112 protein-coding genes (1 of these 112 cut by a window edge) are annotated in these 110273 nt (G+C 67.1%); 42 read left to right on the top strand and 70 right to left on the bottom strand.

The features are described from left to right. On the bottom strand, positions 1 to 270 hold the 5' portion of the coding sequence (locus ACK4MH_RS08915) for an electron transfer flavoprotein subunit alpha/FixB family protein (protein ID WP_409717189.1). Its footprint begins 660 nt before the window's first position; only the first 270 of its 930 coding nucleotides appear in the window; the start codon lies at positions 268 to 270; its stop codon lies beyond the left edge, outside the window. 1 nt (position 271) lies between these two features. Then, positions 272 to 1036: an electron transfer flavoprotein subunit beta/FixA family protein gene (locus ACK4MH_RS08910; protein ID WP_267514885.1), complete on the bottom strand. Its 765-nt coding sequence runs from the start codon at positions 1034 to 1036 to the stop codon at positions 272 to 274. Between the two features lie 116 nt (positions 1037 to 1152). Between ACK4MH_RS08910 and ACK4MH_RS08905 the strand changes: the two genes are divergently transcribed. Beyond that, entirely contained in the window at positions 1153 to 1497 is a 345-nt protein-coding gene (locus ACK4MH_RS08905) for a hypothetical protein (RefSeq protein WP_409717186.1), read from the top strand. 3 nt (positions 1498 to 1500) lie between these two features. Here ACK4MH_RS08905 and ACK4MH_RS08900 read toward each other — a convergent pair whose 3' ends face one another. Then, positions 1501 to 2073 (bottom strand): cob(I)yrinic acid a,c-diamide adenosyltransferase, encoded by a 573-nt coding sequence (locus ACK4MH_RS08900; protein ID WP_409717183.1) that lies wholly within the window; start codon positions 2071 to 2073, stop codon positions 1501 to 1503. A 2-nt stretch (positions 2074 to 2075) separates the two neighbouring features. Next, positions 2076 to 2279: a twin transmembrane helix small protein gene (locus tag ACK4MH_RS08895; RefSeq protein ID WP_135194353.1), complete on the bottom strand. Its 204-nt coding sequence runs from the start codon at positions 2277 to 2279 to the stop codon at positions 2076 to 2078. A gap of 167 nt (positions 2280 to 2446) precedes the next feature. On the opposite strand from ACK4MH_RS08895, the gene ACK4MH_RS08890 reads away from it, so the two are divergent. Both ACK4MH_RS08890 and ACK4MH_RS08885 read left to right on the top strand, forming a co-directional pair. After that, entirely contained in the window at positions 2447 to 4606 is a 2160-nt protein-coding gene (locus tag ACK4MH_RS08890) for a TonB-dependent receptor domain-containing protein (RefSeq protein WP_409717181.1), read from the top strand. 105 nt (positions 4607 to 4711) lie between these two features. Continuing rightward, the gene (locus ACK4MH_RS08885; RefSeq protein WP_409717179.1) at positions 4712 to 5866 is read left to right on the top strand and encodes a hypothetical protein; all 1155 of its coding nucleotides are present in this window, start codon (positions 4712 to 4714) and stop codon (positions 5864 to 5866) included. A gap of 7 nt (positions 5867 to 5873) precedes the next feature. On the opposite strand, the gene polA is transcribed toward ACK4MH_RS08885, so the two are convergent. From polA to ACK4MH_RS08860, 5 genes are all read right to left on the bottom strand, one after another. Next, complete coding sequence (polA, locus tag ACK4MH_RS08880) at positions 5874 to 8786, bottom strand: DNA polymerase I (protein ID WP_409717177.1); 2913 nt, start codon at positions 8784 to 8786, stop codon at positions 5874 to 5876. 37 nt (positions 8787 to 8823) lie between these two features. Next, positions 8824 to 9447, bottom strand: a complete 624-nt coding sequence (locus ACK4MH_RS08875) for a DUF6655 family protein (RefSeq protein WP_346497087.1) — start codon at positions 9445 to 9447, stop codon at positions 8824 to 8826. Continuing rightward, positions 9447 to 9887, bottom strand: coding sequence for a VOC family protein (locus tag ACK4MH_RS08870; protein WP_409717174.1), 441 nt, complete (start codon positions 9885 to 9887; stop codon positions 9447 to 9449). The genes ACK4MH_RS08875 and ACK4MH_RS08870 overlap by 1 nt, the downstream gene beginning before the upstream one ends. A 95-nt stretch (positions 9888 to 9982) precedes the next feature. Then, positions 9983 to 10222, bottom strand: coding sequence for a zinc-finger domain-containing protein (locus tag ACK4MH_RS08865; RefSeq protein ID WP_159848963.1), 240 nt, complete (start codon positions 10220 to 10222; stop codon positions 9983 to 9985). 55 nt (positions 10223 to 10277) lie between these two features. Continuing rightward, on the bottom strand, positions 10278 to 10571 hold the full coding sequence (locus ACK4MH_RS08860; protein ID WP_409717172.1) for a hypothetical protein: 294 nt from the start codon (positions 10569 to 10571) through the stop codon (positions 10278 to 10280). Positions 10572 to 10757: 186 nt separating this feature from the next. Between ACK4MH_RS08860 and ACK4MH_RS08855 the strand changes: the two genes are divergently transcribed. After that, a complete protein-coding gene (locus tag ACK4MH_RS08855; RefSeq protein WP_409717170.1) occupies positions 10758 to 11732 on the top strand; it encodes an ABC transporter ATP-binding protein in 975 nt (324 codons plus the stop codon). Here ACK4MH_RS08855 and ACK4MH_RS08850 read toward each other — a convergent pair. From ACK4MH_RS08850 to ACK4MH_RS08840, 3 genes are all read right to left on the bottom strand, one after another. Then, positions 11729 to 12610, bottom strand: coding sequence for an alpha/beta fold hydrolase (locus ACK4MH_RS08850; protein ID WP_409717168.1), 882 nt, complete (start codon positions 12608 to 12610; stop codon positions 11729 to 11731). The two genes, ACK4MH_RS08855 and ACK4MH_RS08850, sit on opposite strands and share 4 nt — an antisense overlap. 64 nt (positions 12611 to 12674) lie before the next feature. Beyond that, entirely contained in the window at positions 12675 to 13184 is a 510-nt protein-coding gene (locus ACK4MH_RS08845; RefSeq protein WP_409717166.1) for a D-glycero-alpha-D-manno-heptose-1,7-bisphosphate 7-phosphatase, read from the bottom strand. Beyond that, complete coding sequence (locus tag ACK4MH_RS08840) at positions 13181 to 14266, bottom strand: AGE family epimerase/isomerase (protein ID WP_409717164.1); 1086 nt, start codon at positions 14264 to 14266, stop codon at positions 13181 to 13183. Before ACK4MH_RS08840 ends, ACK4MH_RS08845 begins: the two co-directional genes overlap by 4 nt. A 175-nt stretch (positions 14267 to 14441) precedes the next feature. On the opposite strand from ACK4MH_RS08840, the gene ACK4MH_RS08835 reads away from it, so the two are divergent. The 4 genes from ACK4MH_RS08835 (at position 14442) to ACK4MH_RS08820 (ending at position 18111) form a co-directional block, all read left to right on the top strand. After that, positions 14442 to 15605 carry a DegT/DnrJ/EryC1/StrS family aminotransferase gene (locus tag ACK4MH_RS08835; protein WP_409717162.1) on the top strand — a complete coding sequence of 388 codons (1164 nt, stop codon included), beginning with the start codon at positions 14442 to 14444 and terminating at the stop codon, positions 15603 to 15605. A 5-nt stretch (positions 15606 to 15610) separates the two neighbouring features. Next, on the top strand, positions 15611 to 16543 hold the full coding sequence (locus tag ACK4MH_RS08830) for a Gfo/Idh/MocA family protein (protein ID WP_409717160.1): 933 nt from the start codon (positions 15611 to 15613) through the stop codon (positions 16541 to 16543). Positions 16544 to 16591: 48 nt separating this feature from the next. Further along, positions 16592 to 17095: a hypothetical protein gene (locus ACK4MH_RS08825; RefSeq protein ID WP_409717158.1), complete on the top strand. Its 504-nt coding sequence runs from the start codon at positions 16592 to 16594 to the stop codon at positions 17093 to 17095. 218 nt (positions 17096 to 17313) lie between these two features. Beyond that, entirely contained in the window at positions 17314 to 18111 is a 798-nt protein-coding gene (locus tag ACK4MH_RS08820) for an exodeoxyribonuclease III (RefSeq protein ID WP_409717156.1), read from the top strand. A 3-nt stretch (positions 18112 to 18114) separates the two neighbouring features. Here ACK4MH_RS08820 and ACK4MH_RS08815 read toward each other — a convergent pair whose 3' ends face one another. Then, positions 18115 to 19569: a PLP-dependent aminotransferase family protein gene (locus ACK4MH_RS08815; RefSeq protein WP_409717154.1), complete on the bottom strand. Its 1455-nt coding sequence runs from the start codon at positions 19567 to 19569 to the stop codon at positions 18115 to 18117. A gap of 62 nt (positions 19570 to 19631) precedes the next feature. On the opposite strand from ACK4MH_RS08815, the gene ACK4MH_RS08810 reads away from it, so the two are divergent. Next, positions 19632 to 20231: a YczE/YyaS/YitT family protein gene (locus ACK4MH_RS08810; protein WP_409717152.1), complete on the top strand. Its 600-nt coding sequence runs from the start codon at positions 19632 to 19634 to the stop codon at positions 20229 to 20231. Between the two features lie 3 nt (positions 20232 to 20234). On the opposite strand, the gene ACK4MH_RS08805 is transcribed toward ACK4MH_RS08810, so the two are convergent. Next, positions 20235 to 20921 (bottom strand): response regulator transcription factor, encoded by a 687-nt coding sequence (locus tag ACK4MH_RS08805; RefSeq protein ID WP_135194334.1) that lies wholly within the window; start codon positions 20919 to 20921, stop codon positions 20235 to 20237. Positions 20922 to 21001: 80 nt separating this feature from the next. Next, entirely contained in the window at positions 21002 to 21700 is a 699-nt protein-coding gene (locus tag ACK4MH_RS08800; RefSeq protein ID WP_409717150.1) for a YggS family pyridoxal phosphate-dependent enzyme, read from the bottom strand. On the opposite strand from ACK4MH_RS08800, the gene ACK4MH_RS08795 reads away from it, so the two are divergent. Continuing rightward, on the top strand, positions 21699 to 22343 hold the full coding sequence (locus tag ACK4MH_RS08795) for a thiamine phosphate synthase (RefSeq protein ID WP_409717148.1): 645 nt from the start codon (positions 21699 to 21701) through the stop codon (positions 22341 to 22343). The two genes, ACK4MH_RS08800 and ACK4MH_RS08795, sit on opposite strands and share 2 nt — an antisense overlap. A 15-nt stretch (positions 22344 to 22358) precedes the next feature. On the opposite strand, the gene ACK4MH_RS08790 is transcribed toward ACK4MH_RS08795, so the two are convergent. Beyond that, a complete protein-coding gene (locus ACK4MH_RS08790; protein WP_409717146.1) occupies positions 22359 to 22778 on the bottom strand; it encodes an NtrZ family periplasmic regulatory protein in 420 nt (139 codons plus the stop codon). Between the two features lie 325 nt (positions 22779 to 23103). On the opposite strand from ACK4MH_RS08790, the gene ACK4MH_RS08785 reads away from it, so the two are divergent. The 4 genes from ACK4MH_RS08785 to holA all read left to right on the top strand — a co-directional run bounded on the left by ACK4MH_RS08785 (position 23104) and on the right by holA (position 27825). Next, positions 23104 to 23568, top strand: coding sequence for a DUF3576 domain-containing protein (locus ACK4MH_RS08785; protein ID WP_409717144.1), 465 nt, complete (start codon positions 23104 to 23106; stop codon positions 23566 to 23568). 179 nt (positions 23569 to 23747) lie between these two features. Further along, complete coding sequence (gene leuS / locus ACK4MH_RS08780) at positions 23748 to 26297, top strand: leucine--tRNA ligase (protein ID WP_409717142.1); 2550 nt, start codon at positions 23748 to 23750, stop codon at positions 26295 to 26297. Next, positions 26297 to 26776, top strand: a complete 480-nt coding sequence (gene lptE / locus ACK4MH_RS08775) for an LPS assembly lipoprotein LptE (protein ID WP_409717140.1) — start codon at positions 26297 to 26299, stop codon at positions 26774 to 26776. The genes leuS and lptE overlap by 1 nt, the downstream gene beginning before the upstream one ends. After that, entirely contained in the window at positions 26773 to 27825 is a 1053-nt protein-coding gene (holA, locus tag ACK4MH_RS08770) for a DNA polymerase III subunit delta (RefSeq protein ID WP_135194328.1), read from the top strand. The genes lptE and holA overlap by 4 nt, the downstream gene beginning before the upstream one ends. 42 nt (positions 27826 to 27867) lie before the next feature. On the opposite strand, the gene ACK4MH_RS08765 is transcribed toward holA, so the two are convergent. From ACK4MH_RS08765 to hemE, 11 genes are all read right to left on the bottom strand, one after another. Next, positions 27868 to 28050, bottom strand: coding sequence for a hypothetical protein (locus tag ACK4MH_RS08765; RefSeq protein ID WP_409717138.1), 183 nt, complete (start codon positions 28048 to 28050; stop codon positions 27868 to 27870). A 39-nt stretch (positions 28051 to 28089) separates the two neighbouring features. Beyond that, positions 28090 to 28980 carry a ParB/RepB/Spo0J family partition protein gene (locus tag ACK4MH_RS08760; protein ID WP_135194326.1) on the bottom strand — a complete coding sequence of 297 codons (891 nt, stop codon included), beginning with the start codon at positions 28978 to 28980 and terminating at the stop codon, positions 28090 to 28092. A 25-nt stretch (positions 28981 to 29005) separates the two neighbouring features. Next, a complete protein-coding gene (locus tag ACK4MH_RS08755) occupies positions 29006 to 29827 on the bottom strand; it encodes a ParA family protein (protein WP_135194325.1) in 822 nt (273 codons plus the stop codon). After that, on the bottom strand, positions 29808 to 30440 hold the full coding sequence (gene rsmG, locus ACK4MH_RS08750) for a 16S rRNA (guanine(527)-N(7))-methyltransferase RsmG (RefSeq protein ID WP_409717135.1): 633 nt from the start codon (positions 30438 to 30440) through the stop codon (positions 29808 to 29810). Before rsmG ends, ACK4MH_RS08755 begins: the two co-directional genes overlap by 20 nt. Next, complete coding sequence (gene mnmG, locus ACK4MH_RS08745; RefSeq protein WP_409717133.1) at positions 30440 to 32320, bottom strand: tRNA uridine-5-carboxymethylaminomethyl(34) synthesis enzyme MnmG; 1881 nt, start codon at positions 32318 to 32320, stop codon at positions 30440 to 30442. Before mnmG ends, rsmG begins: the two co-directional genes overlap by 1 nt. An 82-nt stretch (positions 32321 to 32402) precedes the next feature. After that, positions 32403 to 33710, bottom strand: coding sequence for a tRNA uridine-5-carboxymethylaminomethyl(34) synthesis GTPase MnmE (gene mnmE / locus ACK4MH_RS08740; protein WP_409717131.1), 1308 nt, complete (start codon positions 33708 to 33710; stop codon positions 32403 to 32405). 43 nt (positions 33711 to 33753) lie between these two features. Then, positions 33754 to 33981, bottom strand: a complete 228-nt coding sequence (locus ACK4MH_RS08735) for a DUF6489 family protein (RefSeq protein WP_409717129.1) — start codon at positions 33979 to 33981, stop codon at positions 33754 to 33756. A 40-nt stretch (positions 33982 to 34021) separates the two neighbouring features. After that, positions 34022 to 35449, bottom strand: coding sequence for a transcription termination factor Rho (rho, locus tag ACK4MH_RS08730; RefSeq protein ID WP_409717127.1), 1428 nt, complete (start codon positions 35447 to 35449; stop codon positions 34022 to 34024). Between the two features lie 200 nt (positions 35450 to 35649). Next, positions 35650 to 36117, bottom strand: coding sequence for a CopD family protein (locus tag ACK4MH_RS08725; RefSeq protein WP_409717125.1), 468 nt, complete (start codon positions 36115 to 36117; stop codon positions 35650 to 35652). Beyond that, positions 36114 to 37175: a ferrochelatase gene (gene hemH / locus ACK4MH_RS08720; protein ID WP_409717123.1), complete on the bottom strand. Its 1062-nt coding sequence runs from the start codon at positions 37173 to 37175 to the stop codon at positions 36114 to 36116. Before hemH ends, ACK4MH_RS08725 begins: the two co-directional genes overlap by 4 nt. Next, positions 37172 to 38230, bottom strand: a complete 1059-nt coding sequence (gene hemE / locus ACK4MH_RS08715; protein ID WP_409717120.1) for a uroporphyrinogen decarboxylase — start codon at positions 38228 to 38230, stop codon at positions 37172 to 37174. The genes hemH and hemE overlap by 4 nt, the downstream gene beginning before the upstream one ends. 450 nt (positions 38231 to 38680) lie before the next feature. On the opposite strand from hemE, the gene ACK4MH_RS08710 reads away from it, so the two are divergent. From ACK4MH_RS08710 to dnaQ, 5 genes are read left to right on the top strand one after another with little or no spacing between them, the layout of a single operon-like run. Further along, complete coding sequence (locus tag ACK4MH_RS08710) at positions 38681 to 39550, top strand: pyruvate, water dikinase regulatory protein (protein WP_409717118.1); 870 nt, start codon at positions 38681 to 38683, stop codon at positions 39548 to 39550. Further along, positions 39547 to 40185 carry a Maf family protein gene (locus ACK4MH_RS08705; protein WP_409717116.1) on the top strand — a complete coding sequence of 213 codons (639 nt, stop codon included), beginning with the start codon at positions 39547 to 39549 and terminating at the stop codon, positions 40183 to 40185. Before ACK4MH_RS08710 ends, ACK4MH_RS08705 begins: the two co-directional genes overlap by 4 nt. After that, a complete protein-coding gene (locus tag ACK4MH_RS08700) occupies positions 40182 to 41012 on the top strand; it encodes a shikimate dehydrogenase family protein (protein ID WP_409717114.1) in 831 nt (276 codons plus the stop codon). The genes ACK4MH_RS08705 and ACK4MH_RS08700 overlap by 4 nt, the downstream gene beginning before the upstream one ends. Next, entirely contained in the window at positions 41009 to 41641 is a 633-nt protein-coding gene (gene coaE, locus ACK4MH_RS08695) for a dephospho-CoA kinase (protein WP_409717112.1), read from the top strand. The genes ACK4MH_RS08700 and coaE overlap by 4 nt, the downstream gene beginning before the upstream one ends. A 24-nt stretch (positions 41642 to 41665) precedes the next feature. Further along, on the top strand, positions 41666 to 42388 hold the full coding sequence (dnaQ, locus tag ACK4MH_RS08690; RefSeq protein ID WP_409717110.1) for a DNA polymerase III subunit epsilon: 723 nt from the start codon (positions 41666 to 41668) through the stop codon (positions 42386 to 42388). A gap of 91 nt (positions 42389 to 42479) precedes the next feature. On the opposite strand, the gene dapB is transcribed toward dnaQ, so the two are convergent. The 3 genes from dapB to dnaK form a co-directional block, all read right to left on the bottom strand. Then, a complete protein-coding gene (gene dapB, locus ACK4MH_RS08685) occupies positions 42480 to 43229 on the bottom strand; it encodes a 4-hydroxy-tetrahydrodipicolinate reductase (RefSeq protein ID WP_409717108.1) in 750 nt (249 codons plus the stop codon). Continuing rightward, entirely contained in the window at positions 43226 to 44428 is a 1203-nt protein-coding gene (gene dnaJ / locus ACK4MH_RS08680; RefSeq protein WP_409717106.1) for a molecular chaperone DnaJ, read from the bottom strand. The genes dapB and dnaJ overlap by 4 nt, the downstream gene beginning before the upstream one ends. A gap of 173 nt (positions 44429 to 44601) precedes the next feature. After that, a complete protein-coding gene (dnaK, locus tag ACK4MH_RS08675) occupies positions 44602 to 46509 on the bottom strand; it encodes a molecular chaperone DnaK (protein ID WP_409717104.1) in 1908 nt (635 codons plus the stop codon). Between the two features lie 291 nt (positions 46510 to 46800). On the opposite strand from dnaK, the gene ACK4MH_RS08670 reads away from it, so the two are divergent. Beyond that, the gene (locus tag ACK4MH_RS08670; RefSeq protein ID WP_409717103.1) at positions 46801 to 47172 is read left to right on the top strand and encodes a hypothetical protein; all 372 of its coding nucleotides are present in this window, start codon (positions 46801 to 46803) and stop codon (positions 47170 to 47172) included. Then, positions 47135 to 47776, top strand: coding sequence for an alpha-ketoglutarate-dependent dioxygenase AlkB (locus ACK4MH_RS08665; RefSeq protein ID WP_409717101.1), 642 nt, complete (start codon positions 47135 to 47137; stop codon positions 47774 to 47776). Before ACK4MH_RS08670 ends, ACK4MH_RS08665 begins: the two co-directional genes overlap by 38 nt. 3 nt (positions 47777 to 47779) lie before the next feature. Here ACK4MH_RS08665 and ACK4MH_RS08660 read toward each other — a convergent pair whose 3' ends face one another. Together ACK4MH_RS08660 and ACK4MH_RS08655 are read right to left on the bottom strand one after the other, a co-directional pair. Then, on the bottom strand, positions 47780 to 48580 hold the full coding sequence (locus tag ACK4MH_RS08660) for a siderophore-interacting protein (protein ID WP_409717099.1): 801 nt from the start codon (positions 48578 to 48580) through the stop codon (positions 47780 to 47782). Continuing rightward, positions 48577 to 49119 (bottom strand): PadR family transcriptional regulator, encoded by a 543-nt coding sequence (locus ACK4MH_RS08655; RefSeq protein ID WP_409717098.1) that lies wholly within the window; start codon positions 49117 to 49119, stop codon positions 48577 to 48579. The genes ACK4MH_RS08660 and ACK4MH_RS08655 overlap by 4 nt, the downstream gene beginning before the upstream one ends. Before the next feature lie 236 nt (positions 49120 to 49355). On the opposite strand from ACK4MH_RS08655, the gene ACK4MH_RS08650 reads away from it, so the two are divergent. The 3 genes from ACK4MH_RS08650 to ACK4MH_RS08640 are packed head-to-tail and all read left to right on the top strand — an operon-like array spanning position 49356 to position 51534. Next, a complete protein-coding gene (locus ACK4MH_RS08650; protein ID WP_409717096.1) occupies positions 49356 to 50063 on the top strand; it encodes a dienelactone hydrolase family protein in 708 nt (235 codons plus the stop codon). A 57-nt stretch (positions 50064 to 50120) separates the two neighbouring features. Beyond that, the gene (locus ACK4MH_RS08645) at positions 50121 to 50600 is read left to right on the top strand and encodes an Rrf2 family transcriptional regulator (protein ID WP_409717094.1); all 480 of its coding nucleotides are present in this window, start codon (positions 50121 to 50123) and stop codon (positions 50598 to 50600) included. A 19-nt stretch (positions 50601 to 50619) separates the two neighbouring features. Beyond that, positions 50620 to 51534: an NAD(P)/FAD-dependent oxidoreductase gene (locus ACK4MH_RS08640; RefSeq protein WP_409717092.1), complete on the top strand. Its 915-nt coding sequence runs from the start codon at positions 50620 to 50622 to the stop codon at positions 51532 to 51534. Here ACK4MH_RS08640 and ACK4MH_RS08635 read toward each other — a convergent pair. The 6 genes from ACK4MH_RS08635 to typA all read right to left on the bottom strand — a co-directional run bounded on the left by ACK4MH_RS08635 (position 51531) and on the right by typA (position 60097). Next, positions 51531 to 51995 (bottom strand): OsmC family protein, encoded by a 465-nt coding sequence (locus ACK4MH_RS08635; protein ID WP_409717090.1) that lies wholly within the window; start codon positions 51993 to 51995, stop codon positions 51531 to 51533. The genes ACK4MH_RS08640 and ACK4MH_RS08635 overlap by 4 nt on opposite strands. Positions 51996 to 52007: 12 nt before the next feature. Continuing rightward, positions 52008 to 52703, bottom strand: a complete 696-nt coding sequence (locus tag ACK4MH_RS08630; protein ID WP_409717088.1) for a GNAT family N-acetyltransferase — start codon at positions 52701 to 52703, stop codon at positions 52008 to 52010. Between the two features lie 10 nt (positions 52704 to 52713). Next, positions 52714 to 53757, bottom strand: a complete 1044-nt coding sequence (gene trpS, locus ACK4MH_RS08625; RefSeq protein ID WP_409717086.1) for a tryptophan--tRNA ligase — start codon at positions 53755 to 53757, stop codon at positions 52714 to 52716. Positions 53758 to 53882: 125 nt separating this feature from the next. Continuing rightward, the gene (gene murJ / locus ACK4MH_RS08620) at positions 53883 to 55478 is read right to left on the bottom strand and encodes a murein biosynthesis integral membrane protein MurJ (protein ID WP_409717084.1); all 1596 of its coding nucleotides are present in this window, start codon (positions 55476 to 55478) and stop codon (positions 53883 to 53885) included. Positions 55479 to 55514: 36 nt separating this feature from the next. Further along, positions 55515 to 58220, bottom strand: a complete 2706-nt coding sequence (gene glnD / locus ACK4MH_RS08615) for a [protein-PII] uridylyltransferase (protein ID WP_409717082.1) — start codon at positions 58218 to 58220, stop codon at positions 55515 to 55517. Between the two features lie 44 nt (positions 58221 to 58264). Next, positions 58265 to 60097, bottom strand: a complete 1833-nt coding sequence (gene typA, locus ACK4MH_RS08610; RefSeq protein ID WP_135194301.1) for a translational GTPase TypA — start codon at positions 60095 to 60097, stop codon at positions 58265 to 58267. Positions 60098 to 60328: 231 nt separating this feature from the next. Here typA and ACK4MH_RS08605 point away from each other — a divergent pair, with 231 nt between their 5' ends. Then, entirely contained in the window at positions 60329 to 60628 is a 300-nt protein-coding gene (locus tag ACK4MH_RS08605; protein ID WP_409717079.1) for a hypothetical protein, read from the top strand. Here the strand turns inward: ACK4MH_RS08605 and ACK4MH_RS08600 are convergent. From ACK4MH_RS08600 to ACK4MH_RS08570, 7 genes are all read right to left on the bottom strand, one after another. Continuing rightward, positions 60625 to 61101 carry a GNAT family N-acetyltransferase gene (locus ACK4MH_RS08600; RefSeq protein ID WP_409717077.1) on the bottom strand — a complete coding sequence of 159 codons (477 nt, stop codon included), beginning with the start codon at positions 61099 to 61101 and terminating at the stop codon, positions 60625 to 60627. The two genes, ACK4MH_RS08605 and ACK4MH_RS08600, sit on opposite strands and share 4 nt — an antisense overlap. An 11-nt stretch (positions 61102 to 61112) precedes the next feature. Then, on the bottom strand, positions 61113 to 61601 hold the full coding sequence (locus ACK4MH_RS08595) for a DUF6265 family protein (RefSeq protein WP_409717075.1): 489 nt from the start codon (positions 61599 to 61601) through the stop codon (positions 61113 to 61115). Positions 61602 to 61634: 33 nt separating this feature from the next. Then, positions 61635 to 62456 (bottom strand): DUF6597 domain-containing transcriptional factor, encoded by an 822-nt coding sequence (locus tag ACK4MH_RS08590; RefSeq protein ID WP_409717073.1) that lies wholly within the window; start codon positions 62454 to 62456, stop codon positions 61635 to 61637. 1 nt (position 62457) lies between these two features. Next, positions 62458 to 62892, bottom strand: coding sequence for a DUF1178 family protein (locus ACK4MH_RS08585; RefSeq protein ID WP_409717071.1), 435 nt, complete (start codon positions 62890 to 62892; stop codon positions 62458 to 62460). A gap of 7 nt (positions 62893 to 62899) precedes the next feature. Further along, positions 62900 to 63739 carry a carbon-nitrogen hydrolase family protein gene (locus ACK4MH_RS08580; protein ID WP_409717069.1) on the bottom strand — a complete coding sequence of 280 codons (840 nt, stop codon included), beginning with the start codon at positions 63737 to 63739 and terminating at the stop codon, positions 62900 to 62902. Between the two features lie 4 nt (positions 63740 to 63743). Beyond that, entirely contained in the window at positions 63744 to 64001 is a 258-nt protein-coding gene (grxC, locus tag ACK4MH_RS08575) for a glutaredoxin 3 (protein ID WP_409717067.1), read from the bottom strand. A gap of 61 nt (positions 64002 to 64062) precedes the next feature. Then, positions 64063 to 64857, bottom strand: a complete 795-nt coding sequence (locus ACK4MH_RS08570) for a ComF family protein (protein WP_409717065.1) — start codon at positions 64855 to 64857, stop codon at positions 64063 to 64065. Here ACK4MH_RS08570 and ACK4MH_RS08565 point away from each other — a divergent pair. Beyond that, positions 64856 to 65758, top strand: coding sequence for a methyltransferase domain-containing protein (locus ACK4MH_RS08565; protein ID WP_409717063.1), 903 nt, complete (start codon positions 64856 to 64858; stop codon positions 65756 to 65758). The two genes, ACK4MH_RS08570 and ACK4MH_RS08565, sit on opposite strands and share 2 nt — an antisense overlap. On the opposite strand, the gene ACK4MH_RS08560 is transcribed toward ACK4MH_RS08565, so the two are convergent. From ACK4MH_RS08560 to ACK4MH_RS08545, 4 genes are read right to left on the bottom strand one after another with little or no spacing between them, the layout of a single operon-like run. Then, positions 65755 to 65946, bottom strand: a complete 192-nt coding sequence (locus ACK4MH_RS08560) for a Flp family type IVb pilin (RefSeq protein ID WP_409717061.1) — start codon at positions 65944 to 65946, stop codon at positions 65755 to 65757. The two genes, ACK4MH_RS08565 and ACK4MH_RS08560, sit on opposite strands and share 4 nt — an antisense overlap. Positions 65947 to 65970: 24 nt before the next feature. Then, positions 65971 to 66384 carry a (deoxy)nucleoside triphosphate pyrophosphohydrolase gene (locus ACK4MH_RS08555; RefSeq protein ID WP_409717060.1) on the bottom strand — a complete coding sequence of 138 codons (414 nt, stop codon included), beginning with the start codon at positions 66382 to 66384 and terminating at the stop codon, positions 65971 to 65973. Next, entirely contained in the window at positions 66381 to 67769 is a 1389-nt protein-coding gene (argJ, locus tag ACK4MH_RS08550; RefSeq protein WP_409717058.1) for a bifunctional glutamate N-acetyltransferase/amino-acid acetyltransferase ArgJ, read from the bottom strand. The genes ACK4MH_RS08555 and argJ overlap by 4 nt, the downstream gene beginning before the upstream one ends. A gap of 1 nt (position 67770) precedes the next feature. Next, on the bottom strand, positions 67771 to 68652 hold the full coding sequence (locus tag ACK4MH_RS08545) for a peptidylprolyl isomerase (RefSeq protein ID WP_409717056.1): 882 nt from the start codon (positions 68650 to 68652) through the stop codon (positions 67771 to 67773). Positions 68653 to 68940: 288 nt separating this feature from the next. Here ACK4MH_RS08545 and secA point away from each other — a divergent pair, with 288 nt between their 5' ends. Together secA and ACK4MH_RS08535 are read left to right on the top strand one after the other, a co-directional pair. Beyond that, complete coding sequence (secA, locus tag ACK4MH_RS08540) at positions 68941 to 71790, top strand: preprotein translocase subunit SecA (RefSeq protein WP_409717054.1); 2850 nt, start codon at positions 68941 to 68943, stop codon at positions 71788 to 71790. 80 nt (positions 71791 to 71870) lie between these two features. Further along, on the top strand, positions 71871 to 73031 hold the full coding sequence (locus tag ACK4MH_RS08535; protein WP_409717052.1) for an aminotransferase class V-fold PLP-dependent enzyme: 1161 nt from the start codon (positions 71871 to 71873) through the stop codon (positions 73029 to 73031). Here the strand turns inward: ACK4MH_RS08535 and ACK4MH_RS08530 are convergent, their stop codons facing one another. Further along, positions 73032 to 73913 (bottom strand): hypothetical protein, encoded by an 882-nt coding sequence (locus ACK4MH_RS08530; RefSeq protein WP_409717050.1) that lies wholly within the window; start codon positions 73911 to 73913, stop codon positions 73032 to 73034. It abuts the gene before it with no gap. Positions 73914 to 74378: 465 nt separating this feature from the next. Here ACK4MH_RS08530 and ACK4MH_RS08525 point away from each other — a divergent pair, with 465 nt between their 5' ends. Together ACK4MH_RS08525 and ACK4MH_RS08520 are read left to right on the top strand one after the other, a co-directional pair. Beyond that, entirely contained in the window at positions 74379 to 79253 is a 4875-nt protein-coding gene (locus ACK4MH_RS08525) for an NAD-glutamate dehydrogenase (protein WP_409717048.1), read from the top strand. A 111-nt stretch (positions 79254 to 79364) separates the two neighbouring features. Next, complete coding sequence (locus tag ACK4MH_RS08520; protein WP_409717046.1) at positions 79365 to 79832, top strand: universal stress protein; 468 nt, start codon at positions 79365 to 79367, stop codon at positions 79830 to 79832. Here ACK4MH_RS08520 and ACK4MH_RS08515 read toward each other — a convergent pair. Then, positions 79829 to 80296 (bottom strand): MarR family winged helix-turn-helix transcriptional regulator, encoded by a 468-nt coding sequence (locus ACK4MH_RS08515; RefSeq protein WP_409717043.1) that lies wholly within the window; start codon positions 80294 to 80296, stop codon positions 79829 to 79831. The genes ACK4MH_RS08520 and ACK4MH_RS08515 overlap by 4 nt on opposite strands. 123 nt (positions 80297 to 80419) lie before the next feature. On the opposite strand from ACK4MH_RS08515, the gene ACK4MH_RS08510 reads away from it, so the two are divergent. Further along, positions 80420 to 80839, top strand: coding sequence for an organic hydroperoxide resistance protein (locus ACK4MH_RS08510; protein ID WP_409717198.1), 420 nt, complete (start codon positions 80420 to 80422; stop codon positions 80837 to 80839). On the opposite strand, the gene ACK4MH_RS08505 is transcribed toward ACK4MH_RS08510, so the two are convergent. Together ACK4MH_RS08505 and timA are read right to left on the bottom strand one after the other, a co-directional pair. Beyond that, positions 80836 to 81957, bottom strand: a complete 1122-nt coding sequence (locus ACK4MH_RS08505; protein ID WP_409717041.1) for an MltA domain-containing protein — start codon at positions 81955 to 81957, stop codon at positions 80836 to 80838. The genes ACK4MH_RS08510 and ACK4MH_RS08505 overlap by 4 nt on opposite strands. Beyond that, positions 81957 to 82595, bottom strand: coding sequence for a TIM44-related membrane protein TimA (gene timA / locus ACK4MH_RS08500; RefSeq protein WP_409717196.1), 639 nt, complete (start codon positions 82593 to 82595; stop codon positions 81957 to 81959). Before timA ends, ACK4MH_RS08505 begins: the two co-directional genes overlap by 1 nt. A gap of 200 nt (positions 82596 to 82795) precedes the next feature. Here timA and secB point away from each other — a divergent pair, with 200 nt between their 5' ends. The 3 genes from secB to ACK4MH_RS08485 are packed head-to-tail and all read left to right on the top strand — an operon-like array spanning position 82796 to position 84294. Further along, on the top strand, positions 82796 to 83308 hold the full coding sequence (gene secB, locus ACK4MH_RS08495; protein ID WP_346496952.1) for a protein-export chaperone SecB: 513 nt from the start codon (positions 82796 to 82798) through the stop codon (positions 83306 to 83308). A gap of 60 nt (positions 83309 to 83368) precedes the next feature. Continuing rightward, on the top strand, positions 83369 to 83734 hold the full coding sequence (locus ACK4MH_RS08490; protein WP_409717039.1) for a hypothetical protein: 366 nt from the start codon (positions 83369 to 83371) through the stop codon (positions 83732 to 83734). Continuing rightward, positions 83641 to 84294, top strand: coding sequence for a DMT family transporter (locus tag ACK4MH_RS08485; RefSeq protein ID WP_409717037.1), 654 nt, complete (start codon positions 83641 to 83643; stop codon positions 84292 to 84294). Before ACK4MH_RS08490 ends, ACK4MH_RS08485 begins: the two co-directional genes overlap by 94 nt. 2 nt (positions 84295 to 84296) lie before the next feature. On the opposite strand, the gene dut is transcribed toward ACK4MH_RS08485, so the two are convergent. Together dut and coaBC are read right to left on the bottom strand one after the other, a co-directional pair. Next, positions 84297 to 84752 carry a dUTP diphosphatase gene (dut, locus tag ACK4MH_RS08480; protein WP_409717035.1) on the bottom strand — a complete coding sequence of 152 codons (456 nt, stop codon included), beginning with the start codon at positions 84750 to 84752 and terminating at the stop codon, positions 84297 to 84299. Continuing rightward, positions 84749 to 85978: a bifunctional phosphopantothenoylcysteine decarboxylase/phosphopantothenate--cysteine ligase CoaBC gene (coaBC, locus tag ACK4MH_RS08475; RefSeq protein ID WP_409717033.1), complete on the bottom strand. Its 1230-nt coding sequence runs from the start codon at positions 85976 to 85978 to the stop codon at positions 84749 to 84751. The genes dut and coaBC overlap by 4 nt, the downstream gene beginning before the upstream one ends. A 102-nt stretch (positions 85979 to 86080) precedes the next feature. Between coaBC and ACK4MH_RS08470 the strand changes: the two genes are divergently transcribed. Both ACK4MH_RS08470 and ACK4MH_RS08465 read left to right on the top strand, forming a co-directional pair. Beyond that, positions 86081 to 86590 carry an S-type pyocin family protein gene (locus ACK4MH_RS08470; protein ID WP_409717031.1) on the top strand — a complete coding sequence of 170 codons (510 nt, stop codon included), beginning with the start codon at positions 86081 to 86083 and terminating at the stop codon, positions 86588 to 86590. Between the two features lie 35 nt (positions 86591 to 86625). Further along, the gene (locus ACK4MH_RS08465; protein ID WP_409717029.1) at positions 86626 to 87480 is read left to right on the top strand and encodes a haloacid dehalogenase-like hydrolase; all 855 of its coding nucleotides are present in this window, start codon (positions 86626 to 86628) and stop codon (positions 87478 to 87480) included. On the opposite strand, the gene ACK4MH_RS08460 is transcribed toward ACK4MH_RS08465, so the two are convergent. The 7 genes from ACK4MH_RS08460 to sdhC are packed head-to-tail and all read right to left on the bottom strand — an operon-like array spanning position 87477 to position 92504. Further along, on the bottom strand, positions 87477 to 87824 hold the full coding sequence (locus tag ACK4MH_RS08460) for a PilZ domain-containing protein (RefSeq protein WP_409717027.1): 348 nt from the start codon (positions 87822 to 87824) through the stop codon (positions 87477 to 87479). The two genes, ACK4MH_RS08465 and ACK4MH_RS08460, sit on opposite strands and share 4 nt — an antisense overlap. Beyond that, complete coding sequence (locus tag ACK4MH_RS08455; protein ID WP_409717025.1) at positions 87821 to 88675, bottom strand: kinase; 855 nt, start codon at positions 88673 to 88675, stop codon at positions 87821 to 87823. The genes ACK4MH_RS08460 and ACK4MH_RS08455 overlap by 4 nt, the downstream gene beginning before the upstream one ends. Before the next feature lies 1 nt (position 88676). Continuing rightward, a complete protein-coding gene (locus tag ACK4MH_RS08450; protein ID WP_409717023.1) occupies positions 88677 to 88997 on the bottom strand; it encodes a 2Fe-2S iron-sulfur cluster-binding protein in 321 nt (106 codons plus the stop codon). A 53-nt stretch (positions 88998 to 89050) separates the two neighbouring features. Further along, positions 89051 to 89845: a succinate dehydrogenase iron-sulfur subunit gene (locus ACK4MH_RS08445; protein WP_409717021.1), complete on the bottom strand. Its 795-nt coding sequence runs from the start codon at positions 89843 to 89845 to the stop codon at positions 89051 to 89053. A gap of 1 nt (position 89846) precedes the next feature. Next, positions 89847 to 91631, bottom strand: coding sequence for a succinate dehydrogenase flavoprotein subunit (sdhA, locus tag ACK4MH_RS08440; protein WP_409717019.1), 1785 nt, complete (start codon positions 91629 to 91631; stop codon positions 89847 to 89849). A gap of 7 nt (positions 91632 to 91638) precedes the next feature. After that, positions 91639 to 92043, bottom strand: a complete 405-nt coding sequence (sdhD, locus tag ACK4MH_RS08435) for a succinate dehydrogenase, hydrophobic membrane anchor protein (RefSeq protein WP_409717017.1) — start codon at positions 92041 to 92043, stop codon at positions 91639 to 91641. Next, positions 92040 to 92504 (bottom strand): succinate dehydrogenase, cytochrome b556 subunit, encoded by a 465-nt coding sequence (gene sdhC, locus ACK4MH_RS08430; RefSeq protein ID WP_409717015.1) that lies wholly within the window; start codon positions 92502 to 92504, stop codon positions 92040 to 92042. Before sdhC ends, sdhD begins: the two co-directional genes overlap by 4 nt. A 207-nt stretch (positions 92505 to 92711) precedes the next feature. Here sdhC and ACK4MH_RS08425 point away from each other — a divergent pair, with 207 nt between their 5' ends. From ACK4MH_RS08425 to alaS, 3 genes are all read left to right on the top strand, one after another. After that, complete coding sequence (locus ACK4MH_RS08425) at positions 92712 to 93305, top strand: hypothetical protein (protein WP_409717013.1); 594 nt, start codon at positions 92712 to 92714, stop codon at positions 93303 to 93305. 38 nt (positions 93306 to 93343) lie between these two features. Continuing rightward, positions 93344 to 94204, top strand: coding sequence for a pirin family protein (locus ACK4MH_RS08420; RefSeq protein ID WP_409717011.1), 861 nt, complete (start codon positions 93344 to 93346; stop codon positions 94202 to 94204). Between the two features lie 85 nt (positions 94205 to 94289). Beyond that, positions 94290 to 96941: an alanine--tRNA ligase gene (gene alaS / locus ACK4MH_RS08415; protein ID WP_409717009.1), complete on the top strand. Its 2652-nt coding sequence runs from the start codon at positions 94290 to 94292 to the stop codon at positions 96939 to 96941. Positions 96942 to 97334: 393 nt separating this feature from the next. On the opposite strand, the gene ACK4MH_RS08410 is transcribed toward alaS, so the two are convergent. The 3 genes from ACK4MH_RS08410 to ACK4MH_RS08400 all read right to left on the bottom strand — a co-directional run bounded on the left by ACK4MH_RS08410 (position 97335) and on the right by ACK4MH_RS08400 (position 99916). Then, on the bottom strand, positions 97335 to 97889 hold the full coding sequence (locus ACK4MH_RS08410; RefSeq protein ID WP_409717007.1) for a DUF2939 domain-containing protein: 555 nt from the start codon (positions 97887 to 97889) through the stop codon (positions 97335 to 97337). 61 nt (positions 97890 to 97950) lie between these two features. After that, positions 97951 to 98526, bottom strand: coding sequence for a DUF2939 domain-containing protein (locus ACK4MH_RS08405; RefSeq protein ID WP_409717005.1), 576 nt, complete (start codon positions 98524 to 98526; stop codon positions 97951 to 97953). 169 nt (positions 98527 to 98695) lie between these two features. Continuing rightward, positions 98696 to 99916, bottom strand: coding sequence for an NADP-dependent isocitrate dehydrogenase (locus tag ACK4MH_RS08400; protein WP_135194264.1), 1221 nt, complete (start codon positions 99914 to 99916; stop codon positions 98696 to 98698). Between the two features lie 308 nt (positions 99917 to 100224). Between ACK4MH_RS08400 and ACK4MH_RS08395 the strand changes: the two genes are divergently transcribed. The 3 genes from ACK4MH_RS08395 to ACK4MH_RS08385 are packed head-to-tail and all read left to right on the top strand — an operon-like array spanning position 100225 to position 102487. Further along, positions 100225 to 100437 (top strand): DUF2945 domain-containing protein, encoded by a 213-nt coding sequence (locus tag ACK4MH_RS08395; protein WP_409717003.1) that lies wholly within the window; start codon positions 100225 to 100227, stop codon positions 100435 to 100437. Continuing rightward, positions 100434 to 101582 carry a DUF1176 domain-containing protein gene (locus ACK4MH_RS08390; RefSeq protein ID WP_409717001.1) on the top strand — a complete coding sequence of 383 codons (1149 nt, stop codon included), beginning with the start codon at positions 100434 to 100436 and terminating at the stop codon, positions 101580 to 101582. Before ACK4MH_RS08395 ends, ACK4MH_RS08390 begins: the two co-directional genes overlap by 4 nt. Beyond that, positions 101579 to 102487, top strand: coding sequence for an NAD(P)/FAD-dependent oxidoreductase (locus tag ACK4MH_RS08385; protein WP_409716999.1), 909 nt, complete (start codon positions 101579 to 101581; stop codon positions 102485 to 102487). Before ACK4MH_RS08390 ends, ACK4MH_RS08385 begins: the two co-directional genes overlap by 4 nt. 10 nt (positions 102488 to 102497) lie before the next feature. On the opposite strand, the gene ACK4MH_RS08380 is transcribed toward ACK4MH_RS08385, so the two are convergent. The 5 genes from ACK4MH_RS08380 to truB all read right to left on the bottom strand — a co-directional run bounded on the left by ACK4MH_RS08380 (position 102498) and on the right by truB (position 110146). After that, positions 102498 to 104300 carry a DUF885 domain-containing protein gene (locus tag ACK4MH_RS08380; protein ID WP_409716997.1) on the bottom strand — a complete coding sequence of 601 codons (1803 nt, stop codon included), beginning with the start codon at positions 104298 to 104300 and terminating at the stop codon, positions 102498 to 102500. Positions 104301 to 104381: 81 nt separating this feature from the next. Further along, positions 104382 to 106211, bottom strand: a complete 1830-nt coding sequence (locus ACK4MH_RS08375; protein ID WP_409716995.1) for a DUF885 domain-containing protein — start codon at positions 106209 to 106211, stop codon at positions 104382 to 104384. Positions 106212 to 106370: 159 nt separating this feature from the next. Next, positions 106371 to 108608 carry a polyribonucleotide nucleotidyltransferase gene (pnp, locus tag ACK4MH_RS08370; protein WP_409716993.1) on the bottom strand — a complete coding sequence of 746 codons (2238 nt, stop codon included), beginning with the start codon at positions 108606 to 108608 and terminating at the stop codon, positions 106371 to 106373. Positions 108609 to 108855: 247 nt separating this feature from the next. Then, complete coding sequence (gene rpsO / locus ACK4MH_RS08365; protein ID WP_135194257.1) at positions 108856 to 109125, bottom strand: 30S ribosomal protein S15; 270 nt, start codon at positions 109123 to 109125, stop codon at positions 108856 to 108858. 73 nt (positions 109126 to 109198) lie between these two features. Then, positions 109199 to 110146, bottom strand: a complete 948-nt coding sequence (gene truB / locus ACK4MH_RS08360) for a tRNA pseudouridine(55) synthase TruB (RefSeq protein ID WP_409716991.1) — start codon at positions 110144 to 110146, stop codon at positions 109199 to 109201. Positions 110147 to 110273 lie beyond the last annotated feature (127 nt).

Genomic DNA, 110273 nt, shown 5'->3' with positions numbered 1-110273 from the left:
CGGCGTCAGGATGGCGTCGTAGCCGGCGGCCAGGGGCACGACGGTGTCGGTGACCGCCTCGGCCAGACCGTGGCCCAGGCCGGCGCTCTCGGCCAGCAGCACCTTGCGGACGCCGGCGATCTTGGACGCCGCATCAGCAGCGGCCTGCGCCCCCTGCCCTACGACCAGAACATCCACGTCGGACGACAGGCCGAGCGCAGCGGTCACGGTCTTGTGGGTGGTGTCGCGAACGGTCGAACCGTCGTGATCGGCGATGACGAGGACAGCCATATTACAGCGCTCCCACGGACTTGAGCTTGGAAACCAGTTCGGCCGCATCGGCCACCTTGACGCCGGCCGACCGCTTGGGCGGCTCGGTGACCTTCAGGACCTTCAGGCGGTCGGCGACATCGACGCCGTAATCGGCGACCGCCTTGACGGCGATCTCCTTCTTCTTGGCCTTCATGATGTTGGGCAGAGACGCGTAGCGCGGCGTGTTCAGCCGCAGGTCCACCGTCACCACCGCCGGCAGGTCGGCCGCCAGGGTCTGCAGACCGCCGTCGACCTCGCGCGTCACCGTCGCCTTGCCGCCTTCGATCACCAGTTTCCCGGCGAAGGTCGCCTGGGGCCAGTCCAGCAGGGCGGCCAGCATCTGGCCCACCGCATTATTGTCGCCGTCGATCGACTGTTTGCCCATCAGGACCAGGTCGGGCTTCTCTTCCTCGACCACCGCCTTCAGCAGCTTGGCGACCGCCAGCGGCTCCAGGTCCGCATCCGACTGGATCAGGATGCCCCGATCCGCGCCCATGGCCAGGGCGGTGCGGATGGTTTCCTGGGCCTGGGTCACGCCGATGGAGACCACGACGATCTCGGTCGCGGTGCCGGCGGCGTGATGTTCCTTGCCTTCCTTCAGACGAACCGCCTCTTCGACGGCGATCTCGTCGAAGGGATTCATGCTCATCTTGACGTTGGCCAGATCGACGCCTGACTGGTCCGCCTTCACGCGGGCCTTGACGTTATAGTCGATCACCCGTTTGACGGGGACGAGTACCTTCATGGGTCTATCCGTGAAATCGCCTGAATGTGAGGGCAGGACATGGAGCGGTCGCGAAGGCCTGTCAACGTAACGCGGGGTCAAGCTGTGGCTGCGACCCTCACCCAACGGACCACGAGATGAAGCGTTTCCTGACCTTTCCCCGCCTGGCGATGATTTTCTTCGCCCTGTTCGGCGTCGCCACCGTGGGGATTTTCATCCTGCAGGATTATTGGGTCGCGCCGGGCAAGCGCTGCGAGGCGGCAGGCAAGTGGTACGACATGGAGAGCCGTATCTGCGCCCAGCCCATCTCCATCGCCCAGATCACGGGCCGGCCCAACGGCGTCTCGCGCGAGGAAGCCTCGGCCGAAAAGAACCGAGAACTGGTCCGTATCGAACAGCAGCTCGCCGCCGAGGACCGCGCCCGCGCCGTCGAGGTCGAACGCCAGAAGGCGGCCCTGGCTGCGGCGCGGCCCGCCGCGTAACGACTAACGGGTTGCGCCCGGCTTCCATTTCACGTCGCTGGCGCCGTTCGCATTGGCGCGGCGAGATGCGACGAACAGATGGTCCGACAGGCGGTTCAGATATTTGACCGCCTCGACATTCACCGCCTCGCCGCTTTCGATCAGACGCACGGCCTCGCGTTCCGCGCGGCGGCAGACCGTGCGCGCCACATGCAGATGCGCCGACAGCGGGGCGCCGCCGGGCAGGATGAAGCTGTCGAGCGCCTTGAGGCTCTCGTTCATCCAGTCGATTTCCTGCTCCAGCCGCGCCACCTGGGTGTCGATGATCCGCAAGGCCTCCCACGCCGGCGGCGGATCCAGCGGCGTGGCCAGGTCGGCGCCCAGGTCGAACAGCTCGTTCTGGATACGGCCAAGCATGGCGTCGATGCGGTCGTTCTGGCCGCTGTTCAGCCGCGCCACGCCGATCACGGCGTTCAACTCGTCCACTGCGCCATAGGCTTCGACGCGCGCGTCGCTCTTGGACACCGGCGCGCCCGACGCCAGCCGCGTCCGTCCGTCATCGCCCGTCCGGGTATAGATCTTGTTCAGCGTCACCATGATCAGGCCCCCTTCGTCGCCTTCCACATCATGCCGACGACCAGCAGGATCACGGCCAGCGCCTGAAGCCCGACCCTCAGCCGCATCAGCTTGTTGGAATTGGTCCGCGCGTAGTCCCCGCCCCGGAACAGGGAATAGAGGCCAAAGCCCAGGGTGACGGTCACGGCGGCGATGGCGACGATGATCAGGATGTCGAAGATCTGCATGCCGTCGTTCTAGACCCGGATCGCCGTCACGCGCCAGCGCGGCCCGCCGACACTAAGCACAGCGCTTGGCGTACGGCGTCGCTTGCGACGGATGGGCGCACCCCCCTTGGAGTCTTGTTGCGAATGAGGTTGAGAGGCGCTCGCAAGTATTAGGGGCTAATCTGAATATGACCTTCTCGACCCGCGCACGCCTGCTGGCCGGCGCTTCCTGTGCTTTCGGCCTGACCTCGGGCGCCGCCTTGGCGGAGACCCTTCAGCCGGTTACGGCCGGACAGGCGACGCAGACGGCCGAGCTGGGCGAGATCGTCGTCACCGCCTCGGGCTTCGAACAGCGGATCAACCAGGCCCCCGCCTCGATCAGCGTCATTCCCCGCGCCGAGATCGAGGAAGTCCGCGCCGTCTCGCTCGCAGAGATCCTGAACAATGTCGAAGGCGTCGATACCGGCGCCGCAGTCGGCAAGTCGGGCGGTCAGACCATCAACATCCGGGGCATGGGCTCGGACTACACCCTGATCCTGATCGACGGCCGCCGCCAGAACACGGCCGGCAGCGTGACGCCGAACGGTTTCGGCGAAACCTCGACCAGCTTCCTGCCCCCTGTTTCGGCCATCGAGCGGGTCGAGGTCGTGCGCGGCCCCGTCTCCACCCTCTACGGCTCCGACGCCATGGGCGGGGTGGTCAACATCATCACCCGCAAGATCGGCGATGCTTGGCACGGCTCGGCCAGCGCCCATTACACCTTCCAGGGCGATGACGAGTTCGGCCCGATCCGGGGTGGCGACGTCTATCTGGCCGGTCCCCTGATCAAGGACCGGGTCGGCGTCTCGCTCCGCGCCTCGCGTTCAGAGCGTGAGCAGTCGCGCCTGACGTTCGAAAACGTCGCCGGCGCGGAAACCCCGGTCACCGGTTTCGGCCGCAGTTCCACCGCCAACGAAATCTGGTCGGCCGGCGCCCGCCTGGCCTTCAACCTGCACGCCGACCACGACCTGTGGATCGACGCCGACGTCGGCCGCCAGTGGTACGACAACTCCAAGGGCCAAATGGGCACCGCCACCACCGCAGGCGGCTATGACAAGTTCCTGGAGTTCAATCGCGACCAGATCGCCATCGCCCATAACTGGCGCCTGCCGTTCGGCACGCTGGAATCCAACTATTCGATCGCAACGACCGAAACCAAGGGCCGGATCATCCCCAACGGCGTCGCCGGCGCCGGCAACCCGCGCGACCTAACGAGCGAGAACCGCATCTTCGACACCAAGCTGTTCTCGCAATGGCGAAACCACACCTTCACCGTCGGCGGCCAGCACTGGGAAGCCGAGATGACGGACGGCGTGGTCTCCGGCACGTTCAACCACACCCAGTGGGCCGTCTTCGCAGAGGACGAATGGCGGTTCACCGATACTCTGGCCCTGACGGTCGGCGCCCGTCACGACGACCACTCGACCTTCGGCTCGCACTTCAGCCCGCGCGCCTATCTGGTCTGGAACCCGACCGATGTCTGGACCGTCAAGGGCGGCGTCAGCCAAGGCTTCAAGACCCCGCGCCTGGAACAACTTGCATCGGGCATCAACGGTTTTGGCCAGCAAGGCCGTCTGCCGCTGCTCGGCACCCCCACTTTGATGCCGGAAACCTCGACCTCGACCGAGTTCGCCGTCCTGTATGACGATCATGAGCGCCTGCGTGCGGGCGTCACCGTCTTTCATAACCAGTTCGACGACAAGATCGCCTCCGGCGTGCCGATCGCAAACTGCACCTTCGGCCTGACCCAGGCGCAGTTCGCTGCCGGCACATACAACAAGACGGGCTGCGCCGATGTCGGCTTCTGGCCGACCTTCGCCACCTTCGGCCAGAGTATCAATATCGACGAGGCCGTCACGCAAGGCGTCGAGGCCACGGCGCGTTACCGCTTCAACGACGCCTGGGCGCTTCAGGGCAACTACACCTTCACCGACAGCGAACAGAAGTCGGGCGCCGCCGCCGGCCAGCCCCTGACCGATACGCCCGAGCATATGGTCAACGCCAACCTGCGCTGGAACGCCACCGATCGGATGAACCTGTGGCTGCGTGCCGAATACCGTTCGGCGCGCTATCGCGGGGCCGGCGACGCCCAGACGGCGCTGGGCGACTATGAGGCCTACAGCCTGTTCCACCTCGGCGGCGCCTACCGCATCGACGACAATCTGACGGTCAATGCGGTCGTCTACAACCTGTTCGACAAGGACTTCGTCAGCCTGCTGCCCTACGGCGCGCCCGTCGCCTATGCGCCGGAGTTCGCCAATAATCAGGAGCCGCGTCGCCTGTGGGTCGCGGTCACGGCCGCCTTCTGATCCGAGAGCTGAAAATCATCTGACGGGGGCCGATTCGGCGACCCCCGTTCTTTTTCACGCCAAGCTAAGCCATTTAGTCACGATTGCCGGTGCAATCTGTGCGACATGACTGATCGCGCCGTCCGCAATCTCGAACATCTCAAGAGCTCCGCCTCCACCGCCCGCGTGCTGAACCTGCTGCGGGTGTGGGAAGAGAATGGCGACAGCTCCGCCGACGGCGCCGTGCGCAATCCCGACTGGGCGGCGCGTCCGATCTTCCGCACCCCGGCCCTGAACAGGTCCCTGATCATCAAGCACCGGCTGCGTCGCAACGAGACCGACCTGTTCACCGGCCGTCGCCAGGTCGCCACCAAGGTGGTCATCCCCATCGACGACGCGGACCTGAAGACCGGGGGCCGCTATGTCTTCGTCAATCAGATCGGGTTCGAGCGGATGATGATGGAGGCGTTCGGCGTCGCCGCCACCCACCCCGACATCGAAACCCTGCGCCTGATCGACAAACTGCCGTCCCTGGATCCCTTCCTGCTGCGCGAACAGTTGCGACGCGGCGGCCTGGACCCCTCGCCCTGCTATTTCTCGATCAGCGACAGCGATCTTCAGCGCATGCTGGCCTTCGTCCGCAGCGAGATCGAGCCGCTGGTGACCCTCAGTTTCGGCGGCGACGCCATCGCCGTGAACTCCGATTCGGCCGGGCGGATGGCGTCCAAGATCCTGTCCAACACGCCTGGCGACCAGCTGGACGCCCTGCGCCTGACCCTGCGCCTGGCGCCGGAGCAGTATCAGGAGGGCGTCTTCTGCTGGAAGGGCTTCCTCTATTACAAATGGACCCTGGCCGCCCTGCTGGGCGAGGTCGCCGCCGTCGCCGAGGCCGTGCGCACCATCAAGCCTGTCGGCAAGACCGATCGCGCCGCCAAGGAATATCTGGCCCGCAGCCGCGATGTCCTGCGCGGTCGCATCATCAAGACCTGCGACGAGGTCAGCCGCACCCTTCGCATCTATGACGACGCCTACGCCAAGCTGACGCAGGAGGGCCGCCCCACCGCCTTCCGCGACTTCCTGCTGGACGCCCCCTCGATGTTCGCCAAGCTGGGCGACCAGCTGGGCGCCGTCCAGCACATCGTCAGCTACTGGCGATTCCGCTTCGGCCCCGGCGCCGCCCCGGTCAACGTCGAGGAGCTGATGGACATCTTCATGGACTTCGAAACCGGCCTTCTGGGCCGCGGCGAAGTCCCTGACGACATCGGCATGATGGCGGCCTGACGCCAGATCAGTGCGCGGCGTCCCAGTTCGACGCCGCACGCGCATCCACCACCAGCGGCACGGTCAGGGCCACCGCCGGGTCGGATGCATTCTCCATCACCTGCTTGATGACGGTTATGGCGCGGTCGGCTTCGGCTTCGGAGGCTTCGAACACCAGTTCGTCGTGGACTTGCAGCAGCATGCGGGTGCTCAGCCCGGCCTCGGCCAGGGCGGCGGGCATGCGGATCATGGCGCGGCGGATGATGTCGGCGGCGGCGCCCTGAATCGGGGCGTTGATGGCGGCGCGCTCGCCGAACTGACGTTCGGCGCCTGACTTCGAATGGATGGCGGGGATGTGGATGCGGCGGCCGAAGACGGTGGAGACGAAGCCGGCCTGGCGGACCTCGGCCTTGGTCTTGTCCATATAGGCGCGGATGCCGGGGAAACGTTCGAAATAGGTCTTGATATAGGCCCCGGCCTCGCCCTGATCGATGCCCAGCTGGTTGGCTAGGCCGAAGGCCGAGATGCCGTAGACGATGCCGAAATTGATGGCCTTGGCGCGACGGCGGGTCTCGGACGGCATGCCCTCGACAGGAACGCCGAACATCTCCGAGGCCGTGGCGGCGTGAATGTCCAGCCCGGCCTTGAAGGCGCGTTTCAGCTCGGGGATGTCGCCGATATGGGCCAGCAGGCGCAGTTCGATCTGGCTGTAGTCGGCGCTGATCAGGACGTTGCCGGGCGCGGCGATGAAGGCCTGGCGGATCTCGCGGCCAGTCTCGGTGCGGATCGGAATGTTCTGGAGGTTGGGGTCGCTGGAGGCGAGACGGCCGGTCGTGGCGGCGGCCAGCTGGTAGCTGGTGTGGACGCGGTCGGTCTTGGGGTCGGCGGCGGCGGTCAGGGCGTCGGTATAGGTGCCCTTCAACTTCGACAGCTGACGCCAGTCCAGCAGGACGCGCGGCAGATCGTGACTGAGCGCCAGTTCCTCCAGCACGCTGGCGTCGGTGCCCCATTGGCCCGAGGCGGTCTTCTTGCCGCCGGGCAGGTTCAGCTCGCCGAACAGGATTTCGCCGATCTGACGCGGCGAGCCGATGTTGAAGGGCCGTCCGGCGATCTCATGAGCCTGGGCTTCCAGCTCAGCCATGCGCAGGCCGAACTCGCTGGACAGCCGCTTCAGCCGGTCGGGATCGATACGGACGCCGTTCAACTCCATGTCCGCCAGCACGGTCGGCATGCCGCGTTCCAGCGTCTCATAGACGGTGGACAGGCCCTCGCGCGCCAGCCGGGGCTTGAGGATGCGCCACAGCCGCAGCGTCACGTCCGCATCCTCGGCGGCGTATTCCGCCGCCGGCTTCAGGGCGACGTGCTTGAAGGATTTCTGGCTCTTGCCGGTCCCCGCCACCCGCTTGAACGGGATCGGTTCGTGGCCCAGGTGCAGGCGCGACAGCTCGTCCATGCCGTGCCCGTGCAATCCGCCCTCCAGCACGTAGGAGATCAGCATGGTGTCGTCATAGGGCGCGACGCGAATGCCTCGGCGCGCCATCACCGCGATGTCGTATTTGGCGTTCTGCAACACCTTCAGGACCGACGGGTCTTCCAGCAGCGTCTTCAGCTTCGCCAGGGTTGTGGGTTTGTCCAGCTGATGGATCGGTTCGCGGGCCTCGCCCGGCTCGCCGAACAGGCCACCGTCGTTCGCCTGCGGCTCATGCTCGTGCGTCAGGGGGATGTAGCAGGCCTCGTTCGGCCCCACCGCCAGCGACACGCCGCACAGGCCCGCGTGGGTCGCCGACAGGGCGTCGGTCTCGGTGTCGAATCCGACGACGCCGACCTCGGTCGCCCGCGCGATCCAGCGATCCAGCGCCTCTTCGGTCTGGACGCATTCATAGAGGGCGTGGTCGAAAGTCTGGATCTCGGCCGGGCCTTCCACGACCTGGCCGTAACGCGGCGTGGCGACGGGGGCGTTCAGGTTCGGCGCGCGCTTCGGCGCAAAGGCCGAGACGTCGCTGGGGCCGGCCTTGCCGTCGCCGACGCGGCGCTGAAGCGAGCGGAACTCCATCGTCTCCAGGAAAGCCGACAAGATTTCGGGATCGGGATCGCGCACGGCGAAATCGTCGATCAGCTCGGGCGCCGGCGCATCGCACGTCAGGCGCACCAGTTCACGCGACAGGCGGATCTGATCGGCGAAGGCGATCAGCGTCTCGCGCCGCTTGGGCTGTTTGATCTCGCCGGCGCGGGCCAGCAGGGTGTCCAGATCGCCGTATTCGTCCAGCAGCTGGGCCGCCGTCTTCGGCCCGATGCCGGGGGCGCCGGGGACGTTGTCCACGCTGTCGCCGATCAGGGCCTGCAGATCGACCATCTTCTCCGGGCCGACGCCGAACTTCTCGAACACCTCGGCTTCGGCCAGACGCCGATCCTTCATCGGGTCCCACATCACGACGCCGCCGCCGATCAGCTGCATCAGATCCTTGTCGGACGAGACGATCACCGCCTCCCCGCCCGCGTCGCGGGCCTTGCAGGCGTAGGTGGCGATCAGGTCGTCGGCCTCGTAGCCGGGCAGTTCGACGCAATGGACGCCGAACGCCGCCGTCGCCTCGCGCACCAGCGGAAACTGCGGGATCAGATCCTCGGGCGGCGGCGGGCGGTGGGCCTTGTACTGGTCGTACAACGTGTTGCGGAACGTCTTTTCCGAATGGTCGAAGATGGCCACCAGATGGGTGGGACCGTCGGCGCCCTTCATGTCCTTCAGCAGCTTCCACAACATGTTGCAGTAGCCCTGGACCGCCCCCACCGGCAGGCCGTCCGACTTGCGCGTCAGCGGCGGCAGGGCGTGATAGGCGCGGAAGATATAGGCCGAGGCGTCGATCATCCACAGCCGCATTGCGGGGCCGTCCTGAGTCAGGGGGCGTTGGGTCTCGGTGGTTTCGGGCGCGGTCGTCTCGGTCATGGCCGGAACATAGGGGTCGGAAGCCCCCGCGTCAGCGTCAGAATTCGGTCCAGCTCGATCCGGGATCGCGCTGACCCGGCTGAGCCTGCTGCTGGCCCCAGGCCACCACCATGAAGGCCTTGTGGCTGCGGATGCGATAGGTGCCGATCATCGGCACCACCGCGCCCAGCGGCGCACCGGTCTTGGCCTCGTAGAGGAAGCCGGAAAACTCGGCGACGCCGACACGGTCGCGGTGGCTGTAGACCGACAGTTCCGGCAGGGAGACGACGTTCAGGGTCTCGTTGATCGGGATCCGCATCTCGGGAATGCCGAACACGCGCCGCATCTGCTCCAGCGACAGGGCGCCGGCGCGGATTTCGAACACCGCGTTCGCCTCGTCCTTGTTGCGCGCCAGGCTGAAACCGGCGTCGGAGATGCCGCTGCGAATGGCGCTGACGGCGTAGCGGGTGCCCTCGCCCTGGAAATAGGCGTCATCGACGAAGACCGAGGCGCCGAGGGGCAGCGGCAAGACCAGACCTTCGACCGCCTTGTCCGAAGCGCGCGCCAGCAGCAGCTGCTCCGTCGCCGTACGGCCGGTGTTGCTCTCGGTCGTCGAGGCGCAGGCCGACAGGGTCAGGGCCAGCGCCGCCAGCGCCAGCGATAGGCCCTGCCCCGCACGCATCACCATGCTCCGGTATTGGGCATCGAGGCCCAGGGCTCGGCCGGCGCCAGCGGCGCGCCTTCCTGCAGCAGTTCGATGGAAATGCCGTCGGGCGAGCGAACGAAGGCCATGTTGCCGTCGCGCGGAGGGCGGTTGATCGTCACCCCGCCGTCCATCAGTCTCTGGCAAGCGGCGTAGATGTCATCGACCTTGTAGGCCAGATGGCCGAAGTTGCGGCCGCCCTGGTACTCTTCCGGGTCCCAGTTGAAGGTCAGCTCCACCTCGGGACAGCGTTCCGCCGCCGACTGCGCCAGGTTCTTGGGCGCGGCGAGGAAGACCAGGGTGAACCGCCCCGCCTCGTTCTCGGTGCGCCGCACCTCCTGCAGACCCAGAAGGTCGCAGTAGAAATGCAGCGAGGCGTCGATGTCCTTTACCCGGACCATGGTGTGCAGATAGCGCAAGGCTCGTCTCCGTCCGAACGGGGTGTCAGCGCTCTATAGACACAGACGCCGTCACACCGCGACTGAACTGAGGTTACGAACTCAGGGACTCGGGCTCAGTGGGCCTCGGGCGCGCGGGCCGCCGGGCTCAGATATTCGTTCTCGTCGTGCGGATGGGCCGACAGGACGAAACGCCGGTCGCAATAGCCACACTCGATGAAGTCGTCCTCGCCCATGTCCATATAGACCAGCGGGTGACCCAGCGCACCACCGCCACCGTCGCAGGCCACGCGCTTGGTGGAGACCACGATCTCTTCGGGCGGCGGGATGATGGCGTCGGAATGGCGGGGGGGCATGATGCGGTCCGGTGTGGAAGGCTTGCTGGCTTCCTAGGCGGACCGGCCCCGAAGGTCAAACCTCGGTGGGTGCCGCAGGGCGACGGCCCAGAAGACGGTTCAGCATCGCCTTACGCTTCTTGAACAGGGTCAGACCCAGGCAGCCGGCGCCGACCCACAGGCCGATTTCGCCGATGACCAACAAGGCGGCGCCGGCGATGGCGGCATGCGTCATCTCGATCTGATCGGTCTTGCCCGCCAGCAGCGCCAGCCCCCCGCCGATATAGCCGATGGCGCAGACGCCCATGGCGATGAAGCCGATCAGGCGGGTGCGGGTCAGGGGCGTCTTGGCTTTTTGAACGGTGGTCATTGGCTGTCTCCATCAAGCTAGGTTGTCTTTATGACAAGCAACCTAGACATCAATTTGCAGTCAGTCAAGCATCATTGACACAAGGACAGGCACGCTTGTCGCATCATCGCCGTGGGACAGGTTGGCGAATGCAGCCGCGCGCCCTACCTATGCCGCTCGCCGTCCCGCCCGAGTGAATAGCCGATCATGTCAGTGACCCCCGCCCTGCCCGACAACGCCATAGAGGTGCACGGGCTGAAGAAGACCTATGCCGGCTCCAAGAAGGCCGCGCCCAAGACCGCCCTGCGCGGCGTCGATCTGGTCATTCCTCGCGGTTCGGTTTTCGGACTTCTGGGGCCGAACGGCGCCGGAAAATCGACCCTGATCAACATCCTGGCCGGGGTGGTGAAGAAGTCCGAAGGATCGGTGAAAATCTGGGGCCGCGACATCGACAAGGAGCCGCGCGACGCCGCCGCCGCCCTGGGCGTGGTGCCGCAGGAGATCGTCGCCGACGTCTTCTTCACCCCGCGCGAATCGCTTGAGGTCCAGGCCGGTTTCTATGGCGTGCCCAAGAACGAGCGTCGCTCGGACGAACTGCTGGCGGCGCTGGGCCTATCGGACAAGGCCAACGCCTACGTCCGCGCCCTTTCCGGCGGCATGAAGCGTCGCCTGATGGTGGCCAAGGCCCTGGTTCACAATCCGCCGATCCTGATCTTGGACGAACCGACGGCCGGCGTGGACGTCGAACTGCGCCGCCAGCTGTGGGCCTATGTCCGCCAGATCAACGCCGAAGGCGTGACCATCGTCCTGACCACCCACTATCTCGAAGAGGCGCAGGAGCTCTGCGACACCATCGCCATCATCAACCGGGGCGAGGTCGTGGCCTGCGAACCGACGCCGCAGCTTCTGCGTCGTCTGGACAGCCGCAATGTGGTCGTGACCCCAGAGACGCCCCAGATGACTCCGCCGATCCTTGACGGCTTCCAGGTCACGCCCCGGCCGGGCGGCGCCTTCGCCGTAACCTACAAGAAGGGTCAGTCGTCGGTGGAACAGGTCATCAACGCCGTCCGCGCCGCCGGCGTCACCATCGCCGACATCACCACCGAGGATCCGGACTTGGAAGATGTCTTCCTGGCCCTGACCTATGGGGATGCGTCGCAGGTCGATCCCACCAAGGACTAGTCGACCTCGGACAGGAACTCGAAGATCGCCGCCCGGGCCTCCGGCTCGTCCAGCATGGGGGCGTGGCCGATGCCGGGAACCTCGACATAGGCCATGGCGGGCGCGGCCTTCTTCATCCGCCCGGCGATGTCGGCGCTCAGCAGGTCCGAGTTGGCGCCGCGCACCAGCAGGGTCGGCGTCTTGCGCGCCAGCCGCCGGAAAATGGGCCACAGGTTGGGAACCAGCGCCTTGGCGCCCGCCGCGCGGATCGGCACGGCGATGTCGGGGTCGTAGTCCAGCCCGATCGCCCCATCCGGCTGCTGACGGAAGATGCGCCGGGCGAAAGCGTCCCAGTCCGCGTCCGAATAGTGCGGAAAGGCGACCGCATTGATCCGCTTCGCATAGGCGGCCGCATCGGCCCACGATCCAATCTCGACCGGCTGGCCGCTATAGGCGGCGATGCGCGTCAGCCCCTCGGGCGCCACTTCCGGCCCGATGTCGTTCAGGATCGCCGCGACCACCGCCTTGGGCCGGATCGCCGTCAGCGCCATGGTGATCAGCCCACCCATGGAGGTGCCGAGAAAGACGGCGCGGTCGATCCCCGACTGCTCCATCAGGGCCAGCACATCCTTCGCATAGACGTCGGGCATATAGGTCATCGGATCGGGCGCACGATCCGACAGGCCGCGCCCGCGCACATCCACCGCCAGAACCCGCCGTCCGCTCTGCGCCAGCAGGGGGGCGATGGCTTCGAAATCGGCGCTGTTTCGGGTCAGGCCATGGATGGCGATGACCGGCGGACGCGCGACGCCGGGACCGGGCGCATAGTCGCGCGCGAACAGGCTGAGACCATCCGGCGAGGTCCAGCGCCGTTCGACAAAGGGATAGGGCGCGTTCATTGGCGATCTCCTCCGATTTTCGATCAGAGTAATTCACCAGGCGAGGAAATGCGACGCCCGGTCTTTAGAGACCCACCACATCGCGCACGAAGGCGTTCAGGTCGCCGCCTTCGAACAAGAACCCCGCCACCCCTGCCCGCTCGCCCGCCTGCAGATCGCGCTTCTGATCGCCGATGATGAAGGATCGCGCCGGGTCCAGATCGTGCTCAGCGATCGCCCGCAGCAACATGCCGGGGTTGGGCTTGCGGTCGGGGTGATCGGGATGGCGATAACGCGCCTCGACCGCATCGGGGTGGAAGGGCGCGGCATAGACCGCATCAATGACGGCCCCGTCCTCGGCCAGCCGGGCGACCAGCAAATCATTGAAGGCGTTCATTTGAGCCTCGCTGAACAGACCCCGCGCCACGCCCGACTGGTTGGTGACGATGACGGCGCGATAGCCGCCCTGGTTCATGCGGCGCACGGCCTCGGCCGCACCGGGAATCAGCTTCAGATGCTCGGGCCGATGCGGATAGCCGCTGTCCTCGATCAGCACCCCGTCCCGATCCAGAAAGGCGGCGGGAATACGGTTCATGCTTCGTATCTCAGGACTTCGGAAAAGGCCGTCATCAGGTGGTACAGGCTGGACGCCGGAACGGCTTGGTCATGCGACCGACCGTCAGCATCATAACTGTCCACCCACAGGCCGGGAACGTCGGTGGCCAGATGGGTGTCGAAGACCTTGGCGATCAGGGCCGGGGTGGCGGCGTCGCCAAAACTCAGGCCTGTGCGAACGGCTTCGGTCTGGGCCCACAGCCGACGACCCGCGTCGAGCGGTGCGCCGGACGGGTCAATCTCGCGGATCGTGAAACCCTCGCAACGGCCTTGCGCTACAGCCCGGCGATACAGCCCCTCGGCTAAACCTGCGCCTGGTCCGAGATCGCTCGCCTGCTTCAAGAGCCAGGCCCATTCTTGCAGATGGCCCGGCTCGATGACGTGACCCTCTCTGGGGTCCACCAGCCAATCGTCGGTGAAATACTCCCTGACCGCCCCGTCGATCAGGAAATGACGCCGACAGAGATCAAGCGAAACCTGGGCCGCCGCCTCGAACGCCGAATCGGGCGCCGTCGCCTGCCAGGCCAGCATGGCCTCCAACATGTGCATATGAGGATTCTGGCGGCGCGGCAGGCGCGGCGGCAAGCCCTCTTCCCAACCGCCATGCGGCGACGCCATCTTCAGATTGATCGCCGCCAAGGTCTCCTGCGCCAACGGCCGCGCACGCGCATCTCCCAGCACGCGATGCGAGGCCGCAAGGGTGAACAGTACAAAGGCCATATCATAGAGATCAGGTGTCTCATCGATCACCGCGCCGGCGTCGTCGGTCGCCGCGACCCAGAGACCGTCATCCCTGCGACAGGTCGAGATCATGCAGTTCAGGCCCGCCTGGGCCGGGGCTCGTCCCTGCTCCCAACCCAGGGCGACCGCTTCGCAGAAGACATAGATCTGGCGGGCCTGGACCCGAGTGCGGCGGCGCACGCCCGTGACGGGCCGACCGTCGAAATCAAGCTGCTCGAAGAAGCGGCCCTGCGCGTCCACGCCCTTGTCGACCCACAACGGCAGGGCATGGTCGAACAGCCAGTTCGAGACCCTGATCCGGGCGGCGGCGAGAGACATCATGGCGCTGGATTAGGATGCATCCTTTCGGGCGCCAAGGGGCGGATGTGGTAGCAAAGGGCAACGCGATGTGACGCAGCGCGATTTGGCCCCTGCGCGCGATCTTGCTAGGACGGCCCGACATTCGCGGCCCGTCCTTGTCGAGCCGCCGCCCGATCCCCCGTGGAGAGCGTCCCTCATGATCCCCTTCATCGACCTTCAGGCCCAGCGCCTGCGTCTCGCCGGCAAGATCGAGGCTGCGGTCCAGGAGGCCGTCGTCGGCGGCGCCTGGGTCATGGGGCCGCAAGTCCGCCAGTTCGAATCCGACCTCGCCGCCTTCGGTCAGGCCAAACACGCCCTGGGCTGCGGCAACGGCACGGACGCCCTGATCCTGCCGCTGATCGCCTGGGGTGTAAGGACGGGCGACGCGGTCTTCTGCCCCAGCTTCACCTTCACCGCGACGGCCGAGGTCGTGCCTTGGCTGGGCGCCTCGCCGGTGTTCGTGGATGTCGATCCGCGCACCTACAATATGGACCCTGCGCACCTGGAAGCCGCCATCGAGGCGGTCAAGGCCGAGGGTCGCCTCACGCCCAAGGTGGTCATCGCCGTCGATCTGTTCGGCCAACCAGCGGACTATCCCGCCATCCGCGCGATCTGCGACCGCCACGGATTGAAGCTGATCTCGGATTCGGCCCAGGGCTTCGGCTGCATCCTGAACGGCGACCACCCGCTGAAATGGGCCGACGTAACCACGACCAGCTTCTTCCCGGCCAAGCCGCTGGGTTGCTACGGCGACGGCGGGGCGGTGCTGACCGACGATGACGACCTGGCGCAGGAGATGGATTCGCTGCGCGTCCACGGAAAGGTCGTCGCCAAGGACCTGCAGGCGGGGGCCGCCGCGTTCGCCCACGATCCCAAATACCTGGCCATGCGCATCGGCATGAACAGCCGCCTGGACACCATCCAGGCCGCCATCCTGATCGAGAAGCTGAACGTCTTCGGACAGGAGATCGAATGGCGCAACCGGATCGCCGCGCGCTACAACGAGAAGCTGGCGCCCCACGTCGCGGCCGTGCCCCATGTGATCGACGGCGGCGTGTCGATCTGGGCCCAATATACGGTCGAGCATGAGGATCGGGACGGTCTGGCCGCTCACCTCAAGGATCAGGGCGTGCCCACCGCCGTCTATTATCCGGTGCCCATGCACCTGCAGCCGGCCTATCAGCGCTTCCCGCGCGGCGAGGGCGGGCTTCCCGTGACCGAACGGCTCAAGGACCGGGTCATCAGCCTGCCGATGCACGCCGATCTGGACGAGGCGACCCAGGACAAGGTCATCGCCGCCGTCGCCAGCTACAAGGGTTGAATCTGATGCCGAACACTCCAGCCCTAAAGATCGGCGTCGCCGGCGTCGGCGTCATGGGCCGCAACCACGCGCGCGTCGCCTCCGAGATGCGCGAGTTCGACCTGACCACCGTCTTCGATCCCGACGCGGTGACGGCCGAGGGCGTCGCCGCCGCCTATGAAGCGAACGCGGTCACCACGGCCCAGGCCTTCGTCGACGCCGGTCTGGACGCCGCCATCGTGGCCACGCCCAACCGATTCCATGCCGAGATCGGCGTGGCGCTGCTGGAAAAGGGCGTCCACGTCCTGGTTGAGAAACCGATCGCCGCCAGCGTCGCCGACGCCCAGCGCATGATCGACGCGGCAAAGGCCAACGACCGCGTCCTGATGGTCGGCCAGGTCGAACGGTTCAATCCGGCGGTCGAGACGGTCAAGCGCGCCGTCGCCGACGACGAGATCATCTCCATCCAGATCACCCGCGTCGGTCCCTTCCCGCCGCGCATGGGCGAGGTCGGGGTGGTCATCGACCTGGCGGTCCACGACATCGACATCATTCGCCACCTGACAGGCTCGGAAATCGTCGAGGTCCAGCCGCAACTGGCCCGAACCCGGGCCGACCGCGAGGACACGGCCCTGCTCCAGTTCCGGCTGGACAATGGGGTGATCGCCCACATCACCACCAACTGGGTCACCCCTTACAAGACCCGCACGCTTCAGGTCGCGACCAAGACCAAATTCATCGTCGCCGACCTGATCACCCGCCAGGTCACCGAATATTTCGGCCAGCAGCCCGACGGCTCCTATTCCACCCGGATGCTGAACAGCTGGCCGGCCGAGCCCCTTCGCAAGGAGCTGGAAGCCTTCGCCCGCGCCATCACCACCGGCGAAACGCCGGCTGTCACGGGCGAAGACGGCCTGCGCAATCTGGAAGTCGCCCTGCGCTGTCTTGGCGAGCACTGATCGGGGCGAAGCCTAGTTCTCGCCGCAAAGCCTGACGAAGAGGGACGCATGCGCCGTTTCACCGCCTCCGCCCTCGCTCTCGCCGCCGTGGCATCAGCCGCTGCGCCGGCTCAGGCCGACACCCGGTTCCTGTCCTACAATGCGTCGGACCGCATCACCCAGGCCCTGACCAAGGGTGTGACGCTGGAGGTCCGGCGCGGCCTATTCGGCGCGGTCCAGGTCGAAAGGCTTTATTCCACCTCGGCGCGCGGCACGGCCGGCTTCACGCGTGGCGGCCCCGATGCGGCAAGACGCGCCCTGCCGCAAGGCGCCCAAGAGAACGACATCTACGGCGTGGATCAGGACGGCGACGGCCGCGGGCTGGCTCGCGCCCTGTGCCCTGGCTCGGACGAAGTCTGGCTGATCATGAGCCGGGTGCGGGCGCCCCGCCCGCTGACCATGCAGGCGGTCGGACGGTGGTCGGACGGCGCCTATCGCCATTGTGTCACCCTGACCTACGAATGGCGTGGAGAATGGGCGACGGCCCCTCTGACGCGCAACACGCCAGACTGATCCGGCCTCGGACTGTTTCATAATGAGCACGCGCAAGCGTCGATTGTGATGGTTTGACTTTTGTGTTCGCGAGTGACACTTTGGGCACATGAACGGCGGCGGCCGTTCTACCGCCACGGACAATATCCCCTCCCCGGCGGCGAGAGAGACGAACCTCCCATAGCCCGGCCCGTTGCGGCCGGGCTTTTTTTACGCCGCGCGCCTGCTAGACGAAAGGCATGACCCTTCGCCTCGCCACCTGGAACATCAACTCCGTCCGCCTGCGCATCGACCAGGTCGCGCGCTTCGTCGCCGAGCGCGCGCCCGATGTCCTGATGCTGCAGGAGATAAAATGCACAACGGACCAGTTTCCGCGCGGGGCCTTCGAGGACATGGGCATGCCCCATCTGCGCGTCGCGGGCCAGAAGGGCTGGCACGGCGTGGCCATCGCCAGCCGCCTGCCGCTTGAGGACAGCGACACCTTCCAGGTCTGCAAGCTGGGCCACGCCCGCTGCGTGTCCGCCCGTGTCGCGGGGATCGATGTCCAGAACTTCTACATCCCCGCCGGCGGCGACGTGCCTGATCGTGCGCTGAACCCCAAGTTCGATCACAAGATGGACTTCTACGAACAGCTGACCGCCATCGTGGCCAAGCAGGACAAGTCACGGCCCCTGGTCATGGCCGGCGATTTCAACATCGCGCCGGGCGAGGGCGACGTGTGGAACCACCGCTACATGTCCAAGATCGTCAGCCACACCCCGCTGGAGGTCGAGACCCTGAACCGGCTTCAGGAAACGGGCGGTTTCGCCGACGTGCTGCGCGACCGTTTCCCCGAACCGCAGAAACTGGCCAGCTGGTGGAGCTATCGCGCCGCCGACTTCCGAAAGTCCAATCGCGGCCTGCGCCTGGACCACATCTGGACCTCGCCCGGCCTGACCCCCGCCGTGGTCAAGGACACCGCCCGCATCCACGACGACGTCCGCGAGTGGGAGCGGCCCTCTGACCACGCGCCCGTGACGGTCGATCTGGACGTCTGATCCCTAATAGACGGCGACCGGCTTTGTCGCCGTTACGGGCTTCCCGCCTCGGCCGACCTTCTTCGCCGCGCGGGCCAGGCGGGTCACCGCCTCGTCCAGCTGGTCTTCCGGCAAGGTGTAGGGCAGGCGCAGGCGGCGTTCGAAAGCCCCGTCGACGCCGAATCGCGGACCGGCGGCGAGGCGCAGGCCTTCGGCCTCGGCCCGGATCGTCAGGGCGGAACTGATCGGTGCCGGCAATCGCGCCCAGAGCGACAGCCCACCGGCCGGCCGCGGGCAGGCCCAGTCGGGCAACCGTTCAGCCAACCGCGCCCGAAGGTGGTCTCGACGCGCACGCAGCAGGGGCCGTCGCACGGCCAGCGCCTTTCCGCCGTCGCTCAACAACTCCACGGCTGCAAGCTGCTCCAGAATCGGTACGCCCAGGTCGAAGCTGGCGCGGCTTTGGGCCAGGCGCTGGATCACCGCCCGGTCGGCGCGGATCCAGCCGATTCGCAGGCCGCCCCAGACGCTCTTGGACATGGAGCCCAGCCGGACCATGCGCGGCGCATCGACGGCGGAGGCGCTGAGCGCCGGTGGTCCGCTCAAGGTCAGCTCGACCAGGGTCTCGTCCAGAACCAGCAAGGTTTCGGACCCTTTCAATCCCGCCAGCAGCCGCGTCCGATCCGCCGTCCGCATCATGCGCCCAGTCGGATTGTTGTGGTCCAGCACCAAATAGGCCATCGCCGCATTGCTGCTGCGACAGGCCGCAACGAGCCCCTCGACGTCCCAGCCCTCCTCGCCGTCGCCGTCGGGCAAGGCCACCGGCACGGCGCGACCCCCGGCCGCCAGAATGGCGTCGATGGCTTGGGGATAGGTGGGATGATCGAACACCACCGGGGCGCCGGCCCGCGTCGCCAGCCGCAGCAGGTGGACCAGGCCGTTGTGGGCGCCGTGGGTGATCAGGATCTGGCCTGGCGAGGTCGGCAGGCCGCGCCGCCGATATCCCGCCGCCACCGCTTCGCGCAGCTCCTCCAGTCCCGCCGTCTCATAGCCGTGTCCCGGCAGATTCGCCGGCAATCGCTCCAGAGCCCGCACATAGGCGGCATGGACATTCGGATCGGCCGGCAGCACGGCGGCGGTCAGGTCGATCAGGCCCGACCTTGTGAACGCCTTTGGGGCCGCCGCTCGCCCTGGTCCCGGCCCGGCCGGCAGGCTGGTGCGCGCCGCCGCCCCCTGCCCGCCTGTCAGAAAGCCGTCATCCCGCAGTCGTCCATAGGCGGCCGACACGGTCGTGCGGCTCAAACCCAGCGCCTGCGCCAGTTCGCGTTCCCCCGGCAACCGCGCCGCCAACGGCAGTCGACCGTCCAGGATCAGCAGTCGTACCGCCCCCGCCAGCTGGCGATAGGCGGCCCCTGCGCCAGACGAACGCCAGGCGCCGAGATGGCGGGTCAGGGAGACAAGACCGATGGAACGAGGTGACATCAGGCCAGAATGCCATGACTGGACCTTTTTTCCATAGCCGGTTTGACGCATCTGGTGGATTTATGACCCGTCGCCTGATCCAGCTCTTCGCCGGCCTCATCCTCTATGGCCTTTCCATCGCCCTGATCGTGCGCGCCGATCTGGGGCTGGATCCGTGGGACGTACTGAACCAAGGCGTGTTCGAACGGTTCGCAGGCCCAGCCGGGATCAGCTTCGGCCTGGTCGTCAATCTGATCGGTATGGCCGTGCTGCTGCTGTGGATTCCCCTGCGCCAGAAGCCGGGAATCGGCACGGTGGCCAATGTTCTGGTCATCGGCACGGTCGCCAACTTCGGCCTGGACTGGATTCCGTCCGACCTGGGCCTACCGCTGCAAGCAGGCCTGCTGATCGGCGGGATCGTTCTGAATGGCGTCGCCAGCGGGGCCTATATCGGCGCCGGCCTTGGCCCCGGCCCGCGCGACGGCCTGATGACCGGCATTGTCGCCCGCACCGGCTGGCCGGTCAAATGGGTGCGGACCAGTATCGAGCTGGCCGTCATCGCCGTCGGCTGGCTGCTGGGCGGCTCGGTCGGGCTGGGCACGGTGCTTTACGCCGTGACCATCGGTCCTCTGGTGCACGTCTTCCTGCCGATGTTCACGATCCGCCTGAAGACGACCGACTGAGCCTTACGGCTGCAGCCGGTATCCGCCCGCGTCGGTCAGCAGCAGGCGTGCGTGGCCTGGTTCCGGCTCGATCTTCTGGCGCAGACGATAGATGTGGGTTTCCAGCGTGTGGGTCGTGACCCCGGCGTTATAGCCCCAGACCTCGGTCAGCAGCTCTTCGCGCGACACCGGCTTGGCCCCGGCGCGATAGAGGTATTTCAGGATATTGGTTTCCTTCTCGGTCAACCGCACCTTCTTGCCCTTGGCGTCCATCAGCACCTTGGCGGCCGGACGGAACTCGTAAGGCCCGATCGAGAAGACCGCGTCCTCGGACTGTTCATGGCTGCGCAGATGGGCGCGGATGCGGGCCAACAGCACCGCGAACCGGAAAGGCTTGGTGACATAGTCGTTGGCCCCGGCGTCCAGGCCCAGGATGGCGTCGGCATCGGCCGATTGCGCCGTCAGCATGATGACCGGGGTCGAGACCCCGTCCTTGCGCAACAGGCGACAGGCCTCGCGACCGTCCATGTCCGGCAGGTCCACGTCCAGCAGGATCAGGTCGGCGCGGATTTCGCGCCCCATCCGCACCCCATCGGTCGCAGTCGCGGCCTGCTGGGTCTTGAACTCTTCGTGCAGGTTCAACTGCTCGGCCAACGCCTCGCGCAGGTCGTCGTCGTCGTCGATGATCAGAATGGTCTTGGGCGTGGGCATGAACAGACAATGGCGAGGCTTGGCCCCCGCGCCAAGGCTTGGGGGTGCGAATTCACATCGGGTTACGGGCTAGAGGGGCTTTAAGGCCGATTTCGTTCCCCGAACAACGCGGTTCCGACCCGCACATGGGTCGCGCCGCACCGGATCGCGGTTTCGTAATCGCCGCTCATCCCCATCGAAAGGACCGACAGACCGTTTCGTTCGGCCATGTCGCGCAACATCTTGAAATGGGGCTCTGCGTCCTCATCCGACGGGGGAATGCACATCAAACCCTCGACCGTCAGCCCATAGGTCTCGCGCGCGGCCGCGATCAGGGCGTCGGCCGCATCGGGCAAGACGCCTGCCTTCTGAGGCTCCATGCCGGTATTGACCTGAACCAGCACACGCGGCGATCGGCCGCGTTTCTCGGCCGCCTGGGCCAGGGCGCGGGCCAGCTTCTCGCGATCCAGCGTCTCGATCACATCGAACAAGGCGACGGCGTCCTCGGCCTTGTTCGTTTGCAAGGGTCCGATCAGCCGAAGTTCCAGGTCCGGCAGCGTCGCGCGGCGTTCCGTCCACCGCCCCTGAGCCTCCTGCACCCGATTTTCGCCGAAGATTCGCTGGCATGTCCCCAGGATCGCGTCGATGGCCTCGGGCGGCTGGGTCTTTGATACGGCGGTCAGGGTCACGTCGCCCGGATCGCGGCCGGCTGCGCGGCAGGCGGCGTCGATCCGGGCGCGGACGACGGCAACCCTTTCGGCGATGGACGACGGAGCTAAAGCGGAGGAAGAAGAGGTCATGACCCTGCCGGCCGGTTACAGCGACGATGCGCGCGCGCTCTGGGATGCGGCCACCGCTCTAAACCGCGCCGCCTCCGCTGTCAGCCCGCAGGTCGCCGGCCTGCCGCCGTTGCTGTTCTTCACCGACCCGGATCGCACGCCCCGACCATGGGAGACGGCGTACCGCCTGCCTGCCGGCTCAGCAGTGGTCTATCGCGCCTTCGGTAATGAAGAGGCGTTCGATATCGGCCGTCGTCTGCGCGAGGCGACGACCGATCGCGGCGTGAAGCTGCTGGTTGGGCTGGACGCGGATCTGGCTCAGACTCTGGCCGCCGACGGCGTCCACTTGCCTGAGCGCGAGGCTCACAGCGCGCCCGCGATCCGAGCGGCGTACCCTCGCTGGCTGATTACCGCGGCCTGGCATGGCGGGCCCACATCGATCCAGGCTCTCGATGCGCTGATCCTGTCCCCGGTCTTCCCCGCCGGCGGCGCCTCGGCCGACAAGCCGCCGTTGGGTATCGCGGCGTTTGAGGAAAAATCGCAGAGCGTTCCCCTGCCCGTCTATGCCTTGGGCGGGATCAAGGCCGCCAACGCAGCACGCCTCCAAGCCACAGGGGCCTGCGGTCTGGCGGCGATCGATGCGATCCAGTCGGCGTTCCGCTGACAGATCGGGTCGAAATCAGAACTTGAAGATCGTTTCCAGACGCACGCGCGGTTGGGCGCGGCCATTGGTTTCGGGCGCACGGGCCGGATCGGCTTCGGGTGCGCCCACGGCGGCGGCGGCGCCGACGCGCAGGCGGTCGTTCAGACGGTAATAGGCGCCCGCTTCGACATCGCCCCAATCGGTCTCGCGACCGACGGGCTGGTTCAGATTGAAGTCCAGGCCCCAACGGCCGTTGTCGTTCAGGCGCAGCCCGCGACGTTGGGGGGTCGGGGCGTTGCGCTGGGCGGCCTGGGCATCCGACAGCGAAACTGTGGACGTGCTCTGGGCAAGCGCCGACGTCGACGCGGCCATCGCCGTCGTCGCCATCATCACAGCCAGGAAACCACCGAACCGCATACCAAATCCTTCGAACCCCGCCATGACGCGGCGTTTCAACCCTGAACCGACCTTATATAGTCGTGAGCCAGGCGATTAGACACCGGGTGTCCTCGCGGTCAACGGAATGAGCCTTCGATAACAAGGTTCCCGCGCATTGTTGTCCGCGCATGTGTCTCAAGCGTCACGGGATTTGGACGGAATCCCGCCGGATGACATGGTCCTGTCGCAAAACAGCGCGACGCCGGATGCGACCGCCGCAGACTTCGCCTTGTCATCGCCCCTTTTCACCGTGTTATAGAACCACGCAGTCGGCATTCTTCCTTGGCCGTGCGCGCGTGTGGGCGAGGCCCGCGCGTCCCTGAGTTTACGGAGACTTCTCTTGATGAGCCTCAACAAGGCCCTGGTTCGGAACGTCGCGGTCGTCCTGGTCTCGGGCATGGCCCTTGGCGCGTCGCTGTCGGCCTGCTCAAGCATTCCCTTCGTCGGCGGCGAGAAGTCTGCGCCCAAGACGAACGTGCAACAGGGCATCGGCGTCAACGCCTTCCTGTGGCGCGCCTCGCTCGACACCCTCAGCTTCATGCCGCTGCTGACCGCCGATCCGTGGGGTGGCGTCATCAACTACGACTGGTACATCAACCCCCAGACGCCGAACGAGCGCTTCAAGGCAACCGTCTTCATCCTGGACACCCGTCTGCGCGCCGACGCGCTGAACGTCACGGTGACCAAGGAAGTGAAGGGCGCAGATGGGCAATGGACCGCCGCCCCGGTCGCCGCCCAGACCGAGGCCGATCTGGAAAACGCCATCCTGACCAAGGCGCGCCAGCTGAACCTGTCTAATGCTGGCTGATCGCCAGCATTAGGTTCTTTGGTAGGCGCTATCGCCCTTCGGGCTACTTGAGCGCCGTTAGATCCAGTTTCGTCGGTTCCGCCAGGACCGGACGAAACGCATTACTTCTTGGGCGCTGTCGTCCTTCGGGCTAGTTGAGCCGGGAGGGCGTCAGCGCCCTTCTGACTTTCAGGACGACCGTGGCCCGTTACGAACCCAAGACCGCCGAACCTCGCCAACAGGCCCGCTGGGCCGAGGCCTCCGCCTTCGTGACGAAGGATACCGGCCGTCCGAAATACTATGTGCTGGAGATGTTCCCCTATCCGTCGGGCAACATCCACATGGGCCACGCCCGCAACTATGTGATGGGCGACGTGGTGGCGCGGTCCAAGCGCGCCCAGGGCTATGACGTTCTGCACCCGATGGGCTGGGACGCCTTCGGCATGCCGGCCGAGAATGCGGCCATGGAGCGCGGCATCCACCCCAAGGGCTGGACTTACGACAACATCGCCCAGATGCGCGAGCAGCTGAAGCTGCTGGGCCTGTCGCTGGACTGGTCGCGCGAGTTCGCGACCTGCGACCCGGAATATTACGGCAAGCAGCAGGCCTGGTTCCTGGAGCTGTATCGGCGCGGTCTGGTCTATCGCAAGGACGGGGTCGTCAACTGGGATCCGGTCGACAACACCGTCCTGGCCAATGAACAGGTGATCGACGGGCGCGGCTGGCGTTCGGGCGCCGTGGTCGAGAAGCGCAAGCTGAACCAGTGGTTCCTGCGCATCACCGACTATGCCGACGACCTGATCGACGGTCTGAAGATCCTGGACCGCTGGCCCGAGAAGGTCCGGCTGATGCAGGAAAACTGGATCGGTCGGTCCAAGGGTCTGCAGATGACCTGGGCCTTCGCCGGCCAGGCTCCCGCCGGTTATGAATCCGGCGTCGAAATCTACACCACCCGGCCCGACACCTTGTTCGGGGCCAGCTTCCTGGGCCTGGCGCCGGATCATCCGATCTCGAAACAGCTGGCTGAGGCCGATCCGGCGGTGGCCGACTTCGTCGCCAAATGCCGCGCGGGCGGCACGTCTCAGGCCGATATCGACCAGGCCGAGAAGATCGGCTGGGACACGGGCCTGAAGGCTCTCCATCCCTTCACCGGCGCCGAAGTCCCGGTCTGGATCGCCAACTTCATCCTGTCGGAATACGGCACGGGCGCCATCTTCGCCTGCCCGGCCCATGACCAGCGCGACCTGGACTTCGCCCGCAAATACGACCTGCCGGTGATCCCGGTGGTTCGTCCCGAGGGCGCCGGCGACGACTTCGCCGTGGGCGACGAGGCCTATACCGGCCCGGGCGCGATCTTCCATTCCGACTTCCTGAACGGCCTGGACATCGAAACCGCCAAGGCCGAGGCCATCCGCCGCGTCGAGGCGGCGGGTGCGGGCAAGGGCGCGACCATCTACCGCCTGCGCGACTGGGGCGTTTCGCGCCAGCGCTACTGGGGTTGCCCCATCCCCATCATCCACTGCCCGTCCTGCGGGCCGGTTGAGGTTCCTGCCGATCAGCTGCCGGTCGTCTTGCCCGACGATGTGACCTTCGACGTGCCCGGCAATCCGCTGGATCGCCACGCGACCTGGAAACACGTCAAATGCCCGTCCTGCTGTCAGGACGCGACGCGCGAGACCGACACGCTCGACACCTTCGTCGACTCCAGCTGGTATTTCGCCCGCTTCACAGACCCGACGGCCGAGGCGCCGATCGACAAAGCCGCCGCCGATCGCTGGCTGGCGGTGGATCAGTATATCGGCGGCGTCGAGCACGCGGTTCTGCACCTGCTCTACGCCCGCTTCATCACACGCGCCCTGTCCGACGCCGGCATGCTGTCGGTGAAGGAGCCGTTCGCCGGCCTGTTCACCCAAGGCATGGTGGTCCACGAGACCTACCGTCGTGAGAACGGCCAGTGGGTCGAGCCGACCGACGTGGACCTGACCAACGACAATGGCGTCCGCTCCGCGCGCCAGCTGTCGACCGGCGAGACCCTGATCATTGGCGACATCGAGAAGATGTCCAAGTCCAAGAAGAACGTCGTCGCCCCGGCCGAAATCCTGGAATCGCACGGCGTGGACGCCGGCCGTCTGTTCGTCCTGTCCGACAGCCCGCCCGAACGCGACGTGCAATGGACCCCCGGCGGCGTCGAGGGGGCCAGCCGCTTCGTCCAGCGCGCCTGGACCCTGTTCGACGCCTACGATCCCGCCTTCGCCGGCGAGGACAAGGCCAACGCCGACCTGCTGCGCGAGACGCACAAGGCCATCAAGGCCGTGTCCGAAGGGGTCGAGGGCTTCCGCTTCAACTCGGCCATCGCCAAGCTCTACGCCTTCGTCGCCACCATCCGCGACAACGCCCACGCCGGCGGCGACGCCAAGCGGCAGGCCCTGTCGGCCCTAGCCCGCCTCATCGCCCCCTTCACCCCGCACCTGGCCGAGGAAGCCTGGACGCGGCTGGGCCAAGACGGGATGGTTCTGGACGCGCCGTGGCCCGTGTGGGACGCTGCGCTGGCGGCCGACGACGAGGTGGTCCTGCCCATCCAGATCAACGGCAAGCGTCGCGCGGAAATCCGCGTGCCGCGCGGCATGGAGCCCGCCCAGGTCGAGGCCATCGTTCTGGCCGACGAGACCGTGCAGGCGCGGCTGGAGGGTCTGAGCGTGAAGAAGATCGTCGTGGTCAAGGACCGCATCGTCAATCTGGTGGCCGGCTGATGCGTATCGCAGCGGCTTTCGCGGTCCTGTCCGCCCTGGCGGTTTCCGCCTGCGGCTTCACCCCCATGTACGCCGAACCGGCCGTGGGATCGTCCCTGCGGCGCATCGCCGTCTCCACCCAGGACGATCGGCTGGGCTATCGCCTGCGCGAACAGCTGGAGGACGCCCTGGCCTGGGATCGGTCCTCCACGCCCCTTTATCGCCTGACCACCCAGGTCGAGCAGAACCGCCGCTCGCTGGGTCGCCGGATCGACGACACCGCGACCCGCTACGAACTGACGGTCAAGGCGACCTGGACCCTGACCCCCGCCGCGGGCGGAACGCCCGTCAGTGGGACCGAGACGGTCACCACCACCTACGCCGCCGCCGACCAGCCCTATGCCGCCATCGCCGCCCAGCAGGACGGCGAGGAGCGCGCCGCTTCCGAACTGGCCCGGCTGATCCGCCTCGACCTCATGCAGGCGCTGTCGAACCCGTGATCCTGGCCAAACGCCCCGAGATCGATCGCTTTCTGAAGGCACCCGATCCGGCGATCCGGGCGGCGGTGATCCACGGCAAGGACCGGTCCGGCGTCGCCGAGCGGGCCGAGGTGCTGTGTCGGACGGTCACCCCCGACCTGAACGACCCCTTCAACGTCACCGTCCTGACCGACAGCGACATCGACGGCGATGAGACAAAGCTGGAAGAGGCCCTGACAGCCATGTCCCTGATGGGCGGCCGTCGTCTGGTGCGGATCCGTCTGTCGACGCTGAAGCCCGGTGTGGACAAGGCCGTCGCCGCCGCGCTCAAGATTCACGCGGAGGGCGGCTACAATCCCGACGCCATGATGGTTGTCGAGGCCGACCAGCTGGGTCGCGAGTCCGCCCTGCGAAAGGCCGCCGAGAAGGAAAACGGCGCCGTCGGCATCGTCTGCTACGAGGACGAGACCGGCGATGTCGCCCGCATGGTCCGCGAGGCCTTGGCCGCCGACAAGGTCGGTCTGACCTCCGACGCCCTGGATCGTTTCGTCGCCCGCCTGCCGCGCGAGCGGGGTTTGATGCGCCAGGAGATCGAGCGCCTGGCCCTGTTCATCGGTCCCGGCTCGGGCAAGACGCTGGATATGGACGCGCTGGAGCATCACCTGGGCGTCGAGCCGGACGCCTCCCTGTCCGACGCCGCGCTACAGGCCTTCGGCGCCCGGCCTGGCCCGGCGCAAGCGGGTCTGAGACGCGCCTTCGCTGAGGGCGAATCCTCGGTTCTGGCCGTCCGTTCAGCCGCCATGCATCTGGGAAAACTGCGCCGGATCAATATCTTGCAGGCCAACGGCGCAAACGCCAAGGAGGCCGCAAAGGCCGCCGGCGTCTTCTGGAAACAGGAGGCGGAAATGCTGCGCCAGGCGCGGTCCTGGCGGCTGGAGGCGCTGGACGAGGTGCTGGACAGCATCAACACCGCCGACGTCGCCACTAAGACGACCGGCATGCCCGATCAACTGATCGCCGAACGCCTGCTTCTGGAAATCGCCGGACGAGCGCGACGGCTGGGGCTTTAAGAAACGCCCTCTCCCCTGCCGTGGGAAGAAGACGCAGCGCATTCAGCCCCGCTTGGACGCCTTGCGGAATGCGGGCTGAGCCATGGCGACATTGCGCGCCGAGACGCTCTTTTCCTCAGCCTTGGCGCCGGCCTGGGCATTGAAGCCATGACCGGTCTTGGCCTTCTTGGCGGCAAGCGCCTGTTTCAGATTGTCGGCGGCGGAGGGCGTGTTTTCTTCAGTCATAGGCCACCCTACCACAAGATCATCGCCAAGTCCGTCGCCTCAGCCGCGCATCAGGCGACGACACAGGTCGTCCAGCTGCTCCAGCGAGCCGTAGCGGATGGTCAGGTCGCCCTTGCCGCCCTTGTCTGCCAGCTGGACCTTCAGGCCCAAGGCGTCGGCCAGATCTTGTTGAAGCGCAACGACATCGGCCGCCCCCTCACCGCCCGAAGACGCGGATGCAGACCTGGCCTTGACCGGCTTTGGGCCTTCGACCGCACGGCGGGCCAGGGCCTCGGTCTCGCGCACGCTCAGGCCGTCGACGAAGGCGATGTCCGCCAGTTGTCCCGGGTCCGGCGTATTGATCAGAGCCCGCGCATGGCCAGCCGACAGCTTGCCTTCACGCACATAGAACAGCACCCGCTCGGGCAGTTGCAGCAGGCGCATGGTGTTGGCCACGTGACTGCGGCTCTTGCCGACGACGCCCGCCACCGCATCCTGGGTCCGGCCGAACCGCTCCATCAGGACGCGGTAAGCCTCCGCCTCCTCCAGCGGGTTCAGGTCGGCGCGCTGCACGTTCTCGACGATGGCGACCTCGAACACCTCCACGTCGTCCATCTCGTGGATGACGATCGGCACCTCGGTCAGCCGCGCGGCCTGGGAGGCGCGCCAGCGGCGTTCGCCTGCGATGATCTGCCAGACGCCGTCCTCGCCCGGATGGGTCCGCACAAGGATCGGCTGCAGCACGCCCTTGTCGCGGATCGAGGCGGTCAGTTCCTCCAGATCCTCCTGGCGGAATGTCTTGCGCGGCTGATCGGGGTTGGGCTTCAGGCTCTCGATCGGCACGCGTTGCACGCCGGCGGGCGCAGGCGCGTCAGACGCCACCGGGGCCTCGGCGTCCTGCCCCATCAATGCCGACAGGCCGCGGCCCAGACCTCTTTGTCGTTCAGCCAAGATACTGTTCCGTTTCCAATAAAACTCAGGCAGCCAGCTTCAGGCGCTGGCGTTCGCGCTTCACCACTTCCTTGGCCAGACGAAGATAGGCCTGGCTGCCGGCGCATTTCAGATCATAGATCAGGGCTGGCTTGCCGAACGACGGCGCCTCGGCGACGCGAACGTTGCGGGGAATGACGCTCTCATAGACCTTGTCGCCGAAGTGGGCGCGCACGTCATTGGCCACCTGTCCCGACAGGGCGCTTCGGCGATCATACATGGTTAGAACCAGACCCTGGATCTCCAGCGACGGATTGAGGCTGTGCTTGACCATGTCGATGGTCCGCATCAGCTGGCTCAGGCCCTCCAAGGCGAAGAACTCGCACTGAAGCGGCACCAGCACCGCATCCGCCGCCGCCATAGCGTTCAGCGTCAGCAGGTTCAGCGACGGAGGGCAGTCGATCAGTACATAGTCATACGCGGTAGGGCCGTCGTCATGCGCCCGCAGCGCATCCCGCAGCCGATAGGACCGGCGATCCGCCTGGCTTAGTTCGATTTCCACCCCCGACATGTCGGCGTCGGCCGGCACGATCCAAAGACCGGGGACCGTCGTCTGGACCGCCGCATCGTCGACGGACCGCTGATCCACGACCACGTCATATATGGTGACACGGCGTGTTTCACGTGGAACACCCAGGCCGGTGGAGGCATTGCCCTGCGGATCCATGTCCACGATCAGCACACGCTCGCCAATGGCGGCCAAGGCGGTGCCCAGGTTGATGGCCGTCGTGGTCTTGCCCACCCCGCCCTTCTGGTTAGACACCGCCAGGACGCGGGCAGGTCTCTTTCTAGCGCTTTGTGCGGGCACGTCGGAGACTCCGGATTGTCACGATACGGCCGCGCGCGTCGCTTTGCGACGGGGCCAGTTCAGCTTCGAAATGCCAGGATTTCCGCGCCTCGATCAACTCGGATTCGGCCCTCTCCCCCTTGAGGAACAGACCTTGTGCACCCCTTTGGAAGTAGGGCTGTGCATAACCCAGCAGTTTCTCCATCGGCGCGACTGCACGCGCGGTGACGACGTCGCATGTCACCTGCTGTTCCTCCGCCCGACCGATGATGACGGTCGCCGGCAGATCGAGCGCATCCACGATCTCCTGCAGGAACCGGCACCGCTTGCCCAAACTGTCGATCAGCCACACATGCGCGCCTTCCCGCCCCTTCATCAGGATCGCCAACACCACGCCCGGAAACCCGGCGCCGGCCCCCAGATCGGCCCAACTCCGCGCCTCGGGCGCATGCGTCAACAACTGGGCGCTGTCCCAAACATGTCGATTCCAAAAGTCCGGCAGGCTGTCGGGCCCGACCAGGTTCATCACCGAGTTGGCGTCGCCGAGACGAAAACGAAAAGCCTCAAGGTCCGCCATCTGCTGCGGCGTAGCCCCGGCCTTGGCCTGAAACGCGGCCTTCTCCGTTTCGAGCATCAGGCGGCGACCGAGGCTTTGGGCGACTTCTTCGCATGGGCCAGCAGGGCCGTCAGGGCGCCGGGCGTCATACCCTCGATCCGTCCGGCCTGACCCAGGGTGCGAGGCTGGACCCGCGCCAGCTTCTCCTTCACCTCGTTCGACAAACCTCCGATGGCGGCGTAATCGAGATCGGCGGACAGGATCATCCCCTCCTCCGTCCGCAAGGCCACGGCGTCCAGTGCTTGCCGGTCAAGGTAGTTGGCGTATCCCGCGTCGATCTCCACCTGCTCGCGAACTTCGGCGCTCCAGTCCGCGATGGACGGACAAGCGGCGATGAAGTGATCCAGGGTGACATCGGGGAAGGCCAGAAGTTCACGCATAGACCGACGACGCCCATCCGCATTTACGGTGATCCCCAGGGTTCCCGCTTCGTTGGGTGTGAACAATGTTTCACGTGAAACGGCGCTCGCCCTCGCCAGCGCCGCCGCCTTGGCTTCGAACCGCGCCCGACGCCTGTCGCCCACGATTCCCAGCTCAATCGCCAGCGGGGTCAGGCGCTGATCGGCGTTGTCCGAGCGCAAAGTCAGACGATACTCCGCCCGACTGGTGAACATGCGATAAGGCTCGGTCACGCCACGCGTCACCAGATCATCGATCATCACGCCGATATAGGCCTGGTCGCGTCCCAGAACGACCGCCTCCTGTCCCGCCGCAGCACGGGCCGCGTTCAGCCCTGCCATCAGGCCTTGGGCCGCCGCCTCTTCGTATCCGGTCGTGCCGTTGATCTGGCCGGCCAGATAGAGACCCGGACGCTTCTTGACCTCCAGCGCGGGGCTCAGCTCGCGCGGATCGACATAGTCGTATTCTATGGCATAGCCGTAGCGGAACACCTCCACGGCTTCGAGACCAGGGATGGTGCGTAGGAAGGCCAACTGGGTCGGTTCGGAGACCGATGTCGAGATCCCGTTCGGATAGACGGTCGGGTCATCCAGACCCTCGGGTTCGAGGAAGATCTGGTGGCTGGTCTTGTCGGAGAACCGCACCACCTTGTCCTCGATCGACGGGCAATAGCGCGGTCCCCTCCCCGACAGCTTGCCTCCATAGACAGCGCTCTCGCCGAGGTTCTCGGCGATGATCTTGTGGGTTTCCTCGGTGGTGTGGGTTACGCCGCAGGCGATCTGAGGCACGGTGATCTTTTCAGTCAGGAAAGAGAAGGCCGACGGGGTCTCGTCCGCCTGCTGCATCTCCAACCGATCCCAGGCGACGGTTCGGCCATCCAGGCGCGCGGGCGTGCCGGTCTTCAGCCGTCCCATCATCAGGTCGGCGGCATGCAGGTCGGCCGCCAGACCGGTGGACGCGTCCTCGCCGTGGCGACCGGCAGGAATCCGCTCGTCGCCACGATGAATGACGCCGTTCAGGAAGGTGCCCGTCGTCAGGACAATCGCCCCGGCCCGCACCGTCTCACCGGCTCCCGTCGTCACCCCGACCACACGGTCTCCGTCGAGGATCAGGCCCTCGGCCGTACCCGCCATCAGGGTCAGGTTTGGCATCGCCTTCAGTTCGGCCTGCATGGCTTCACGATACAGCCGTCGGTCGATCTGGCTGCGAGGGCCGCGCACGGCGGCGCCCTTCGACCGGTTCAGCAGGCGGAACTGAATGCCTGACACATCCGCGAGCCGCCCCATGATCCCGTCCATAGCGTCGATCTCGCGCACTAGGTGTCCCTTGCCCAGACCGCCGATGGCCGGGTTACAGGACATCTCGCCGATGGTTTCCAGTTTCTGGGTCAGCAGCACGGTGCGTGCGCCCGCACGCGCAGCCGCTGCTGCGGCCTCACAGCCGGCGTGGCCGCCGCCGATGATGACGACGTCGAAGTGAAGATCGGTGGGAGAACTCATGCCCGGCACATAGTCCAATTGGTTCCACTTCGCCACCTTCAGGCTTGGAGGAACCGCCGATGTTTCACGTGGAACGCCGGTCCTATTTCCCGATGCAGAAGGTCGAAAAGACCTGCCCCAATATATCCTCGACCCCAATGGCGCCGGTGACCCTCGCCAAGGCATCTGCCGCCCGGCGCAGATCGTCGCCCGCCATCTCTGGTGCGACATCCAAGGCGACGCGTGCTGCGGTCACCGCCGACAGCGCCTCGGTCAACCGAAGTCGGTGACGCTCACGCGTGATCGCGGGAAAATCCGCCCCCGCCAGATCGGCGGACAGCCGTGCGGCGATCCAGTCGTGAAGCTCTGGCAGGCCCTGCCCGCTTTCGGTGCTGACTGACAGAACTTCAAAACCGATTGTCGTGGAGATGACGCCAAGGTCGGACTTGTTGGCGACCACCAAGTCCTCCGGTCGAGCATAGTCAGCCGCCACCCCGTCCGGATCACCGGGTGCGCGAACCCACAGACGAAGGTCCGCCTGTTCCGCCCGAAGACGCGCGCGGCGAACGCCTTCGGCCTCGACCGGGTCGTCGCTTTCTCTCAGGCCCGCCGTGTCGGACAGGGTCACGGCGTAACCGCCGATCACCAGATCGGCGTCGAGCACATCGCGGGTGGTGCCGGCGATCGGCGTCACGATGGCCGCCTCTCGGGCGACGAGCGCGTTGAACAGCGACGACTTGCCGGCGTTCGTCTCGCCGATCAGGACGATGCGATAGCCGTCCCGCACCCGCTCGCCCCGTCGCCCGGTATCGATCGCACGGCGTAAATCGTCGGCGAGACGATCCAGCACCGGCCCTGCGGTGCGCGCCAGATTGTCCGGCACCTCTTCGTCTGGGAAGTCGATTTCCGCCTCGACCAGAGCCAGGGCGTGAAGCAGGTCGCGGCGGAAACCGGCGTAGGTTTCGCTGAGTTTTCCGTCCAGCTGCCCCAAGGCCTGTTTGGCCTGGGCGCTGGTCTCGGCGTCGATCAGGTCCGCGACCGCCTCGGCCTGCGCCAGGTCCATGCGGCCGTTCTGGAAGGCGCGGCGGGTGAACTCGCCGGGTTCGGCCGGACGAACGCCGAGTGCGATCAAGGCGCGGCTGGCGGCCTCGACCACGGCGCGTCCCCCATGCAGATGCAGTTCGGCAGAGTCCTCGCCGGTGTAGGAATTCGGCGCGGCGAAGCGCAGGACCAGGGCCTGATCGATGTGATCGCCGGCGTGGGCCAGATCGCGAACCGCAGCCATGCGGGGCTTCAGCCTTGTCGCGCCGAGCGCCGTCAGGGCCGCTTCGACCGCCGGCCCGGACAGACGGATGACGGCGATGGCCCCTCGGCCAGGCGGCGTCGCGAGGGCGAAGATGGTGTCGGTCATTGGGATCCTCCCCCTCCCCCGATGGGGGGAGGAGACAGGCGGGTCATGGCTTGACGGCCGCTTCCATCAGACGGCGAAACTGGTCCTGAGCCTGAAGACCGAAACTGGTCCAAGTCTTCATCAGCTCTTCGGGCTGCATGGCGGCGACATTGGCCTCCATCCGCTTCTGCATCTCGGCGACCATGGCTTCGTTCAGCGGGGTCACGTCAGGCAAGCCCAGAAAGGCGCGAGCCTCCGCCGGGGTACACTCCACTTCGACATTGACCTTCATCGCACCGTCTCCTGTTTCACGTGAAACGTCCGAAGACGGATCAGGTGTTCATCGACTGGAAGAAGTCCGAGTTGTTCTTCGATTGACGCAGTTTGTCGAGCAAGAACTCGATCGCGTCCTGCGGCCCCATGGGGTTCAGGATGCGGCGCAGGACATAGGTCTTGGCCAGCTGATCCTTCGGCGTGATCAGGTCTTCCTTGCGGGTGCCCGACTTCAGCACGTCGATGGCCGGGAAGATCCGCTTGTCGGCGACCTTGCGGTCCAGCACGATTTCCGAGTTTCCGGTGCCCTTGAACTCTTCGAAGATCACCTCGTCCATGCGGCTGCCGGTGTCGATCAGGGCCGTGGCGATGATGGTCAGCGACCCCCCCTGCTCCACATTCCGCGCGGCGCCGAAGAAGCGTTTGGGCCGTTGCAGGGCGTTGGCGTCCACACCGCCGGTCAGGACCTTGCCCGACGAGGGGACGGTGGCGTTATAGGCGCGGCCCAGGCGGGTGATGGAATCCAGCAGGATCACCACGTCCTTCTTGTGCTCGACCAGACGCTTGGCCTTTTCGATCACCATTTCGGCGACAGCGACGTGGCGGGTCGCCGGTTCATCGAAGGTCGAGGCCACGACCTCGCCCTTCACGGTGCGCTGCATGTCCGTGACTTCTTCCGGCCGTTCGTCGATCAGCAGGACGATCAGAATGACTTCCGGGTGGTTCTTCTCGATCGACTTGGCGATGTTCTGCAGCATCACCGTCTTGCCGACGCGTGGCGGCGCCACGATCAGGCAGCGCTGGCCCTTGCCGAGGGGCGCGACGATGTCGATCACCCGGCCCGAGCGATCCTTCAGCGTCGGATCCTGGATTTCCATATTCAGCCGCTCCTCGGGGTAGAGGGGCGTCAGGTTGTCGAACAGGACCTTGGTCTTGACCATCTCGGGGTCTTCGAGATTGATCGTGTCGACCTTGAGCAGGGCGAAATAGCGCTCGCCTTCGCGCGGCGCCCGCACGGCGCCGTGGACGGTGTCGCCCGAGCGCAGGCCGAAGCGGCGGATCTGCGACGGCGACACATACACGTCGTCCGGACCGGGCAGATAGTTGGCGTCCGAGCTGCGCAGGAAGCCGAAGCCGTCGGGCAGGATTTCCAGCACCCCGTCGGCGATGATCTCGACTTCTTCGTCGGCCAGGGCCTTCAGAATGGCGAACAGCAGATCCTGTTTGCGCAGGTTGGAGGCGTTCTCGACCTCCAGCTGTTCCGCGAAGGCGACCAGGTCGGCCGGCGTCTTCTCGTTCAGCTCCGCCAGGGTGATGCGGCCGTTGGCGACGACGGGTTCGCCGTCGTCATCGTCATCGGCCGTGGTGTCGACGCCGGAGTCCGCGCCTGCGACTTCACCGGCCTCGTGCTCGGCGCCGTGATGCGTCGGGGCTTGCGCCTCGGCGTTTTCGGTATCGGGGGTGTCGTTATCGGTGACGTCGGTCATGATACAGGCTCGCGGACGCGCGCACGGAACCGCACGGCGTCAGGTCTCTGGAAATGTCTGGCCGTGAGGCCGAAGGGAGGTGCGACGGGCTCCCGCTGGTCAAACCGGCGGGCGTCGCGAAAAGAGAGGGACCGCCGGAAGGACCGAACGGTTCACCGCCAGCGGAACCACAGGCGGCGGGTCAGGTCAAGCGGAGCCGCTCAACCGAACGTCCACTCTGTCGTCACCGACAGCACCATGACGATGGCCAGGACGAAGGGAACCTCATTGGTCATGCGCCAGAACTTGCCGGAATATTTCGACGTCCCCGCCGCGATCTTCTTCCTCTGCGCCGAAAGGAAGCCGTGCCAACCGCTGAGCAGGAAGACGCCGGACAGCTTGGCGATCATCCACGGCTCGGCAAGGAAGCCGGCGCCGCGCGCGGAGACATCGATGTGGATCAGCCACAACCCGAACACCCAGGACAGGATCATCGCCGGGTTCAAAATGATGCGAAGCAGGCGCGTCTGCCACAGACGCAACAGGCCCTGCATCTCGCTTTTCAGCGGCTCGGGCTTGGACTGCTGTTCGGCGTCATAGGCATAGAGGCGCGGCAGGAACAGCAGCCCCGCCATCCAGGCGATGACGGCCAGGATGTGCAGGCCACGCGCCAGGTCGTAGGTATTCATGCCGCCTGTTTCCCGTTGCGATACGGACAGGCCTTCCAGTCCGTCTTGCACCCCTGGCCGAAGGGCGCGACGCCTGTGCGCGACAGGGCGCTGACTGCCGCATCAGCCAAGGCGTCGATGAACAGGGGTTCAATTCCGACCGCCGGCGCCCGCAAATAAGGACTGGCCCCTTTTTCATGGGCCAGTTCGCCGTATTCGATATCAAGCTCAACCAGGGTCTCGATATGTTCGGAGACGAAGGCGATGGGGGTTATGACCACGCCCACCCCGTCCTTGGCCGCCTTTTCGATGGCCTCGGGCGTCGAGGGGCCCAACCATTTCATCGGCCCCACGCGGCTCTGGTAGCAGATGGCGTGGTCGAACGGCCCGCGCTGGGCCTCGATGGCGGCGACCACGGCGGCGACCGTCGTCTCGATCTGCTCCTGATAGGGGTCGCCCTTGCCCGTCACCAGCTTCTCGGGGATGCCGTGGGCGGAGAAGAGTACTCGCACCGGCTGGCCCACGGCTTCGTCCAGCTTTTCGCCGATGGCCTGAGCCTGGGCCTCGACCCAACCCGCCGCGGCCGGATAGCAGCAAACGGCGCGGCTGACGCCCGAGCCACTGTAGGCGGCGTTCCAGGCCTTGAGCGAAGACTGCGTCGTCGTGGTCGAGAACTGCGGATACAGCGGCAGCAGCACCACCTCGTCCGGCCCGAAGGCGGCGACCTCGGCGGCCGTCTCCTCGGTCAGCGGGTTCCAGTAGCGCATGGCGATGAAGACCCGCACCGTGTCGCCCGACAGCCGGGCGTTCAGCACCGTCTCCAGCGCCCCGGCCTGACGGCGGGTTTCCGGCAGCAGGGGCGATCCCCCGCCCATCAGGGCGTAGTTGGCCTGGGCGCTGGTCTCGCGTCGGCTTGAAATCAGCCTGGCCAGCGGCGTACGCACGATGCCGGGCAAACCGATGATAGCCGGGTCGTTGAACAGGTTGAACAGGAACGGCTTGACCGAGGCCTGGTCGTCCGGGCCGCCCAGATTGAACAGCACCACCGCGATGCGGCGGCCTTGGGTCGCTTCGGTCATTGGGCGCCGATCCGTTTCAGAACCCGTTCGACATGATCGATCGGTACGTCCGGCAGGATGCCATGGCCCAGGTTGAATATCCACGGCCCCTGCCCCCATGCCTCCATCAGCTGATCCACGCGGCGGTCCAGCAAGTCGCCGCCGGCGCGTAGCAACAGGGGGTCCAGCGCGCCCTGGATCGGCTTGATCTGCTGCACCCGTTTGCCGACCTCCAGCGGGCAGGCGGTGTCTAGGGCGACGGCGTCAACCTCGACCTCCTGCGCATACCGCTCTGCAAGCGCCGCAGAGCCCCGTGGGAAGCCGATCAAGGGTACGGTGACACCCAGCTCCCGCGTGCGCTTCACAAGCGCCTGGTGGGGCTTCAGGACCAGTCTTTCGAACAGGTCGTCCGGCAGGCCCTCCGCCCAGCTCTCGAAGATCTTCAGAACCTGGGCGCCGGCGTCAGCCTGCATCTTCAGATAACGCGCCGTGGCCTCGACCAGAACCTCCAGCGTCTCGTCCACCCGCCTGGGTTCGGCATAGGCATAGGTCCGGGCCTGGGCGCGCTCGCCCTTGCCGATAGTCCGATGCTCGCCGTCCAGCATATAGGTCGCCACGGTCCAGGGCGCGCCTGCGAACCCGATCAGGGCCCGCTCGGGCTCCAGCGCCGCGCGCACGATCGACAAGGTCTCGCCCACGGACGACAGATACTCGCCCGCTCCCGCAGCCAGTTCGGCCATCCGACCCGGGATCGGCATCTCGCCCAGACGGGGGCCCTCTCCCGTCTCGAACCAGACGTCCTGGCCCAGGGCGCGGGGGATCAGCAGGATGTCGGCGAAGACGATGGCCGCATCGAAGCCGAACCGCCGCATCGGCTGAAGCGTCGCCTCGGCCGCCATCTCTGGATTCAGGCAGAAGGCGATGAAGTCGGGCGCCTCGGCCCGCAGGCGGCGATACTCCGGCAGGTAACGCCCCGCCTGACGCATGAACCAGACCGGCGGACGATCCAGCGTCTCCCCTCGGAGAGCCCTGAGCATCAAGGGCGTCTGATCGGCGTTCTGGGTCGGATCGGTCATGCTGGACGATTAAGGTCACAGCCCCCCGCTCTCAATCCCTAATCAGATTAAGAATTAAAAGATTCGAAGTGGCAGGTAGGGCGGTGGAATGGCGGGGATGACTTCAGGGCAGCCGGCGGAACAAAAGCGGATATCCACGCCCCGAGCATCCTTAACGGGGACGCCATGGGCGACAATCCCGCCGGTGGACAATCCCTAACGAAACCTTAACAGGCAAGGGTTTGCGGGGGCTTGCGCCTGTGAGCACGGTTAAGCGTCGTTAACCCTTCATTAGGATTTTCCACAGCGATGGAGAAACCGGTTTTCCGCCTTGGGATGATCCGCCCTCGGATGGGGACCGCCATCCACCGTCATCCCCGCTCGCGGGCCGCGCGAGGAGGGGCTAAGGAAAACGGCGCCCCGACGGTCCAACGCCGTCCCCTAACTTTCAACAGGGAGACAGACAGTCTCATGAGCCCAGCGAGACCTTCGGGACCGGCCCGGCTGGCCACCTATTTTCATGTGCATCTGGTGTCGGATTCGACCGGCGAGACCCTGAACGCCATGGCCAAGGCGGTGACGGCGCGGTTCGACGGCGTCATTCCCATCGAGCACATCTACGCCCTGGTCCGTTCGGCCAAGCAGATGGACCGGGTGCTGCACGAGGTCGCGGCCGCGCCGGGCGTGGTGCTGCACACTCTGGTCGACCGCGAGCTGCGCGAACAGCTGGAGGAAGGGTGTCGTCGGCTGGACATGCCGCAGATCGGGGCCTTGGATCCGCTGGTCGGCGCCATGTCGCGCTATCTGGGCGCGGCCCTGTCGACCCGTGTCGGCGCCCAGCACGCTCTGGACCACGACTATTTCAACCGGATCGCGGCGCTGGACTTCGCCATGGCCTATGACGATGGCCAAGGGTCGCTGGAGCAGCTGGAAGGCGCTGACGTGGTGCTGTGCGGCGTCAGTCGCACGTCCAAGACCCCGACCTGCATCTATCTGGCCCACCGCGGCATCCGGGCGGCCAACGTGCCGCTGGTGCCGGGCCAGGAAGACGGCGAGCGGCTGACGAAGCTGAAGAAGCCGCTGGTGATCGGCCTGACGGTGTCGCCCGACCGGCTGGTTCAAATCCGCCGCAACCGCATCGACAATCTGAACGCCAACCAGTCGTCCAACTACACCGATCAGGACGCCGTCCGCGACGAGACGATCAAGGCGCGGCGCGCCTTCGAGCGGCGCGGCTGGCCCACCATCGACGTGACCCGTCGCTCGGTCGAGGAAACGGCGGCGGCGATTACCAACCTGCTCAGCGAACATCGCAACCACAAGATCGGGACGACCTGGTGAAATCGGAGCTTTCAGCTGCGCTACCGCCCTCCGGGCTGCTTGAGCGCGAAACCCTGATCCTCGCGTCCAAGAGCGCCGCCCGTCGCGCCATACTGGAAAACGCCGGCGTGGCCTTCGAGGTGCGTGTCGCCGATATGGACGAGGACGCGATCAAGGCTGTGTCCGGCGATCTGGACGCGGCGGCCTTGGCGGTGCGTCTTGCTGAGGCCAAGGCCCTGGCCGTGTCGCGCGACGACGAAAAGGCCTGGGTGTTGGGTTCGGACCAGACCCTGGCCTTCGATGGCGGCCTGGTGTCAAAGGCGAAATCGCTAGATACGGCGCGCGAGCGGCTGAAAGTCATGCGCGGCCGGTCGCACCAGCTGCATTCCGGCGCCGCCCTGGCGACCAAGGGTCAGATCGTCTGGTCGGGGGTCGATACGGTCGAGATGCGGATGCGGGATTTCTCCGACGCCTTCCTCGACGCCTATCTGGCGACAGAAGGCGAGGCCCTGCTGTCCTGCGTCGGATCATACCGGCTGGAGGGTCTGGGGTCTCAGCTGTTCGAGGCGGTGGATGGGGACTATTTCACCGTCCTGGGCCTGCCCCTGTGGCCCGTGTTGGTCGAACTGCGGCGGGCGGGAGTGATCGCGGCATGAGCGTCAATCGCATTACCGGCGCAGCCATGGTGGCTGGGATCGCCGGCAATCCGGTGGCCCATTCGCTCAGCCCCGTGATCCACAACGCCTGGCTGGCGGCGGGCGACATCGACGGCGCCTATGTCCCCTTCGCCCCCGCCGATGCAGCCGGGTTCGAGGCCTTGGTTGCGGCCGGGCGTGCGGGCCTGATCATGGGCCTGAACGTCACCGCGCCCTTCAAGGAACAGGCCTTCGCCCTGGCCGACACGGCGACGGCGGCGGCGCGGCTGACGTCCTCGGCTAACATCCTGACGTTCGACGACGGCCGCGTATCCGCCGACAGTTCCGACGGCGTCGGCCTGATGCGGGGTCTGAAGGAGCAGGCGCCGGATCTGGACATCGCCGGCCGGCCGGTGGTCATGCTGGGCGCCGGCGGTGCGGCGCGCGCCGGGTCGGGGGCGCTGGTCGAGGCCGGGGCGGAGGTTCGCATCGTCAATCGGTCGCCGGAACGGGCCCAGGCCCTGGCCGCCGATCTGGGTCCGTCGGTGCGGGTCATGGCGGCGCCGGACGCCTTTGACGGCGCGGCCCTAGTCGTCAATGCGCTCAGTGTCTCGCCGGAGATCGACTTCGCATTGATCGCACCGGGCACGGTGATGATGGACATGACGTACAAGCCGCTGGCCACGCCATTCCTGACGGCTGCGCGTGAACGAGGGCTGCCGACGGTGGATGGTCTGGCCATGCTGATCGGCCAGGCGGCGCCGTCGTTCCAGGCCCTGTTTCGTCGCCCTCCTCCAGCGCTGGACCTGCGCGCCCTGCTGATGGCGCACCTGGGCGAGATGGCATGATCCTGCTCGGTCTCACCGGCTCCATCGGCATGGGCAAGTCGACGACGACGGCGATGTTCGCCGATCTGGGCGCGGTCGTCTGGAACGCCGACGACGCGGTGCATCGCCTCTATGCCCCTGGCGGCGCGGCGGTTGAGCCCGTGGGAGAGGCCTTCCCCGGCGTGGTCGTCAATGGCGCCGTGGACAGAACCCGCCTGGCCGAGGCGCTGGGCCGCGACGAGACCGCCTTTCGTCGGCTGGAAACCATCGTCCATCCGCTGGTCGCCCAAGGTCGGGCGGAGGATCTTGAGGCGGTGCGCGCTGCGGGAACCCGGCTGGCGGTCCTCGACATCCCCCTGCTGTTCGAGACCGGGGGCGACAAGGTCGTCGACGCCGTGGTCGTCGTCACCGCCGATCCCGCGATCCAGGCCGAGCGTGTCCTGGCCCGTCCCGGCATGACGCGAGAACGGTTCGACGCCATCCTCGCGCGTCAGATGCCGGACGCCGAAAAGCGCGCCCGCGCGGATTTCGTGATCGACACCGGCCGTGGCCTCGACGCGGCGCGAGCGGAGGTCGAGGCGATCGTCGCCACCGTTCTGGAGCCGTCGTGGATATCTCCCCGGCAAGGCGCGGCTGGCCTTTCGCACTGAGGCGAATGTCTCCATTAAGGGGACATGGCGCGCGAAATCGTTCTGGATACCGAGACTACCGGCTTCGACCCCAAGACGGGCGATCGACTGATCGAGGTCGGCTGTATCGAGATCCAGGATCTGCTGCCGACCGGCCGCACCTTCCATCGTTTCGTCAATCCCGAGCGGCTGATCCCGCCCGATGCGATCCGGGTTCACGGCATCACCGACGACAAGGTCAAGGATGCGCCCAAGTTCGCCGAGATCGCCGACGATCTGATCGAATTCATCGGCGACGCGCAGATGATCGCGCACAACGCGGCCTTCGACCGCAACTTCATCGACCATGAGTACAAGCTGTGCGGCCGCCCGATCACGGGCGAGGCGCGCTGGATCGATACGCTGAAACTGGCCCAGACCCGGTTTCCGGGCATGCCCAACTCGCTGGACGCCCTGTGCAAACGCTACAAGGTGTCGCTGGTCGAGCGGACGCTGCACGGCGCACTGATCGACGCCCGTCTGCTGGCGGAAGTCTATCTGGAGCTTCGCGGCGGCAAGGAGCGGGTGCTGGACCTGTCGTCCGGCCCGGTCGGCCGCGGTCCCGGCGGCGCGCTGGAAATCGCCGCCTATGGCCAGCGTCCGCGCCCGCTCGCGCTGCGCTCCACGCCCGAGGAACAGGCGGCCCACGTCGCCTTCTTGGCCAAGGCGCTGAAGGATCGCTCGCTTTGGGAGGCCTATGGCCTGCCGGCGCACGAAGATGCGGCCTAACTCTCCGACGACCCAGCCCCACGATCACTTTGCGCTCAAGTCGTGAGCGACCGCGTCGCGAACGTAGCGCGGCGCATCAGCGCCCCAGGCATCAAGCCTGACGGAAGCCCAGCACGTCCTGCATGTCGTAGAGGCCGGTCTTGCGTGTCCGCACCCAGGCTGCGGCGGCGACGGCGCCCTTGGCGAACAGGCTGCGATCAATGGCCGAGTGGCTGAGGGTCAGGACTTCGTCCTCGGAAGCGAACAAGACCGTATGTTCGCCGATGATGCCGCCGGCGCGGATGGAGGAGAAGCCGATCTTGCCGCTCTCGCGTTCGCCCTGAACCCCGTCATAGGGTTTGGACTGAAGCTCGGACAGATCAGTGAAGCGGCCCTCGGCGGCCGCCTCGCCCAGCATCAGGGCGGTGCCCGACGGCGAATCGACCTTCCTGCGGTGGTGGGCCTCGGTGATCTCGATGTCCCAGTCTTGGGCGTCCAGACGCTGGGCGGCGTGCTGGACCAGGCCGATCAGGATGTTGACGCCAAGGGAGAAGTTGCCGCTCTTGACGATGGCGATCTTCTCGGCGGCCTTCATCAGATCGGCCTCCTGCTCTGCCGTGAAGCCGGTGGAGCCGATGACCAGGCTGGGTCCGCCGCGCTCGGCCGCGCTCTGCGCCAGCGCCACCGAGGCGTCGGGCGTCGAGAAGTCGATGATGACGTCGCACAGAGAGATGTCGGCCGTCTCGCCCCAGTCGAAACGGGCGGCGACGACCACGTCCTCGCGTGCATCCAGCACCTGCGAAACCGCGCGACCCATCCGGCCGCGATAGCCGGAAATGCCGGCGTGGAAGATTGCGCTCAAACCGCGTTCTCTTTCGATCCGTCCGCATCCTGATTGCCCAGGATGTCGGCCCAGAAGCGCTTCGCCTTTCCGGCGAAGCTGGAGTTGCGAGGGTTCTGCCCCTCGCCGAACGACAGGGCAAGCTCTTCCAGCAACTCACGCTGGCGCGCGGTCAGATCGGTGGGCGTCTCGACGAACAGCTCGACCACCAGGTCGCCCCGGTTTCGGCCGTTCAGATGCGGCATGCCCTTGCCCTTGATCCGGACGGTCTTGCCGGTCTGTGCGCCGGCCGGCACGGTGACGGCGGCCCTGCACTTGCCGTCGCAGGCGGCCGACACCAGGCAGGGCGCATCGATCTCGCCGCCCAGGGCCGCCACCGTCATCGGCACGGGCACGGTGACCAGCAGGTCCAGGTTGTCGCGTTCGAACAGATCGTGCGGCGTCACCGAGATGAAGACATACAGGTCCCCGCGCGGTCCGCCGCGCTGACCGGCATCGCCCTCGCCCGACAGGCGGATGCGCGAGCCGTCGTCGACGCCGGCCGGGATCTTGAGGTTCAGGGTGCGGTTTTTGCGGACCTGGCCGTGACCGTGGCAGGCGGTGCAGGGATCGGCGATCATCTGGCCCTGGCCGTGGCACCGGGGGCAGGTGCGCTCGACCTGGAAGAAGCCATTGGCCTGGCGCACGCGACCGGCGCCCTGGCAGGTGGTGCAGGTGACGGGCTTGGTGCCGGGCTTGGCGCCGGATCCTTCGCAGGTGTCGCAGGTCATGGTCGAGGGGATGTCGATCTCGACGTCCTCGCCCTTGTAGGCCTGCTCCAGGGTGATCTCCAGATCGTAGCGCAGGTCCGAGCCGCGACGCGGCCCGCCCTGTTGTCCCCGGCCCTGCTGACGGCCGCCGAACGCGTCCCCGAACGCATCGCCGAAGACCTGAGAGAAGATGTCGTTGATGTCGGAAAAGCCCTGCTGGCCCTGGCCGAAACCGCCGCCTGCGCCGCCGTTCACGCCCGCATGGCCGAACCGGTCGTAGGCGGCCCGCTTCTGCTCGTCCGACAGGACCGTATAGGCCTCGGAGATTTCCTTGAACTGGGCCATCGACTCTTCCGAACCGCCGTTGCGGTCGGGGTGATGGATCATCGCCAGCTTGCGGTAGGCGGCCTTCAGGCCAGGGGCGTCGATCGTGCGTTCGACGCCAAGAACCTCGTAATAATCACGCGCCATCGGGCGTCTGTCCTCATACTTCCCTTGCCGTTCGCCCCGGATCTCTGCGGACCCTGGAGGAAAACGGTGTCCCGGCTGACATGGGGGCCGGGACGAACGATGCAAGTTTCAGAAAAAGGCCCCGCCTATCGCAAGACAAGCGGGGCCGTATCATTTCAGCGCACTGTGGCGGATCAGGCGCTCTTCTTGTCGTCGCCGTCCGTGTCCGAGACTTCCTCGAACTCGGCGTCCACCACGCCGTCGTCGGCCGGGGCGGCGTCGCCTTCGCCCGCGCCCTGCTGCTGGGCGTACATGGCCTCGCCCAGCTTCATCGAGGCCTGGACCAGGGTGTTGGTCTTGGCGCGGATGTCTTCCGCGTCCGTGCCCTCACGCGCGGTCTTCAGCTCGGCTAGGCCGGTCTCGATGGCCGTCTTCTCGTCCGCGCCCACCTTGTCGCCGTGTTCGGCCAGGGCCTTCTCGGTCGAGTTGATCAGGCTGTCGGCGGCGTTCTGGGCCTCGACCAGGTCCTTGCGGATCTTGTCGGAGGCGGCGTTGGCCTCGGCTTCCTTGACCATCTTGTCGATGTCGGCGTCCGACAGGCCGCCGTTCGCCTGGATGCGGATCGACTGTTCCTTGTTGGTCGCCTTGTCCTTGGCCGAGACGTTGACGATGCCGTTGGCGTCGATGTCGAAGGCGACCTCGATCTGCGGCATGCCGCGCGGCGACGGCGGAATGCCCATCAGGTCGAACTGACCCAGCATCTTGTTGTCCGACGCCATCGGACGCTCGCCCTGGAAGACGCGGATCGTCACGGCCGACTGGTTGTCATCGGCGGTCGAGAAGGTCTGGCTCTTCTTGGTCGGGATCGTCGTGTTGCGTTCGATCAGCGGGGTGAACACGCCGCCCAGGGTCTCGATGCCCAGGGTCAGCGGCGTCACGTCCAACAGCAGCACGTCCTTGACGTCGCCTTGCAGCACGCCGGCCTGAACGGCGGCGCCCAGGGCCACGACCTCGTCAGGGTTCACGCCCTTGTGCGGCTCCTTGCCGAAGAAGGCCTTCACGGCTTCCACGACCTTGGGCATGCGGGTCATGCCGCCGACCAGCACGACTTCATCGATGTCCGACGCCTTCAGGCCGGCGTCGGCCAGCGCCTTGCGGCACGGCTCGATGGTGCGCTGGACCAGGTCCTCGACCAGGGATTCCAGCTTGGCGCGCGTCAGCTTGATGTTCAGGTGCAGCGGACCCGACGCGTTCATGGTGATGAACGGCAGGTTGACCTCGTACTGGGTCGTGGTCGACAGCTCCTTCTTGGCCTTTTCGGCCTCTTCCTTCAGGCGCTGCAGGGCCAGCTTGTCTTGGCGCAGATCGACGCTCTGTTCTTTCTTGAACTCGTCGGCCAGATAATCGACCAGGCGCAGGTCGAAGTCCTCGCCGCCCAGGAAGGTGTCGCCGTTGGTGGACTTCACCTCGAACACGCCGTCGCCGATTTCCAGGACCGAGACGTCGAAGGTGCCGCCGCCCAGGTCATAGACGGCGATCTTCTGACCGTCGTTCTTTTCGAGGCCATAGGCGAGCGCGGCCGCAGTCGGCTCGTTGATGATGCGCAGCACTTCCAGGCCGGCGATCTTGCCGGCGTCCTTGGTGGCCTGACGCTGGCTGTCGTTGAAGTATGCGGGAACTGTGATGACGGCTTGGGTCACCTTGTCGCCCAGGAAGGCCTCGGCCGATTCCTTCATTTTCTGCAGGATGAAGGCCGAGATCTGCTGGGGGGAATAGTCCTTGCCGAAGGCGCGCACCCAGGCGTCGCCGTTCGGACCCTTGACGATCTCATAGGGCACCATGCCCTTGTCCTTGGCGACCACCGGATCATCGAAGCTGCGGCCGATCAGGCGCTTGATCGCGAAGAAGGTGTTGGACGGGTTGGTGACGGCCTGGCGCTTGGCGGGTTGGCCCACCAGCACTTCTGCGCCGTCCTGAATCGCCACGACCGACGGGGTCGTGCGGTTGCCCTCGGCGTTCTCGATGACCTTGGGGGTCTTGCCGTCCATGGCCGCCACGCAGGAGTTGGTGGTGCCGAGGTCGATGCCGATAATCTTGGCCATGTGCTCTTCAGTCTCTCTCGTTCAGCGGGCGATGCGGCGGCCTTCGAAGAAGCGCCGCGCGTGACCGCCCCCGGTTGGGTTGGCGTGGATCAGGCTGGATAGCCCCAAATTTCGCGGGGTTTCTCCAAAGCTGGCCCCGATATGGGAAAATCCCCCCCGCCTGCAAGGGCGTTCTGCGATTCAACCCCTTTCGCAGAACGATGAAATTCGAAGATGCGAGGCCCGTGATTGTGCGGCATAAGAATTTTCGTCGCGCTCAGGGGATCGCGATCGATGAAGGGAGAGGAAACAATGATCACGACCACGCTCAAGGCAGCGGTCGCCATGGCCGTTCTGATCGGAGCAGGCGCTGCGGCCGCACCGCCGCCCGCGACGGCGCCGACGGTTCAGTCGCGCGACGGTTACGACCGCCATGTCACCATCAAGAACCGCACCGGCTGGACCATGCTGCGCTTCTATGCGTCGGACTCGCGCAAGGACGACTGGGAAGAGGACATCCTGGGCGACGACGTGCTGGAAAACGGGCAGAATGTGCGCATCAATATCGATGACGGCTCGGGCGCCTGCATCTATGACTTCAAGGCCGAGTTCACCAACGGCGAGGAGTTGACCCGTTCACGCATCAATGTCTGCGAAATCGACGAATACAGCTACACCCGCTGAGGTGAAGACCGCCGTCGAGGGCTTTCGGCTGTGGCCGGGGGCGCTCGATGCGGCGGCGCAGGCCGGTCTGGTCGCCGAGGTGTTCGCGCGGCTGGATCAGGCCCCGCTCTATCGACCGACCACGCCGGCCGGCCGGCCCTTTTCGGTGCGAATGAGCAATTTCGGGCCGCTGGGCTGGGTCTCGGATCGTGGCGGCTATCGCTATCAGGCGACCCATCCCGACACAAAAAGGCCTTGGCCACAGATCCCGCAGGTTCTGCTGGATCTGTGGGACGCAACGGTCGGCTGGCCCGAACCGCCGGATGCCTGTCTGGTCAACCTGTATCGCGAGGGGGCGAAGATGGGCCTGCATCAGGATCGCGACGAGGCCGATCTCGGCGCGCCGGTCCTGTCTGTGTCGCTGGGGGATACGGCGATGTTTCGCATCGGCGCAGCCGAGGGCGGGCGCACTACGACCTTGAAGCTGGAAAGCGGCGACGTCTGCGCCCTGACGGGACCGGCGCGACTGGCCCGACACGGGATCGACCGCGTGCTGGAGGGGTCGTCGCGCCTGATCCCCGATGGCGGGCGTCTGAATCTGACCCTGCGCTGCGCGGGGGCTTGAGCCTCAGCCGTCGATCACCTCATGGGCGCCGACATCCCCTAGCCGCCAGTAGCCCGCCGCCTTCATCGCCTTCGGATCGAAGCCCAGAGCGATCAGGGCCACACGCAAGGCCTTGGCGACCTGGGATTCCGCCGCGATCCAGACATAGGCGTCGTCGCGTGAGACCTCGGCCGCCGCCGCAGAGGCGGCCTCGATCAAGGCGTCGGCCTGTCCGCGAGCGCCTGTCCGCTCGACCCAGATCTGGGTCAGGTCCGCGCGGGTCGCAAGCGCCAACCGCGAGGCCGCGTCTTCGACCTCGACCGCCGTCAGGACGCGCACCCCGGCAGGCAGCTCCTCCAGCCGCCGTGCGATGGCCGGCAGCGCCGTCTCGTCGCCGATCAGCACATGATCGGCATAGTCGGTCGGCACGACGAAGGAGCCGCGCGGCCCGCCGACGCCCATGACGCTTCCTACCGTCGCCGCCTCGGCCCACTCCGTCGCCGGTCCGCCATGGCCGATGACGAAGTCGATCGTCAGCCGGTTGGTCGCGGGATCATAGGCGCGGGGGGTGTAGTCGCGCGCGACCGGCCGGGGCTCGGGAAAGATCGGCCCGTCCGGCCCTGGCGTCGGCAGAACCACGGCCTCTCCGTCCCGCACGGGAAAGATCTTCACATGGTCGTCGAACCCGGCGCTGACGAAGCCGGTCAGGGCGTCGCCGCCCAGCACGATCCGTTTCAACGTCGGGGTCAGGGGCTCGACCGAGACCACCGACAGGGTGCGGAACTTCAGTTCGTGCCGTACCCGACGGGCTTCACGCACGCTCATGCCTTTTCGACCCTGTCGGCGGCCTCGGCCAGGATGGCGGCGATCGTTTCGACCTGATCGTCGGTCAGCGCCGTCTCGCTCGTCAGACGGCCGTGGATCGTGTGGCGCAGGCGGCCGATGGCGTCCTGGATCGCGGCTGGGCGCAGGGCGCGAGCGGCGAACTTGTCCATCGTCGCCTCGGCGGCGCGCAACACCTCGGCGTTCTCGACCAGCAGCGCCCGACCCTCGTCAGTGATGGAATACAGCTTCTTGCCGCCTTCGGCCTGGGAACTCAGGGCGCCCATTTCTTCCAGCAGGGTCAGGCTGGGGTAGATCACGCCGGGGCTGGGCGAATAGGCGCCGCCCAGTCGGGTCTCGACGGCCTTGATCAACTCATAGCCGTGGCTGGGTTTTTCGGCGATCAGCGACAACAGCACCCAACGTAGCGTGCCGTGGTCGAACAGACGACCGCCGCCGCGCCGTCCGTGCTTGTGGCCGTGACCGCGTCCCTCGCCGGCTTCCCAGCCAGGTCCGAAGTCGGCGCCGCGTCCGCCGCGCATACCACGCCCGAAGGCGAACCCGCCGTGACGACCGTGTTTTTCACCGCATCCGTCGCGGCGTCCTTGAAAAATCCCTTTGGACCTCATGATCGATTCCTTTCGATATATCTATTCACGAACGAATAGATATATCTGAATAACGAAATCCGCAAGAGGGGCTGGCGTTCGGGCGCAAGCTGCGGCGTAAATCGGGGATGGACGACCTCAAGCGCCGTTGGGCCCGCCTCGAACCCCACATGACCGTCGTGGGCCCTGACGACGACCGGCCACGGCCGGCGGTGCTGATGTTCCACGGCTGCGGCGGCCTGCGCGACCACCTGCCCCGCTACGCCGCGGCGGCCAAGGCGGCGGGTTGGCGGGCCTTCATCATCGATTCCTACGGGCCGCGCGGGTGGGGGCGGGCCTTCACCCTGACGGCGGTCTGCACCGGCCTGTCCTTCCGGGGCTACGAGCGGGCTGGGGACGTGCTGGCGGCGATCCAGGGTATCTCGGCTCGGCCTGACGTGGACGAAACCCAGCTGACCCTGGGCGGCTGGAGCCACGGCGGCTGGTCGATCATGGAGATGATGAGCGCCGAGCCGCTGCCCAACACCATGGGCGTCACGAACCCCGGCGACGCCGACCTGTCGGGCGTCCGCGCCGTCTGGCTGATGTATCCCTACATCGGCCCGTTCGCCTTCAACCGGATGAAGCCCTGGCGGCACTGCCCCAAGGTGCTGGCCGTGACCTGCAAACGCGATCACCTGACGACGCAGCGCAACGCCGAACAGGTCAACGCCATGATCCGCAACTGCGGCGCCGAGGTGGAGAGCTGGATCGCCGTCGGCACTCACGCCTTCGACGAGCCGACCAACAACGGCCCGATGCGCCACGATCCGGACCTGACCGAAGAGGCCCTGCGCCGCTTCCGCGCCTTCCTGACCGACGTCGCCCCTCACGTCTGAAAAGAATCTCGCAAGCCTGCCTTGACGCGCGGCCCATCACGTAACAATTGAAGTTACATGAAAAGAGATTCCCGCCTCTCCAACATCCTGCACGCCCTGCTCCACATGGCCGACCACGAGACGCGCACCGGGGCGCCCATGACCTCGGATCAGCTTGCCATCTGCCTGTCGACCAATCCGGTCGTGGTGCGCCGGACCATGGCGGGCCTGCGCGAACAGGGGCTGGTGGCCTCGGAAAAGGGGCATGGCGGCGGATGGCGGCTGGCCCGGCCGCTGGATCAAGTCACCTTGGGCCAGGTCAACACGGCCTTGGGCGACCCCGGCCTGTTTCCGGAAGCCCCGCCGGTCGAGGCAGAGGGCTGCCTGGTCGAGGCGGCGGTCAACGACGCGCTGGGCGAGACCTACGCCGCCGCCCGCGCCCTGCTGATCGCGCGACTGAACGACATCACCCTGGCCGATCTGGCGGCGGACTTCTCGCGCCGGATGGCCGAACACCCGAAGAGAGACCTGCTCCATGCCCACGCTCACAAGTCCTGAACCCCGGGAGTCCTCAATCATGCCGCACGACGCCCTGATCATCGGCGGTTCCTACGCCGGCCTGTCCGCCGCCCAGCAGCTGGTCCGCGCCCGTCGCCGTGTCCTGATCATCGACGACGGAAGGCCGCGCAACCGCTTCGCCGCCCGCGCCCATGGCGTCCTGGCTAACGACGGCCGACCGGGTGCGGAGATTACGGCGACGGCGCGGTCCCAGGTCGCGGCCTATCCCACTGCGGCCTTCCGCATGGCCGAGGCGGTCGCGGTCGAGCGTATCGACGGCGGCTTCTCGGTCGCCTTCGCCGACGGCACGCGCACTCGTGGCCGCCGGCTTCTGCTGTCGCATGGGGTCGAGGACGTGCTGCCCGATATTCCGGGCGTGAAGGAACGCTGGGGCCGCACGGCCCTGCACTGCCCCTGGTGTCACGGCTATGAGATCGGCGGCGGGCCTATCGGGGTGCTGGGACGCGGCGACCACGCGGTCCAGTATGCCGCGACCGTCGCGGAATGGGGCCAGGTCACCCTGTTCATGGGGTTGGAGGTCGGGCTGTCGCCGGAGGACGCCCATCTGCTGTACCGGCGCGGCGTGACCATCGAGACCACGCCCATCGCCCGGCTGGAGGGCGAGGCCCCCACCTTGACCAGCGCGCGGCTGACCAACGGGCGGTTCGTGGAGCTGAAGGCCATCTTCGTCGGCGCCAGCGTCCGCGTCGCCAGCCCGTTCGCCGAGCGGCTGGGCTGCGAGATGACCGACACGCCGATGGGCCGGGTGATCAAGGTGGACGCCATGCAGGCGACAAGCCAGCCGGGCGTCTTCGCCGCCGGCGACCTGGCCCGCGCGGCCTCCAACATCACCCTGGCGACCTCGGACGGCATGGTCGCCGCCCACGGCCTGTTCCGCTCCCTGATCGAGGAGGAGACGGCGGTCGCCGCCTAGCCGATGGTCGCCTCGACCGTGATGGTCGCGCGGACCGAATGGGCCATTTCGCAGTGTTCGTGGGCCTGGTGGTGCAGCGCGTCGATCTCGGCCTGGTCCGGTTCACGGCCGGTGAAGCTGGTGAAGGGGCGCAGCGTCACCTCGGCGAGGTAACGTTTGTCCTTCTCGTCCTTGCCCATCTTGCCCGAGGCCTCATCGACATAGGTGTCGACGACCGGGCCGGCGTTGGCGGCGAAGGCCAGGAACCACAGCATGTGGCAGCTGGACAGGGAGGCGATCATCGCCTCCTCCGGATCGACCCCCGCCGGATCGGACATCGGCACAGGCACGCTGGACGGCGCCGACGAGCCCGGCACGACGGCGCCGCCGTCGAAGGTCCAGGAGTGAGCGCGGCTGTAGCGCTTGTCGAGGAAGGGCTGATCGCCCCGGCTCCACGCGATTCTGGCTTCGTACACGCCCATGGCGATCTCTCCTCAGTCGGCCAGGATCGTATAGGTCATCGGCGCACGGATTTCGAAGCCCAGCGAGCGATAGAAGGCGATGGTCGCGTCGTGATCGGCGAAGGCGTGCAGGAAGGCCGCTTCGCCTGAAGCGAAGATTTCTCCGACCACCACCCGCGACAGGGCCGCCGCATATCCTTTCCCACGATGATCCGGGTGGGTGCAGATGCCGCTCAGTTCCGTGAACCCGTCCACCCGCAGCCGCCGCCCCGCCATGGCGACCAGCGCGCCGTCCTGCTTGATCCCGATGAAGGGACCGAGTTCGCGCGTCCTCGACCGAAACGGACCGGGCTTGGTCAGGGCCGCCAGCGCCAGCATGGCCGGGGCGTCGGCCTCGGTCAGGGTCTCGAAAACGGGGTCGGGCGCACGGGCGGCGCTCAGGGCCGTCGAAGTCATCTGCACCAGACCGATACGGCGATCGGCCGCGATCCCTTCGGGCAGCACATCGCGCATCGGCCCGTCTGAACGCTCGATCAGGCTGGCGCCCGGATGACGGCGCGCCATCTCGGTCAACCGGGCGCGGCTTTCTGGCGAGGTGTCGGCGGCGGCTAGGAAGACCCCGACCTCAGGATCGATCCGGACGGCGCGGGCGTCAGAGTCTGCCGTCGCGGACGACGACAGCCGCTTGGTCAGCGCATTCCAGACGGCGCGGTCGAGGGGGTGGCTCATGGCCGAAGATTTACGCCCGCCAGAAGCCGACGATCTTCTTGACCTCGTCCACCACCGGGTCGGCGACGGCGGCGGCGCGTTCGGCGCCGTCCTTCAGCACGCGGTCGATCTCGGCCGGATCGTCCATCAGGCGGCGCATTTCGGCCGTGACGGGGGCCAGGGAGGCCACCGCTAGGTCCGCCAGGGCCGGCTTGAAGGCGCCGAAGCCCTGACCGCCGAACTGTTCGATCACCTGTTCGCGGGTCAGGCCGGCCAGGGCGGCGTAAATGGCGACCAGGTTCTTGGCCTCGGGCCGGTCGTTCAGACCGTCCAGGGTTTCCGGCAGGGGCTCCGGGTCGGTCTTGGCGCGCTTGATCTTGGACGCGATGGCGTCCGCGTCGTCGGTCAGGTTGATGCGGCTGTTGTCCGACGGATCCGACTTGGACATCTTGGCCGCCCCGTCGCGCAGGGACATGACGCGGGTCGCCGGTCCCTGGATGATCGGCTCGGGCACAGGGAAATAACCGGGGACGCCGAAGTCGTTATTGAACTTGGCGGCGATGTCGCGGGTCAGTTCCAGATGCTGCTTCTGGTCCTCGCCGACCGGCACTTCGGTCGCCTTGTACAGCAGGATGTCGGCGGCCTGGAGCACGGGATAGGTGTAGAGGCCGACCGAGGCCCGCTCCTTGTGCTTGCCCGACTTCTCTTTGAACTGGGTCATCCGGTCCAGCCAGCCCAGGCGGGCGACGCAGTTGAAGATCCAGGCCAGTTCGGCATGGGCGCGCACGGCCGATTGCGGGAAGATGATCGATTTCGCCGGATCCAGGCCCGAAGCCAGATAGGCGGCGGCGATCTCGCGCGTCTGGGCCGCCAGCTTGGCCGGGTCCTGCCAGACGGTGATGGCGTGCATGTCGGCGACGAAGACGAAGACGGGCGCGCCCTGGTCCTGCAGCTCGACGAACCGCTTCAGTGCGCCGAGGTAGTTGCCCAGGTGCAGGGCGCCGGAGGCCTGGATGCCGGACAGGATGCGGCGTGGGCCGTCGTATGTCGCAACGGCTGGGGTCTGGTCAGTCATGGGGTCGGGTCTCGGAAGGTCGAAAGGCAGGCGTGGTGAAGGCGGCGGCGGTTCAGCCGCGCCATCGCCGGTCGGAAATCAGGCCCGAGGTCGTCATGGCCTCGCGCTTATCGGTTCCCCGTCTTTCAGTCCAGACCGGAGACCGCGCCGCCGCCCGGCTCGCGCCGCAGCGTCGCCTTCAGCTCAGACAGGGTCACGGCGCGGAAGGCGAAGAGGCAGACGCCATAGGCGGCCGCGCCCAGGCCGCAGACGACGAGGACGGCGATCTCCTTGGCCAGCAAAATCCGGCTCAGCAGACCATAGTTGATGCTGGCCAGCAGCAGCAGGCCGGCCATGACGGCGCTGGCGGCCAGGACGCGGGCGATGCGCGAGACGAAGGCGGGCGACGGTCGCCAGGCGTTCTCGTGGATCAGGACGCCGGCCAGCAGGCTGACATTGACCCAGGCCGAGACGCTGGTGGCGATGGCCAGGCCCAGCACGCCGTCCCAGCCCTGGGCGCGGAACCAAAAGAACAGGCCCGACCCCAGGACCACGGTGATGACCACGGCGGTGACCGCGAAATACATCGGCCGGCGCGTGTCTTCGCGCGCGAAGAAGGGCGGGGTCAGGACCTTGGCCAGGACGAAGGCCGGCACGCCCCAGGCGAACTGGCGCAGCACGTCGGCGGTGCGGGCGGCGTCGGCGCTGGTGAAGGCGCCGCGCGTCACCGTGGCGTCGATGATGAAGAAGGGAATGACGAACAGGGCGACGGCGGCCGGCAGGGTGAAGGCCATGGCCAGGTTGATGCCGTCGTCCAGAGTCTTCTGCCCGCCCTCGTGATCGCCGGAAACGAAGGCCCGGGTCAGGCGCGGCACCAGGGCCAGACCGATGGCCACCCCGACCAAGCCCAGCGGCAGTTGGTACAGACGGTCGGCGTTATAGAGGACGGAGCGGGCGCCGGCGTCCGACCCGGCCAGAACCTGCGACACGACCGAGTTCACCTGCATGGCCCCGCCGGCCATGGCGCCGGGGACGGCCAGGGCCAGGGCGCGCTTCACGTTCGGGGTCAGGCGCGGCAGGCCCAGCTTCAGCCTCACCCCCAGACGCCGCACGCCCCACCACAGGAGACCGGCCTGGATGACCCCCGAGACGGTGACCGCCGCGCTGGTGGCCAGCAACACCATGGCGGGCGAGACCGGCAACAAGAAACCACCCAACAGCGGCGCCAAGGTGCAAAGATTCAGAAAGACCGGCACCGCCGCTGACAGGGCGAACCGACCGCCGGTGTTCAACACTCCCGACAGCAGGGAGGCGATGGTCATGCAGGCCAGATAGGGCATGGCCAACTGTGTGGCGATCACCCCGACACGCATCACCTCGGCGTCGTCCTTCCAGGCCGACAGCAGCAGCGGCACGATCCACGGCATGGCGACCTGCAGCAGGATGCAGAAGGCCGCGACCACGGCGAACATGAAGGACATGGCCTCCGAGGCCGTGACGGCGGCGGCCTCGTCGCCCTCGCGCGTCTTGACCCCGCCATAGACCGGCACGAAGGCCTGGGCGAAGGCGCCCTCGGCGAACAGGCGCCGGAACATGTTGGGCAGCATCAGCGCCGTGGACCAGACGTCCATCAGCGCCCCCTGGCCGAAGTTCGCCGACAGGGCCAGATCGCGGCCGAAGCCCAGCAGGCGGCTGCCCAGCGTCAGGGTCGACTGCACCAGGGTATTGCGGGCGAGGCTCATGCGGACATTCGACAGGGCGCGGAGGAAGACTTTCGCTTAGCGCGCTTGCTCGCCGGGCGATACGGGCTTCGCGCGCGGGCTGCGGCGGCCCAGGTCCGAGACGTCGCGGGCGCTGGCGCGGGCTGATGCGACCTTGCGGCCTGCGGGGGCGGGCGCGCGGCTGTCCAGTACGGCTTCCAGGGCCGTGCGCAGTTCGGCGATCCGCTGTTCGGACGCAACCTTGCGGCCTTTGCCATCGACCACATAGAAGCTGTCCACCGCCCGCTCGCCATAGCTGGCGACATGGGCGGAGCGGATGTTCAGGCCTTCGTCGTTGAACACGCGCGACAGGGCCGCCAGCAGGCCGGGCCGGTCGGCGCAGGACACCTCGACCACGGTGGCGACCTCGCTGGCGTGGTGATCGACCATGACCACGGGCCGCACCTCGAAGGCCGCCTTTCGGGCGTTGCCGGTCGGGTCGGGCGCCTTGCCGATGCGGCCGTCGCCGCGCGCCGCCTTCTCCAGCGCCTCGACCAGGGCCTTGAGCCGACGCGGTTCGGCCTGGCCATAGGGCAGACCCGCTCCGTCCTGAACGCGGAAGACGTCCAGCACCAGACCCTCGGGCGTGGTCGCCACGCGGGCGTCGGTCACGTCGGCGCCCAGAGCCGCCATGGTCTGGGCCAAGTCCGCGAACAGGCCTGGCCGGTCGGCGGCGGCGATGGAGATTTCGGTGGTCTGGACCGCCAGCCCCGCCACGGGGGCGGTCGGCGCGGCCTCGGCGGCGGCGCCTGTCTGGCGCGCACGTTCGACCAGGGCCGGGTGCTCCGCCAGCGGGTCTTCACGCGCCACGTCCTCGCCCCGGAAAAGGCCGGCGACCTGGTTGTAGAGGGTGCGCATCAACTGACCCTTCCAGCCGTTCCACACCCCCGGCCCCACCGCCCGGATGTCGGCGACGGTCAGCACCAGCAGCATTCGCAACCGCTCGGGATCGCCCACCAGTTCGGCGAAGGCGCGGATGGTGGCGGGGTCCGACAGGTCGCGCTTCTGGGCATAGTCGCTCAGCGCCAGATGGCTGCGCACCAGCCAGACGACCAGTTCGATACGGCGCGGATCGACGCCCAGCCGTTCGCAGGCCCGGCGCGCGGCGATGGCGCCGTCCTCCAGCTGTCCCCGCTCCCCGCCCTTGCCCACGTCGTGCAACAGCATGCCCAGCATCAGGGCTTCCATGTCCGAGATCAGCTGGACGATTTCGGTCGCCAGCGGGTGGTCGTCCTTCAGCTTGCCGCGGGCGATGTCGTTGATGATGCCGATGGCCTGCAGCGTGTGCTCGTCCACCGTATAGGCGTGGTACATGTTGAACTGGGTCTGACCCACGATCCGCCCCCATTCGGGCAGGAACCGACCCAGCAGGCCCGTCTCGTTCATGATGGTCAGGACGCGATAGGGCCGCTGGCCATGCGCCAGAATGTCCAGAAAAGCCCGCGTCGCCGCCGGATCGCGTCTCAGCCGGGGCGTCACCAAGGACAGCGACCGGGTCACGGCCGAAAAGGCGTCGGGGTGCAAATCCAGGTCGTGACGATCCGCACAGACGAACAGGGTCAGCAGCTTGACCGGATCGGCGGCGAACACCTCCGGCCCCTCGACCGACAGCCGCCCCTGATCGACCCAGAACCCCTCCACCTCCATCTTGCGGCGGGCGGGTCGGAACGGGGTCATCAGCCGCGACAGCCCCTGCGCCGTCTTCTGATGTCGCGCCTCCAGCTTGGCCGACATGGCGCGGGTCAGGGCGCCGACGTCGCGCGCGACCAGGAAGTAGCGGCGCATGAACCGCTCGACCGCCGGCTCGTCGCCCCGCCCCTGCCAGCCCATGCGGCGGGCCACCTCGGGCTGCATGTCGAACGTCAGCTTCTCCTCGGCCCGTCCCGCGATCAGGTGCAGATGGATACGAACGCGCCACAAGAAGTCGAAGGCGTCGTCGGAGGCGCGACGCTCGCGCGAGGTGAACATCTCGTCCATCACCCTGGCGCCTAGCCGGCTGTCGGGCGCCAGGGACCGCGCGATCCAGTACAGGGTGTTCAGGTCGCGAAGCCCGCCCTTGCCGTCCTTGACGTTGGGTTCGACCTTGTAGCGCGTCACGCCCGCCTTCTGGTGCCGGACGGCCCGTTCTTCCAGCTTGGCGGCGATGAAGGGGCGCGGGTCGGACTTGGAGACCATGTCGCGGAACCGGCCGATCATCAGGTCCGACAGCCGTTCGTCGCCGGCCAGATGCCGGGCCTCCAGCAGGGTGGTCCGCACCGTCATGTCGGTGCGCGACAAGGTCAGGCATTCCTCGACCGAGCGCACCGCCGGTCCGACCTTGATGCCCAGGTCCCACAGCACATAGAGGACGAACTGGATGACGCTCTCCCCGCGCGGCGTGGCCTTGGCCGGGCGCAGGAACAGCAGGTCCAGGTCGGAAAAGGGCGCGAGCACGCCCCGGCCGTAACCCCCGACCGCCACCAGGGACAGCCGTTCGCTCTCGACGGCGGAGACGGGGAACAGGACCTGGGTGGCGACCCGCCACAGGCTCGCCAGCATGTCGTCGGCGGCTGTGGCGTACAGGCGGGCGACATCGCGCCCCTTCATGCCCCCATCCAGCTTGCGCTCGGCGCGGGCGCGGGCGGCGTCATAGGTCTCGCGCAAAACGACAGAGACCGCCGCGCGCGGATCTCCCGCGCGGGCGGCCTCGTCAAGGCGGTCATCCAGACTGGGCGAAACGGTCATGTCAGCCACCTATAGGCCGCATCCCCCTTCGCGTCAGTGAGGGATTACTCGGGGCGAACGCGCTTCTTGCGGAACGACGGGTTCAGCGTCTGCTTGCGCAGGCGGATGGACTTCGGCGTCACCTCGACCAGCTCGTCGTCGTCGATGTAGGCGATGGCCTGTTCCAGCGACATCTGGCGCGGCGGGGTCAGGCGAACGGCCTCGTCCTTGCCGGAGGCGCGGACGTTGGTCAGTTGCTTGCCCTTGATCGGGTTGACGTCCAAGTCGTCCCAGCGCGCGTTCTCGCCGATGATCATGCCCTGGTAGGTCTTTTCGCCGGCGCCGACAAACATGACGCCGCGATCTTCCAGGTTCCACAGGGCGAAGGCCGCCGTGTCGCCGTCCGAGTTCGAGATCAGCACGCCCTTCAGACGGCCGGCGATCGCGCCCTTGTATTCTTCGTAGTGGCTGAAGACCCGGTTCAGCACGCCCGAACCGCGCGTGTCGGTCAGGAACTCGCCCTGATAGCCGATCAGCGAGCGCGACGGGCACTTCAGGCTGATGCGGGTCTTGCCGGCGCCCGACGGGCCCATGTCGGTCATCTCGGCCTTACGGGCCGACAGCTTCTCGATCACGATGCCAGAGAACTCGTCGTCCACGTCGATCATGACGTCTTCGATGGGCTCCATCTTCTCGCCGTTGGGGCCTTCCTGGAAGACCACGCGCGGACGCGAGATTGAGACCTCGAAGCCTTCGCGGCGCATGTTCTCGATCAGAACGCCAAGCTGCAGTTCGCCACGGCCGGCGACCTCATAGGCGTCGCCGCCTTCGGTCGTGGTGACGCGGATGGCGACGTTGGCCTCGGCTTCTTTCAGAAGGCGGTCGCGGATGACGCGCGACTGGACCTTGTCGCCTTCGCGGCCGGCCAGGGGGCTGTCGTTGACCGAGACGGTCATGGAGATGGTCGGCGGATCGATCGGCTGGGCCGGCAGGGCGTCGGTGACTTCCATGGCGCACAGGGTGTCGGCCACGGTCGCCTTGGACATGCCGGCGATGGCGACGATGTCGCCCGCTTCCGAACCTTCGTCCAGGGCCTGACGCTTCAGGCCGCGGAAGGCCAGAACCTTGGTGATGCGGCCGCGCTCGATTTCCTTGCCTTCACGGTCCAGGGCGTGGATCGCCATGCCGGGAACGGCCTTGCCGCTCTCGATCCGGCCGGTCAGGATCCGGCCCAGGAAGGGGTCGGACTCGATCAGCACGTTCAGCATCTGGAACGGCTTGTCGCGGTTGTCCTGCACCTTGGGCGCGGGGACGTGGTCGACGATCAGGTCGAACAGCGGGGCCAGGTTGTCGTTGGGGACGTTCAGATCCATCGTCGCCCAGCCGTTGCGGCCCGAGGCGTAGATGTGGGGGAAGTCCAGCTGCTCGTCCGTCGCGCCGATGGCGGCGAACAGGTCGAAGGCCTCGTTGTGGACCCGGTCGGGATCGGCGTGGGCGCGGTCGACCTTGTTGATGCAGAGGATCGGCTTCAGACCCATCTTCAGCGCCTTGGTCAGCACGAACTTGGTCTGGGGCATGACGCCCTCTTCGGCGTCCACCAGGATGACGCAGCCGTCCACCATGCCCAGGATGCGTTCGACCTCGCCCCCGAAGTCGGCGTGGCCGGGGGTGTCGATGATGTTGATGCGGGTTTCACCGGCCTTGCCGTTCCAGAGCACCGAGGTGCACTTGGCCAGAATGGTGATGCCGCGCTCTTTTTCCTGGTCGTTGGAGTCCATCGCGCGCTCGGTCTGCGCCTCGTTGGCTCGGAAGACGCCGGACTGGGCGAGCAGTTGGTCCACCAGGGTCGTCTTACCGTGGTCGACGTGGGCGATGATGGCGACGTTGCGCAGGTTCATTTGATAATCGCGAAAAGGCGCGGCCGGCATACGGGCGGCCGCTGGTCATGAAAAGGCATGCGGGAGGCGCGCGCCTCTTACAGGCATGTGGACAGAAACACCAGAGCGGGCGTTCACAGCTGTGATTTCCAGCTTACCGATATTTCATCTGCTGAGCCGCATCTGATGACATCCGCCATCGCCTCTTTTGCATGAAAAGCCTGATCCAGGCTCGGTTTCAAAGCGGAGATGATGATGTTGGGACTTATGCTTGCGGGCGCTCTCCTCGCTGGCGATGCGCCGGACATGCGCGTCGATGCTCAGGGTCTGCACATGGCTCGACCGGGTGAAGCCTTGATCCTTGCGGGGCGTATCCGGGTCGCCAGCCATGAATGGTGCGCCGCGCATCGCGCGCGCCTGACGCCTAACTCTTTGGGCGATCCGCTGGTCTGCGAACGCGAGATGAGACGCCGGGCCTACAACGCCATGCCGCAGACCCACCGCACCAATTTCGTGAGGGCGGGCGGTCAGACCGCCCTCAACCGGCCCTAGAGCAGTCTTGTCATATAGCGGGCATCGGACCCGTAGCTGGCCAGTTTCGCCGCCATCCCTTCGGTCGCCTGCTCCACGAAACCGTGCCGGGACCAGAAGCGGACCGCGTCGTTGACCGCGACCAGGGCGATGGCGGGCCAGCCGTCCTCAGTCGCCTGTTCCGCCAGACGCTCGACGACCGCGCCGGTGACCCCGCCGCCTCGCGCCTCGGGATGCAGGGCCAGGTCATGCAGATAGATCAGGGCCGGTTCGGCCGGCAGGCCCTCGATCACCCTGTTCAGCGGCGGCGCGCTTTCGGCCCGCCACGGATAAGCGATCAGATAGCCGTTGGGCGCAGCGTCGCCCTCCGCCAGCACGAAACAGCCGCGCGGATACAGCGCCAGCCGGTTCTGGAAACAGGCGCGATCCTCGAAATGATCCGGGAAGGACAGGCGGGCGACCTCGACCACCGCATCGATGTCGTCAGGCCGCATGGGCCGCCAGTCTAGCCCGGCTGTGGGCTGGGGCAGCGCGCGTTCAGTTCCGCCTTCTGGAAGCGCCATCGGATGATCCTTTCCTGACCGTCCAGCACGCCTTCGATCCGGGCGTTCAGGACATCGCCCTCGCGTTCATAGACGACGCGCTTGGGAAAGTCGTCGTCGGCCGCCTGTTCGAAAACGACGCGGTGCGGACCGGCGTCGATCACTGGAAACACAGTCACAGCCTGGCCTTCCGGGTGGGCGAAATAGGCCAGTGGGGTATCTGGGGGCGCGGCCGGGGTCGGATCGAGGGGGCCGATGCGGGACAGTTCCCACCCCGCCCGGCCGTCGCGCACGGTCAGCGAGGTTCCCAGCATCAGCCCCAGACGGGGATCGGTCCAGGTCTCGCCGACCTCGCGCGCGCCCTCGCAGGACAGCCAATAGCCGGACATCCAGCCCAGGTCGGGTCGCAGGTCCGCATGAAGCGCAGCGGCGAATAGTAGCGGGGTCAGCATGGTCGTCTTCCCTCTCCGGTCTATGCGTTCAGACTAGACGGGCTGCGCTTCCGACGGCTTGTAGGTTTGCGACGCGATGGCGCGGGCCAGTTCGTGCTGCTCGCGCGCCCATTCGGTGGCGGTGCAGCCCAGGAAGCGGCGGAAGTCGCGCGCCATCTGCGGCTGATCGAAATAGCCGGCCTCCAGGCCGGCCGCGAGCCAGCTCTCGGCCCCGTCCGGGTCGGCGGCATGATCGAACACGCGGCGAAAGCGAAAGATCGAACGCAGCAGGCGCGGCGACACCCCGACCCGATCCGCAAACCGGCGCTGAAGGGCGCGTTGCTCGGATGGCGATCGGGCCGGCGCCGGACGATCGGCCGTGGCGTCCTCGATCTCGGCGCGGATCGCCGGATCGATCGTCCAGTCTGCGGCCCGCACCTGCGCCTCCAACCAGGCGGCGATGGCCGCGACCTGACCCTTCGGATCCCCGGTCGGAGCCACGAACCCGGCCAGGCGCTCGACCATGTCCAGCCGCCGGTCGGTCGCCTCGCTCAGCGACCGCCCCAGAAAGCCGCGTGCCCCGTCAGGCTCGAACCGAACGGCGACCAGTTCGGTCGGACCGGTCGGCCGCATGACCAGGGGGCGGGTCATCTGCCCCGCGAACAGGACCGAGGGCTGAAGGCGGAATTCGCCATCGTCGCCCTGTTCCGTATAGGGGGCGCCCAGGTCGAAGATCAGTTCGGGGCAGCCATCGGGCGCAATGCGTTGGATGGTCGGTGATGGATTGGGTGCGGCATAGGTCCAGATCACGCGGACGAACGGCCTCAGTGCCGGCGGCGGCGCAAACTCCTGATACCGTTCCTCCCCCGAGGCCACCTCAGTTGACCTTGGACGGGTCCGGCGGGGCGTTGGGCAGGGCCGAGACCGGCACGCCGTCGTCCTTCAGCTTCCTGACCTCGGCGGGCGTGGCCTCGCCATAGATTTCGCGCTTCTCGGACCTGCCCTCGTGAATGTCGCGAGCTTCGCGGGCGAACGTGTCGCCGACATAGTCGAAGTTGGCCTCGACATGGGCGCGCACCTCGCGGGCGGCGGTCATCATCAGGGTCTGCATCTTGGCCGCGACGTCCGACGCCGGATCGGCCTTTCGCGCCCCGCTGACGGCTGGGGCCATGATCGCCTTCTGAACCGAATGCGAGCCGCAGAACGGGCACTCCACCAGGCCGCGCCCCGCCTGGTCGTCAAAGTCGGACGAGGAGCCAAACCAGGCCTCGAAGTCGTGGGCCTGGTCGCATTTCAGGGCGTAGCGGATCATGGGACAATCAAACGGCGGGCAGGAAATCGCGATCGTGGGTCAGGGCGGGCACCGCCGCACGCGCGCGGGCCACCGCCTCCATGTCCAGCTTCGCCGTCACGATGCAAGGCTCGTCGTGATCCGCCTTGGCGATGATCTCGCCCCAAGGTCCGACGACGGTGGATCGACCCCAGGTGCGGCGCCCGTCCTCGTGCAGGCCGCCTTGCGCCGGCGCCAGGACGAAGGCGCCGGTCTCGATGGCGCGGGCGCGCAGCAAGGTCTCCCAGTGCGCTTCGCCCGTCGGGGCGGTGAAGGCGGCAGGCACGGCGATCATCGACGCCCCGGCCTTGGCCAGCTGGCGATGCAGATGGGGAAAGCGGATGTCGTAGCAGATGGTCAGGCCCAGCCGGCCCCAGGGCGTATCCGCGACCGCCGCCCCGTCACCGGGCCGCACCGTGGCGCTCTCGCGATAGGTCTCGCCGTTCGGCAGGTTCACGTCGAAGACATGCAGCTTGTCGTAACGGGCGACGATCCCGCCTGAGGCATCGATCAGCAGCGACCGATTGGCGGCGCGGCCGTCTCCGGCATGACCCGACTTGACGATGGCCGAACCGATCAGAAGCCAGACGCCCAATTCCGCCGCCAGACGACGCAGACCCAGCACGACGACATTGGCGTCCTCTTCCGTGATCGCGGCGTCGCGACGGTCCCGGCGCTGCTCCAGGACATTGGTCCCTTCCGGCGTCAGGATGAACTTCGCCCCGCCCGCCGCCGCCTCGCGGATCAGGGGCTCGACATGGGCCAGGGCCGCTTCCGCCGTCGCCGGCGTGCTGGTCTGGATCAGGGCGATGTCGAGCCCGCCGCTCACGGGATCAGGCCGCCAGAAGCGCGTCGAGCTTGCCGTCGCGATCAAGGGCGTGGACGTCGTCGGAGCCGCCCACGTGCTGTCCGCCGATGAAGACCTGCGGGAAGGTCATGCGGCCGCCGGACTTCTCGACCATCTCGGCCTTCTTGGCGGGATCGTTTGAGGCGACGATCTCGGTGTAGTCGACGCCCTTCTTCTTCAGCAGCGCCATGGCGCTGTAGCAATAGGGGCAGCCGGGCTTGGTGTAGATGACGACGTCGGCCAAATCAGGTCTCCAGAACGTATGTCCCTCAAGCAGCGAGCCGCCGCGCGGGGAGCGATAGGGGTTACATAGTCAGTTCACGGGCGTTTCGCACCCGTGCGATGACCGCCAGGTCCACGCCGCGCGCTCCGGCGTCGAGCAGGGCGCGCGCGCAGGCCTCTCCGGTCGCGCCCGTAGTCAACACGTCGTCGATCAGAAGGATGCGCCGCCCCCGGATCCGACGTCGCCCGGCCTCGGTCACGGCGAAGGCCTTCCTGACGTTCAGACGCCGCCCCCGCTGGCTCTTGCCGCCCTGGCTGGTGGTGTGGGTCGTTCGGACCAGGGCGTCGGGCAGATAGTCGCGGCCTGCGTCGCGGGCCAGCGGTCGGGCGATCTCGGCCGCCTGATTGAAGCGGCGCGACAGCAGGCGAAACGGATGCAACGGCACGGGAACGACCGCATCTGCCGCCTCGACCAGATCGGCGGCGGACCGGCCGATCCAGCGGGCGAACAGGGGCGCGAACTGCTGCTGGTCCCCGTGCTTGAACCGCAGAATCAGCCCTCGCGACGCCTCGTCATACAGACACGCGGCCCGCGCCCGCTGAAAAGCATAGGGCTGGGCGGTGCAGGCGGTGCATCGGTCTTCGGCGAAGACGCCGCCGTCATACTCGAACGCCGCCCCGCAGCCGTCGCAGACCGGCGCCTCCAGAAACCGGATGCGGCTCCAGGCGTCGGGCGTCAGGCCTGCGGCGGCCGTCGCCTCGTGGCTGTCGTGCGCCATCGGCGGCAGGATCAGGTCCGCCAACCCGCGTCCTGCGCCGCGCAACTGTCGCCCCGCCCCTTCCCAGGCGCGTCGCCAGCCCCCATCCTGTTGGTCCATGACCGCCCCCCAATCCCCTTCCGAAGGCCCCCCGTGCATCTTCGACGCCGCCCGTCGTCAGGCGCGACTGGCGCGGTCCGCCGCCCGGTTCGACCAGGCCGACTTCCTGCACGTCCGCGCCGCCGCCAACGCCGCCGAGAGCCTGGAAGCCATCTTGCGCGATTTTCCCGTTGCGGTCGATCTGTCCGCCCATCCAGGGGTGTTCGAGCGCGCGGTTCGGTCCAGTGACGCCGCCGGCCGTGTCGGTCCGATCCTGACGCCCTTGTCCCTGACGCAGCGCGCGGCCCCGGGCGCGGAGGGCCTGCCGCTGGCGGACGGATCGGCCGATCTGATCGTGTCCCTGCTGACCCTGCACTGGGCCAACGACCTGCCCGGCGCCCTGGCCCAGATCCGGCACGCGCTGAAGCCGGACGGTCTGTTCATCGGCACTTTGTTCGGCGCAGGCACCCTGAAGGAACTTCGGGCGATCCTGACCGAGGTCGAACTGGAGGAACGCGGCGGCGCCCAGGCGCGGGTCTCGCCCTTCGCTGACGGCTATGACGGCGCGGCCCTGCTGCAGCGCGCGGGGTTCGCCCTGCCCGTCTCCGACGTGGACCGGTTCACCGTCCGCTATGCCGATCTGTTCGCCCTGATCCGGGACCTACGCGCCATGGGCGAGACCAATGTGCTGCATGGTTCGGTCCGGCCGCTGAACCGCCGCATCGTCGCCCGCGCCGCCGCCCTCTATGCCGAACGTCATGCCCAGCCGAACGGTCGCATCCCCGCGACGTTCGAGATCATTCATCTGGCCGGCTGGAAACCGCACGAGAGCCAGCAGAAGCCCCTGCCGCGCGGATCGGCCAAGACGCGGCTGGCCGATGTGCTTGGCGTAAAGGAAATGACCGGCGAAGAGCCGGGCTAGTTGCCGACGGCCGCCTTCATGGCGGTGGTCAGTTTTTCCATGGTGACGGCCAAACCGCCGTTCTGGGTGTTCGCTAAAGCACTGAACGATGTGATGATCGCCACAAATATCAGCGCGCAGATCAGGCCGTATTCGATGGCGGTGGCCCCGCCGTCGTTACGCAGGAACCGGCCTATAAGACGTCTCATGGCCGGCCTCCTGGTCGGCGGTGATCAGAGCAGGTCGCGCAACCAGGCGACCAGAGGTTCGTCCGCCGGGGGCATGGGATAGTCCGAAAGCTTGTTCGGCTTCACCCAGGCCAGGCCGTCGTGCTCACGCGCCGTGACCACGCCGTCCCACCGTCGGCACAGATACAATGGCATCAACAGGTGAAACGAATCGTAAGCGTGGCTGGCGAAAACGAACGGCGAAAGACAGTTTTCGCTGACGTCGATACCCAGTTCTTCCTTCAGCTCGCGGATCAGCGCCGCTTCGGGCCGCTCTCCCGGCTCGACCTTTCCGCCCGGAAACTCCCACAGGCCGGCCAGCTTCTTGCCTTGCGGCCGCTTTGCGATCAGCACCCGCCCGTCCACATCGATGAGAGCGACGGCGACGACCAGAACGGTGGGAAGCGGCGTGTCGGTCACGAGCGATAATCGCCGTTGATCTCAATGTAGCCCTTGGTCAGGTCGCAGGTCCAGACGGTCGCCGAGGCCCGCCCGGCGCCGACGTCGACCGTGATGTCGATCTCAGGGTTCTTCATATAGGCGCTCATCTTCGCCTCGTCGTAGGTGGCGGACGGGGCGCCCTCGACGGCCGCGACGTTCGGACCGAACCGGATGCCCAGGCGGTCGCGATCCACCGGTTCCTCGGTCTTGCCCACGGCCATGACGACGCGGCCCCAGTTGGCGTCCTCGCCGGCGATGGCGGTCTTGACCAGGGGGCTGTCTGCGATGGACTTGGCCAGCTTGCGGGCCGAGGCGGGGCTGGCCGCGCCGTCCACTGTCACCTTGACGAACTTGGTCGCGCCCTCGCCGTCGCGCACCAGCTGGTGCGCCAGATCCAGCATCACCTTGTCCAGGGCGGCCGAGAAGCTCTTCAGTCGCCGGTCGCCGACCCGACCGATGCGCGGCGCGCCCGAGGTTCCGGTGGCGAACAGCAAGGCCGTGTCATTGGTCGAGGTGTCGCCGTCGACCGTCACGCTGTTGAAGGTTGTGCGGACGTGCAGGCCCAGCAGGGCCTGAAGCACGTTCGGATGGATGTCGGCGTCGGTGACGATGAAGGCCAGCATGGTCGCCATGTCCGGCGCGATCATGCCCGATCCCTTGGCGATGCCGGCGATGCGGACCTTGTAGCCCTCGATCTCGGCTTCGGCGTAGGATCCCTTGGGGAAGGTGTCGGTGGTCATGATGCCCCGACCGGCCCTGGCCCAGGCGTCGGCGTCCAGCCCGTTTTCGATCTCGGGCAGTTTGGCGACGATCTTCTTTTCGTCCAGCACCACGCCGATCACCCCGGTCGAGGCCAGCATGACGTCGCGCTGGCGGCAACCGAACCGTTTGGCGACCTCCGAAGCCGTGCGGCGCGCTGCATCCGCGCCGGCCTTGCCCGTGAAGGCGTTGGCGCAGCCGGCGTTGACCACCAGGGCGCGCACGTCCTTGCCGCCGTCAGGGCCCGTCAGATGCTTTTTGCACCAGTCCACGGGCGCCGAGCCGATCTTGTGGCGGGTGAAGACCCCGGCGCAGCTGGTGCCGCGCGCGAAGCGGAACACCACCAGGTCGTCGCGCTCGTGCTTGTAGAAGCCCGCGCGGGCGGTCGCGATCTCGACCCCGCCGATGGGCGGAATGGTCGGGAAGGGCACGGCCAGGGGCGAAATCTTCAGTCCCGGTTTGCCGGCGACGGGCGCGGGCGTCGTGGCCGCCAGGTCCGATCCCGGCGTGCGCGTCGCGCGCTTCAGGGCCGTGGCGAACGGGTCCAGCGCCTTTTCGAATGCGTGCTCGATCTTCTGGCCGGTCGTGGAGGGGGGCTTGGTCATGTCAGGCGGCCGGTGCGGGAGACGGGGTGGACGACGCGGTGGACGACGGGGCCGGCGCGGATGCGGCGGGCGGCGACTGTGCCGGCAGGCGCACATCGACCTTGGCCTTGCCGCGCAACTGTTCCAGCAACTGCCGCACGCCCTCATAGGTCAGATAGCGCACGATCTGGGGACGCGCCTGCTCCAGCGTCGGCGGGTTCTCTTTGCGCCGATCCTCGACCCGCAGCACGGCCCAGCCGCCCTCGGTCTGGAACGGGCCGACGGTCGATCCAGCCGGCTTGTCGCGCAGGGCGTCGGCATAGGCTTGCGGCATGACGTCCAGCGTCGAATAGCCCAGGTCGCCGCCCGAGAAGCGCGTCGCCTCGTCCACCGACCGTTCCGCCGCCACCGCCTCGAACCCGGCGCCCTGGCCCAGGATGCCGATCACGGCGTCGGCCTCGGGCTTGGTGCGCGACAGGATCAGGCGCACCCGGATCTCTTCCGACGTCTTCGCCAGCCGAAGCTGTTCATTATAAAGGGTCTGCACGGCCTGGTCGGATACGGCCTTGTTGACCACGCTCTCGACCAGCATGTCGCCCAAAATACGCTCGCGGGTCGCCTCCAGGCGTCGCTGCGCCAGGGGCGAAGAATCCAGTCGCCGCCTTTCGGCCTCGCCGGCCAGCAGCTTCTGGTCGATCACCTCGTCCAGCACGCGGCGGAAAAGATCGGAGGTCGCATCCAGCGCCTCGCCCTCGCCGATCAACCCCTGCGCCACGGCCTCGCGCTTCACGTCCGAGGCCCAGATGGTCTCGTCCTGCACCGTCGCCACGGCCTGGTCGCCCTGTTCAGGCGGACGGTCGTCGCCAGATTGCGAACAGGCGGCCGTCGAAAGGACAGCGGCCAAAAGCGCCGTCGTCAGGAGGTTCGAAGGTCGGCGGAAGGGGGTCAAGGGGGCGCTCCGTCGAAGGCGGCCGAAAGCCCCTCGCGTTGACAGGGGTTAGGCCGGTGCTTAAGTCCCGCCTGCGCCCAAGTCGAGGGGTTTTGATCGTCTGCGCGGCCCTTCGCGCGCGCCTGATGCGGCGCTCCGGGGCCGTGATCGTTCAGGGCCTCTCTCGCGGCGTCCGTATCGCCGCCCCTCACGGGATTTCAGAGCCGCTCAGCTCGCAGACGCTCGACCGCTACCGGATCCAACATGCTCGGCTTCGCCAAGAAACTTTTCGGCTCTTCCAACGACCGCAAGGTCAAGGCCTTCCAGGACCACGCCCAGCGCATCAATGCGCTGGAGCCCAAGTTCGCGGCCCTGTCCGACGACGAACTGCGGATGATGACCGACGCCTTCCGCGACCGGGTGGCCAATGGCGAAACGCTGGACAAGATCCTGCCCGAAGCCTTCGCCGTGGTGCGCGAGGCGTCCAAACGGGTGCTGGGCCAACGTCAGTATGACGTCCAGCTGGCCGGCGGCATGATCCTGCACGAAGGCGGCATCGCAGAGATGCGGACCGGCGAGGGCAAGACCCTGGTCGCCGTGGCGCCCGTCTATCTGAACGCCCTGCCCGGCAAGGGCGTGCACGTCATCACCGTCAACGACTATCTGGCCCGTCGCGACGCCGAGACGATGGGCAAGGTCTATCGCTTCCTGGGTCTTGAGGTCGGCGTCATCGTCAACGGCCTGTCTCAGGGGCAGCGCCAGGCGGCCTACAACGCCGACGTCACCTACGGCACCAACAACGAGTTCGGCTTCGACTATCTGCGTGACAACCTGGTCTATGACCGGCGCGAGATGGTGCAGCGCCCGCACAATTTCGCCATCGTCGATGAAGTCGACTCCATCCTGATCGACGAGGCGCGCACGCCGCTGATCATCTCGGGCCCGACCGAGGACCGTTCGGACCTCTATAAAATCCTCGACGGCCTGATCAAGGAACTGATCAAGGACAAGGACGCCTACGAGCTCGACGAGAAGCAGAAGCAGGTTCTGCTGACAGAACTGGGTTCGGAACGGATCGAAGAGGCGCTGGAGGCGGGCGGTCACTTCGCCGCCGACACCACCGGCCTGTACGACGCCGCCAACATCAGCCTGGTCCACCACGCCAACCAGGCCCTGCGCGCCAACACCCTGTATCAGCGCGACAAGGACTATATCATCAAGGGCGGCGAGATCGTCCTGATCGACGAATTCACCGGCCGTATGATGACCGGCCGTCGCCTGTCCGAAGGCCTGCACCAGGCCATCGAGGCCAAGGAAGACGTCAAGATCCAGCCCGAGAACCAGACCCTGGCCTCGGTCACGATCCAGAACTATTTCCGCCTGTACGAGAAGCTGTCGGGCATGACCGGCACGGCGGCGACCGAGGCCCAGGAATTCGGCGACATCTACAAGATGGACGTGCTGGAGGTGCCGACCAACCGGCCGATCCAGCGCAAGGACTACGACGACGAGGTCTATCGGACCCACGCCGAGAAGAACCAGGCCATCGCCAAACAGATCGCCGAATGCCACCTGGCCGGTCAGCCTATCCTGGTCGGCACCGTGTCGATCGAGCGTTCGGAACAGCTGTCGGACCTGCTGAGCAAGTTCGAATACAAGGTCGAGGTCTCGCGCGCGCTGAAGCCGGAATATGCGGGCAAGGCCAAGGAGGCCGAGAAGATCGGCGACGCCGCCTATGACATCACCTACGAGACCAAGCTTCGCGGCATCCCGCACAGCGTCCTAAACGCGCGCCAGCACGAGCAGGAGGCCTATATCGTCGCCGACGCCGGCCTGCCGGGCGTGGTGACCATCGCCACCAACATGGCCGGCCGCGGCACCGACATTCAGCTCGGGGGCAACCTCGAAATGAAGATGCAGAAGTGGATGCTCGAACAGCGCAACATGGCTGTTGAGGTCACGCCCGAGATGGAGAAGGCGCAAGAGACCCAGTTCAAGGCCGACATCGCCGTCCAGAAGAAGATCGCGCTGGACGCCGGCGGCCTGTTCGTCCTGGGCACTGAGCGTCACGAGAGCCGCCGGATCGACAACCAGCTGCGCGGCCGCACCGGCCGTCAGGGCGACCCCGGCACCTCGAAGTTTTACCTGTCGTGCGAGGACGACCTGCTGCGCATCTTCGCCGGCGACCGTCTCGACTCGATCATGAAGACGTTCGGCGTGGCTGAGGGCGAGGCCATCACCCACCCCTGGCTGAACCGCGCCATCGAGACCGCCCAGAAGCGCGTCGAGACCCGCAACTACGACATCCGCAAGAACCTGCTGAAATACGACGACGTCGTGAACGACCAGCGCAAGGCCGTGTTCGAGCAGCGTCAGGAGTTCATGGACTCCGAAGACCTGTCCGAACTGGTCGGCGACTTCCGCCGCGACGTGGTGTCCGACCTGGTCGAACGCTACATGCCGCCCAAGGCCTATGCCGAACAGTGGGACATCGACGGCCTGGACGAAAAGGTCCGCTCGACCCTGGGTCTGGAACTTCCGCTGCATGACTGGGCCGCCGAGGAAGGAGTGTCGAACGAGGAGATCGAGGACCGGCTTCTGGCCGCCGCCGACGCCCGCGCGGCCGAACGCCTGGAGCAGATCGGCGCCGACCAGACGCGCGGCCTCGAAAAGCAGTTCATGCTGCAGATGATCGACATGCAGTGGCGCGAGCACCTGGTCCATCTGGACCACCTGCGCGGCGTCATCGGCCTGCGCGGCTACGGCCAGCGCGACCCGCTGAACGAATACAAGACCGAGGCCTTCTCCCTGTTCGAAAGCCTGCTCTACGACCTGCGCCACAACGTCACCCGCTGGCTGATGACGGTCGAGTTCCGCTTCCAGGCCCCGCCCGAACTGCCCGAGTTCCAGGAAATCCACCTGAACCCCGGCACCGGCGAGAACGAGATGGCCAATCCGTCGGCCCAGAACCCCGAAGGCACGCTGATCGGCGACGATCGCTCCAAACTGCCGATCGAGATGCTGCCCCCAGGTTGGGAAATGACCGGCCGCAACTCGCCCTGCCCCTGCGGCTCGGGTCGCAAGTTCAAACACTGCCACGGGGCTCTCGTTTAAGAGGCGCGCTATCGCTCGCCGCGCGGCGGCTCGCTGCTTGAGCGCTTGGCGCGACGGCGGTTAGGCCGGTAAGAAAAGGGATGACTTACAAGTCCCTGTTCTCCCGCGCCCTGTCGGCGGCCACCGAGCGGCTGCATTTCGCGGCGCACAGCCACCATCTGTGGCCCGACGCCAGTTTCGAGGCGCAGCAGCAGACTTGGCTGGACGCCAATCTTCATGCCGATCACAAGTGGGACCTCGTCTTCGGCCAGGTGATCCCCGAGGCCCAGGCCCATGTCGCGGCCGAGCTTGGTCTGCCCTCGCCCGACAGCGTCGTCTTCTCGTCTAACACCCACGACTTCCTGCTGCGCCTGTTCTCGGGCGTGGAGCGGACGCCTGTCCGCATCCTGGCGACGGACGGGGAGTTTCACTCCTTCCGCCGTCAGGCCGAGCGGTGGGAGGAGGTCGGCGCGGCGGTGGTGACGCGCGTTCCCCTCGTCCCCTTCGACACCTTCGCTGACCGCTTCGTCGCCGAGGCGGCCAAGGGCGGCTACGACTGGATCGTGGTCAGTCAGGTCTTCTTCCGCACCGGCGGTCTGTTCGACCGGATCGAGGATCTCGCCGCCCTGGCCCGGCCCGAGGGGCCGTGCGTCCTGATCGACGGCTATCACGGCTTCATGGCGACCCCGACGGACCTGTCGGCGGTGGCGGATCGGGTGTTTTATGTCTCCGGCGGCTACAAATATGCCATGGCGGGCGAGGGGGCCTGTTTCCTGCACGCCCCGCCTGGCTTCTGTCCCCGCCCGGTGATCACCGGCTGGTTCGCGGAGTTCGGCGATCTGTCCGGCCCGCCCGGCGGGGTCCAGTACCGCAGCGACGGCGGCCGGTTCTGGGGCGCGACATTCGACTGTTCGGCGCTGTATCGTTTCAACGCCGCGCGCCGGATGCTGGACGATCACGGGCTCAGCACCGCCGCCGTCGCCGCCCATGCTCGCGACTTGGCCGGCCGCTTCCAGACGGCGGTTCAGGACGGTCGCGCCGGTGTGCTGGACCAGGCCGAATTCCTCAACCCTGTGACCGGCGATGCGCCGCGCGCCCGTTTCCTGGCCCTGCGCCATCCTGACGCCCAGGCCTGGTGCGCGGGTCTGCGTCAGGCGGACGTGGTCACCGATGTGCGCGACGACGTGATCCGCTTCGGCTTCGGCCTGTATCAGGACGCCGAGGACGTCGATCGCCTAGTTGGGGCCTGCCGAACCCTTTAATCAATAGAAGGTCGTGTCGTCCTGCTTGGTCGGAGCCGGCGCCGCGCGGGGCGGGGTCGTCGGCCGGTTCGACGCGGGCGGTGTCGTGGGTCGGGTCTGGGGCTGCATCTGGGGCGAGCCCGGCGTCGGCGTCATGCCTGTGTTCGGCGCATCGACCGGCGGGATCGTCGGCAAGGCCGGATAGGGCATGGCTGAGGGTTGACCGTCCTGCACCGGCGCCTCGGCATCGGGCGCGATCGGGGCATCCTCGGACGCTCCCAGCCGATCCGGCGCACCGACATCGTCGCGGATGAAGGCCCAGGCGCGACGGTCGGCGCAGCCGCAGGCTTTCAGGAAGCCGTTCTGGTCGCGCCACAGGATCAGCGGATAGCTGATCTCGACACCGGATTCCTTCAGCAGCTGGCTCAGCCGTTCGTCGAACCGGCGCCCGGCCTCGACCACGGCCGTCCGCGCCAGATTGCCGTACGCCTGGGGGACGCCGGCGGCGGTCCAGCTGTTCGCCGGGGTGGCCATCCAGCGTTCGTAAAGCGGCCAGTCGCGCGTCAGCCACAGTTCGGCGACCGTGGCGCGTTCCGCCGCCGTCGATTGCGGCGCGCCTTCCAGATCGGGGCGAGCGAACAGGATGAACCGGGTCTCGATCCCTGCGGCCTTCAGCTTGGCCACCTCGTCGCGTTGGTATCGATGGGCCGAGGCGCTGTCGCGATAGGTGACGATATAGAGGGCCTGCCCGCCGCTGCCGTCCGACACCCACGACGCCTCGTCCAGCAGTTGCTGAACCTCCGCCTGATTGCGGCTGATCGTGACCGGCTGGAACCGCGAATAGAAGTTCCAATAGGCCCAGTATCCCGCACCCGCGAGCAACAGGCCGACCACGGCGGCCACGATCGATCCTAAAAGAAAGCGACGCATATGATCGGGTGCTCCAGCTTCACCGTTGACCCCACACAACGCATAGCATCGAAATCCGTTGTCCACGCCAGCGGTCGGCGCCGGACAGCGGCCAAAATGTCGCGAAGAATCCCCGGCGCACGCTCTTGAACGCAGAAAGGCGCTTCCCATTTCTGTTTTCGACGCTGCGGGACACTCCCCCCTCCGAACCGCAGCGAAGCGAGACCGGCGCCCTCCCCTCCCCTCCAGGCGCCGCTCGCGCAGGCCGCCGGACTCCCCCAGTCCGGCGGCTTTCTGCTTTGTGGCGCTGCACAATAATTCCAACCTTATCACTGATCATCACAACGATCGGTCGCCAGGGGCTTCCCGAGCGACCGGACCTGGCCTAGTCAGCGGAGGTGGCGCCGCGTCGCGCCGCATTCCTTGCGGCCCTGCCGCGTCGTTCGAGACTGCTCGTCCATGACCGTCCCCGATCTGCGCCAATCCCCCGTTCAGCCGATCACCAAGGCCGCGCTGGAGGCGGCCTTCGCCCGGATCGTGGGAACCGGACCGGGCGCGGCGGAGCAGGCCTATCTGACCCAGGCGCACGAGGACTATGCCGCCGACGAGACGCCCGAGTTGAACGGCGAGGACTTAGCCGCCCTGCTCGCCGCCTCCTGGACCGCCGCCAAGACCTACCCCGCGGACGCCGCCGCGCCCGCCATCACCGTCGGCCCGATGCAGGGCGCGGACGGCAAGGCGCTGGATTACGACCTGGTTCGCATCGTCCAGAAGGACGCCCCTTTCCTGGTCGACAGCGTCATGGGCGCCCTGGCCGAGGCCGGTGTTTCGGTGCGCGCCCTGTTCCACCCGGTGGTCGAGCTGGACGGCCGTCGCCTGTCGATCATCATGCTGGTCATCGACAGCGTGCCGCAGGAGCGTCGCGACGTCCTGGGCGAGGGGCTGGCCCAGAGCCTGTCGGACGTTCACGCCGCCGTCGCCGACCACGAGGCCATGGCGGCCCTGATGCGCCAGGCCGTGCAGCGGCTGGAGGCGACCCCTCCGTCGGTCGATCCCGCCGTGCTTGCCGAGAACATCGCCTTCCTGAAATGGTTGAAGAGCGACCATTTCGTCTTCCTGGGCGCCCGCGACTACGACTATCCGCTGAACGCCGACGGCGACTATGAGGCCGAGGCGCCCTTGGGCCAGTCTACCGACGGGCTGGGCATTCTCGCCGACCCGGAACGCACCGTGCTGCGCCGCGCGTCCGAGCCGGCGGTCCTGACGCGTCAGATGCGCCGTCAGCTGGACCTCAGCGAGCCGGTTACGGTGGCCAAGGCGAACGCCCGCTCGCGCGTGCATCGCCGCGCCTACATGGATTACGTCGGGGTCAAGCGTTACGGCCCGGACGGAAAGGCGACGGGCGAGACTCGTTTCGTCGGCCTGTTCACCTCCGAGGCCTACGACCAGCTGGCGACCGAGGTGCCGCTGCTCCGTCGCAAGGTCGCCAACGCCTTGGCCCGCGCCGACAAGGCGCCGGGCAGCCACAACGAAAAACGCCTCAAGAACATCCTTGAAAACTATCCGCGCGACGAGCTGTTCCAGGTCACGGAGGACGAGCTGCTGTCCATCGCCTTGGGCATCCTTCACCTCTACGACCGGCCGCGCATCCGCCTGTTCTCGCGTCAGGACCCGTTCGACCGCTTCGTCTCGGTCCTGTGCTTCATCCCGCGCGAGAAGTTCGATTCCGCCGTGCGCGAACGGATCGGCCAGATCGTCGCCCGCGCCTGGGGCGGCCGGATCTCGGCCTGGTATCCGCAACTGTCGGACGCGCCCCTGGTGCGGGTCCACTACATCATCGGCGTGAATCCGGGCGAGCACCCGATCCCCGATCCGGTGCAGCTGGAGGCCGACGTCGCCGAGGCCGGACGCGGCTGGGTGGACCGGTTCGAGGGCGCCCTGCGCCGTTCGGGCGTGGAAGAGGTGTCAGTCGGGCCGCTGAGCGCCCAATGGGCCCGCGCCTTCGGCGCCGCCTACCGCGATCGCTATGACGCCGACGAGGCCGCGATCGATCTGCAATATGTGAACCGGTTGAACGAGACCGGTCTGCCGGGCGAAGGCAAGGCCGTCGCCGTGCGAGCCTTCCGTTCCGCTGACGATAGCCGCCTGCAATTCCGCTTCAAGCTCTATCGGCGCGGTCCGGCCGTGCCCCTGTCCGACGTTCTGCCGATCCTGGCGGACATGGGCCTGAAGACGCTGGAGGAATACGGCTATCCGATCCGGCCGGCGGGCGAGACTGAGATCCATGTCCACGAGTTTCTGATGGAGGATCCGCGCGGCGAGGCGCTGGTCTTCGATGATGTGAAGGGCCCGTTCGAGGATGCCTTCGCCGCCGTCTGGACCGGCCGCAACGAAAGCGACGGCTTCAACCGCCTGGTGATCGAACTGGGCGTCGAATGGCGCGAGGCGGCCCTGATCCGCACCCTGGCCCACTATCGCCAGCAGACCGGCCTGGACCCGTCGCAGACGGTGCAGGAAGAGGCCCTGCGCGAATATCCCGACGTGGCCCGCGCCCTGTTGTCTCTGTTCAAGGCCAAGTTCGAGCCCCATTCTGAAGTTTCGGGGGGCGGCTCTGCCGACGACCGTGCGCCTGCCGCCGCCGAACTGAACGACAAGATCGTGGCCCTGCTGCAGGACGTGAAGAGCCTGGATCACGACAGGGCCCTGCGCCGCATCGCCGCCCTGATCGGGGCGATCAAGCGCACCAACTACTATCAGCTGGACGCCGACGGCGCGCCCAAGCCGCACATCTCCATCAAGATCGCCTCACGCGAGCTTGAGGACCTGCCGCTGCCCAAACCCTATCGCGAGATCTTCGTCTGGGCGCCGCACGTCGAGGGCGTCCACCTGCGCTTCGGCCCCGTCGCGCGTGGCGGCCTGCGCTGGTCGGACCGTCGCGACGATTTCCGCACCGAGGTGCTGGGCCTGGTCAAGGCGCAGCAGGTCAAGAACGCCGTCATCGTGCCGGTCGGCTCCAAGGGCGGCTTCTATCCCAAGCAACTGCCCCGCACGACGGACCGCGAGGCCATCCAGGGCGAGGCCATCCGCGCCTATCGCACCTTCCTGTCGGGCCTGCTGGACATCACCGACAACATCGCGGCCGACGGTTCCGTGACCCATCCGGCCAATGTGATCGCGTGGGAGGGGGACGACCCCTATCTGGTCGTGGCGGCCGACAAGGGCACGGCGACCTTCTCCGACATCGCCAACGGCGTCTCGGCCTCCTACGGCTTCTGGCTGGGCGACGCCTTCGCCTCGGGCGGCTCCATCGGCTACGACCACAAGGCGATGGGCATCACCGCCCGCGGCGCCTGGGAGGCGGTCAAGCGCCACTTCCGCGAGATGGGCAAGGACATCCAGACCCAGCCCTTCACCATGGTTGGCGTCGGTGACATGTCGGGCGACGTGTTCGGCAACGGCGCGCTCTTATCCAAGGCCACGCGCCTGGTTGCCGCCTTCGATCACCGCGACATCTTCATTGATCCGAACCCGGATCATGTAACGAGCTGGACCGAGCGCAAGCGTCTGTTCGACCTGCCGCGCTCGTCCTGGCAGGACTATGACAAGGCCCTGATCTCGGAAGGCGGCGGCGTCTTCTCGCGCTCGGCAAAGTCGATCCAGCTGACGCCCCAGATCAAGGCCGCGCTGGACATCACCGACGATGTGCTGGACCCCGTCAGCCTGATCCGCGCCATCCTGAAGGCGCCAGCCGAGCTGCTCTATCTCGGCGGCATCGGCACCTATGTGAAATCGGCGGCCGAGACCGATGCCCAAGTCGGCGACAAGGGCACCGACGCCCTGCGCATCAACGCCGACGAACTGCGGGTCAAGGTGGTGGGCGAGGGCGCCAACCTGGGCTTCACCCAGGCGGGACGCATCGGCTTCGGTCAGCAGGGCGGTCGCATAAACACAGACGCCATCGACAACTCCGCCGGCGTCGACACCTCCGACCACGAGGTCAACATCAAGATCCTAGTCGGCTCGGCCGTGACCAACGGCGTGCTGCCCGTCGAGGAGCGCCCGGCCCTGCTGGCCTCCATGACCGACGAGGTGGGCTTGAAGGTGCTGGCTCACAACTACGACCAGACCCTGGCCCTGACCCTGCAACAGGCCGAAGGCGTCGGCGCCCTGGACGCCCAGCAGCGGTTCATGCAGACCTTGTCGGCGCGCGGCAAGCTGGACCGCAAGGTCGAGGGCCTGCCCAACGACGCCCGCGTCAAGGAGATGATGGCGGCGGGCGTTCCGCTGGCCCGGCCCGAGCTGGCGGTCCTGATGGCCTATGCCAAGTTGGAGCTGTCGGACGACATCGTCGCCTCGCAAGCGCCCGAGGATCCCTTCTTCGAACAGATCCTGGTCCGCTACTTCCCCGACGCCCTGGCCCGGTTCGAGCCGGAGATGAAGAGCCACCGGCTGCGGCGCGAGATCATCGCCACCGTCATGGCCAACGAAGTCGTCAACATGTGCGGCCCGACCTTCCCTGACCGCCTGCGCGGCTCGGCGGAATGCGACACCACCGCCCTGATCATCGCCTTCGAGGCCGCGCGTCGCGTCTTCCGCCTGGACCAGGCCTGGGACGCCGTCTCGGCCCTGGACCTGAAGATTTCGGCCGAGGCCCAGACAGCCCTCTATCAGGAAATCGCCGTGGTCCTGCGCCGCCAGACCTTCTGGCTGGCCCGCCGCGCCAAGGGCGGCCTGTCCGTCCAGGCGCTGATCGACCGTTATCGCCCGATCGCCGACGCCCTTCAGGCGGAGGGCTCGGCCGTCCTGTCGCGCTTCGAACAGGGGCGTCTGGACGCGCGGGTCAAGACCTTCGCCGATCACGGCGCGCCCGAGGACCTGACCCGCAGCATCGCCATCATGCGCCCGCTGGTCGCCGCCTCCGACATCGGCGACCTGGCCCAGGAAGCGAACTGGCCCGTCGCGGCCATGGCGCGCCTGTATCACCAGGTCGGGGCGGCCTTCGACTTCGACCGTCTGCGCGCCGCCGCCGGCTCCATTCCGTCTGCGGATCATTTCGATCGCCTGGCCGTGCGTCGCCTGATCGAGGATCTGATGAACGAGCAGGCGACCCTGACCCGCGCCGTCGCCCGCGCCTCCGATCCGTCGGTGGGCGTCAGCGAGGATGCGGCCGAGGGCGCCGTGGACGCCTGGATCGGCTCCAAACAGGCGGCGGTCGAGGGCGTGCGCGCCTCTGTGGACGAGATCGAACAGTCCGGCTCCGGCTGGACCTTCGCCAAACTGACCATCGCCAACGCCACGATCCGAGACCTGGCGACGGCGGCGGTGAATTCTTAGTGGGCGCAAGCGGCCTTTCGGCCTGCTTGAGCACGCGATGTGGGGCGCTCCGCTTGACGAAGCGGGCGTCTCACGGCCTCTTCAATCGTTAATCTGGCTGGGGAGGCCGCCATGCCGAGAAAATTCCTCGTCGTCGTCGACGACAGTCCCGAGTTCGAGGCCGCCCTGCGATTCGCCTCGCGCCGGGCGAAATCGACTGGTGGGCGCGTGGTCATGCTACGCGTCTTGCCCACCGACAGCGACGCCCACTGGTCCGGCGTGCGCGAAGAGATCGAACGCCAGCAGCGCGAAGAGGCGGAAATCCTGCTGAACCGTCTGGGCGAAGAGGCCATGGCCCGCTCCGGCGCCGCCCCCATTTTCCTGATCGAACGGGGCGAGGCCCAGGCCGCGATCAAGAAGGTCGTCGCCGCCGATCCCGACATCAAGATCCTGGTCCTGGCCGCCGGAACCGGCTCGCGCGGACCCGGCCCGCTGGTCTCGGCCATCATCAAACAGGGCGCCCAGCTGGGGGGACGAAAGCTGCCCGTCACCATCGTCCCCGGCGAACTGACCGAGGACGAGATCGAGGACCTGGCCTAGCCCGCGTCCGCTGGCGCTGAGGCGCGCAACTGGTCGCGCAGCACATTCAACCCGTCGCGCAGCCCCGTCATGGTCTCTGGCGTCATCTCCGTGGCGTCCTGCACCGACTGGGGCAGACAGGCGGCCTCGACCGCCAGCGCGCGCCCAGCCTCGGTCAGGCTGACCCGTACGACCCGCTCGTCCGCCTTGTCGCGCGTGCGCGTCACCAGCCCCGCCGCCTCCAGCCGTTTGATCAGGGGCGTCAGGGTGTTGGACTCCAGGAACAGCCGCTCGCCCAGTTGCCCCACGGTCTGCCCGTCATCGCGCCATAGCAGAGCCATGGCCAGATACTGCGGATAGGTCAGCCCCATCTGGTCCAGCAGCGGCTTGTAGAACCGGTTGAACGCCAGGTTCGCCGAATAGGCGGCGAAACACAGCATGTCGTTGACGGCCATGGGTGCAGGGGAGGGGGCGACTTTGCTCATGACCCTATATTAATCGCGCGCGATACAATCGCAAGATTGACGACCTTCGAGCTTCGCCCTAAATCATCGCTGTCGATTAAATCGCACACGATATTTATTCCACGAAGGAGTCTCATCATGTCCATCAACGTCCTCTACCGCACCACGGCGACCGCCACGGGCGGCCGCGACGGCCGCGTCGCCACCACCGATGGTGCGCTCGACGTCGCCCTGGGCACGCCCAAGGAACTGGGCGGCGCCGGCGTCGGCGCCAATCCCGAACAGCTGTTCGCGGCCGGATACGCCGCCTGTTTCCTGAGCGCGATGAAGTTCGTCGGCTCGCAGGGCGGCCATGCCAAGGTGTCCGCCGACGCCTCCGTCAACGCCACGGTCGGCATCGGTCCGCGCAGCGACAAGGGCTTTGGTCTGGAGGTCGCTTTAGAGATCAGCCTGCCGGGCGTGGATCGCGCCGAGGCCGAGGCCCTGGTCGCCGAGGCGGATACGGTCTGCCCCTATTCGCACGCCACGCGGGGCAATATCGCGGTGACCCTGACCGTCGCCTAACCCTTCGGGACCAGGCGCCACATCCGCAAGGGGTGGCGCACGGTCCCGGCCTCGGCTCCGGCCGCGTCACCGCGCCCCATATAGAGGTCGGCCCGCACAGGCCCACGAATGGCCGATCCCGTGTCCAGCGCCATGGCCAGGCCGCGATAGCTGGCCGTGGCGCCGCGCAGATTGCCGCCGTCGGCCTCCAGCCAGACCAGCTCGCCATAGCGCCAGTGCGCCGGATCGACCGCAATGGCGCGCCGCTCGGTCAGGGGTATCCCCGCCGCGCCGGCCGGATGGCCGTCGTCGTCCCCGTCCAGCCGGAAGAAGATGTAGCGCGGGTTCAGCGCCATGACGGCCTGCGCCTCATAGCCCCGATGGGTCGCCAGCCAGCCGCGGATGGCGTCGCCCGAGGTACCATTCTGCGGCAGCAGGCCCTGCTGGGCCATGGGGCGGGCGATGCCGACGAAGGGCTTGCCGTTGTCGGCGGCATAGGCGGCCCGGCCGCGCGTCCCGTCCTCGAACGTCAGATAGCCCGAGCCTTGGATCTGCAGGAAGAACAGGTCCTCGGCCCGCATCCAGGCCAGGGCCTGGTCCGGTCGTGCGGCGGATTCGATATAGGCCCGGTCGCCGGCGCTGCGCGGATTGGCGGGCTTGGGCAGGACAGGGGCCGAAAACTCGGCGTCCGGCCGGCGCCGCGCGGGATACTCGGGCGCGAAATAGGAGGTCAGCAGGCCCGGCCGCCCGTCCGCCGTCGCCGCCGGGACCGCGCTGAAACTGGCCTCGAAGAAGGCGCGGGCGTCCGACGGCGTGACGGTGGTGGTCGTCGCCATGGCCTTGGCCCGTCCGCAGACGGCGCGGGCGGCCGTATCGCGCGCGGCGCCGCAGCCGTCGAGATAGGCGCGGAAGGCCGCCAGGTGATCCTCCGCGCTCCATCCCGGCAAAACGGCGGGACTAAGCGCATTGGACGGCGTGGGCTGCAGGACGCCAGGCGTCGGTGATGGCGTATAGGGAACAGGCCCAGTCTGGGGCCCCGCCGGCGAGACCGGCGTCATCGGCCCGGTCGAGCAGGCGGCGACGGCCAGCGCCGCCGTCAGCGTCGCCAGCCATCCCCCTGACCGGCGCACGACAGACATCAGGCGTTGGCCGGCTCGACGCGCGCCAGGACCCAGTTGGGATCGGCCGCGCCCAGGGTGCGCTCGAACGTCCAGTGTTCGGCGGTGCGGCGCTCCTCGATCACCGGCTCGCCGGTTTCGGCGTCGGCGGGCTCGCCCGAGACCTTGGTCACGCGGCTGCGCAGTTCGCCCAGGAAGCGAACCTTGGCCACGGCCCGGTCGCCCTCAGCGACGGCGCCTTCCAGATCGGCGCGGGGCGGAAACAGGAACTCGACGGTTTCCGTCTCGCCACGCGTCTCGCGCGCTGCGATGCCGGCGTCGAACGAGGCGAAGACATTCGGCTTCAGCAGCGGCTTCAGCGCGGCCCGGTCGCCGGCGGCATAGCCCCGCACGATGGTCTCGTAGGCCTGACGCGCCCCGTCCAGGAACCGCGCCGGATCGAAGGCCGGGTCGCGGGCCTTCAGGCTGGCGATGGAGGCCAGGGTGACGGGGTCGATCGCCGCGATCTTGGGCGTTTCGGCCGGGTTCGGGCCGGGCACGACGACCTTGGCGTCTTCCTGCGGCTGACGGCCGACCCGCTTGCCCAGCACATTATAGAGCTGAAACAGCACGAAGGCCGCGATGAAGGCGAAGACGACGATCTGGAACTGGACCGGCAGGTTCAAGGGGAGATTTCCTGTAGCGAACGACGGGCGCGCCAAACCTATGTCTGGCGTGATTACGGGGTCATATAGGACGAGGCAAGGCGAAGCGCGCCCCCCAATCGCGCGGGCGACGTTGCGGCCAAGCGTCCCGGCATGGTAATCGCGGCGCCACATTCCGGCCCGATCAACCTCAAATCCGTTCAAAGACCGCTTTCATGACCGACGTCGCACCCTCCGCCGAACAGCCCCAGCAAGGCGAGACCCAGCAGGGCCAGCCCGCAGGTCCCGGCTTCCGCATTCTGGCGCAATACGTCCGCGACTTCTCGTTCGAGAACCCGCGCGCCCCGGAATCCCTGCGCATCGACGGCAAGCCCGCCATCGACCTGGGCGTCGAAATGGCCGCACAGGGTCGCCCGGACGGCTTGTTCGAGCTGGACCTGAAGCTGTCGATCAAGGCGACCCACGAGAACCAGCCCGTCTTCCACGTCGAACTGGTCTATGGCGGCCTGTTCCAGCTGGCCAACGTCAGCGAGCAGGACATCGAGCCCCTGCTGCTGATCGAATGCCCGCGCTATCTGTTCCCGTTCGCCCGCGAGATCATCTCGGGCGCGACGGCCGACGGCGGCTTCTACCCCCCGTTCCAGCTCGACCCCATCGACTTCGCCGCCATCTACATCGCCCGCCAGCAGCAGATCGCCCAGCAGCCGGTCGAAACCGGCCAGGCGTAAGCCGTACGACGGCCGGGCGCCTCGGGCGTTCCGGCCGCATCGAAAGGCGCGGATAGAGTAGTGACGGCGACGGCCAAGTCAGGCGAGGATATTGCGCGCGGCATCGCCCTGCGCATCGCGGCGGCCGGCTGTTTCTCGGTCATGGCGGCGGTGCTGAAACTGGCGTCGCTGGACGGCGTCGTCGCGCCCGAGATGCTGTTCTACCGCGCCTTCTTCGGCCTGCCAGTGGTGCTGGCCTGGGTGGTGACCCAGCCGGGCGGTCTTGCGGGCCTGACCACGCGCCGCCCCCTGGCCCATGTCGGCCGCAGCGCCCTGGGCATCGTCTCCATCCTGTGCGTCTTCCAGACCCTGACGCTGCTGCCGCTGGCCGACGCGACGACCCTCAGCTTCACAGCCCCATCTTCGCCACCCTGCTGTCCTTTCTGATCCTGAAGGAGGCGGTCGGCCCGCGCCGCTGGGCCGCCGTCGCCGTGGGCTTCATCGGGGTGATCATCGTCATGCGGCCCGGCTCAGTCGATCACGCCGTGCCGGTCGAGGGGATCGCCCTTGGCCTGGTCGCGGCCCTGCTGACGGCGGGCGTGACCATCACACTTCGTCAGTTGCGCGACACCGAACATGTCGCCGCCATCGTCTTCTGGTTCTTCGTCGGTTCGTCGATCGTGGGGGCGATCCTGCTGCCCTTCGTCGGCCAGATGCATTCGCCCCTGACCTTCGCCCTGCTGATCGCCTCGGGCCTGACCGGCGGCGTGGCCCAGCTGTTCATGACCGCCTCGCTGCAAAAGGCGCCCGTCGCCGTGGTCGCGCCCTTCGACTATCTCCAGATCGTCGGCGCCATCGTCTTCGGCTGGTGGCTGATGTCCACGACCCCGACCCTCAGCACCCTGGCCGGCGCCGCCCTGATCGGGTCCAGCGGCCTCTACACCGCCTGGCGCGAACACGTCCGCCGCAAGGCCGCCCTGATCCAGCCGACCGCACCACCGGTTTAAGGCTACCGCCCCGTCGACCCGAATCCGCCTGTTCCGCGCGCGGTGTCGTCCAGCATCTCGACCTCGATCCAGTCCGCGCGTTCGTGTTTGGCGATCACCAACTGGGCGATGCGTTCGCCGCGCCGGATGACGAAGGGTTCGGCGCCGATATTGGCCAGGATCACCCCGCACTCGCCGCGATAGTCGCTGTCGATCGTGCCCGGCGCATTGGGGCAGATGATGCCGTGTTTCAAAGCCAGGCCCGAGCGTGCCCGCACCTGGGCCTCGTATCCCAATGGCAGGGCGATCTTCAGCCCCGTGGGGACCAGGGCGCGCTGGCCGGGCGCCAGGGTCATCGGCTGATCTTCCGGCACCGCCGCGCGCAGGTCCATGCCCGCCGAGCCTTCGGTCTCATAGGCCGGCAGGGGCAGGCCCTCAGAATGGGGCAGGCGCAGGATCTGGATAGCGGTCTCGGTCATTCGGGGGCCTTGAAATGGTCGGCGATACGGGCGGCGACGGCCCGGGCGATGGCGGTCTTGGACTGGCGCGGCCAGGTCTCTGTCCGGTCGGCGGTGACCAGCAGCACGGCGTTGCCGTCCGAGCCGAAGACATCGTCGGACACGTCGTTGCCGATGATCCAGTCGCAGCCCTTGCGCGACAGCTTGGCGCGGGCGTTGGCCTCCAGGTCCGTGGTCTCGGCGGCGAAGCCGATCACCAGGGTCGGCCGGTTCGGTCCCGGGGCGGCGATCCCGGCCAGGATGTCGGGGTTCTCGATCAGGGCCAGGGTCGGCGGGCCGCCCGGCCCCTTCTTGATCTTGCCGCCGGCGATGGTGTCCACGCGCCAGTCGGCCACGGCGGCCGACAGCACGGCGATTTCCGCAGGCAGGGCGGCCTGGGTCGCCGCCTGCATCTCCAGCGCGCTCTCCACGTCGACCCGCGTCACGCCCACGGGCGCGCCCAGGGCCGTGGGTCCGGACACCAGGGTCACCTCCGCCCCCAGTTCGGCCAGGGCGGCGGCGATGGCGTAGCCCTGTTTGCCGCTGGAGCGATTGGTCAGGCCCCGCACCGGGTCGATGGGCTCGAACGTTGGACCGGCCGTGACGACGGCGCGTTTGCCCGCCAGAGGCCGCCCGTCAGCGCCGGCCAGCAAGCCCTCGATGGCCTCCAGGATCGCCGCCGGTTCCGCCATTCGGCCGAAGCCGTATTCGCCGCAGGCCATTTCGCCCTCGTCCGGCCCGACCACGGCCACGCCGTGGAAGCCGGTAAAGGCCTTCAGCCGTTCCATATTGGCCTGGACCGCCGGATGCTCCCACATCCGCACGTTCATGGCCGGCGCCAGCAGCACCCGTTTGTCCGTGGCGATCAGGGTCGTCGAGGCCAGGTCGTCGGCTAAACCATTCGCCGCCTTGGCGATCAGCCCCGCCGTCGCCGGCGCCACCACCACCAGGTCGGCCCAGCGCGACAGCTCGATATGGCCCATGCTGGTCTCGTCGTCGGGATGGAACAGGCCCGAGCGCACCGGATGGCCGCTCAGCGCCGCCAGCGACAGGGGCGTCACGAACTCGGCTCCGGATTCGGTCAGGATAACCCGCGTCTGTCCGCCTGCCTTGGTGATCAGGCGCACCAGCTCCAGCGCCTTGTAGGCCGCTATGCCGCCGCCCACGATCAGCAGGATTTTGCGGTTCGAAAGGGAGCGATTGTCCATGGCCTTCGTCTAGCCGCCCGGCGTGACGCCGTCGAGACGAGAACATTGCACGAACAACAAAGTTGTGCTTTCGTCGCGCCCAGCGGGTATCTGGAGGGAAGAATGAGAACGCTGACGAGGGGAGGGGCCGCGCTGGCCCTGTGCGGACTGCTGGGGCTTGGCGCCTGCGACAACAGTTCGGCGGTCGAGACGCGGGACCGGACGGCGGAAGCCGCGCCATCTGCGGGTTTCGTGTCTGAAACGGTCGAAACCACCACGACGCAGGTGATCAAGCCGGGCCTGACCGTTACCCGAACAGAGACGATGGACGCCAAGACGGCGCGTCTTTTTCAGCGCAACGGCGCCGACTTCGACGCCCGGTCGCCCCAAGACTATATCGCCAAGGTAAAGGCCTTCACCTCCAGCCCGCCCAGCGATGCGGAGACGGTGAAGCGGCCCAATGGCGACACCCTGATCTATCAGGCTTCGACCAACACCTTCGCCGTGGTGGCCCGCAACGGGTCGCCGCGCACCATGTTCAAGCCGACGACGGGCACGGACTACTGGGCCGAGCAGAAGGCGGCGGCGCCCACCTTCGGCCAGCGTCGCCAATCGACGGGCGCGGCGGGCTGATATAGAGGGCGGGTTCCACCAAGGATCTCGCCCTCATGTCCGAACCCAACACCCCGTTGCTGAAGACCGCCCTGATCTATGATTTCGACGGCACCCTGGCGCGCGGCAACATGCAGGAGGTGTCGTTCATCCCCTCGGTCGGCATGGGCATCGGCGCCTTCTGGGAGGAGGCCGAGCGCCTGACCAAGGACGCCGACGGCGACGGCATCCTGATGTACATGCAGTTGATGCTGCATCACGCGCGCCAGAACGGCGCTCCTGTGACGCGCGAGACCCTGCGCCAGCACGGCGAGGCCGTGGCCCTGTTCGAAGGCTTGAAGGACCTCAGCTGGTTTGATCGGATGAACGCCTTCGGCGCCAGATACGGGCTGGAGATCGAGCATTACATCATCTCCGCCGGGCTGGAAGAGATGATCGACGGCACCCCGATCCGCCCCGCTTTGAACCACGTCTTCGCCTCCCACTATGTCTATGACGAAAAGGGCGAGGCGGCCTGGCCGGCCGTGGGCGTCAACTACACCACCAAGACCCAGTATCTGTTCCGCATCAACAAGGGGGTGAAGAACCACTGGGAGCACGAGCGGATCAACCACTTCATCCCCGACGACGAGCGCGCCGTGCCCTTTGATCGGATGATCTTTATCGGCGACGGCGACACCGACGTGCCGACCATGAAGATGATGCACACCAAGGGCGGCTTCTCCATCGCCGTCTATGACCCGCGCTCGAACGAGAAGGATCAGAAGAAGGTCTATTCCCTGATCTCGGAGGACCGGGTCAACTTCGTCGCCGCCGCCGACTACCGCGAGGGTTCGGCGCTCGACCTGATCGTCAAGGGTCTGGTGGGGCGGATCGCCATCAACGCCGGCTCCATGCCCGCCGGTCTTTAGCGCCCGCCGGCCCTCAGCCAGGCCTCGCGCGCGCCAATCAGGCGTTCGGGGGCCAGGCCGCGCAGGGACCTGGCCCCGGTCTGTCTCAGCCCCGCCTCGTTCGTCCTCTGCCATACGACGGTCGCAGGATAGGCCACGGCTTGCTCGACATCGACCACCACCACCTCTCGCGGCAGGGCGGCCCCGCGGTCCAGCCGCACCTTCATGCCGCCTTCGGACAGATCGATGATCAGACACGCCGTCTCCACGCCGGGCGCGCAGACGACGCCGCGCGCATTGGCCGGCCGACGGGCCGCCGACCGTCTGTCTTCCGTGGCGGCGGGCTTGGATCCAAACAGGCTCATGGTGCGATAACGCGCGAGGCCGGCTCCGGCGCCACGCCCCCTGTCGCCGCGAGGAAATTTGCGCCCTCCAGGCCCACGACCCGGCGATCCCGGTCCAGATCGACGATCAGGTCGGCGGCGACGCCGCCTTCGATCATGTGCCGGGTCAGTCGCTCATAGTGCTGGACGAAGACCGCCAGGGCCGCGCGCCGCTCAGGCGGCACGGCGTCGCGCTTCATCAGTCCCGCCTCCTGCTCGCAGCGCCAGTCCAGCACGACATCGAACGACGGCGCCTTCAGGAAGATCAGGGCGTCCAGCCGCGCGCGCAGCGGCCCATAGTCCCTGGCCAAGACATCGTTGACCGCACGCCGCCACAGGCCATCCGCATCCTGCCTGGCTTCCAGCGCATTGATCGGCGCGACCAGGGCCGTCGCCGCCTGCGCCGTCGCCCCCAGGCACCACCCCTCCAGCACGATCACGCTCGGCCGCCCCTTCACGACGGTCCAGTCCGCCTCGGGCGCCCGGTCGTCGGCCAGCTTGTCGAAGCGGGGCAGCGGCGTCCGATCGTCGGGCCCCGCGCTCTGCAGGCGGTCCAGAAGCCGCTGCAGCAAACTCAGGTCATGCGTGCCCGGCGGCCCGCGCGTGGCGAACAGCGGATGCACCCGCCTCGCCAGATCCGTCCGTTCCGCCTTGATCAGATAGACGTCGTCCAGCGACAGGGCCGCCCCGCCGAACCGCTCGGCGACCTCATGTGCCAGGGTGGATTTTCCAGACCCTTGCGACCCCGCGATCCCCAGGATCGGCGGCGGTCCGGCCGGGTCGGCCTGTTGGATCCAGCGGCCGATCCTCTCGATCAGCCCCGGCTCGTCCATTTCAGTGCTGGTTCTGCGGCAACCGCACGACCAGGCCGCTCAGCGCGTCCGAGACCCGGATCTGGCACGACAGGCGGCTGTTCGGCTCGACCTCTTCGGCGAAATCCAGCATCGACTCTTCCATGGCGCTGGGCTTGCCCGTCGCTTCGCGCCAGGCCTCATCGACATAGACATGGCAGGTGGCGCAGGCGCAGGCCCCGCCGCAGTCCGCGTCGATCCCCGGCACATTGTTGCGAATCGCGCCTTCCATGACGCTCAGCCCCGACTTCACGTCGACGACGTGCTCGGTTCCGTCATGCTCGATATAGGTGATGCTGGCCATGGCCCGCTCTTAAACGAGGCGGCGCCGGAGGCAAGGCCTCCGGCGCCGGATCGTCAGGCCGCCTTCTTGCGCGACGGCGAAACCATCAGCTTCTTGGTCTCTGCGATGGCCTTGGCGGGGTTCAGGCCCTTGGGGCAGACCTGGGCGCAGTTCATGATCGTGTGGCAGCGATACAGTTTGAACGGGTCTTCCAGGTCGTCCAGACGTTTGTCCGTGGCGTCGTCGCGGCTGTCAGAAATCCAGCGATAGGATTGCAGCAGGGCCGCCGGGCCGAGGTATTCTTCCTGGTTCCACCAGTAGCTGGGGCAGGAGGTGGAGCAGCAGGCGCAGAGGATGCACTCGTACAGGCCGTCCAGCTTCTCGCGCTCGGCCGGGGTCTGCAGGCGTTCCTTCTCCGGGTCGGGCTCGTCCGACTGGAGATAGGGCTGGATCGAGTCGTACTGGGCGTAGAACAGGCTCAGGTCCGTCACCAGGTCCTTGACCACCGGCTGGTGGGGCAGGGGGGCGATGGTGATGTTGTGCGAGTTGCATTCGTCCCAGCCCTTGGTGCAGGCCAGGGCGTTGCGCCCGTCGATGTTCATCGAGCAAGAGCCGCAGATGCCTTCGCGGCACGAGCGCCGGAACGACAGGGTCGGGTCGATGGTGTTCTTGATGTGGATCAGGGCGTCCAGCAGCATCGGGCCGTGGTCGCCGGTCGGCACCTCATAGGTGTCCCAGCGCGGATCGGCGTCCGTTTCCGGGTCGTAGCGATAGACCTTGTAGGTCTTGACGTCCTTGGAGCCGGGCGCGGCCTTGTGGACCTTGCCCGTCGTCGGCTTGGAGCCTCTTGGGAGAGTGAGCTGGACCATCTTAGTAAACCCGCGCCTTCGGTTCGATATACGCGATGTCGTCGGACATGGTGTAGTTGTGGACCGGACGATAATCGATCTGGACCTGTTCGCCCGGACGCTTCCACGCCAGGGTGTGTTTCATCCAGTTGGCGTCGTCCCGGTCCGGATAGTCCTCGCGGGCGTGGGCGCCGCGCGATTCCGTGCGGTTCAGACCGCTCTCGATGGTGACGACGGCCTGGGCGATCAGGTTGTCGTATTCCAGCGTCTCCATCAGATCCGTATTCCAGATCAGGCCGCGATCCGTGGTCTTGATGTCGGCGCCGGCGGCGTCGATGGCCCGCAGCTTGTCGGTGCCCTGTTGCAGGGTCTCGCCAGTGCGGAACACCGCCGCGTCGGCCTGCATGGCCCGTTGCATCGACAGGCGCAGCTCGGATGTCGGGGTCGAGCCGTCGGCGAAGCGGAAGCGGTCCAACCGGGCCAGGTGGGCGTCGGTCTGGGTCTTGGAGGCGGACGGCACGGCGGACGCCTTGTCCACCACCTCGCCGCAGCGCAGGCCGACGGCGCGGCCGAACACCACCAGGTCGGTCAGGGAGTTGGAGCCCAGGCGGTTGGCCCCGTGCACCGAGACGCACGCCGCCTCGCCCACAGCCATCAGGCCGGGCACCACGCTGTCGGGATTGCCGTCGCGCAGCGTCAGGACTTCGCCGTGATAGTTCGTCGGGATGCCGCCCATATTGTAGTGGACGGTCGGCAGGACCGGGATCGGCGCCTTGGTCACGTCCACGCCGGCGAAGATCTTGGCGCTTTCCGAAATGCCCGGCAGGCGCTGATGCAGGATCTTGGGATCCAGGTGGTCCAGGTGCAGGAAGATGTGGTCCTTGTTCGGACCCACGCCGCGACCTTCACGGATTTCGATGGTCATGGAGCGCGAGACCATGTCGCGCGGCGCCAGGTCCTTCACGGTCGGCGCATAGCGCTCCATGAAGCGCTCGCCTTCCGAGTTGGTCAGGTATCCGCCCTCGCCGCGTGCGCCCTCGGTGATCAGGCAGCCGGCGCCGTAGATGCCGGTCGGGTGGAACTGGACGAACTCCATGTCCTGCAGCGGCAGGCCGGCGCGCAGCACCATGGCGTTGCCGTCGCCGGTGCAGGTGTGGGCGCTGGTGGCGCTGAAATAGGCGCGGCCGTAGCCGCCTGTGGCCAGAACCACCATCTTGGCGCGGAACTGGTGAAGCTGGCCGTTGTCAAGCTGAAGCGCCGTCACGCCGGTGCAGGTCCCGTCCTGCATGATCAGATCGAGCGCGAAATATTCGACGAAGAACTTCACTTCGCGACGCACCGACTGGCCGTAAAGGGTGTGCAGGATGGCGTGGCCGGTGCGGTCGGCGGCGGCGCAGGTACGCTGCACCGGGCCTTCGCCGAAGTTGCGGGTCATGCCGCCGAAGGCGCGCTGATAGATCTTGCCTTCGTCGGTGCGCGAGAAGGGCACGCCCCAGTGTTCCAGCTCGTAGACGGCCTTGGGCGCGTTACGAACCAGATATTCGATCGAGTCCTGGTCGCCCAGCCAGTCCGACCCCTTGACGGTGTCGTACATGTGCCACTGCCAGCTGTCCTCGCCCATATTGCCCAGCGAGGCGGAGATGCCGCCCTGGGCCGCGACGGTATGGGAGCGGGTCGGGAAGACCTTGGTCACGCAGGCGACCTTCAGGCCCTGCTGGGCGGCGCCGAGCGCGGCGCGAAGGCCCGAGCCCCCGGCGCCGACGACGACGACGTCGTATTCGTGATCGATCAGTTCGTAAGCGGCCATCAGGAAATCAGGCTCCGAAACCAGCGGGCAGAGGCGCCGAACCCAGCGCCATCCGCACGATGAAGAAGACGCTGGCGGCCGCCAGCACGAGGAAGACGATGTTGAGCAGGCCCACCAGCGCGCCGCGCGTTCCGGCGTTGGGCACATAGTCTTCCAGGATCACTTTCCAGGCCAGGCTGACATAGCCGAAGAACACCACGACGGTGATGGCCAGCAGGCCCGCGTTCAGCGGGTTAGCGAACCAGGCCAGCACGGCGTCATAGCCGGCGCCCGCCAGGGTGAAGCCGGTCGAGGCGGCCCACAGGCCCAGCGGCAGCAGGGCCACCAGCAGCACCCGCTCGATCAGCCATTCGCCGGCGCCGTGGCGCTCGGAAACCTTGACGTTGTTCTTGAACTTGGCGGCGCCGCTCACAGCGAGACCCTCCCGACAGCGAACAGGACGACCCAGAACAGCACGGCCAGCGGAACCGGCACCCAGACGGCGATATTGGACAACAGCGTCGCCGACTTTACCGTCAGGCCGTTGCCGGTGTCGTTATAGGTGTGACGCGCGCCGTTCAGGATGAAGGAGAACAGCACCACCGTCAGGCCGAAGCCGATGAACAGACCCAGCGGCGAACCCGCCAGCGAGGCGAAACAGGCGTAATGTTCGGCCCCGAAGGCCATTGCGCCCAGCCAGCCGATGACGAAGAGCGCGCCGACGGTGGCGGCGATGATCGTGGCCCGGAACAGGATCGAGGCCGTCATGGTGACATGCCAGCGCCAGATGCTCATGTGCGGCGAAAGCGGCGCGATGTGACCGTTCGGTTGGGTGACGAAGCGACCGGTCCGGTCGCTAGAGGCGCCACCCGGCGTCGGGCTGGGCTGGGTCATGCGAATGGTTCTCAAAAGCGAATGAATTCAATCGCCGTGTGCGGTTGCGAAGGCTTTTGTGACCCTGGGGGGCCGGTGTCAACGCACAGCGGCGAACATCTACGCATTGCCGCTCTTACGCAGGTTCCATCACGGCGGATCACGTTTGTGTTCGCAGGCCCATCGACGGCTAGCCGATACGGGCCGGCATTTGGCACGGTGGGCCTCATGATCCTGTTCGCCCTGATCGCCGCCGTCGCCATGGAGCCCGCCATCCAGACCACGGGTCTGCTGGATGCGACGCCCGGCACCTATCAGGCGCCGGTCGTCCGTCCGTTCGAACCGCCCTCCGATTTCGGTCGCGAAGAGGCGCAGGGCGACGCCGCGATGGATCGGCACCGTCATCCCCTGACCGCCCCCGTCGAAGTGGACGTCTATGTCGGCAATTACGAGGTCAGCCCCACCGACGCAGAAATTGCCTATGACCAGGGCGTGGCCCAGGCCCAGATCGACGCGGACGCCCGCAGCGGTCCTCTGGACGGCCGCTGGCGCGTAACGAGCTCCGATGGAAAACCCCTGCTGTCCCTGGCCCTGACCGACCTCGGCGGGGGGCGGATGATCGAAGGCGCCTGGCGTCGGCTGGATCTTCCGACCGGAACCGACCTGGGCGGTCCAGCCGGCCCGGCCTCCAAGAGCGGCGACATCGCCGTCATCCCCCTGTCAGGCGGCGAACTGCACCTGCGACCCGCCGCCCGGGGCTGGACCGGCGAACTGATCCAGAACGGCCGCGCCCGCCCTGTGACAGTGTCTCGCGCAGGCTGAGGCTCGCCAGAGCCGATCCGCCACCCTATATGTGGCGAATGGCCCAGCCTCGTTCCGTCCTTCGCCTGCATCCCGCCCACCGCGACGACATCGGCGATCTCACGACCCGTCGTCCCGTGCCCGGTCCGGGCCTGGACCAGGTCGATCCCTTCCTGTTCCTGAACCACCACGGGCCCCAGACCTATGCGCCGGGCAACGCCGGCCTGCCGTTCGGCCCCCATCCGCACAGGGGGTTCGAGACCGTCACCTTCATCCTGGACGGCGAACTGGCCCACAACGACTCCGGCGGCGGCGAGAGCATCATCAAGGCAGGCGGCGTCCAGTGGATGACCGCCGGCTCGGGCCTGATCCACGCCGAACTGTCGCCCGCCGACTTCAAGCGCGACGGCGGGCCGATGGAGATCCTGCAGCTGTGGGTGAACCTGCCGTCCCGGCTGAAGATGACCAAGCCCGACTATGTGGGACTTCAGGCCGCCGACATCCCGACCTTCACCACTGAGGGCGGGGTCACGGTCGAGCCCGTCTCCGGCGAATGGCTGGGCGTCGCGGCTCCGATTCAGTCGCTGATCGACATCCATCTGGCCATAGTCCGCCTGCCCGCCGGCGCCCGGTTCGAGGCCCCGGTCGCGCCCGGCCGCAACGTCTTCTTCTATGTGATCAAGGGCCAGGTGTCCGTCGCCGGAACCCCCGTGCCCGAATGGAACCTCGCCGCCCTGGGCGACGGCGACACGGTCGAGATCACGGCCCAGACCGACGCCGTCGTCCTGCTGGGCCACGCCGAACCGATCAACGAGCCGGTCTTCAGCCATGGTCCCTTCGTCATGACCACCCGCGAAGAGATCATCCAGGCGGTTCAGGACTACCAGTCCGGCAAGTTCGGCCCGCCGCCACGCGTTTGAGTGCGCCGTGCGGAGGTGATGCGCTCGCCTCCAAAACCCTATAAGACGCCGGTTCCTTAGCGACCGCCGAGCCGAAGACACGCCCATGCCCAGCCTGAACGAGATCCGCGCCACCTACCTCGATTATTTCGCGGCGGACGGCCATGCCAAGGTGCACTCGGCTCCGCTGGTGCCGCAAAACGACCCGAGCCTGCTGTTCGTCAACGCGGGCATGGTGCCGTTCAAGGACTATTTCACCGGCGCGTCCAAGCCGCCCTATCTGCGCGCCACGTCGTCGCAGAAATGCGTCCGCGCCGGGGGCAAGCACAACGACCTGGACAATGTCGGCTATACCGCCCGCCACCTGACCTTCTTCGAGATGCTGGGCAACTTCTCCTTCGGCGACTACTTTAAGGAACACGCCATCGAGAAGGCGTGGAACCTGGTCACACAGGACTTCGACCTGGACCCCAAACGCCTGCTGGTCACCGTCTATATCGATGACGACGAGGCCGCCGCGATCTGGAAGAAGATCACCGGCTTCTCCGACGACAAGATCATTCGCATCGCCGGCGCCGATAACTTCTGGGCCATGGGCGACAGCGGTCCGTGCGGTCCCTGCACCGAAATCTTCTGGGACCACGGCGACAAGATCCCCGGCGGCCCTCCCGGTTCGCCGGACGAGGACGGCGACCGCTACGTCGAGATCTGGAACAACGTCTTCATGCAGTATGAGAAGGAGAACGATCAGATCGTTCGCAACCTTCCCAAGCCCAGCGTGGACACCGGCATGGGGCTGGAGCGGATGACCACCGTGCTTCAGGGCGTGCATTCGGTGTTCGAGACCGACCTGTTCAAGACCCTGATCGCGGCGTCGGAAGACGCCACCTCGACCAAGTCGGACGGCGAGCGCGCCGCCAGCCACCGGGTCATCGCCGACCACCTGCGCTCGTCCTCCTTTCTGATCGCCGACGGCGTCACTCCGTCGAACGAGGGCCGGGGCTATGTGCTGCGCCGGATCATGCGCCGCGCCATGCGCCACGCCCACCTGCTGGGCGCCGCCGACCCCCTGATGCACCGCCTGGTCCCGACCCTGGTGGCCCAGATGGGCGACGCCTATCCCGAACTGGCCCGCGCCCAGCCCTTCATCGAGGACACGCTGAAACAGGAAGAGGTCCGCTTCCGCACCACGCTCGGCCGGGGCATGGCCCTGTTCGACACGGCGGTTCAGGGCTTCCGTCCCGGCGACATGCTGGACGGCCAGACCGCCTTCACCCTGTCCGACACCTACGGCTTCCCGCTGGACCTGACCCAGGACGAGGCCCGTCGTCGCGGCTTCTCGGTCAATGTGGACGGCTTCGAATCCGCCATGGCCGAGCAGCGCCAGCGTTCTCGCGAACACTGGAAGGGCTCGGGCCAGACCGCCAACACCAATGAATGGCTGGCGATCCGCGACCGCATGGGTCCGACCGTCTTCACCGGCTATGACAATATCGAGGGTTCCGGCGAGGTCCTGGCCCTCATGAACGCCGGCGCCCCCGTCGAAACGGCCGAGGTCGGCGACATCGTCGAGGTCCTGTTCGACACCACCCCCTTCTATGCCGAAAGCGGCGGCCAGGCCGGCGATCACGGAACCCTGGAATGGCCGGGCGGCGAGGCCGAAGTCATCGACGTGCGCAAACACGCCGGCGACCTGCACGTCCTGGTGGCCCAGGTCACGGCCGGCAAGCTGGAGATCGGAACCCGCGCGGCTCAACTGGTGGACGCCGAGAAGCGCCGCACCACCCGCGCCAACCACTCCGCCGCCCACCTGCTGCACACGGCGCTGAAGAATGTGCTCGGTCCGGCCGTCGCCCAGAAGGGCCAGCTGGTCGATGCCGAGCGCGCCCGCTTCGACTTCAGCCACAGCGCTCCCCTGACCGAGGCCGAGCTTTCGGCCCTCGAGACCGAGGTCAATGCGGTCATCCGTCAGAACGTCCCCACCGAGATGAAGCTGATGGCCCCGCAGGAGGCCATCGAGGCCGGCGCCATCGCCCTGTTCGGCGAGAAATACGGCGACGAGGTCCGCGTCCTGACCTTGGGCCGGGCTTTGACCGGCGACAACAACGCCCCCTATTCGGTCGAACTGTGCGGCGGCACCCACGTCGCCCGCACCGGCGACATCGCCCTGTTCAAGATCGTTCAGGAAACCGGCGTCGCCGCCGGCGTGCGCCGCATCGAGGCCCTGACCGGCGAGGCTGCGCGCCAGTATCTGCTGGCCCAGGCCGGCGTCGCCCGTTCGCTGGCCCAGGGCTTCAAGGTCCAGACCGCCGACGTTCCGGCCCGCGTCGACAGCCTGACCGCCTCGGTCAAGGCGCTGGAGAAACAGGTCGCCGAGCTGAAGAAGCAACTGGCCCTGGGCGGCGGCTCCGGCGCGTCCGCTGCGCCGGAAGAGATCGGCGGGATCAAGCTGATGGCCCGCGTCCTGGACGGCGTGGACGGCAAGGGTCTGCGCGGCGTGGCCGAGGACTTCCGTAAACAGGTCGGAACCGGCGTCGTCGCCCTGATCGGGGTGACAGAGGGCAAGGCCGCCGTCACCGTCGCCGTCACGTCTGACCTCACCGACCGCGTCAACGCCGCCGACCTGGCCCGCGCCGCCGTCATCGCCATGGGCGGCCAGGGCGCCGGCGGCAAACCCGACTTCGCCCAAGGCGGCGCCCCGGATGGGTCGAAGGCCGAGGATGGCCTGGCGGCGGTAAGGGCCGCGCTGGCCGGCTGATAACCGACGTCCCTTCTCCCATTGGGAGAAGGTGGCCCGCAGGGCCGGATGAGGGTCGATCGGTGGGCCAGTTCGCACACCACAACCCCTCACCCTTTCGCGCCAGAACGACGGCTAACGCCGCCGTGCGCTCAAGCCCTCTCCCTATGGGAGAGGGGCCGAGCCATCCTATTTTCCAGAATAACTGACTTATTATTCAGCAACTTAACCCGCTGCATCAACTGCTACCCGACCGCCCTTCCAACCTCGCGTATAATCGTCGGTCGAAAGGGGCGGCGCCGCCATGCAGAGTAAAAGTGCACGAAAGTGCACTCATTTTTTAATCGGCGCGAAATTGCACCTTCTTGCACTTTGCATTCGTTTTCGAGGTGCAGTGCAATTTCGACCTCGGCCTCACCCCATCGGATCGGGCGTCAGATCGACCCCCGCCAGCTTCCACGTAAACGGCGTGCGGCGCTCCATAATCAGCACCAGGGCGTCGTCCGGCCGGTCGTCGCGCGTGAGGGTGACGGCGAAGGTGTTGATCCCGCGATAGGCCCAGGATTGATGGATCTTGTCCTTGGGCGGGGCGGGCGTGTCGTCGGCGGGGACGGGCCGTTCGGGCTCGGGCGTCTCGCCTGAACGCACCATGGCGGCGATGCCCTGGGGCGTGACGAAGTTGTCGACCGCACCCTCGACCAGCGATGGGGCCAGCAGCATCCCCAGCGCCGCCAGACCGCGATCTCCCTTGGTCCGGCTGCGGATTTCCAGCGCCGCCCGCGCGTTCAACTCGCTCTTCAGGCTGGCGCGAAAGGCTGGGAAGTCCACCTGCCGCTCCAGCCCCGCCGCATCCCCCGTCCGCGCCGCCCGCACCAGGGCCTGGGCGGCGATGAAGGGCGAGGCGAACAGGGCGACGACCACGCCGACGACGACGGCGATCAGGGCTCCGGTGACGATCTTGCGGTTCATGCAGTCTCCTTGAAAAGCCAACGCGGCGCCTGACCGCCCGGTTGCCTCACGGCGCTTGGGCTCAGGGGCGAGGCGTCACGGTCACGGCCGGCGCAGTCCCGTCGGGCAGGCCGATGTGGACCAGCTTCCACTCGAACGGTCCCCGCCGCTCGAAGGTGAACAGGGTGCGCGATCCGCCCTGGTCCGTCACCGCCATCCGCGCCCGGTTGACGCTCCAGTAGGCCGGGCTGGGCCAGGGCTTGCGCGCCTGGGCGGACGCGGGCGCCACGCCCGCCGTCGTCCTCTGGCTGGCGTACCGGCCCTCGCCGCGCAGCAGGGCCGTCAGGGCCGCCGGCGTCAGATAGGCGTCCACGTCCGGCTGGCGCAGGATGGGGTTCTGTTCGATCTGACGCCGGAAGGCGCCGATGGGGTCTTCCAGGAACGACGGCGCGGGCGCCATGGCCTCGGGCCGTCCCGCCAGCTGCGGCCGCAGCGACTGGCGCACGGCGTTGAAGTCGATCAACCGCGCCAGCCCCGCCACATCGTTCGCCTCGGCCGCTGATCGAATGGCGAAGAAGGCCACAGCGGGCGCGGCGAAGAAGGACAGCACCGCCGCCACGACCGCCGCCAGCACCAGATTTCCGAACAGACGTTTCAAGACCGCTTCCTCATTATCGCCGATCATGCACGCCCCGGCCGTTCGCACAACGAAAAGCCCCGCCGGATCGCTCCGGCGGGGCTCATTCTTGTTTGTCCTATCGCGCTTCGCGCTACTTGAGGACGTTTGGGCGTGCTGTCGGCAGCGAGTTGCGAGCCGGTATGGTAACTCAGCCCACGTCCGGCAGGGCGGTTTTCAGGTTCTCGGCGACCTTGTCGAGGAAGCCCTCGGTGGTCAGCCAGCCCTGTTGGTCGCCGACCAGCAGGGCCAGATCCTTGGTCATGTGGCCGCTCTCGACGGTATCCACGACCACCTTCTCCAGCGTGTCGGCGAAGGTGGCCAGGGCCGCGTTGTCGTCCAGCTTGGCGCGGTGCTTGAAGCCGCGCGTCCAGGCGAAGATCGAGGCGATCGAGTTGGTCGAGGTGGCCTCGCCCTTCTGGTGCTGGCGATAGTGGCGGGTCACGGTGCCGTGGGCGGCTTCCGTCTCCAGCACCTTGCCGTCCGGCGTCATCAGGACCGAGGTCATCAGGCCCAGCGAGCCGAAGCCCTGCGCCACCACGTCCGACTGCACGTCGCCGTCATAGTTCTTGCACGCCCAGACGAAGCCGCCCGACCACTTCATGGCCGCCGCGACCATGTCGTCGATCAGACGGTGCTCATAGGTCAGGCCGCGCGCCTTGAACTCGGCGGCGTAATGGGCGTCGAACACTTCCTGGAACAGGTCCTTGAAGCGGCCGTCGTAGGCTTTCAGGATCGTGTTCTTGGTCGACAGATAGACCGGATAGTTGCGCTGCAGGCCATAGGCGAACGAGGCGTGGGCGAACTCGCGGATCGAGTCGTCCTGGTTGTACATGGCCATGGCCACGCCGGCGCCGGGCGCCTTGTAGACCTCGTGCTCGATCACGGCGCCGTCTTCACCGACGAACTTGATCGTCAGGGTACCCGGTCCGGGCATCAGGAAGTCGGTGGCCTTGTACTGGTCGCCGAAGGCGTGACGGCCGACGACGATGGGCTGGGTCCAGCCGGGAACCAGGCGCGGCACGTTCGAGCAGATGATCGGCTCGCGGAAGACCACGCCGCCCAGGATGTTGCGGATGGTGCCGTTGGGCGACTTCCACATCTTCTTCAGGCCGAACTCGGCGACGCGCGCTTCGTCAGGCGTGATGGTGGCGCACTTCACGCCGACGCCGTGCTTCTGGATCGCGTGGGCGGCGTCGATCGTCACCTGGTCGTCGGTGGCGTCGCGGTGCTCCATGCCCAGGTCGTAGTAGTCCAGTTCGAGATCCAGGAACGGGAAGACCAGCTTGTCCTTGATCATCTGCCAGATGATGCGGGTCATTTCGTCGCCGTCGATGTCGACGATGGGGTTTTCGACCTTGATCTTGGCCATGCGTGCGGTCCGCCTGTGACTGTAGGGAAGGAATGTCGTGGCGGGGATATAGCGGGGCAGCGCGCCCACGCAAACCCCGCCGTCCGTTAACCCCGCCCGGAAAAACCTCGACGCCACACTGAACCCTTTGGCGGGTCTGGGCTTCTCCTTGGCCCAAGGGCGGCGACGGACGATGGAATGACGAAGGAGGAACGTGAACTGATCGACCGGTGGATCGTCACCTTCTGCGAAGTCCCGCCCGTGATCGATGCGGAACTGATGCGCAGGCTGATCGCTGAACGAGAAGCGACACAGCAGGGAGCGCAGCCATGCCCGAAAAGACGTTCAAGTCCGGCGATCGCGTAAAGTGGGATCACAGCCAGGGCACGACGACCGGCAAGGTCGTAAAGAAGGTCACCTCCGAAACGCACATCAAGGGCCACAAGGTCGCAGCTTCGCCTGACAATCCCGAGTATATCGTCGAGAGCGCCAAGACCGGCGCGCGCGCGGCGCACAAGCCGTCGGAGTTGAAAAAGGCATGAAGACCCTGTCTCGCGGCGTCGCGCTTTCCGCCCTGGCCCTGTCCGCCTTCGCCGTCGCCGGCTGCGGCGACAAGGACGCCGCCAAGGCGCCCGCTGCGCCCAAGGCCGCCATGCCTGCGACCGCCGCCTCTGCTGCCGCCGCGCCGGTGCTTCAGATCCGCGCCGAGACGAAACAGTTCCGCGACTGGAGCGCGACCTGCGGCAACGACGGAACCTGCTGGGCCTTCGGCTTCGCGCCCGAGTTCGCCGCCGGCTGGGTGCGCATCACCTTGGCGCCTGGCCCCGACGCCCAGCCCCAGATCCTGTTCGGCTATTGGCCCGATGGCGACGCCAAGGGGGCCGGCCGGATCGCGCTGACGATTGATGGTCGCGCCTATCCGGCGGCGCTCAGCGACGAGGGCGAGGCCGAGGCTCCCATCGGCGAAATCCGCCCCAATGCCCGCGCTGCGATCGACGCCATGGCTCAGGGCAAGGTGATGACCATTCGCGGCGCCTCGACCCAGGACGTCTCGCTGCACGGCGCCGCCGCCGCCCTTTTGTGGATCGACGAGAAGCAGGGTCGGCTCGACACGACCACGGCCCTGATCCGACGGGGCGACCGTCCCGCCTCCACCGTCCCGGTCGCCCCGCCCTTGCCGACGGTCACGCCCGCCCCGGCCGTGGATCAGGCGGGCTTCGGCGACGTGAACCAGACCGTCCCCGCCGCCCTTCGCACCCGCACCGAGGTCGGAACCTGCCTGAAGGAATCGGCCATGCCGGCGATCAGCGACATGGTCATGTCCGCCCGGCTGGACGCCCGCACGGAACTGTGGGGCGTGCCGTGCGGTGCCGGGGCCTATAACGTCACCCACAACTGGTATCTGACGGGACCGGGCGGTCGTGACCCCCGCCCCGCGATCCTCGCCGGAACGGCCGGCCCCGGCGTCGACCCGGTCATGGCCGACAACTCCACCGTCAACGGGGCCTATGATCCCAAGACCCGCACCCTGTCGGCCTTCGCCAAGGGACGCGGCATCGGCGACTGCGGCTCGGCCCAGACCTGGGCCTGGACCGGCGACCGCTTCGTCCTGACGGAGGAAAGCACGATGGGCCAATGCGCGGGCGTGCGATCCGACCTGTGGCCCGTCGCTTGGCGCACGCAGTGAACGACCCGGAGGTCCTGATCATCGGGGCGGGTCCGGCCGGTCTGACGGCGGCGACCTATCTCGGCCGCTTCCGCAGGCGGACCCTGGTGGTGGACGCGGGCGAACCGCGCGCCTGCTGGATTCCCGTCAGCCACAATATGCCGGGCTTTCCCGCAGGTATCGGCGGCTCGGACATCCTGAAGCGGATGCGCGAACAGGCCGAGGAATATGGGGCGGTCGTCATGCCGGGTCGGGTCGAGACCCTGACCCGCGACGGCGACAGCTTCGTCGCCCAGGTGGACGGCCGCGCCATTCACGCCCGCGCCGTGCTGCTGGCGACCGGCGTCGTCGATCATCACCCCGACCTGCCGGGCGTCGAACGCGCCGTGCAACGGTCGCTGGTCCGCGTCTGCCCCATCTGCGACGGTTATGAAGCCACGGACAAGGCGGTCGCCGTCATCGGCCACAGCGACAAGGGCGCTCGCGAAGCCGCCTTCATGCGCACCTATTCCGACCGGGTGACGCTGATCCACATCGGTCCGGCCGACGCTCTCTCGCGCCGCGACGAGCTGGACAGGCTGGGCGTCGAACTGATCCTGGCGCCGCTGGAGGCGGTGGAGCTGGAACAGGACCGCGTGACCGCCCTGACCTGGGGCGGCCAGACCCGCGCCTTCGACCTGGTCTATTCCGCCTTGGGCACCTCGCCCAACGCCGATCTTGCCCAAGGTCTGGGCGCCCGCCTCTCTGGCGACGGCCGGCTGGAGGTCGATCTGCATCAGGCGACCACCGTGCCGGGTCTCTACGCCGCCGGCGACGTGGTGCGGGGTCTCAACCAGATCGCCGTGGCGACCGCAGAGGCCGCCGTCGCCGCCACCGACATCCACAACCGCCTGCGCCAGGCCGACGGCATGACCGTCGCCGACTAAGGCCCAGATTTTAGGCCTGGGCGCCCACGATCCGCTCCAGCACCGCCAGCGGCAGGGAGCCGTTCTCCAGCACCTTGTCGTGGAAGGCGCGCAGGTCGAATCCGGGCTTGGCCTCCGCCTCCTGGCGCAGGCGGGCGATGACGGTGTGGCCGACCTTGTAGGAACAGGCCTGGCCGGGCCAGACGCAGTAGCGGTTGATCTCGCTGTTGGACGCATCCAGCGGCTTGGCACCCGAGGCCGCCATATATTCGACCGCCTGTTCGCGGCTCCAGCGCTCGGAATGCAGGCCGGTGTCCACCACCAGCCGCACGGCCCGGAACAGATAGGACATCAGGAAGCCGACCCGGCCCAGCGGATCGGCCGCATAGACGTCCATATCGTTGGCCGCCACCGCCTCGGCATACAGCGCCCAGCCTTCGTTATAGGCCGAGAAGCCGCCCGCCCGCCGCCATTGCGGCAGCTCGCCGGACTCCCTCTGAAGCGCCACTTGCAGGTGATGCCCCGGCGACGCCTCGTGATAGGTCAGGGTCGGCAGGGCGAACCGCGGCCAGTTCCCGCTGTCGCGCAGGTTGATGTAATAGGCGCCCGGTCGCGACCCATCCAGCGGCGGTCCCTGGTAATAGCCGCCCGGCGCCCCCGACTGGATCGAGACGGGCACGCGCCGGACCTCGACGTGGGACTTGGGCAGGCGGCCGAACACCTGCGGCAGTTTCGGCTCCAGATCGGCGACCAGCTGGTTCAGCCAGGCCAGCAGCTCGGCCTTGCCCGCATCCGTATTGGCGAACAGCTGGGCGGGCTCCTTGTTCAGGGCCTGGATGCGTTCGCCGACCGTGCCTTGCGTATAGCCCTGGGCCTTCAGGATGGCGTCGATCTCGGCGCTGATCTCGGCGACCTGCTCGCGGCCCAGGGCGTGGATATCCTTGGCCGACAGGGTGGTGGTCGTGTTGGCCTTCAGCCCGGCGGCATAGAAGGCCTCGCCGTCCGGCAGGCGCCAGACCCCCGCGTCATGGGTCGCACGGGGTCGCAACGCCTCCAGCGCCGCGATCTGGGCGCTCAGGGCCGGTTTGATCTTCTGGTCCACGATGGCGGCGGCGCGGGCGTCGTATCCGGTCAGGTTCAGCCCGCCCGCCTTGCGCGCCAGCGACTTCAGCATGGCCATGTCGGCGGCGGGCGTGCCGCGCAGGGTGCGGATCTGCGGCAGCATCCGGTCGATGACGAAGTCCGGCGGGATGACGCCGAGGGCCGCGTCTTCCTGGACCTTGGCCGTCTCGCCCTCCAGCACGCCCGAGAAGGCCTCCAGCCGCGACAGGAAGGCGTCGGCGCCTGCCGCATCCTCGATCCGGTGCTGGTTGTCCAGAAAGTCCGGCGTGCTGAAATAGGCGCCCGACAGCTGGGTGACGATATAGGGCGACGGCCGACCCGGTCCTGCCCCATAGTCGAAGCGCGCCGTCTGGGCCGCCGTCTCCGCCCCGAAGGCGGCGATGGCGTAGTTCAGCGCCCCGGCCGGCGACAGGCCGGCCTGATCGAAGCCGCTCAGCTGGCCCCAGCGCGTCACGGCCTTGGCGCGATCCTTTCGGATGGCGTCCGGTCCCGCCTCGCTGAGCCTGGACGAAAGCCCCGCCCGTGCGCCCCGGTCCAAACCCAGGTTGGTGGCGCGCTCAGGGCTTTCGTCGATGTCCGCCTCGAACCAGCCATCCAGCAGGCTGTTCAACCGTCCATCCGCATCGGTGGAGGCGGCTTGGGCCTGGGCCAGAGAGGGCGCGACGGCGGCCGTGGCGGCGGCGGTCAGCAGAAGACGACGACGATCGATCATGCGGTGGGCTCCAGTGACGGGACCGCGCCGCGCCGGCGCATCCCTGCTTATCTGCGACTATGGCCCGCTACGGTCTGTGGGTCACGCCTGGGTCGCGACCCATCCGTCCACGATCCGCTCCAGCACCGACAGCGGCACGCCGCCGGCGGCCAGGGCCGTGTCGTGGAAGCCCTTGATGTCGAACCTGGGCCCCAGGGTCGTCTTGGCCTTTTCGCGCAGGCGAACCCATTCGTTGTGCCCGACCTTGTAGGCGCAGGCCTGACCCGGCCAGCCGCAATAGCGTTCGACCTCGGACGTCGCCGCGCCCTCCTGATCGCCGTAAGCCTCCATCATGTAGCGGATGCCCTGTTCGCGGCTCCAGCCCTTGGAATGGATGCCGGTGTCGACCACCAGGCGGGCGGCGCGGAACATCAACGATTGAATGTAACCGATCTGTCCTGCCGGATCGTTCTCATAGGCGCCCATCTCGTCGGCCAGCTGTTCGGCGTACAGACCCCAGCCCTCGACATAGCTGGAGAAGCCCAGAAGGTTCATCAGCAGGGGCGCGGACTCGCTCTCCTGCTGCAGGCTGATCTGGAGGTGATGGCCCGGCGCAGCCTCATGATAGGTCAGGGTCGGCAGGGTCCAGGACGGCCATTCCGCCGTGTCCTTCAGATTGATCCAGTAGATGCCGGGCCGCGTCCCATCCAGACTGGGCGAGTTGTAGTAGCCCATCGGCGCGCCGGCCTCGATTTCGGGCGGGACGCGCTTGATCTCGACCTTGGCCTTGGGCAAGCGGCCAAAGGCGTTCGGCAGCCGCGCCTGCATGTCGGCCATCTGGGCGTTCAGCTTGTCGATCAGCTCGGCCTTGCCGGCGTCGGTGTTGGCGTAGACGTATTTGGGATCGTCCCCCAGGGCCTTGATCCGCTCGGCGACCGAGCCTTGCGTCAACCCTTGCGCCTTCAGCAGCACATCGGCGCGCGCCGTCAGATCGGCCATCTGTGCGACGCCGGTGCGGTGGATCTCGTCGGCCGTCAGCCGGGTCGTGGTGATGTAGTGCAGGCTGTTGGCGTAATATTGCTCGCCCTGCGGCAGGCGGCGCACCGAGGCCTCGTGCACGGCGTTCGGCTGGGCGGCCTTCAGCACCGCGTTTTGGGCGGCGAGCGCCGGATAGACCCGCTCGGTCACCAGCCGCTCGACCTGGGCGCCCCAGTCGCCGGTCAGCCCCTTGGCGCGCACGCGATCCACGACCGACTGCACCAGGGGCGAGGTCGCCGCCGGGGTCGCCAGGAAGCCGTCCTGCTGGCGGATCGCCTTGGCCAGGATGAAGTCCGGCGGGATCACGCCGAGCGCATATTCCTCCTTCACTCGGTCCGTCTCGGCCAGCAGCACGTCGGCGAAGGCGTTGACGCGCGCCACATAGGCGTCTGCGTCGGCGGCCGTCTCGATGGTGTGCTGGTTGGCCAGGAAGTCCGGCGTGGACTGATAGGCACCACCCTGCTGGCTGACCCGGTACGGATTGGGCCAGCCGCCCTGTCCATAGGGGATGTCGAAGGTGGCTATCACCCCGTCCAGGTTCTGCGCCAGGCTGTCGTAGTAGTTGGCGTTGCGAGCATCCAGCTTGGTGCGGTCGATCCGGGCCAGTTCGGCGCGCTGGCGACGCGTGAAGGCGCGCTGGTCGTCTTCCTCTGCGCGTGTGGGCGCGGTCAGTTTGGACTTGGCGGCGGCGCGGTCGCCCTTGTCCAGGCCGAACATGGTGACGACCTCGGGGCTCTTGTCCAGCGTCTGCTCGAACGTCGCATCCATGAAGGTCTTGAGCTGGGCGGCGGCGTCGCCTTGGGGGGCGGCTTGTCTGGCGAAGGCGGGACCGCCCACGGCGACAAGGCCGGCGCCCAGCGCGGCGGACTGAAGAAGACGACGACGATCGAACATGGAACGGCCCCTCGAATTTGGATGCGGCAATGGAGACCGCAGGCGCGGGCGCGGCAAGTGAAATTCCAGACAGGCCCCCGATCTCTGCATGGTGCGGCCAAAGAAAAAGGCCCGGCGGATCGCTCCGCCGGGCCTCATCAGTCTTGGATACGCGGTCGCTTAGTCGCGACGACGACGTCCGCGATCGCCACCGCGATCACCGCCGCCTTCGCGCTTGGGACGGCCGCCGGTGTCGTCCGAAAGAGGCTCTTCGCCACGCTCGGCGCGTTCAGCGTTGATCTTGTCGGTCAGGTCTTCACCCGTGGTCTGATCGACGATCTTCATCGACAGCTTGGTCTTGCCGCGATCGTCGAAGCCCAGGAACTTGACCTTGACCTCTTGGCCTTCCGACAGGACGTCGGCCGGGTTGGCGACGCGTTCCAGAGCGATCTGGGACACGTGGACCAGGCCGTCCTTGGCGCCGAAGAAGTTCACGAAGGCGCCGAAATCGACGACCTTCACGACCTTGCCGGAGTAGATGGTTCCGACTTCCGGCTCCGAGGCGATGGACTGGATCCAGGCCTTGGCGGCGTCGATCTTCTCCTGGTCGTTGGCGGCGACCTTGATGGTGCCGTCATCGCCGATGTCGATCTTGGCGCCGGTCTTCTCGACGATCTCGCGAATGACCTTGCCGCCCGAACCGATCACTTCACGGATCTTGTCGACCGGGATCTTGACCGTTTCGATCTTGGGAGCGTGCTCACCCAGTTCGGTGCGCGGCGCATCCATGGCCTTGGACATCTCGTCCAGGATGTGGAGGCGACCGGCCGAGGCCTGGGTCAGAGCCTGCTTCATGATCTCCTTGGTGATGCCGGCGACCTTGATGTCCATCTGAAGGCTGGTGATGCCTTCCGACGTGCCGGCGACCTTGAAGTCCATGTCGCCCAGGTGATCTTCGTCACCCAGGATGTCCGACAGGATGGCGAACTCGCCCGACGGCTCCAGGATCAGGCCCATGGCGATGCCCGAGACCGGACGGATCAGCGGAACGCCCGCGTCCATCAGAGCCAGCGAAGCGCCGCAGACCGTGGCCATCGAGGACGAGCCGTTCGACTCGGTGATCTCGGAGACCAGACGGATGGTGTAGGGGAAGTCTTCCTTGGTCGGCAGCATCGGACGAACCGCGCGCCAGGCCAGCTTGCCGTGACCGATCTCGCGACGGCCGGGCGAACCCATGCGGCCAGCTTCACCCACCGAATAGGGAGGGAAGTTGTAGTGCAGCAGGAAGCTCTCTTTGTAGGTGCCCGACAGGCTGTCGATATACTGCTCGTCCTCGCCGGTGCCGAGCGTGGCGACGACCAGGGCCTGGGTTTCCCCACGCGTGAACAGGGCCGAACCGTGGGTGCGCGGCAGGACGCCGACTTCCGACACGATGGCGCGAACCTTGTCGAGGGCGCGGCCGTCGACGCGGTGCGCGTTCTCGATGATGTCGCGACGCAGGACCTCGGCTTCGCATTCCTTGAAGGCGGCCGAGAACTTGGAACCGTCGACGCCGTCGGGGTTCTCGTCGGTCTTCACCAGCTTGGCGGCGGCGGTCTTCTTGGCCGCATCGACGCCCGAGCGACGGTCGTACTTGCCGGGGTGGGTGTAGGCGGCCTTGATGTCCTCGCCGACCAGCGACTTGATCGAGGCGACCACGTCCGAATGATCTTCGGCCTGGAAGTCGAAGGGCTCCTTGGCGGCGTGTTCAGCCAGTTCGATGATGGCGTCGATCACCGGCTGCATGCCCGCGTGCGCGAACATCAGGGCTTCGAGCATCTTCTCTTCCGACAGCTCCTTGGCTTCGGATTCGACCATCATCAGGGCGTCCTGGGTGCCGGCGACCACCAGGTCCAGCTCCGAAGTCGCGATCAGGTCGATGTGCGGGTTCAGCACCAGCTCGCCGTCGATCAGGCCGACGCGCGCGGCGCCGATGGGGCCCATGAAGGGCACACCCGAAATGGTCAGGGCGGCCGAGGCGGCGACCAGGCCGACGATGTCCGGATCGTTCTCCATGTCGTGCTGCAGCACGGTCACGACGACCTGGGTCTCGTTCTTGAAGCCCTTGACGAACAGCGGGCGGATCGGACGGTCGATCAGGCGGGAAACCAGGGTTTCCTTCTCGGTCGGACGGCCTTCACGCTTGAAGTAGCCGCCCGGAATCTTGCCGGCGGCGAAGGTCTTTTCCTGATAGTTGACCGTCAGGGGGAAGAAATCCAGGCCCGGCTTGGGCGAGCGGCCATAGACGACGGTGGCCAGAACCACGGTCTCGCCGTAGGTCGCCAGCACGGCGCCGTCGGCCTGGCGGGCGATGCGGCCCGTTTCCAGGGTCAGCGGGCGTCCGGCCCAGTCGATCGTCTTGCGTTTGATGTCGAACATATTTCGTCTTTCGTATCCCGGCGGGCGTATTCCCGGCGGGGTCCCATCATTGGGGGTGGATGCGTCGGGCGTTCAGTCCTCGGCTCCGGGGGTCGCCGCGCCATCGCGGAAGACCCGATTGAGAGCCGGCATGGCCCTCGCATCTGCGCCGGCAAATTCCGCGGCGCGCGGCAGTCTCTAGTCGCACAACGAGGCGCGGACGTGACCGTCCGCGCCTCGAAAGCGTATTCTACACTGATCCGACGCCTTAGCGGCGCAGGCCCAGCTTGGCGATGAGCGCTTGGTAGCGATCGGCGTCGACCTTGGTGAGGTGGTCGAGCAGGCGGCGACGTTGCGACACCATCTTCAGAAGGCCACGACGCGAGTGGTTGTCCTTCTTGTGGGTCTTGAAGTGTTCGGTAAGGTTGGCGATGCGTTCCGACAGGATCGCGACCTGAACCTCGGCCGAGCCGGTGTCGCCAGCGGTGCGGGCGTTATCGGCGATGATCTCGTGCTTGCGTTCAGCAGTAACCGACATCGAAAGTCTCCCTTGATGGCCTACCGCGCTTTCGCGCTACTTGAGGCCGGGTTGGAGTCCCCTGATCAGGTGATCAGGAAAGATTGAAAACGCGGTCGGGTTCTAACCGGCCGGCCCGCAACTGACAGAGGGCGACGAGGGTCTGGCCCTGAAAGGCTGAAACCGTGCGCGAACCGTCGCGAAGACGATCTTTGAGGGTTTCCACCTGACGGGGGAGCAGAACGATCGGGCGTCCCTGCCGAAGCGAGAAGGCGTCCTGTTCCGTCACGGCCAGCTCCGGGATGTCGTCCAGGGCGGTCGCAACGGCAAGCAAGCCTTCCGAGGCGGCGCCCCTATGCACCATTTCCTCCAGAGAATCCAGAGTGACGGCGTTTTGCGTGCTGAACGGCCCGACCAGTTCGCGCCGCAGAGCCGACACATGACCCTCGGCGCCCAGCACGACGGCCAGGTCGCGCGCCAGAGACCGGACATAGACGCCCTTGCCGGTTCGGATGGTCAGTTCGACCCAATCTTGCACTGGATCGGCGGCGTCCGGTGCATCCGACACCTCGGCCGAATATATGGTCACGCGGCGCGACTGAAGTTCGAACTCCACCCCATCGCGGGCCAGGTCATAGGCGCGGGCGCCGTCCACCTTGATCGCCGAGAAGCGCGGCGGGGTCTGGTCGATCTCGCCGACGAAGGCCGGCAGCGCCGCCTTCACCGCCTCGACCGTGGGCCGCACGTCGGAGCGGCCGATGATCTCGCCCTCGCGGTCCACGCTGTCGGTCGAGACGCCCCAGTTGATGGTGAAGCGATAGACCTTCTGCGCGTCCATCATCATCGGCACGGTCTTGGTCGCCTCGCCCAAGGCGATGGGCAGGATGCCGCTGGCCAGCGGGTCCAGCGTCCCGGCGTGACCGGCCTTCTGGGCGTTGAACAGGCGGCGGATCCGGCTGACCGCCTCGGTCGATCCCATCTCGAACGGCTTGTCCAGGCAGACCCAGCCGTCGACGACGTCGCCCTTCTTGCGACGGCCCATCTAAATCCTCCCCCGATGGGGGAGGATCGCGATCATCAGTCCTCGTCCCCTTCGTCGTCGCGGGCCGCCAGGTCGGCCTGGATGCGCGGATCGGCGAACAGCTTGTCCATGTGGTTGGCGGCGCCGA

The sequence above is a fragment of the Brevundimonas sp. genome (assembly GCF_046295075.1).
Lineage (GTDB): Bacteria > Pseudomonadota > Alphaproteobacteria > Caulobacterales > Caulobacteraceae > Brevundimonas.
This window is presented reverse-complemented; position numbering and strand designations above follow the sequence as displayed.

Excerpts from the sequence above, each read along its gene's own strand:
- ACK4MH_RS08910 (WP_267514885.1), bottom strand. The coding sequence starts at position 1,036 with ATGAAGGTACTCGTCCCCGTCAAACGGGTGATCGACTATAACGTCAAG.
- ACK4MH_RS08905 (WP_409717186.1), top strand. The coding sequence starts at position 1,153 with ATGAAGCGTTTCCTGACCTTTCCCCGCCTGGCGATGATTTTCTTCGCC.
- ACK4MH_RS08900 (WP_409717183.1), bottom strand. The coding sequence starts at position 2,073 with ATGGTGACGCTGAACAAGATCTATACCCGGACGGGCGATGACGGACGG.
- ACK4MH_RS08895 (WP_135194353.1), bottom strand. The coding sequence starts at position 2,279 with ATGCAGATCTTCGACATCCTGATCATCGTCGCCATCGCCGCCGTGACC.
- ACK4MH_RS08890 (WP_409717181.1), top strand. The coding sequence starts at position 2,447 with ATGACCTTCTCGACCCGCGCACGCCTGCTGGCCGGCGCTTCCTGTGCT.
- ACK4MH_RS08885 (WP_409717179.1), top strand. The coding sequence starts at position 4,712 with ATGACTGATCGCGCCGTCCGCAATCTCGAACATCTCAAGAGCTCCGCC.
- polA (WP_409717177.1), bottom strand. The coding sequence starts at position 8,786 with ATGACCGAGACGACCGCGCCCGAAACCACCGAGACCCAACGCCCCCTG.
- ACK4MH_RS08875 (WP_346497087.1), bottom strand. The coding sequence starts at position 9,447 with ATGCGTGCGGGGCAGGGCCTATCGCTGGCGCTGGCGGCGCTGGCCCTG.
- ACK4MH_RS08865 (WP_159848963.1), bottom strand. The coding sequence starts at position 10,222 with ATGCCCCCCCGCCATTCCGACGCCATCATCCCGCCGCCCGAAGAGATC.
- ACK4MH_RS08860 (WP_409717172.1), bottom strand. The coding sequence starts at position 10,571 with ATGACCACCGTTCAAAAAGCCAAGACGCCCCTGACCCGCACCCGCCTG.
- ACK4MH_RS08855 (WP_409717170.1), top strand. The coding sequence starts at position 10,758 with ATGTCAGTGACCCCCGCCCTGCCCGACAACGCCATAGAGGTGCACGGG.
- ACK4MH_RS08850 (WP_409717168.1), bottom strand. The coding sequence starts at position 12,610 with ATGAACGCGCCCTATCCCTTTGTCGAACGGCGCTGGACCTCGCCGGAT.
- ACK4MH_RS08845 (WP_409717166.1), bottom strand. The coding sequence starts at position 13,184 with ATGAACCGTATTCCCGCCGCCTTTCTGGATCGGGACGGGGTGCTGATC.
- ACK4MH_RS08840 (WP_409717164.1), bottom strand. The coding sequence starts at position 14,266 with ATGATGTCTCTCGCCGCCGCCCGGATCAGGGTCTCGAACTGGCTGTTC.
- ACK4MH_RS08835 (WP_409717162.1), top strand. The coding sequence starts at position 14,442 with ATGATCCCCTTCATCGACCTTCAGGCCCAGCGCCTGCGTCTCGCCGGC.
- ACK4MH_RS08830 (WP_409717160.1), top strand. The coding sequence starts at position 15,611 with ATGCCGAACACTCCAGCCCTAAAGATCGGCGTCGCCGGCGTCGGCGTC.
- ACK4MH_RS08825 (WP_409717158.1), top strand. The coding sequence starts at position 16,592 with ATGCGCCGTTTCACCGCCTCCGCCCTCGCTCTCGCCGCCGTGGCATCA.
- ACK4MH_RS08820 (WP_409717156.1), top strand. The coding sequence starts at position 17,314 with ATGACCCTTCGCCTCGCCACCTGGAACATCAACTCCGTCCGCCTGCGC.
- ACK4MH_RS08815 (WP_409717154.1), bottom strand. The coding sequence starts at position 19,569 with ATGTCACCTCGTTCCATCGGTCTTGTCTCCCTGACCCGCCATCTCGGC.
- ACK4MH_RS08810 (WP_409717152.1), top strand. The coding sequence starts at position 19,632 with ATGACCCGTCGCCTGATCCAGCTCTTCGCCGGCCTCATCCTCTATGGC.
- ACK4MH_RS08805 (WP_135194334.1), bottom strand. The coding sequence starts at position 20,921 with ATGCCCACGCCCAAGACCATTCTGATCATCGACGACGACGACGACCTG.
- ACK4MH_RS08795 (WP_409717148.1), top strand. The coding sequence starts at position 21,699 with ATGACCCTGCCGGCCGGTTACAGCGACGATGCGCGCGCGCTCTGGGAT.
- ACK4MH_RS08800 (WP_409717150.1), bottom strand. The coding sequence starts at position 21,700 with ATGACCTCTTCTTCCTCCGCTTTAGCTCCGTCGTCCATCGCCGAAAGG.
- ACK4MH_RS08785 (WP_409717144.1), top strand. The coding sequence starts at position 23,104 with ATGAGCCTCAACAAGGCCCTGGTTCGGAACGTCGCGGTCGTCCTGGTC.
- lptE (WP_409717140.1), top strand. The coding sequence starts at position 26,297 with ATGCGTATCGCAGCGGCTTTCGCGGTCCTGTCCGCCCTGGCGGTTTCC.
- ACK4MH_RS08765 (WP_409717138.1), bottom strand. The coding sequence starts at position 28,050 with ATGACTGAAGAAAACACGCCCTCCGCCGCCGACAATCTGAAACAGGCG.
- rsmG (WP_409717135.1), bottom strand. The coding sequence starts at position 30,440 with ATGCTCGAAACGGAGAAGGCCGCGTTTCAGGCCAAGGCCGGGGCTACG.
- mnmG (WP_409717133.1), bottom strand. The coding sequence starts at position 32,320 with ATGAGTTCTCCCACCGATCTTCACTTCGACGTCGTCATCATCGGCGGC.
- mnmE (WP_409717131.1), bottom strand. The coding sequence starts at position 33,710 with ATGACCGACACCATCTTCGCCCTCGCGACGCCGCCTGGCCGAGGGGCC.
- ACK4MH_RS08735 (WP_409717129.1), bottom strand. The coding sequence starts at position 33,981 with ATGAAGGTCAATGTCGAAGTGGAGTGTACCCCGGCGGAGGCTCGCGCC.
- rho (WP_409717127.1), bottom strand. The coding sequence starts at position 35,449 with ATGACCGACGTCACCGATAACGACACCCCCGATACCGAAAACGCCGAG.
- ACK4MH_RS08725 (WP_409717125.1), bottom strand. The coding sequence starts at position 36,117 with ATGAATACCTACGACCTGGCGCGTGGCCTGCACATCCTGGCCGTCATC.
- hemH (WP_409717123.1), bottom strand. The coding sequence starts at position 37,175 with ATGACCGAAGCGACCCAAGGCCGCCGCATCGCGGTGGTGCTGTTCAAT.
- hemE (WP_409717120.1), bottom strand. The coding sequence starts at position 38,230 with ATGACCGATCCGACCCAGAACGCCGATCAGACGCCCTTGATGCTCAGG.
- ACK4MH_RS08710 (WP_409717118.1), top strand. The coding sequence starts at position 38,681 with ATGAGCCCAGCGAGACCTTCGGGACCGGCCCGGCTGGCCACCTATTTT.
- ACK4MH_RS08700 (WP_409717114.1), top strand. The coding sequence starts at position 40,182 with ATGAGCGTCAATCGCATTACCGGCGCAGCCATGGTGGCTGGGATCGCC.
- coaE (WP_409717112.1), top strand. The coding sequence starts at position 41,009 with ATGATCCTGCTCGGTCTCACCGGCTCCATCGGCATGGGCAAGTCGACG.
- dnaQ (WP_409717110.1), top strand. The coding sequence starts at position 41,666 with ATGGCGCGCGAAATCGTTCTGGATACCGAGACTACCGGCTTCGACCCC.
- dnaJ (WP_409717106.1), bottom strand. The coding sequence starts at position 44,428 with ATGGCGCGTGATTATTACGAGGTTCTTGGCGTCGAACGCACGATCGAC.
- dnaK (WP_409717104.1), bottom strand. The coding sequence starts at position 46,509 with ATGGCCAAGATTATCGGCATCGACCTCGGCACCACCAACTCCTGCGTG.
- ACK4MH_RS08670 (WP_409717103.1), top strand. The coding sequence starts at position 46,801 with ATGATCACGACCACGCTCAAGGCAGCGGTCGCCATGGCCGTTCTGATC.
- ACK4MH_RS08665 (WP_409717101.1), top strand. The coding sequence starts at position 47,135 with ATGTCTGCGAAATCGACGAATACAGCTACACCCGCTGAGGTGAAGACC.
- ACK4MH_RS08660 (WP_409717099.1), bottom strand. The coding sequence starts at position 48,580 with ATGAGCGTGCGTGAAGCCCGTCGGGTACGGCACGAACTGAAGTTCCGC.
- ACK4MH_RS08655 (WP_409717098.1), bottom strand. The coding sequence starts at position 49,119 with ATGCGCGGCGGACGCGGCGCCGACTTCGGACCTGGCTGGGAAGCCGGC.
- ACK4MH_RS08650 (WP_409717096.1), top strand. The coding sequence starts at position 49,356 with ATGACCGTCGTGGGCCCTGACGACGACCGGCCACGGCCGGCGGTGCTG.
- ACK4MH_RS08645 (WP_409717094.1), top strand. The coding sequence starts at position 50,121 with ATGAAAAGAGATTCCCGCCTCTCCAACATCCTGCACGCCCTGCTCCAC.
- ACK4MH_RS08640 (WP_409717092.1), top strand. The coding sequence starts at position 50,620 with ATGCCGCACGACGCCCTGATCATCGGCGGTTCCTACGCCGGCCTGTCC.
- ACK4MH_RS08635 (WP_409717090.1), bottom strand. The coding sequence starts at position 51,995 with ATGGGCGTGTACGAAGCCAGAATCGCGTGGAGCCGGGGCGATCAGCCC.
- ACK4MH_RS08630 (WP_409717088.1), bottom strand. The coding sequence starts at position 52,703 with ATGAGCCACCCCCTCGACCGCGCCGTCTGGAATGCGCTGACCAAGCGG.
- trpS (WP_409717086.1), bottom strand. The coding sequence starts at position 53,757 with ATGACTGACCAGACCCCAGCCGTTGCGACATACGACGGCCCACGCCGC.
- murJ (WP_409717084.1), bottom strand. The coding sequence starts at position 55,478 with ATGAGCCTCGCCCGCAATACCCTGGTGCAGTCGACCCTGACGCTGGGC.
- glnD (WP_409717082.1), bottom strand. The coding sequence starts at position 58,220 with ATGACCGTTTCGCCCAGTCTGGATGACCGCCTTGACGAGGCCGCCCGC.
- typA (WP_135194301.1), bottom strand. The coding sequence starts at position 60,097 with ATGAACCTGCGCAACGTCGCCATCATCGCCCACGTCGACCACGGTAAG.
- ACK4MH_RS08605 (WP_409717079.1), top strand. The coding sequence starts at position 60,329 with ATGATGTTGGGACTTATGCTTGCGGGCGCTCTCCTCGCTGGCGATGCG.
- ACK4MH_RS08600 (WP_409717077.1), bottom strand. The coding sequence starts at position 61,101 with ATGCGGCCTGACGACATCGATGCGGTGGTCGAGGTCGCCCGCCTGTCC.
- ACK4MH_RS08595 (WP_409717075.1), bottom strand. The coding sequence starts at position 61,601 with ATGCTGACCCCGCTACTATTCGCCGCTGCGCTTCATGCGGACCTGCGA.
- ACK4MH_RS08585 (WP_409717071.1), bottom strand. The coding sequence starts at position 62,892 with ATGATCCGCTACGCCCTGAAATGCGACCAGGCCCACGACTTCGAGGCC.
- ACK4MH_RS08565 (WP_409717063.1), top strand. The coding sequence starts at position 64,856 with ATGACCGCCCCCCAATCCCCTTCCGAAGGCCCCCCGTGCATCTTCGAC.
- ACK4MH_RS08570 (WP_409717065.1), bottom strand. The coding sequence starts at position 64,857 with ATGGACCAACAGGATGGGGGCTGGCGACGCGCCTGGGAAGGGGCGGGG.
- ACK4MH_RS08560 (WP_409717061.1), bottom strand. The coding sequence starts at position 65,946 with ATGAGACGTCTTATAGGCCGGTTCCTGCGTAACGACGGCGGGGCCACC.
- argJ (WP_409717058.1), bottom strand. The coding sequence starts at position 67,769 with ATGACCAAGCCCCCCTCCACGACCGGCCAGAAGATCGAGCACGCATTC.
- secA (WP_409717054.1), top strand. The coding sequence starts at position 68,941 with ATGCTCGGCTTCGCCAAGAAACTTTTCGGCTCTTCCAACGACCGCAAG.
- ACK4MH_RS08535 (WP_409717052.1), top strand. The coding sequence starts at position 71,871 with ATGACTTACAAGTCCCTGTTCTCCCGCGCCCTGTCGGCGGCCACCGAG.
- ACK4MH_RS08525 (WP_409717048.1), top strand. The coding sequence starts at position 74,379 with ATGACCGTCCCCGATCTGCGCCAATCCCCCGTTCAGCCGATCACCAAG.
- ACK4MH_RS08520 (WP_409717046.1), top strand. The coding sequence starts at position 79,365 with ATGCCGAGAAAATTCCTCGTCGTCGTCGACGACAGTCCCGAGTTCGAG.
- ACK4MH_RS08515 (WP_409717043.1), bottom strand. The coding sequence starts at position 80,296 with ATGAGCAAAGTCGCCCCCTCCCCTGCACCCATGGCCGTCAACGACATG.
- ACK4MH_RS08505 (WP_409717041.1), bottom strand. The coding sequence starts at position 81,957 with ATGTCTGTCGTGCGCCGGTCAGGGGGATGGCTGGCGACGCTGACGGCG.
- secB (WP_346496952.1), top strand. The coding sequence starts at position 82,796 with ATGACCGACGTCGCACCCTCCGCCGAACAGCCCCAGCAAGGCGAGACC.
- dut (WP_409717035.1), bottom strand. The coding sequence starts at position 84,752 with ATGACCGAGACCGCTATCCAGATCCTGCGCCTGCCCCATTCTGAGGGC.
- coaBC (WP_409717033.1), bottom strand. The coding sequence starts at position 85,978 with ATGGACAATCGCTCCCTTTCGAACCGCAAAATCCTGCTGATCGTGGGC.
- ACK4MH_RS08470 (WP_409717031.1), top strand. The coding sequence starts at position 86,081 with ATGAGAACGCTGACGAGGGGAGGGGCCGCGCTGGCCCTGTGCGGACTG.
- ACK4MH_RS08465 (WP_409717029.1), top strand. The coding sequence starts at position 86,626 with ATGTCCGAACCCAACACCCCGTTGCTGAAGACCGCCCTGATCTATGAT.
- ACK4MH_RS08460 (WP_409717027.1), bottom strand. The coding sequence starts at position 87,824 with ATGAGCCTGTTTGGATCCAAGCCCGCCGCCACGGAAGACAGACGGTCG.
- ACK4MH_RS08455 (WP_409717025.1), bottom strand. The coding sequence starts at position 88,675 with ATGGACGAGCCGGGGCTGATCGAGAGGATCGGCCGCTGGATCCAACAG.
- ACK4MH_RS08450 (WP_409717023.1), bottom strand. The coding sequence starts at position 88,997 with ATGGCCAGCATCACCTATATCGAGCATGACGGAACCGAGCACGTCGTC.
- ACK4MH_RS08445 (WP_409717021.1), bottom strand. The coding sequence starts at position 89,845 with ATGGTCCAGCTCACTCTCCCAAGAGGCTCCAAGCCGACGACGGGCAAG.
- sdhA (WP_409717019.1), bottom strand. The coding sequence starts at position 91,631 with ATGGCCGCTTACGAACTGATCGATCACGAATACGACGTCGTCGTCGTC.
- sdhC (WP_409717015.1), bottom strand. The coding sequence starts at position 92,504 with ATGACCCAGCCCAGCCCGACGCCGGGTGGCGCCTCTAGCGACCGGACC.
- ACK4MH_RS08425 (WP_409717013.1), top strand. The coding sequence starts at position 92,712 with ATGATCCTGTTCGCCCTGATCGCCGCCGTCGCCATGGAGCCCGCCATC.
- ACK4MH_RS08420 (WP_409717011.1), top strand. The coding sequence starts at position 93,344 with ATGGCCCAGCCTCGTTCCGTCCTTCGCCTGCATCCCGCCCACCGCGAC.
- alaS (WP_409717009.1), top strand. The coding sequence starts at position 94,290 with ATGCCCAGCCTGAACGAGATCCGCGCCACCTACCTCGATTATTTCGCG.
- ACK4MH_RS08410 (WP_409717007.1), bottom strand. The coding sequence starts at position 97,889 with ATGAACCGCAAGATCGTCACCGGAGCCCTGATCGCCGTCGTCGTCGGC.
- ACK4MH_RS08400 (WP_135194264.1), bottom strand. The coding sequence starts at position 99,916 with ATGGCCAAGATCAAGGTCGAAAACCCCATCGTCGACATCGACGGCGAC.
- ACK4MH_RS08395 (WP_409717003.1), top strand. The coding sequence starts at position 100,225 with ATGCCCGAAAAGACGTTCAAGTCCGGCGATCGCGTAAAGTGGGATCAC.
- ACK4MH_RS08390 (WP_409717001.1), top strand. The coding sequence starts at position 100,434 with ATGAAGACCCTGTCTCGCGGCGTCGCGCTTTCCGCCCTGGCCCTGTCC.
- ACK4MH_RS08380 (WP_409716997.1), bottom strand. The coding sequence starts at position 104,300 with ATGATCGATCGTCGTCGTCTTCTGCTGACCGCCGCCGCCACGGCCGCC.
- ACK4MH_RS08375 (WP_409716995.1), bottom strand. The coding sequence starts at position 106,211 with ATGTTCGATCGTCGTCGTCTTCTTCAGTCCGCCGCGCTGGGCGCCGGC.
- pnp (WP_409716993.1), bottom strand. The coding sequence starts at position 108,608 with ATGTTCGACATCAAACGCAAGACGATCGACTGGGCCGGACGCCCGCTG.
- rpsO (WP_135194257.1), bottom strand. The coding sequence starts at position 109,125 with ATGTCGGTTACTGCTGAACGCAAGCACGAGATCATCGCCGATAACGCC.
- truB (WP_409716991.1), bottom strand. The coding sequence starts at position 110,146 with ATGGGCCGTCGCAAGAAGGGCGACGTCGTCGACGGCTGGGTCTGCCTG.